General features: G+C 40.8%; 97 protein-coding genes and 4 pseudogenes (2 of these 101 cut by a window edge). 54 read left to right on the forward strand and 47 right to left on the reverse strand.

Annotation, left to right across the window (positions count from 1 at the left end):
- Together secB and gpsA are read left to right on the forward strand one after the other, a co-directional pair.
- Positions 1 to 414, forward strand: partial view of a protein-export chaperone SecB gene (secB, locus tag KAN5_RS00255; RefSeq protein ID WP_016708489.1) — the 3' portion only. 75 nt of this gene lie to the left of the window's left edge; the window shows 414 of its 489 coding nt (coding positions 76–489); its start codon lies beyond the left edge, outside the window; the stop codon is at positions 412 to 414.
- A 3-nt stretch (positions 415 to 417) separates the two neighbouring features.
- The gene (gene gpsA, locus KAN5_RS00260; RefSeq protein ID WP_244390186.1) at positions 418 to 1,425 is read left to right on the forward strand and encodes an NAD(P)H-dependent glycerol-3-phosphate dehydrogenase; all 1,008 of its coding nucleotides are present in this window, start codon (positions 418 to 420) and stop codon (positions 1,423 to 1,425) included.
- A gap of 49 nt (positions 1,426 to 1,474) precedes the next feature.
- Here the strand turns inward: gpsA and KAN5_RS00265 are convergent, their stop codons facing one another.
- Positions 1,475 to 5,317, reverse strand: coding sequence for an EAL domain-containing protein (locus tag KAN5_RS00265; protein WP_244390187.1), 3,843 nt, complete (start codon positions 5,315 to 5,317; stop codon positions 1,475 to 1,477).
- A 159-nt stretch (positions 5,318 to 5,476) separates the two neighbouring features.
- A complete protein-coding gene (gene trmL / locus KAN5_RS00270; RefSeq protein ID WP_016708492.1) occupies positions 5,477 to 5,941 on the reverse strand; it encodes a tRNA (uridine(34)/cytosine(34)/5-carboxymethylaminomethyluridine(34)-2'-O)-methyltransferase TrmL in 465 nt (154 codons plus the stop codon).
- A gap of 178 nt (positions 5,942 to 6,119) precedes the next feature.
- On the opposite strand from trmL, the gene KAN5_RS00275 reads away from it, so the two are divergent.
- Positions 6,120 to 6,962, forward strand: coding sequence for a cation diffusion facilitator family transporter (locus KAN5_RS00275; RefSeq protein WP_029216120.1), 843 nt, complete (start codon positions 6,120 to 6,122; stop codon positions 6,960 to 6,962).
- On the opposite strand, the gene KAN5_RS00280 is transcribed toward KAN5_RS00275, so the two are convergent.
- The 3 genes and pseudogenes from KAN5_RS00280 to KAN5_RS00290 all read right to left on the reverse strand — a co-directional run bounded on the left by KAN5_RS00280 (position 6,938) and on the right by KAN5_RS00290 (position 9,975).
- Positions 6,938 to 7,882, reverse strand: a complete 945-nt coding sequence (locus tag KAN5_RS00280; protein ID WP_138555235.1) for an alpha/beta fold hydrolase — start codon at positions 7,880 to 7,882, stop codon at positions 6,938 to 6,940. The genes KAN5_RS00275 and KAN5_RS00280 overlap by 25 nt on opposite strands.
- 11 nt (positions 7,883 to 7,893) lie before the next feature.
- Entirely contained in the window at positions 7,894 to 9,309 is a 1,416-nt protein-coding gene (locus KAN5_RS00285; protein WP_138555226.1) for an ATP-binding protein, read from the reverse strand.
- A pseudogene (locus KAN5_RS00290) lies at positions 9,287 to 9,975 on the reverse strand (response regulator). Before KAN5_RS00290 ends, KAN5_RS00285 begins: the two are co-directional and overlap by 23 nt.
- A 169-nt stretch (positions 9,976 to 10,144) precedes the next feature.
- Here KAN5_RS00290 and KAN5_RS00295 point away from each other — a divergent pair.
- Entirely contained in the window at positions 10,145 to 10,684 is a 540-nt protein-coding gene (locus KAN5_RS00295; protein ID WP_016708497.1) for a Spy/CpxP family protein refolding chaperone, read from the forward strand.
- A 394-nt stretch (positions 10,685 to 11,078) separates the two neighbouring features.
- Positions 11,079 to 11,336: pseudogene (locus KAN5_RS00300) on the forward strand (type II toxin-antitoxin system MqsA family antitoxin); the annotation flags it as partial.
- A gap of 616 nt (positions 11,337 to 11,952) precedes the next feature.
- On the opposite strand, the gene KAN5_RS00305 reads toward KAN5_RS00300, so the two are convergent.
- From KAN5_RS00305 to KAN5_RS00315, 3 genes are read right to left on the reverse strand one after another with little or no spacing between them, the layout of a single operon-like run.
- Positions 11,953 to 13,140, reverse strand: a complete 1,188-nt coding sequence (locus KAN5_RS00305) for a VWA domain-containing protein (protein WP_244390188.1) — start codon at positions 13,138 to 13,140, stop codon at positions 11,953 to 11,955.
- 1 nt (position 13,141) lies between these two features.
- Positions 13,142 to 13,990, reverse strand: coding sequence for a MoxR family ATPase (locus KAN5_RS00310; protein WP_244390189.1), 849 nt, complete (start codon positions 13,988 to 13,990; stop codon positions 13,142 to 13,144).
- A gap of 51 nt (positions 13,991 to 14,041) precedes the next feature.
- Positions 14,042 to 14,281: a DUF1653 domain-containing protein gene (locus KAN5_RS00315; protein WP_138555228.1), complete on the reverse strand. Its 240-nt coding sequence runs from the start codon at positions 14,279 to 14,281 to the stop codon at positions 14,042 to 14,044.
- A 59-nt stretch (positions 14,282 to 14,340) separates the two neighbouring features.
- Between KAN5_RS00315 and KAN5_RS00320 the strand changes: the two genes are divergently transcribed.
- The 11 genes from KAN5_RS00320 (at position 14,341) to rpoS (ending at position 21,981) form a co-directional block, all read left to right on the forward strand.
- Complete coding sequence (locus KAN5_RS00320; RefSeq protein ID WP_016708502.1) at positions 14,341 to 14,823, forward strand: DUF2947 domain-containing protein; 483 nt, start codon at positions 14,341 to 14,343, stop codon at positions 14,821 to 14,823.
- A gap of 66 nt (positions 14,824 to 14,889) precedes the next feature.
- On the forward strand, positions 14,890 to 15,519 hold the full coding sequence (locus tag KAN5_RS00325; RefSeq protein WP_138555229.1) for a hypothetical protein: 630 nt from the start codon (positions 14,890 to 14,892) through the stop codon (positions 15,517 to 15,519).
- Between the two features lie 61 nt (positions 15,520 to 15,580).
- On the forward strand, positions 15,581 to 15,871 hold the full coding sequence (gene ftsB / locus KAN5_RS00330; RefSeq protein ID WP_016708504.1) for a cell division protein FtsB: 291 nt from the start codon (positions 15,581 to 15,583) through the stop codon (positions 15,869 to 15,871).
- Complete coding sequence (ispD, locus tag KAN5_RS00335; protein ID WP_016708505.1) at positions 15,861 to 16,562, forward strand: 2-C-methyl-D-erythritol 4-phosphate cytidylyltransferase; 702 nt, start codon at positions 15,861 to 15,863, stop codon at positions 16,560 to 16,562. Before ftsB ends, ispD begins: the two co-directional genes overlap by 11 nt.
- The gene (ispF, locus tag KAN5_RS00340; protein ID WP_016708506.1) at positions 16,559 to 17,056 is read left to right on the forward strand and encodes a 2-C-methyl-D-erythritol 2,4-cyclodiphosphate synthase; all 498 of its coding nucleotides are present in this window, start codon (positions 16,559 to 16,561) and stop codon (positions 17,054 to 17,056) included. Before ispD ends, ispF begins: the two co-directional genes overlap by 4 nt.
- Entirely contained in the window at positions 17,053 to 18,102 is a 1,050-nt protein-coding gene (locus KAN5_RS00345) for a tRNA pseudouridine(13) synthase TruD (protein ID WP_016708507.1), read from the forward strand. The genes ispF and KAN5_RS00345 overlap by 4 nt, the downstream gene beginning before the upstream one ends.
- On the forward strand, positions 18,083 to 18,847 hold the full coding sequence (gene surE / locus KAN5_RS00350) for a 5'/3'-nucleotidase SurE (RefSeq protein ID WP_016708508.1): 765 nt from the start codon (positions 18,083 to 18,085) through the stop codon (positions 18,845 to 18,847). The genes KAN5_RS00345 and surE overlap by 20 nt, the downstream gene beginning before the upstream one ends.
- On the forward strand, positions 18,837 to 19,475 hold the full coding sequence (locus KAN5_RS00355) for a protein-L-isoaspartate(D-aspartate) O-methyltransferase (protein WP_029216121.1): 639 nt from the start codon (positions 18,837 to 18,839) through the stop codon (positions 19,473 to 19,475). Before surE ends, KAN5_RS00355 begins: the two co-directional genes overlap by 11 nt.
- Positions 19,476 to 19,484: 9 nt before the next feature.
- Positions 19,485 to 20,063: a YqaA family protein gene (locus KAN5_RS00360; RefSeq protein ID WP_016708510.1), complete on the forward strand. Its 579-nt coding sequence runs from the start codon at positions 19,485 to 19,487 to the stop codon at positions 20,061 to 20,063.
- Between the two features lie 41 nt (positions 20,064 to 20,104).
- Entirely contained in the window at positions 20,105 to 20,929 is an 825-nt protein-coding gene (locus tag KAN5_RS00365) for a peptidoglycan DD-metalloendopeptidase family protein (protein WP_244390190.1), read from the forward strand.
- Positions 20,930 to 20,985: 56 nt separating this feature from the next.
- Entirely contained in the window at positions 20,986 to 21,981 is a 996-nt protein-coding gene (gene rpoS, locus KAN5_RS00370) for an RNA polymerase sigma factor RpoS (protein ID WP_138555232.1), read from the forward strand.
- A gap of 97 nt (positions 21,982 to 22,078) precedes the next feature.
- Here the strand turns inward: rpoS and mutS are convergent, their stop codons facing one another.
- Positions 22,079 to 24,649, reverse strand: coding sequence for a DNA mismatch repair protein MutS (gene mutS / locus KAN5_RS00375; protein WP_244390191.1), 2,571 nt, complete (start codon positions 24,647 to 24,649; stop codon positions 22,079 to 22,081).
- A gap of 21 nt (positions 24,650 to 24,670) precedes the next feature.
- Between mutS and KAN5_RS00380 the strand changes: the two genes are divergently transcribed.
- A complete protein-coding gene (locus KAN5_RS00380; RefSeq protein WP_016708514.1) occupies positions 24,671 to 25,159 on the forward strand; it encodes a CinA family protein in 489 nt (162 codons plus the stop codon).
- Positions 25,160 to 25,227: 68 nt separating this feature from the next.
- A complete protein-coding gene (recA, locus tag KAN5_RS00385) occupies positions 25,228 to 26,274 on the forward strand; it encodes a recombinase RecA (protein ID WP_016708515.1) in 1,047 nt (348 codons plus the stop codon).
- A gap of 400 nt (positions 26,275 to 26,674) precedes the next feature.
- Here recA and KAN5_RS00390 read toward each other — a convergent pair whose 3' ends face one another.
- Positions 26,675 to 27,841, reverse strand: coding sequence for a DcaP family trimeric outer membrane transporter (locus KAN5_RS00390; protein WP_138554978.1), 1,167 nt, complete (start codon positions 27,839 to 27,841; stop codon positions 26,675 to 26,677).
- A 304-nt stretch (positions 27,842 to 28,145) separates the two neighbouring features.
- Between KAN5_RS00390 and acs the strand changes: the two genes are divergently transcribed.
- Together acs and KAN5_RS00400 are read left to right on the forward strand one after the other, a co-directional pair.
- Positions 28,146 to 30,086 carry an acetate--CoA ligase gene (gene acs / locus KAN5_RS00395; RefSeq protein WP_016708518.1) on the forward strand — a complete coding sequence of 647 codons (1,941 nt, stop codon included), beginning with the start codon at positions 28,146 to 28,148 and terminating at the stop codon, positions 30,084 to 30,086.
- Between the two features lie 97 nt (positions 30,087 to 30,183).
- Positions 30,184 to 30,834, forward strand: a complete 651-nt coding sequence (locus KAN5_RS00400) for a response regulator transcription factor (protein ID WP_016708519.1) — start codon at positions 30,184 to 30,186, stop codon at positions 30,832 to 30,834.
- Between the two features lie 76 nt (positions 30,835 to 30,910).
- Here KAN5_RS00400 and purU read toward each other — a convergent pair whose 3' ends face one another.
- From purU to KAN5_RS00415, 3 genes are all read right to left on the reverse strand, one after another.
- Positions 30,911 to 31,741, reverse strand: coding sequence for a formyltetrahydrofolate deformylase (purU, locus tag KAN5_RS00405; protein WP_016708520.1), 831 nt, complete (start codon positions 31,739 to 31,741; stop codon positions 30,911 to 30,913).
- A gap of 84 nt (positions 31,742 to 31,825) precedes the next feature.
- Positions 31,826 to 32,851: an AraC family transcriptional regulator gene (locus tag KAN5_RS00410; RefSeq protein ID WP_158217505.1), complete on the reverse strand. Its 1,026-nt coding sequence runs from the start codon at positions 32,849 to 32,851 to the stop codon at positions 31,826 to 31,828.
- 8 nt (positions 32,852 to 32,859) lie between these two features.
- Positions 32,860 to 33,792, reverse strand: coding sequence for a GGDEF domain-containing protein (locus KAN5_RS00415; RefSeq protein ID WP_016708522.1), 933 nt, complete (start codon positions 33,790 to 33,792; stop codon positions 32,860 to 32,862).
- 334 nt (positions 33,793 to 34,126) lie between these two features.
- Between KAN5_RS00415 and KAN5_RS00420 the strand changes: the two genes are divergently transcribed.
- From KAN5_RS00420 to KAN5_RS00445, 6 genes are all read left to right on the forward strand, one after another.
- Positions 34,127 to 36,913, forward strand: coding sequence for a TonB-dependent receptor (locus KAN5_RS00420; RefSeq protein WP_244390192.1), 2,787 nt, complete (start codon positions 34,127 to 34,129; stop codon positions 36,911 to 36,913).
- Between the two features lie 69 nt (positions 36,914 to 36,982).
- A complete protein-coding gene (locus tag KAN5_RS00425; protein WP_244390193.1) occupies positions 36,983 to 38,284 on the forward strand; it encodes a metallophosphoesterase in 1,302 nt (433 codons plus the stop codon).
- Positions 38,285 to 38,481: 197 nt separating this feature from the next.
- Positions 38,482 to 39,846 carry a hypothetical protein gene (locus KAN5_RS00430; protein ID WP_016708525.1) on the forward strand — a complete coding sequence of 455 codons (1,365 nt, stop codon included), beginning with the start codon at positions 38,482 to 38,484 and terminating at the stop codon, positions 39,844 to 39,846.
- A gap of 108 nt (positions 39,847 to 39,954) precedes the next feature.
- Positions 39,955 to 42,576 (forward strand): DUF2339 domain-containing protein, encoded by a 2,622-nt coding sequence (locus KAN5_RS00435; protein ID WP_244390194.1) that lies wholly within the window; start codon positions 39,955 to 39,957, stop codon positions 42,574 to 42,576.
- 44 nt (positions 42,577 to 42,620) lie between these two features.
- The gene (locus KAN5_RS00440) at positions 42,621 to 43,007 is read left to right on the forward strand and encodes a nucleotidyltransferase substrate binding protein (RefSeq protein ID WP_016708527.1); all 387 of its coding nucleotides are present in this window, start codon (positions 42,621 to 42,623) and stop codon (positions 43,005 to 43,007) included.
- Complete coding sequence (locus KAN5_RS00445; protein ID WP_016708528.1) at positions 42,997 to 43,305, forward strand: nucleotidyltransferase domain-containing protein; 309 nt, start codon at positions 42,997 to 42,999, stop codon at positions 43,303 to 43,305. Before KAN5_RS00440 ends, KAN5_RS00445 begins: the two co-directional genes overlap by 11 nt.
- Positions 43,306 to 43,605: 300 nt before the next feature.
- Here the strand turns inward: KAN5_RS00445 and KAN5_RS00450 are convergent, their stop codons facing one another.
- Entirely contained in the window at positions 43,606 to 47,046 is a 3,441-nt protein-coding gene (locus KAN5_RS00450; protein ID WP_244390195.1) for a PAS-domain containing protein, read from the reverse strand.
- 391 nt (positions 47,047 to 47,437) lie between these two features.
- Here KAN5_RS00450 and KAN5_RS00455 point away from each other — a divergent pair, with 391 nt between their 5' ends.
- From KAN5_RS00455 to KAN5_RS00505, 11 genes are all read left to right on the forward strand, one after another.
- Positions 47,438 to 47,701, forward strand: a complete 264-nt coding sequence (locus KAN5_RS00455; RefSeq protein WP_004586074.1) for a DUF4212 domain-containing protein — start codon at positions 47,438 to 47,440, stop codon at positions 47,699 to 47,701.
- Positions 47,702 to 47,712: 11 nt separating this feature from the next.
- The gene (locus KAN5_RS00460) at positions 47,713 to 49,437 is read left to right on the forward strand and encodes a sodium:solute symporter family protein (RefSeq protein WP_016708531.1); all 1,725 of its coding nucleotides are present in this window, start codon (positions 47,713 to 47,715) and stop codon (positions 49,435 to 49,437) included.
- 119 nt (positions 49,438 to 49,556) lie between these two features.
- Positions 49,557 to 51,395, forward strand: a complete 1,839-nt coding sequence (locus tag KAN5_RS00465) for a DUF294 nucleotidyltransferase-like domain-containing protein (protein WP_138554972.1) — start codon at positions 49,557 to 49,559, stop codon at positions 51,393 to 51,395.
- Between the two features lie 35 nt (positions 51,396 to 51,430).
- Entirely contained in the window at positions 51,431 to 52,054 is a 624-nt protein-coding gene (locus KAN5_RS00470; RefSeq protein WP_016708534.1) for a 3'-5' exonuclease, read from the forward strand.
- A gap of 186 nt (positions 52,055 to 52,240) precedes the next feature.
- Positions 52,241 to 52,501: a hypothetical protein gene (locus tag KAN5_RS00475; RefSeq protein WP_016708536.1), complete on the forward strand. Its 261-nt coding sequence runs from the start codon at positions 52,241 to 52,243 to the stop codon at positions 52,499 to 52,501.
- Positions 52,502 to 52,762: 261 nt separating this feature from the next.
- Positions 52,763 to 53,779, forward strand: coding sequence for an erythrose-4-phosphate dehydrogenase (gene epd, locus KAN5_RS00480; RefSeq protein ID WP_016708537.1), 1,017 nt, complete (start codon positions 52,763 to 52,765; stop codon positions 53,777 to 53,779).
- 68 nt (positions 53,780 to 53,847) lie between these two features.
- Positions 53,848 to 55,023 carry a phosphoglycerate kinase gene (locus KAN5_RS00485; RefSeq protein ID WP_016708538.1) on the forward strand — a complete coding sequence of 392 codons (1,176 nt, stop codon included), beginning with the start codon at positions 53,848 to 53,850 and terminating at the stop codon, positions 55,021 to 55,023.
- A gap of 213 nt (positions 55,024 to 55,236) precedes the next feature.
- Positions 55,237 to 56,301: a class II fructose-bisphosphate aldolase gene (gene fba / locus KAN5_RS00490; RefSeq protein WP_016708539.1), complete on the forward strand. Its 1,065-nt coding sequence runs from the start codon at positions 55,237 to 55,239 to the stop codon at positions 56,299 to 56,301.
- A gap of 664 nt (positions 56,302 to 56,965) precedes the next feature.
- The gene (gene phoB, locus KAN5_RS00495; RefSeq protein WP_016708540.1) at positions 56,966 to 57,655 is read left to right on the forward strand and encodes a phosphate regulon transcriptional regulator PhoB; all 690 of its coding nucleotides are present in this window, start codon (positions 56,966 to 56,968) and stop codon (positions 57,653 to 57,655) included.
- 44 nt (positions 57,656 to 57,699) lie between these two features.
- Entirely contained in the window at positions 57,700 to 59,022 is a 1,323-nt protein-coding gene (gene phoR / locus KAN5_RS00500) for a phosphate regulon sensor histidine kinase PhoR (RefSeq protein ID WP_016708541.1), read from the forward strand.
- A gap of 98 nt (positions 59,023 to 59,120) precedes the next feature.
- Positions 59,121 to 60,089, forward strand: coding sequence for a phosphate ABC transporter substrate-binding protein PstS family protein (locus KAN5_RS00505; RefSeq protein WP_016708542.1), 969 nt, complete (start codon positions 59,121 to 59,123; stop codon positions 60,087 to 60,089).
- An 84-nt stretch (positions 60,090 to 60,173) separates the two neighbouring features.
- Here the strand turns inward: KAN5_RS00505 and mdoH are convergent, their stop codons facing one another.
- The 10 genes from mdoH to KAN5_RS00555 all read right to left on the reverse strand — a co-directional run bounded on the left by mdoH (position 60,174) and on the right by KAN5_RS00555 (position 71,005).
- Positions 60,174 to 62,153, reverse strand: coding sequence for a glucans biosynthesis glucosyltransferase MdoH (gene mdoH / locus KAN5_RS00510; protein ID WP_244390196.1), 1,980 nt, complete (start codon positions 62,151 to 62,153; stop codon positions 60,174 to 60,176).
- Positions 62,125 to 63,816, reverse strand: a complete 1,692-nt coding sequence (locus tag KAN5_RS00515; RefSeq protein WP_244390197.1) for a glucan biosynthesis protein G — start codon at positions 63,814 to 63,816, stop codon at positions 62,125 to 62,127. The genes mdoH and KAN5_RS00515 overlap by 29 nt, the downstream gene beginning before the upstream one ends.
- A 334-nt stretch (positions 63,817 to 64,150) precedes the next feature.
- Entirely contained in the window at positions 64,151 to 64,390 is a 240-nt protein-coding gene (locus tag KAN5_RS00520) for a hypothetical protein (protein ID WP_016708545.1), read from the reverse strand.
- Positions 64,391 to 64,408: 18 nt separating this feature from the next.
- Positions 64,409 to 65,260 (reverse strand): pantoate--beta-alanine ligase, encoded by an 852-nt coding sequence (gene panC / locus KAN5_RS00525; RefSeq protein WP_016708546.1) that lies wholly within the window; start codon positions 65,258 to 65,260, stop codon positions 64,409 to 64,411.
- Positions 65,260 to 66,054 carry a 3-methyl-2-oxobutanoate hydroxymethyltransferase gene (gene panB / locus KAN5_RS00530; RefSeq protein ID WP_016708547.1) on the reverse strand — a complete coding sequence of 265 codons (795 nt, stop codon included), beginning with the start codon at positions 66,052 to 66,054 and terminating at the stop codon, positions 65,260 to 65,262. The genes panC and panB overlap by 1 nt, the downstream gene beginning before the upstream one ends.
- A 31-nt stretch (positions 66,055 to 66,085) precedes the next feature.
- Positions 66,086 to 66,571: a 2-amino-4-hydroxy-6-hydroxymethyldihydropteridine diphosphokinase gene (folK, locus tag KAN5_RS00535; protein WP_029216123.1), complete on the reverse strand. Its 486-nt coding sequence runs from the start codon at positions 66,569 to 66,571 to the stop codon at positions 66,086 to 66,088.
- Positions 66,572 to 66,573: 2 nt separating this feature from the next.
- Positions 66,574 to 67,932 (reverse strand): polynucleotide adenylyltransferase PcnB, encoded by a 1,359-nt coding sequence (pcnB, locus tag KAN5_RS00540; protein WP_232321854.1) that lies wholly within the window; start codon positions 67,930 to 67,932, stop codon positions 66,574 to 66,576.
- Positions 67,933 to 68,322: 390 nt separating this feature from the next.
- Positions 68,323 to 69,270, reverse strand: coding sequence for a tRNA glutamyl-Q(34) synthetase GluQRS (gene gluQRS / locus KAN5_RS00545; protein ID WP_016708551.1), 948 nt, complete (start codon positions 69,268 to 69,270; stop codon positions 68,323 to 68,325).
- 16 nt (positions 69,271 to 69,286) lie between these two features.
- Positions 69,287 to 69,730: an RNA polymerase-binding protein DksA gene (gene dksA / locus KAN5_RS00550; RefSeq protein WP_016708552.1), complete on the reverse strand. Its 444-nt coding sequence runs from the start codon at positions 69,728 to 69,730 to the stop codon at positions 69,287 to 69,289.
- A 273-nt stretch (positions 69,731 to 70,003) separates the two neighbouring features.
- Positions 70,004 to 71,005 carry an AraC family transcriptional regulator gene (locus KAN5_RS00555; RefSeq protein ID WP_138555143.1) on the reverse strand — a complete coding sequence of 334 codons (1,002 nt, stop codon included), beginning with the start codon at positions 71,003 to 71,005 and terminating at the stop codon, positions 70,004 to 70,006.
- Positions 71,006 to 71,149: 144 nt separating this feature from the next.
- On the opposite strand from KAN5_RS00555, the gene KAN5_RS00560 reads away from it, so the two are divergent.
- Complete coding sequence (locus tag KAN5_RS00560; protein ID WP_138555144.1) at positions 71,150 to 73,696, forward strand: penicillin acylase family protein; 2,547 nt, start codon at positions 71,150 to 71,152, stop codon at positions 73,694 to 73,696.
- Between the two features lie 137 nt (positions 73,697 to 73,833).
- Here the strand turns inward: KAN5_RS00560 and sfsA are convergent, their stop codons facing one another.
- Positions 73,834 to 74,568: a DNA/RNA nuclease SfsA gene (gene sfsA, locus KAN5_RS00565; protein WP_244390198.1), complete on the reverse strand. Its 735-nt coding sequence runs from the start codon at positions 74,566 to 74,568 to the stop codon at positions 73,834 to 73,836.
- A gap of 80 nt (positions 74,569 to 74,648) precedes the next feature.
- Here sfsA and pepB point away from each other — a divergent pair, with 80 nt between their 5' ends.
- Positions 74,649 to 75,944, forward strand: coding sequence for an aminopeptidase PepB (gene pepB / locus KAN5_RS00570; RefSeq protein WP_244390199.1), 1,296 nt, complete (start codon positions 74,649 to 74,651; stop codon positions 75,942 to 75,944).
- Between the two features lie 192 nt (positions 75,945 to 76,136).
- Positions 76,137 to 76,703, forward strand: a complete 567-nt coding sequence (locus tag KAN5_RS00575) for a phosphoribosyltransferase family protein (RefSeq protein WP_016708557.1) — start codon at positions 76,137 to 76,139, stop codon at positions 76,701 to 76,703.
- A gap of 208 nt (positions 76,704 to 76,911) precedes the next feature.
- Here the strand turns inward: KAN5_RS00575 and KAN5_RS00580 are convergent, their stop codons facing one another.
- The 3 genes from KAN5_RS00580 to KAN5_RS00590 all read right to left on the reverse strand — a co-directional run bounded on the left by KAN5_RS00580 (position 76,912) and on the right by KAN5_RS00590 (position 82,122).
- A complete protein-coding gene (locus KAN5_RS00580; RefSeq protein ID WP_244390200.1) occupies positions 76,912 to 79,056 on the reverse strand; it encodes a YjbH domain-containing protein in 2,145 nt (714 codons plus the stop codon).
- Positions 79,057 to 79,221: 165 nt separating this feature from the next.
- Positions 79,222 to 81,111 (reverse strand): hypothetical protein, encoded by a 1,890-nt coding sequence (locus tag KAN5_RS00585; protein WP_244390201.1) that lies wholly within the window; start codon positions 81,109 to 81,111, stop codon positions 79,222 to 79,224.
- Positions 81,112 to 81,465: 354 nt separating this feature from the next.
- On the reverse strand, positions 81,466 to 82,122 hold the full coding sequence (locus KAN5_RS00590; protein ID WP_016708561.1) for a Crp/Fnr family transcriptional regulator: 657 nt from the start codon (positions 82,120 to 82,122) through the stop codon (positions 81,466 to 81,468).
- A gap of 269 nt (positions 82,123 to 82,391) precedes the next feature.
- Between KAN5_RS00590 and KAN5_RS00595 the strand changes: the two genes are divergently transcribed.
- Entirely contained in the window at positions 82,392 to 82,616 is a 225-nt protein-coding gene (locus tag KAN5_RS00595; protein WP_016708562.1) for a YgjV family protein, read from the forward strand.
- A gap of 22 nt (positions 82,617 to 82,638) precedes the next feature.
- Here KAN5_RS00595 and KAN5_RS00600 read toward each other — a convergent pair whose 3' ends face one another.
- A complete protein-coding gene (locus KAN5_RS00600; protein WP_244390202.1) occupies positions 82,639 to 84,294 on the reverse strand; it encodes an amidohydrolase in 1,656 nt (551 codons plus the stop codon).
- Between the two features lie 150 nt (positions 84,295 to 84,444).
- On the opposite strand from KAN5_RS00600, the gene KAN5_RS00605 reads away from it, so the two are divergent.
- Positions 84,445 to 86,076, forward strand: a complete 1,632-nt coding sequence (locus KAN5_RS00605; protein ID WP_016708564.1) for a methyl-accepting chemotaxis protein — start codon at positions 84,445 to 84,447, stop codon at positions 86,074 to 86,076.
- A gap of 26 nt (positions 86,077 to 86,102) precedes the next feature.
- On the opposite strand, the gene KAN5_RS00610 is transcribed toward KAN5_RS00605, so the two are convergent.
- The 4 genes from KAN5_RS00610 to KAN5_RS00625 all read right to left on the reverse strand — a co-directional run bounded on the left by KAN5_RS00610 (position 86,103) and on the right by KAN5_RS00625 (position 87,199).
- Positions 86,103 to 86,339: an EF-hand domain-containing protein gene (locus KAN5_RS00610; protein ID WP_016708565.1), complete on the reverse strand. Its 237-nt coding sequence runs from the start codon at positions 86,337 to 86,339 to the stop codon at positions 86,103 to 86,105.
- A gap of 12 nt (positions 86,340 to 86,351) precedes the next feature.
- Complete coding sequence (locus KAN5_RS00615) at positions 86,352 to 86,588, reverse strand: EF-hand domain-containing protein (RefSeq protein WP_016708566.1); 237 nt, start codon at positions 86,586 to 86,588, stop codon at positions 86,352 to 86,354.
- A 132-nt stretch (positions 86,589 to 86,720) separates the two neighbouring features.
- Entirely contained in the window at positions 86,721 to 86,948 is a 228-nt protein-coding gene (locus KAN5_RS00620) for a hypothetical protein (protein WP_016708567.1), read from the reverse strand.
- Between the two features lie 23 nt (positions 86,949 to 86,971).
- Positions 86,972 to 87,199, reverse strand: coding sequence for an EF-hand domain-containing protein (locus tag KAN5_RS00625; protein WP_244390203.1), 228 nt, complete (start codon positions 87,197 to 87,199; stop codon positions 86,972 to 86,974).
- Between the two features lie 318 nt (positions 87,200 to 87,517).
- Here KAN5_RS00625 and KAN5_RS00630 point away from each other — a divergent pair, with 318 nt between their 5' ends.
- Genes KAN5_RS00630 through KAN5_RS00645 form a run of 4 tightly spaced genes read left to right on the forward strand, consistent with a single transcriptional unit; the run spans position 87,518 to position 91,389 of the window.
- The gene (locus tag KAN5_RS00630; protein ID WP_138555149.1) at positions 87,518 to 88,984 is read left to right on the forward strand and encodes a HAMP domain-containing sensor histidine kinase; all 1,467 of its coding nucleotides are present in this window, start codon (positions 87,518 to 87,520) and stop codon (positions 88,982 to 88,984) included.
- Position 88,985: 1 nt separating this feature from the next.
- Positions 88,986 to 89,528: a hypothetical protein gene (locus tag KAN5_RS00635; RefSeq protein WP_016708570.1), complete on the forward strand. Its 543-nt coding sequence runs from the start codon at positions 88,986 to 88,988 to the stop codon at positions 89,526 to 89,528.
- Positions 89,529 to 89,530: 2 nt separating this feature from the next.
- Complete coding sequence (locus KAN5_RS00640; RefSeq protein ID WP_016708571.1) at positions 89,531 to 90,880, forward strand: sigma 54-interacting transcriptional regulator; 1,350 nt, start codon at positions 89,531 to 89,533, stop codon at positions 90,878 to 90,880.
- 8 nt (positions 90,881 to 90,888) lie between these two features.
- Positions 90,889 to 91,389 (forward strand): DUF1543 domain-containing protein, encoded by a 501-nt coding sequence (locus KAN5_RS00645; protein WP_244390204.1) that lies wholly within the window; start codon positions 90,889 to 90,891, stop codon positions 91,387 to 91,389.
- Between the two features lie 21 nt (positions 91,390 to 91,410).
- Here KAN5_RS00645 and KAN5_RS00650 read toward each other — a convergent pair whose 3' ends face one another.
- The 5 genes from KAN5_RS00650 to pdsR all read right to left on the reverse strand — a co-directional run bounded on the left by KAN5_RS00650 (position 91,411) and on the right by pdsR (position 95,985).
- Entirely contained in the window at positions 91,411 to 91,644 is a 234-nt protein-coding gene (locus KAN5_RS00650) for a hypothetical protein (protein WP_016708573.1), read from the reverse strand.
- Between the two features lie 58 nt (positions 91,645 to 91,702).
- Positions 91,703 to 91,861, reverse strand: coding sequence for a hypothetical protein (locus KAN5_RS00655; protein ID WP_016708574.1), 159 nt, complete (start codon positions 91,859 to 91,861; stop codon positions 91,703 to 91,705).
- A gap of 234 nt (positions 91,862 to 92,095) precedes the next feature.
- Positions 92,096 to 92,782 (reverse strand): hypothetical protein, encoded by a 687-nt coding sequence (locus KAN5_RS00660; protein ID WP_244390205.1) that lies wholly within the window; start codon positions 92,780 to 92,782, stop codon positions 92,096 to 92,098.
- Between the two features lie 384 nt (positions 92,783 to 93,166).
- Positions 93,167 to 95,296: a proteobacterial dedicated sortase system histidine kinase gene (gene pdsS / locus KAN5_RS00665; RefSeq protein ID WP_244390206.1), complete on the reverse strand. Its 2,130-nt coding sequence runs from the start codon at positions 95,294 to 95,296 to the stop codon at positions 93,167 to 93,169.
- Positions 95,296 to 95,985: a proteobacterial dedicated sortase system response regulator gene (gene pdsR / locus KAN5_RS00670; protein ID WP_016708576.1), complete on the reverse strand. Its 690-nt coding sequence runs from the start codon at positions 95,983 to 95,985 to the stop codon at positions 95,296 to 95,298. Before pdsR ends, pdsS begins: the two co-directional genes overlap by 1 nt.
- Positions 95,986 to 96,212: 227 nt before the next feature.
- On the opposite strand from pdsR, the gene pdsO reads away from it, so the two are divergent.
- From pdsO to KAN5_RS00685, 3 genes and pseudogenes are all read left to right on the forward strand, one after another.
- Positions 96,213 to 96,950 carry a sortase-associated OmpA-like protein PdsO gene (gene pdsO / locus KAN5_RS00675; protein WP_244390207.1) on the forward strand — a complete coding sequence of 246 codons (738 nt, stop codon included), beginning with the start codon at positions 96,213 to 96,215 and terminating at the stop codon, positions 96,948 to 96,950.
- 39 nt (positions 96,951 to 96,989) lie between these two features.
- A pseudogene (locus tag KAN5_RS00680) lies at positions 96,990 to 99,002 on the forward strand (marine proteobacterial sortase target protein).
- 62 nt (positions 99,003 to 99,064) lie between these two features.
- Positions 99,065 to 99,484, forward strand: a pseudogene (locus KAN5_RS00685) (class GN sortase); the annotation flags it as partial.
- On the opposite strand, the gene KAN5_RS00690 reads toward KAN5_RS00685, so the two are convergent.
- Positions 99,484 to 100,461, reverse strand: a complete 978-nt coding sequence (locus KAN5_RS00690) for a DMT family transporter (protein WP_016708580.1) — start codon at positions 100,459 to 100,461, stop codon at positions 99,484 to 99,486. The pseudogene KAN5_RS00685 and the gene KAN5_RS00690 sit on opposite strands and share 1 nt — an antisense overlap.
- 112 nt (positions 100,462 to 100,573) lie before the next feature.
- Between KAN5_RS00690 and proB the strand changes: the two genes are divergently transcribed.
- From proB to KAN5_RS00715, 5 genes are all read left to right on the forward strand, one after another.
- Entirely contained in the window at positions 100,574 to 101,677 is a 1,104-nt protein-coding gene (gene proB / locus KAN5_RS00695) for a glutamate 5-kinase (RefSeq protein WP_244390208.1), read from the forward strand.
- 68 nt (positions 101,678 to 101,745) lie between these two features.
- A complete protein-coding gene (locus KAN5_RS00700; protein WP_244390209.1) occupies positions 101,746 to 102,720 on the forward strand; it encodes a GGDEF domain-containing protein in 975 nt (324 codons plus the stop codon).
- A gap of 68 nt (positions 102,721 to 102,788) precedes the next feature.
- The gene (locus tag KAN5_RS00705; protein WP_138555156.1) at positions 102,789 to 103,148 is read left to right on the forward strand and encodes a glutaredoxin; all 360 of its coding nucleotides are present in this window, start codon (positions 102,789 to 102,791) and stop codon (positions 103,146 to 103,148) included.
- A gap of 83 nt (positions 103,149 to 103,231) precedes the next feature.
- Positions 103,232 to 104,716 (forward strand): glutamate--tRNA ligase, encoded by a 1,485-nt coding sequence (gltX, locus tag KAN5_RS00710; protein WP_244390210.1) that lies wholly within the window; start codon positions 103,232 to 103,234, stop codon positions 104,714 to 104,716.
- 234 nt (positions 104,717 to 104,950) lie between these two features.
- Positions 104,951 to 105,793, forward strand: a complete 843-nt coding sequence (locus KAN5_RS00715; RefSeq protein ID WP_244390211.1) for a MipA/OmpV family protein — start codon at positions 104,951 to 104,953, stop codon at positions 105,791 to 105,793.
- A 102-nt stretch (positions 105,794 to 105,895) separates the two neighbouring features.
- Here KAN5_RS00715 and KAN5_RS00720 read toward each other — a convergent pair whose 3' ends face one another.
- The 8 genes from KAN5_RS00720 to lptD all read right to left on the reverse strand — a co-directional run.
- Positions 105,896 to 106,303, reverse strand: coding sequence for a DUF3019 domain-containing protein (locus KAN5_RS00720; protein ID WP_347881508.1), 408 nt, complete (start codon positions 106,301 to 106,303; stop codon positions 105,896 to 105,898).
- Positions 106,304 to 106,766: 463 nt separating this feature from the next.
- A complete protein-coding gene (locus tag KAN5_RS00725; protein WP_016708588.1) occupies positions 106,767 to 108,782 on the reverse strand; it encodes a methyl-accepting chemotaxis protein in 2,016 nt (671 codons plus the stop codon).
- Positions 108,783 to 108,912: 130 nt separating this feature from the next.
- Positions 108,913 to 109,728: a symmetrical bis(5'-nucleosyl)-tetraphosphatase gene (locus KAN5_RS00730; protein WP_016708589.1), complete on the reverse strand. Its 816-nt coding sequence runs from the start codon at positions 109,726 to 109,728 to the stop codon at positions 108,913 to 108,915.
- Complete coding sequence (gene apaG / locus KAN5_RS00735) at positions 109,729 to 110,118, reverse strand: Co2+/Mg2+ efflux protein ApaG (RefSeq protein ID WP_016708590.1); 390 nt, start codon at positions 110,116 to 110,118, stop codon at positions 109,729 to 109,731.
- Complete coding sequence (gene rsmA / locus KAN5_RS00740) at positions 110,102 to 110,908, reverse strand: 16S rRNA (adenine(1518)-N(6)/adenine(1519)-N(6))-dimethyltransferase RsmA (RefSeq protein ID WP_138555363.1); 807 nt, start codon at positions 110,906 to 110,908, stop codon at positions 110,102 to 110,104. The genes apaG and rsmA overlap by 17 nt, the downstream gene beginning before the upstream one ends.
- On the reverse strand, positions 110,905 to 111,897 hold the full coding sequence (gene pdxA, locus KAN5_RS00745; RefSeq protein ID WP_244390212.1) for a 4-hydroxythreonine-4-phosphate dehydrogenase PdxA: 993 nt from the start codon (positions 111,895 to 111,897) through the stop codon (positions 110,905 to 110,907). The genes rsmA and pdxA overlap by 4 nt, the downstream gene beginning before the upstream one ends.
- A gap of 3 nt (positions 111,898 to 111,900) precedes the next feature.
- On the reverse strand, positions 111,901 to 113,196 hold the full coding sequence (gene surA, locus KAN5_RS00750) for a peptidylprolyl isomerase SurA (protein ID WP_016708593.1): 1,296 nt from the start codon (positions 113,194 to 113,196) through the stop codon (positions 111,901 to 111,903).
- A gap of 36 nt (positions 113,197 to 113,232) precedes the next feature.
- On the reverse strand, positions 113,233 to 115,343 hold the 3' portion of the coding sequence (gene lptD, locus KAN5_RS00755) for an LPS assembly protein LptD (protein WP_244390213.1). 133 nt of this gene lie beyond the right edge of the window; the window shows 2,111 of its 2,244 coding nt (coding positions 134–2,244); its start codon lies beyond the right edge, outside the window; it ends in the stop codon at positions 113,233 to 113,235.

Genomic DNA, 115,343 nt, shown 5'->3' on the forward strand with positions numbered 1-115,343 from the left:
AAAGACGTGTCTTTTGAAACGCCTAATTCTCCTGCTATTTTCCAAAAAGAGTGGACACCTGAAGTTAAACTTGATCTTGATACCCGTTCTAACAAACTAGACGAAGGTGTATTTGAAGTTGTATTAGCACTCACTGTTACTGCTTCTATCGGTGAAGAAACAGCGTTTTTATGTGAAATTCAGCAAGCGGGTATTTTCACTATCGCAGAAGTTGAAGAAGTACAACTTGCACATATGCTAGGCGCTTTTTGTCCAAATGTACTTTTCCCATATGCGCGTGAGGCGGTATCTAACTTAGTTAACCGTGGTACATTCCCGCAGCTTAACCTTGCACCTGTTAACTTTGACGCGTTATTCGCGCAATATATGCAGCAACGTGCAGCGCAAGCTGAACAGGCAACTGCAGACGCTTAATTGATGAATACAGCCAATTCAGCTGTTACAGTTTTAGGGGCGGGGTCTTATGGCACCGCCCTTGCTATTTGTTTAGCCCGAAATGGTCACGTAGTGACGCTTTGGGGACGCAATAGCGATGACGTTGCCACGCTTGCAGCTGAGCGGAAGAATCAACGTTACCTACCCGATGTCACATTTCCTGATACTTTACACTTAGAAGCCGATTTACACACCGCTGTTACTGCAAGCCAAGTTATTTTGGTTGTAGTACCAAGCCATGCATTTGGCGACACATTGCAGCAAATAAAGCCTTCATTACTTGATGGTGCGCAAGTGGCGTGGGCAACCAAAGGGTTAGAGCCCGATACTGGTCGGTTACTGCAAGAGGTTGCCCAACAAGAGCTAGGCGATGATGTGCCATTGGCGGTTGTTTCTGGGCCGACTTTTGCCAAAGAAATGGCAATGGGGTTACCTACCGCTGTTTCGGTGTCGTCAACATCAACCACCTTTGCAAAACAGCTTGCTGATTTATTGCATTGTGGCCGCTCATTCCGAGTTTATAACAATAATGATTTTATTGGCATTCAACTTGGTGGTGCAGTTAAAAATGTGATCGCGATTGGTGCGGGAATGTCTGATGGCTTTGGTTTTGGTGCTAATGCTAGAACAGCACTTATCACCCGTGGTTTAGCTGAATTATGCCGTTTAGGTTGTGCACTTGGCGCGAAATCTGAAACCTTTATGGGCATGGCCGGCCTTGGTGATTTGATACTTACGTGTACTGATAACCAGTCTCGTAACCGTCGTTTTGGCTTAGCACTAGGCAAAGGTGAGGGGGTTGAACAGGCGATAGCGTCAATTGGTCAAGTGGTCGAAGGTTACCGCAACACCAAAGAGGTGTATTTACTTGCTCAGCGTACAGGCATTGAAATGCCAATTACTGAGCAAATCTATCAGGTACTTTATGAAAATAAAGACGTGAAAGAAGCGGCTATGGCGTTATTAGGCCGTGAGCAAAAATCAGAATAAGCATGAGTGTCAGCGTTGTGCTAATCATTACGCTGACAACAACTCACGTTTAGTCATTGCCCAAACTAGAGTGTTTTCGCTGATTATTTTTTTCAATAAAAGCCGCAACCTTATCAGCATGTAGCGGGCGGCTATAGTAATAACCTTGCATGGTATTACAACCCATTACATGGAGCATATAAGCTTGCTCTTTCGTTTCAACGCCTTCTGCAACTACATCGATTTTTAAATATTTAGCCAGGCGTATAATCGTCGCGGTGATATTTCGGTCTTGTTCGCTATCAATAATATCTTTAATAAAAGAACGGTCAATTTTTAAGGTATCGATAGGAAAGCGCTTTAAATAGCCAAGTGATGAATGTCCTGTGCCAAAATCATCTAAGGCAATCGTGAAGCCAAGCGCTTTTAAGCGATTCATTTGTTGCTGGGCAAACTCAGGGTTATCCATCATGGCGCTTTCGGTTATTTCTAACTCTACACAGCGAGCCGGTACATCATAGTTTGTTAAGCACTCGGTAAGTGTTTCAAGTAAGCTGCTTTGCTGAAAATGTAATGCAGAAATATTAATTGCTACTTTACCAAAGTTAACTCGTTGATTACGCCATAATTCAAGCTGTTTAAATAATTGTTTCATTAGTAATAATGTTAATGGAATTATCGCCCCATTTTGTTCTGCTAGCGGTATGAACTCGCTAGGACTAATAAGGCTACCGTCAACTTGTGGCCAGCGAACTAATGCCTCAAAGCCATGAATTTGATTTTTGTCAGCATTATATTTTACTTGATAAAACAATTGAAAGTCTTGATGTTCAATGGCTCTAAATAGCGCACTTTCTTTATTGAGCTCATTTGAGTCTATGGTGTGTTTAGATTTATCAAAAAACTGATAATTGTTATGACCTATTTTTTTTGCGTGGTTAAGCGCGCTATTGGCGCAGCGCATAAGTGCTTCACTGCTATAGCCGTTTTCGGGATAGACAGCAATGCCGCAACAAGCTGAAATAAAGCTCTCTATGCCATCAAGCATAAACGGAGTTTGAAACTGTGCCAGGATTTTATCGGCAAGCTTTTTCGCGAAAAAGATAGTCATTCCTGAATATAAATAAGGTGGCACCAAAATAGCAAATTCATCACCGCCTAAACGGGCGAGTGTATAACCAGAGTCAAGATTGCGAGAGAGTCTACCTGCAACCTCTTTTAATAGTTCATCTCCAATTGCATGACCGAGGGACTCATTTATTTTATTGAAATTATCTAAATCGATAAAAATTATTAGTAGATCAGGGAAGTTATTATTACAACTGGCAATGGCTTTATTAACAGATTCAATAAAAATAGTACGATTAGATAGCCCAGTAACAGAGTCTCGGGTGGTGAGCTTTAGCATGGCCCGTTCATTATTTTTCCGGGCAGTTACATCGGAGAATAAGCCAATATAATGCGCGCTACTGTTACGCAGGTTAGGGGTTTTTACTTTGGTTATCGATAAGTCTAACGCATAAGGTTGCCCGTCTTTGCGCAAGTTCCAGATTTCTCCTGACCAATAGCCATCGGTTTCCAAATCATTACGAATAAGACTTTCTAGTTTTTTGTCTCGGCCTTCGACTGTGTATGCCTTTGGCTTTTTACCGATAACATCAGCTAGGGTGAATCCACAAATGGTTGTAAAAGCTTGGTTTATATCTGTTATTTGAAAGTCTTCGTTGGCAATCCAAATAGCGTCTTTAGATTGCGCCATTAATGCATTAGCTAAATTGTGTTTCGCACCATTTTTTAGTTTATAAATAACAAGTAGTAATAAAATAATAAAAATAGTCGTTAAAATTAAATAATTAAACCAGTTAGGTAGGGTTAAAGCCGTTTGTTTTATTAGTAACACTAATGGCTCGCTATTTACTTGATTAAGGTTTTTAACTTCAAGGTAAATATTTTTTTGATCAGCTGTGAGCGACAGCATAGATTGAGAGCTTGGTAGTGGCAGCCACTGTCCATTAGGATCGAGTCGATAAGACAGTCGCATGGGTAAATTACTATCACTGGTGAACCAAACGGATACACCTTTTAGCGGTTGTTGTACATGCAGCGCATTCGTCGCTAAGTGATAATAGTGTTCGTCATTTTCTTGATAGTGTAACGCTAGGTGACTGATTGAAAATAGATTATTTTGCGGTATTGATTGTGTTGCATGTACTTCAAGAAGAATACTGGTATTTTGAGGCGCGAACAGCATTATTTTATCGCGGTAGCTTACGGTAAATTGAGCTTGTGGCAATTGCTGCTGGCTAATTGAATCATCTATATTTGCAGCCATGCTGTGGGTCGCATTTTCAACCCATACATTAGTACTGGGAGTGTAGAGTTTGATTGCTTGAGAATCGACTATCCACAGTGTATCAAGTGGAGCTTCGTAGATGGCAGTAGTGTCAAACATGCTGACTTTATTAAAGTGTACGCTTTTTGTTGTCAGTGCTGAGTCTACGGGGGTTTGCCATAAACCGTTTTTTGTCGCAAGCCAAAGCCTTGATGAATTACGCTGATAAAAAATATCTCTGATCTCGCCAAGGGTGTGTGTGGTGTCTAGCGCTAAGGGAATTGCTTGTTGATCGCTAATATAAAATAACTGCTGGTTATTACTTGCTAAATACTGTGTATCAGAGAGGGGGGTGAAAGCATTTATGTTACTAACTGGCAGCGAAAAATTATGTTGTTGAGTTGCAAAATCATAATTGATTAACTGTTTTTTGCTTGCTATCCATAGCGTTGTCGGTGCTGTGAAGTGCAGCACATTTGCTTGCTCTGGTAGTAATAAATCAAATGCTTGGGTGCGAGCACTGTATAAATACAACCCGTTAGAGGTTGTTATTGCCCACTTGTCTTCGTGTAAATAATAAATACTGAGTACTTTTTTACCTTTAGAAAAGTTATCTATCTGGGCCAGCATTTTGAAATATTGCTGTATTCTTGGCGCTGGACTCTCGGTAATTGGCGTTGCAATAATTTGCATTGCATAAAGCCTCACCCAATTTTTAGTGTTGGTTTGCAGCCACAGTTGTTCATTGTTTTGTTTTATTGATAAAAAATGCGCCGGAGAATTATAAAATAAAGGCTTACTGCTTTTGGTTGTTAAATCATATTTATAAGCTTGATTATTATGTAAATAGTAAAGGTGGTCTTGAAAGAAGTTTAGGTGTTGCACATTGATGTGATTGAGTTTTATTGTTTCTAATGAGTGGGTGTTATTAAATAGATAATGTTGTTCATTTGAGGTGCTAATAACGAGTGCGGTTGATGTTTGACTTGGGCTTAGCTGAGTAATGTCAGCCGGTGCGCTGAGCCGAGAGATAATTGCGTTGCTGGCTGTATCAAAGCGACTGGCCGCATTCCCGCCAGAATGTAACCATAAACTGTTGTTAAACCCAGCTGCAAGCTCAACAATTTGTTCAGAAAAAGCATAGGCAGAATGAAGTTTTTCGTTTTTTATTGTGTAAATCTGACCTAAATGTAGAAAATAAAAGCCATGATCTGTGGTAAAGATCTGTTGCTTTAATGGGCTGTCGGTTAGTTGAATTAGTTGATTGCTGATTAGATCTATTAAACTTAAACCTTGCTCTGTATTAACTAATAACCATGATTTATAAGCGGCTACCTGCAAAACATTAAGCGTTGCAAATGCTGAAAATGGCGGTGTGTGACTACTAAACAGGTGCGTAGAATCGTAGCTAAATAAACCTTTTTCAGTTGCGAGCCAAAATGTGTTAGTCGGGCTTTGGGTAAAGTCGTTAATGGCAGGTATAGAAAGCGCGTTGGCGTTTATTTCATCCACCATACTGGCGTTTACATTTACAAAAAAGAACATACTGATAAAGCAGCATGTTTTAAGTATAAACCGCATTGCAATCCATTGAATAAGTTTAAAAAGAACTTATTTAGAATAGTGCATGAATAAATAAATTGCGAATCGTCAAGCGTGAAATTTATTACAGTAAGTGCAGTGGCATTTTAGCCTTAAAGGGGGAGCTAAAGCGCCTAATGGGCGCTTTATTTGCAGTGTTTACTGAGCGTTAGGGAAACCTAACTGACGCCATGATTCATAAACAAACACAGCAACCGCATTGGATAAGTTCATGCTTCTGCTATTGGCTTGCATTGGGATCCGCACTCGTTGCTCATTTGGTAATGATTGAATTAATTCATCCGGTAAGCCACGTGTTTCTGGGCCAAATACTAAACAGTCACCCGCTTCATAGCTTGCTTGGTGATGGAATTGACTACCTTTAGTAGTACACGCGTATACTTTCTTTGGTTGGCACTTTGCTAAGTACGCCTCGAACGAAGCATGGCGTTGCACATGGCTAAATTCATGGTAATCAAGGCCCGCTCTTTTGACGCGCTTATCATCCCACTCAAAGCCCAGTGGTTCGATGAGGTGCAAAGCAAAACCTGTATTTGCGCACAAACGAATAATATTCCCTGTGTTAGGGGGAATTTCTGGTTGGTATAAAACGATATCGAGCATAACGAGCCTTATTGGTGATCTACATTTTGACGTTCGAGAGTATACACGAAACAGCGAAAAAAAATGATATACTGATTTTAATCAAACAGTTTAAAACATAGGCAAAAGCGTGCATCAACGTAGTTATGAATTTTGGGTGAAAACCGCCAGTATTGTTACCATGGTTATGGTGAGCTTGATGATTGCGGCTAAATGTTGGGCATGGCTTGCGTCGGGCTCAGCATCCATGCTTGGCTCACTTACAGACTCTTTGATGGATATTACCGCCTCAGCGATGAGTTTTTTAGTGTTAGGTTATGCACTGCGCCCTGCAGATGACGATCACCGCTTTGGTCACGGTAAAGCTGAAGCATTAGCTGGGTTAGGTCAAGCAGCCTTTATTGCTGGTTCAGGTTGTTTATTAGCATTTCATGGTATTGAGCGCTTATTTAACCCTGTGGTATTAAACCATTCGATGCTGGGTGTGTGGGTCAGTATTTTTGCCATTGCTTGTACGCTGGTGGTGGTATATGTACAAACCAAAGTGATAAGGCATACCGAATCTATCGCGATCAAAGCGGACTCAGTGCACTACAAAGGTGACTTAATTTTAAATGCCGCGGTATTGATTGCGATATTACTGGCGCAAAATGGCATGCTTTACGCCGACCCTATTTTTGCTATTGGCGTTGCTGGCTACCTTCTTTATAACAGCTGGGATATAGCAACACAAAGTGCTGATCACTTGATGGATAAAGAACTTCCAGATGAAGAAAAAGCCAGCATAGTATCAATTGCCAACAGTCATAACGATGTTTTTGGCGTACACGACGTACGTACTCGGCAAGGCGGCAAAGTTAAATTTATTCAAATGCATTTAGAACTTGAAGATCAACTGCCTTTGATCCGTGCGCATTACGTTGCTGATGAAGTGGTGGCAATGATCCAACAAGAGTTTAATTGTGAAATGGATATTTTGATCCACCAAGATCCCATGTCGTTGAGTCAGCCAAACTCTCAATTTAGTGAGTCACAAAACTGATAAAAGCGGCTAAGTACGGCTTGGCGAATGGTGTCTTGTTCAAACAGTAGCTCATGTTTTGCACCAGCAAACGTCTGTAAAACCGCATTGTTTTGACGATGCACCAATGCAATTTGAGCTTGGTTATCGACAACCGTATCGTTTTCAGCACTGGCAATAAAAACGGGGAGCGTTAGCTGTTGTTGCTCAAGAGTCGCCATAAAGCCAAACGCAGCATTTAACCAGCCATAAGTGACGCCACCTAATTGCAATATGCTATCGCTTTGATAGGTTTGTCTAAACAATTGATAGCGGACCTCGCTACTCGTTAGATCATTATTCAGAAAATCGTATGCTAGATAATCAGTTTGACCAAGTGCATAACACTGGTTAAAGCCTAATAAGCACGCTGTACGTGCGGCAAGTTTAGCAAGTGGTTTTGGTGTGCCTTTGGTGTAAATATCAAACATGGGGGCAGACAGGAAAACACCACTGTAGTTATGCTTAAATCGAGTGAGAAAGTCCACTGCAATCGCTCCGCCCATTGAGTGCCCGAGCATGACCTTTTTACCTTGGTAAAGAGTATTCACAATTTGACTGTCAAATAGTGCCAAATCATCTGCATAATCAGTAAATTTATTCACAAAGCCTTTATGCGGGTTTGCAAGCGCCCGATAAGATCGCCCTTGTCCTTGGTGGTCGACAATAAATACAGCGTAATTATTTTTAAATAACTCCCATATCAGCTCTTGGTATTTATCTAACCCTTCTATACGCCCAGAGCTAATGACTATAGCGGCTTTGGGCTGTTCCGGTATCGCATAACCATAATATAAATCACCATTTGTCGTCGTCAGCAGTGCTTTATTCACCTGTTGCGCAAAAAATTGCGATATTTCAGGCTGTCGCGCGAGTAAATCTGACTCTGTACTGTAAAACATAGGGCGCATTCTTATTTTTGTTTATTTAACGGTAAGGCAATGCGCACGCAGAGCCCGTTAGGTTCACTATTATGCAGTGTTAAGCTGCCAGCATGGGCGGCAATAGCGTTTTTAGCGATTGCTAAACCAAGCCCAGTACCACCGCTGGTTCTATCTCGTGCATCTGATTGACGAAAAAACGGCTCACATAGCTTAGTTAAATTTTGTGGCTCAACGCCAGGACCATCATCACTGATCTCAATATAAATCGCATCACTTAAACTCATCGATAAGGTAATTGTATGCACAGCATACTTTATCGCATTACGTAATACATTTTCTAATGCGCTGGCAATTAAGCTCTCATCGCAACGAATATCAACATTCAGCTGGCCTTGAATAAGCAGTTGTTTGTTATTTTGTTTCGCTTCAAACTGAGCATCATTTAACACGTGATCTATGATCACTTGTAAAGATTGTTCATGTAATGACAGTGCTTGGCTTTTCGCCTCAAGGCGCGATACTTGCAACACATCGGCAATCATTTTATCAAGTTGATTAGCTTCTTTTTCAATACGTAATAAGTAAGTTTGGTTTTCTTCTGGGGTTTGCATTTGCGCAAGGCCTGTCGCCATTTTTAAACGCGTTAACGGTGAACGTAATTCGTGAGATATATCAGCTAATAAGCGTTTTTGTGCGCTAATGAGTTGCTCTAACTGACTCGCCATACTATTAAAATCACGACCTAACACACCTAACTCATCTTGCCTGTTTGGATCTATGTTAGCGCGGGCGCTTAGATCACCATTGGACAGTTTAATCGCGGCTTGTTTTAAATGATTAATCGGTGCAATTAGGTTACGACTAAATATAAAACTTAATATTAATGAAGCAAGAAGTGCAATAACCACTTTTAACCAAATCGGCATTAGTTTCAAGCGCACAATAAATGGCGTTTGGTGATTTTCGTCGATTTCGTATAAATAAAATGTGCCTTCTGGAAGGTCTATTTTTATTGGCCCAAATGCTTGGTAATACTCAGTAAAAATAACTTGTGGCGGCATACTTTTAGTGAAATTAATTAGACTTAGATCAATCTCATTTGGCGGTGTCCGACTACTCAATGAATGCTCAGGTTGATCTGAATTTAAGTACAATAATTTACGTTTGGCTAAACGTGGGTGCATTAAAATCTCAACAACGGGTTTTTCATGCTTTACTACGGAACGTTCAAGGCCTTTTGCTGTGTATTGCAGGTTTTTTAGCATAGGGCCATGTAAATCTTCATTGCTCACTTGATTGGTTGCAATATTACTTAAAAATACTAACGCAGTGATCGTGCCGATAACTGTCAGCCAAAACCACACAAAAATTTTAAAAAATAAAAAGTGTTTCGGGTGTTTCAGCCAAGCTAAACGGGGGGCGCTATTCTCCTTGGATAAAGACATAGCCGGTTCCTCGCATGGTTTTAATACGTTCAGCACTATTAAATTCGGCAATTTTTTTGCGAATATTACTGACATGCATATCTATAGAGCGGTCAAAAGAAGCCAGACGCCTTCCAAGTACTTCTTCACTTATTTGTTCTTTACTCACCACTTCGCCAGCGTGCTTAACCAATAAAGCAAGTACTTCATATTCAGTGCCAGTTAGACTCAATGGATGATCATCTACCGATGCTTCGCGGGCTGCTAAGTTAATAACGATATTATTGACACTAAGTTTATTTGAGTTGTGATTAGTTAAGCTAGTAATGTGCTCAATACGACGCGTAATTGCTTTAACTCGTGCGAATAACTCACGATGGTTGAATGGTTTAGGAATGTAATCATCGGCGCCAAGTTCAAGGCCAAAGATACGGTCAAAGTCTTCACCTTTGGCGGTTAGCATAATCACAGGTGTTAATTTTTTTGTCTTAGCTGTTTAAGTACTTCAAAGCCATCCAGTTTAGGTAGCATCACATCGAGTAAAATTAGTGCATACTCATGCTCAAGCGCTTGCTTTAAACCTTGTTCGCCATCGTGTACACATTCAATTTGAAACCCTTGCGCAGTTAAATACTCAGAAAGTAACTCACATAAACCGGTATCATCATCAATCATTAATAATTTCATTTGCTCGCCTTAACCACGCTGGAATAACTTTATTTTACGCCTTAATGTGCTTAAAAGTGAACCTTTACACAACCTTTACATTGCTTTGCGTTGCTTTGCATTGGGGGCGTTATAGTGAACATAACAACTGAATACACAGTAAGTTCGCAACCAACCAAAGGTAATTATTATGACTATTTCAAGTAAAGTTTCTAAATTAGTATTAATTTGTGGATTAGCGACAGCAACATTAGGCACTGGCGCTGTAATAGCAAAAGAAGGCATGCAGCATAAACAAGGCCACTCTATTGAACATAAACAAGCGCGTTTTTTATTGTCTGAACGTGGCGTTAAAAAACTTGATTTGACTGAGCAACAACAAACCCAGTTGAAAACAATTTTTGAAGCGCAAAAAGCGCAATTTAAAGCACTTCGTGGTACTGATAAAGAGGCTATGAAGCAAGAACGTGAGGCACATAAAGCCCAAATGAAAGCATTATTAGATATGCCGTCATTTGATGAAGCCGCAGCTAAAGAGTTATTAGCGAAGCGCCAAGCTAAAGGCGAGCAATTTGCTTTAATTAACTTAAAAACGCAACATCAAGTTTGGCAGGTATTAAATGCCGAGCAACGTGAAAAGTATGAAGAAATTAAAAAACACATGCGTAAAAAAGGTCATAAAAAAGGTGACAAAAAACGCAGCCGCGATGAGCAAAAGCAAGATAAGTAATTATCAAAATTACTAAAACGAAATATAAAAACGCGAGAGAGATCTCGCGTTTTTCATTTTTACTAAGCCATGTAGCGACTTTACCTCGTGGCTGGCTTTCGTCACTTAAAGACTTTTTTACACAAGGAGAAGTGAATGAGTGTAAATGAGAAAAAAATACCGCGGGCTTCGAGCAACGAACTCCGAATACACCCCAGCACCTAGCCACTACCAAGGCCCTATTTTTACAATTACTTCTCTAAAAGCGCAGCGCCTCATAACCTCTTTGTGAATAAATTTTAATTGCGCGGGGTAAACCCGCGCCTACGAAATATCACCCATCTCGTAGCAGCGATTTTATATCGCGTCATAGTGTTAACTTGATAGGTGCACGTAATTTGCGTACATTTAAGCGCATGCACAAGGCAAGCTAACCTTATTCACTTATGCTATGAATGACGCAAATAACCCCGCCATTTCACCCGATGAAATCATTAATATTCGCGAAACGTTTAATATGTCGCGCGGGGTATTTGCAAACTTATTACATACCTCAGCAAGAACCTTTGAAAACTGGGAGCAAGGCCGCAGCGCACCTAATGATCAGGCCATTACTTTATTAAAGTTAGTGCAGCGATACCCTGAAACGTTGAATTATATAGCTGAGTTGTAGGAAATGAATGATAAAGGAATATAAAAAGAATCCTTTCTTTTTATCGTTTATTAAATCATTACATAAAGTTATTTATGATTAATAAAATTGGAGAAATTGAAGTAACTAATCTTACTAAATTAGCTAAAAGCTTCTCACTTATTTCAATCGTGATATGCATAAGCACCTCTCGGTTAAGCGGTTCAAATTAATTGACCAAATAACTATGTTGGTGCTACCCTTCAGTTGCGACACTGGGTGGTTGGCTTTAACTTTGTTATTTGATCAACACCTACAATCAAGCCTAAGTTTGTTTATTCATGCTTAGGCTTTTTTGTTCTTTAAGTTTACCATTTTGAAATGGCTGCGCAACCAAGGTGGCCGCTTAACCGCTTGATTTAATTAAATATAAAGCTTGTAATTTCTTTTTTGGATTCAATGTTATTTTTAGAAATGTTTTTATTTCATTGATTAAGTTAAAGAAATTATATTGTTTAAAAATAACACTCGAGATTTTTAATTCCTAATGTTTATAACTACCATTTTTATATGCGAATATGTTATAAAAAACTTGTTCAAACTGCTGTTTTTAGATTGATAGATAAAACTAAAGAGTTGATGCTCTCTAACATATTACTTAACTCAACCCCCTTATCGCTCTACTAATGCCATCTAAGCTCAGTGGGTACATGCGGTTATCCATCAGCTGCTTTATAAAATCAATTGATTGATAATAGCGCCAGTGTTCAACCGGTTGTGGGTTGAGCCACGCTACTTTGTCAAAGTGATTGGTGATACGAGCAAGCCATGCGCTGCCGGGCTCTTCGTTGTAGTGCTCAACAGAGCCGCCGGGGTAGGCGATTTCATACGGGCCCATGGTGGCATCGCCTACAAAGATGACTTTATAGTCACTGGTGAACTTGTTTATTAGCGTCATAGTGTCGATGATGTTTGAGTGGCGGCGTTGGTTGTCTTGCCAAACGTGTTCGTACAGGCAGTTATGAAAGTAGTAAAACTCTAAGTGTTTAAACTCGCTGTGGGCGGCGCTAAAGAGCTCTTCACAGGTATGAATGTAATCATCCATTGAGCCGCCAATATCAAACAGCATTAACACTTTTACCGCGTTATGGCGCTCTGGCGCCATTTTTACATCAAGCATGCCGCCTTGTTTGGCGGTCGCGCGAATGGTCTCGTTTAAATCTAGGGTGTCACTTGCGCCAGTACGGGCAAATTTACGCAGTTTTTTAAGCGCAAGTTTTATGGTGCGCGAACCTATTTCACGATCAGAATCGAGGTTTTTATATTCGCGTTTATCCCACACTTTTACAGCGCGGCGGTTACGGTTGCCGTCCTGACCAATCCGTACGCCTTCTGGGTTGTAGCCATACGCGCCAAAGGGCGATGTACCGCCTGTGCCCACCCATTTATTACCGCCTGCGTGGCGCTTTTGTTGTTCTTCAAGGCGCTCTTTTAGGGTTTTCATTAACTCATCAAGGCCGCCCATGGCCTTAAGTTGTGCTTTTTCTTCATCGCTTAAGTGTTTTTCAAACTCTTTGCGCAGCCAATCATGAGGTAAGTCATGTTGCTGTTTTAGGCTCTCTAGTAAGTCGAGATCGGCAATGCCGCTAAAGTAATCAGCAAAGGCTTTGTCAAAGCGGTCAAAGTGGGTTTCGTCTTTTACCATGATAGTGCGGGCCAAATAGTAAAACCCGTCAACATCAGCAAATACCGCACCTTTTTTCAGCGCGTTGATTAAATCAAGTAACTCACGCATGCTTACAGGTAAGCGGTACTCTCGTAATTTGAAGAAAAACGCAATCAACATCTTAACGGCGACTCATAAAGGCTAGTTTTTCAATTAAGCTGATATCTTGCTCATTTTTTAGTAGCGCACCAAACATTGGCATTAAGCCACCTTTTTGGCTTTTATCATGTAGGGTTTTCGCGTCGATGTCTTCGGCCATTAACAGTTTTAGCCAATCAAGTAACTCGCTGGTGGACGGTTTTTTCTTGATGCCGTTAACGTCACGAAGGTTAAAGAATACTTCCAGCGCTTGGCGCACTAAATCTTGTTTTACATTCGGGTGGTGAACATCAACAATTTGCTGCATCTCGTCGCTCGATGGAAAATCAATGTAATGGAAAAAGCAGCGGCGTAAAAAGGCATCTGGTAGCTCTTTTTCATTATTTGAGGTGATGATCACAATAGGGCGCTGCTTAGCTACAATTCTTTCGCCAGTTTCATAAACATGAAACTCCATTTTATCCAGCTCCAGTAGCAAGTCGTTTGGAAATTCGATGTCGGCTTTATCTATTTCATCAATTAATAATACCGGGCGTTTATTGTGCTCTTCGCCGTAGGTAAATGCCTGCCAAAGTTTGCCTTTTATTATGTAGTTACCAATATTATGCACGCGCTCATCACCGAGTTGACTGTCGCGCAGGCGTGATACTGCATCGTACTCGTATAAGCCTTGCTGTGCTTTAGTGGTTGATTTTATATGCCACTGGATAAGGTGGGTATCTAAGCTGTTAGCTAACTCTTCGGCTAGCATGGTTTTACCTGTACCGGGTTCGCCTTTTATTAATAGTGGCTTTTCAAGCAAAATAGCCGCATTAACCGCTTGTTTTAACGAATTACTTGCGATGTAGTTATCTGTAGAATTAAATTGCACGTAAATACCTGTCTGGTCTGAGCAGTAATAAATAAGGCTATCATGCCATAGTTACTCGACCTCTCCAAGGTATGCAAAGCGAGGAATAACGTGGCCGTCTTTTTCAACCGTTTCTAAAAACATACTCAGTGGTCGCGCCCACATGCCAAACTCACCATACAAGGCCTGATAAATTACCAGCTGTTCGTCGGTTTCGCTGTGGGTGGCAATGTACAAAACTTTGTATTTAGGACCTTTGTAATGTTGGTATATGCCTGATTTAAGGGAAAGTGGTTTTATTGCTGTAGTCATGTTTTGATCTCTTGTATAATTTGCGCTGCACTTTTAATGCTAACCAATTTGCCAATATTATGAACTATATATCGTTAGATGATTACAAGAAAGCGTGGGTTTTTCGCCATCAAGATGCGCCCGTATCAGAGCAAGATCTTGCTTTAATTAAACCTATGAGCCATGAGCGTGCAGCTGTTCTATGGAGCACTATGGTAAGCCGTGAACATGATCACCCTGATTTTTTTGAAAAAACCGATTGGTGTGGCAATGATGATAATTTCTCGCAAATAGTTCCTTGGGAAGCTGCGTGGGAAGAAGGCGCAGAGCAATTACCTACTGAAATTCTAGCTCACCTTGATTGGCAAGCAAACACCACCATCTATTTTTGTATGGCCCGTGACAATATCATTGAAACCAGTTTTGATGTGTTTAAACGCAATTGGCAGAATTTTATGTTTTTAGCTGATGGCAGTTTATTGCTTGGTAAAAAACGTAATGAAGTAGTGCAGTTTTTAGCAACGGGTGATGCAAAATTAGGTATAAAGGCTAGCGTTAAGTAACAGAGCTTAAAAAGCAGCCAATACTGTGCTATAAAACAAGCAACTAGATGTTTTTGAGTGTAATCGTTGGCTGCAAGCGACCCCTTTCAACAAGTCGATATTTGGCAATCTGATGCGCAGCGTGTGCTATATACACAGCTGTGTAACGCCTTCTATGCGCGAGAAATTGCTTTGTTAGTTGCAGAACCTAATGAGCAACGCTTACGCAAACGATTAAAAAGCCTTCCTTTTTATATCGAGCGTGCCGCAGCTGCTGTAGTTAATGGCCAGGTTCCTTTTCAGTTAGATCCCCATAATGGTAGCTGGCTTGATAAGCAAAAATTGCGGCCACCAAATGAAAAAAGTAATGATGATTTTTACCAGCAACATAAAAAAGTGGGTCTAATTGTGCCGCTGTTACTTAATCGCGCAAATCAAACCCGCGTTGCAATAGACAGCATCGACCAAGTAAGCGACAATAAACTTCATTGTAATGAACATGGTTGGTTTGATGACCAAGGGCAGCCGTTAGAGGGGCAGTCTGTAGTGTTATTAAAACCTACAAAAGCAACAATGGCTGCTGCATGTTGCGGTCATCAGTGGTCTTTTGATAAACGTACAACACCACGAACCTTATCTCTGAGAGAAATGCTGTTAGCAGGTAATATCAATTGGCGTAATTTAAAACGCCCTCATGTTCGAGTTAAAAAAATTTAATACCAGTTGCCTTAAGTGCATTATAAATTTGTACTGGTAGAGTAAAATCAAGGAGTGTTTAATGCGACTGTTTCAACTTGCGCTACTGTGTTTAGCGTTATTTGTACAATACCGGTTATGGTTTGGCCACAATGGGGTACAAGATTATAGTCGTTTAAAAGCGGCGGTTACTTCCCATCAAGATACTAATGCCCAGCTGATAAAACGTAATAAAGTGCTTAAAGCAGATATCGAAGATTTAAAATTAGGTCAAGAAGGGGTGGAGGAGCGCGCTCGCAATGAATTGGGGATGATCAAACCTGGCGAAACATTTATCCGTGTTTTACCTGGACAGCAACTAAATGAAAACTAATTATACTCTTGCCATTATAGTCCCAGCCGCCGGTGTGGGAAGTCGTATGCAACATTCTGCGCCTAAGCAATATATACGTTTAGCAGGCAAAACTATTCTTGAGCATACACTGGCTAAATTAGCACAATTGAAACAAGCGAGTAGTATTGTCGTAGCGGTGAGTGATGATGATCCGTACTTTGATTCTCTTGGGCTTATTGATCCCCGTATTATACGTGTAAGCGGCGGCAAAGAGCGCGCCGACTCAGTGCTTAACGGTTTATTAGCGTTAGCTGCTAACCCACCTGATTGGGTGTTAGTGCATGATGCGGCAAGACCCTTGGTTATGCTTACTGATATTGAGCGCTTACTAACTGAGTGTATAAATGCCGATGAAGGTGGCATTTTAGCCAGTAAAGTGAAAGACACTATTAAACGTGGTGGCACACACAGTAAGCAAACCGTACCTCGTGATGATTTATGGCAGGCGTTGACTCCGCAATTATTTAAGTATCATGATTTAATGCAGGCCCTACAAAGTGCGCTTGCCCAGCAAGTGACGATCACCGATGAAGCATCCGCAATCGAATGGGCAAATAAGCCTGTAAAGCTCGTTGCGGGACGCAGTGATAATATCAAAATAACTACCCCAGAAGATTTAGATTTAGCCAACTTTTTACTCCAAAAACAACACAGTGAGAATACACCATGATTAGAATTGGCCACGGCTTTGATGTTCATAAATTTGGTGGCGAAGGCCCGTTAACCATTTGTGGTGAAAAAATTGCTTATCCACAAGGTTTTTTAGCCCACTCCGATGGTGATGTGGCTATTCATGCGTTATGTGATGCTATTTTAGGGGCGTTGGCAATGGGCGATATCGGCAAACATTTTCCAGATACAGCCAGTGAGTATGAAAATATCGACAGCCGTATTTTATTGCGTCATGTTGTTGATTTAGCCAAACAGCAAGGTTATACGCTGGGCAATGCTGATGTGACGATTGTGGCACAAGCGCCTAAAATGCTGCCACACATTCAAGCGATGCGTGCTAACTTGGCGGCTGATTTGAATGCAGAAATTAGCCAAGTAAACGTAAAAGCCACCACCACTGAAAAACTGGGTTTTGAAGGCCGTAAAGAAGGTATATCAAGTCATGCCGTGGTGATTATGAGTAAAAGTTTACTAAGTAATCAATCACTATGAGTGAGTTAAATTACTTATATGGTGCGCCATTATCTAAGGCCGACTTTAAAACCACAGCGGAAGACTTTATGGTCGATGAAGACTTAGGTATAGAGTTTACTGGTAGTGGGGAACATGTATGTTTACAAGTGGTAAAAAAGGGCGAAAACACCCAGTACGTTGCTAAATTACTTGCCCAAAAAGCCGGGATTTCACCACGAGATGTAAGTTACGCAGGAATGAAAGATCGTCATGGTGTCTGTAGCCAATGGTTTAGTGTGCCAGTGCCGATTAAAAAAGACATTGATTTTACCGAATTAAATAGTGATTCCGTATTTATTATTGCCCAGCAGCGTCATAACCGTAAATTACGTACGGGCTGTCACAAAGGTAATAAATTTACTATTACGCTTAGAAATGTCACACAGCCGTTAGATATCCTTTGTAGAATTAATGCTGTACGTGCAGGTGTACCTAATTATTTTGGTGAGCAACGTTTTGGTCACGATGGTCATAATCTTGAAATGGCCAAGCGAATGTTTGCTGGTGAGCGTATTCGCGATAAAAAGTTACGCGGTTTAATTATCTCTGCGGCACGCTCTTATGTATTTAATCAAATTGTGAATTTGCGCGTTGCTGAGCATGGTTTAGCTAAAACTATGCACCGTGAAGTATTTATGCTCAGTGGTAGTAATGCATTTTTTGAGGATGCAATTAGCGATGAGAATATCGCACGGCTTGCCTCTGGCGATATTATGATGTCTGCACCTTTGGTTGGTAAAAGTGAAAAAGGCCTCACTGAGCAAGAAAAAATATGGTTGGAACCTTATAAACAATGGTGTGAAGGACTTGGTGAGCTAGGGCTTAAAAACGAGCGGAGAATGCTGCGTTTGATACCACAAGATTTAACCGTTACAACGATTGATGACACCACCATTAAATTAAGCTTTGCTTTACCTAAAGGTACTTTTGCCACGGCGCTGTTACGTGAGCTGGTGGATTACACCGATGCAAGTCCCCGTGTTTATAAAGAAAAGGACGCTGAAAATGAAAATATTGTTAAGTAATGATGATGGCGTAAATGCAAAAGGGATTGCGGTGTTATACCAAGCATTAACGCAAATTGCTGATGTTACTTTGGTTGCACCTGACCGCAATTGTAGTGGTGCGAGCAATTCTCTGACGCTTATGAATCCACTGCGAGCAACCACACTTGATAATGGATTTATTTCTGTCAATGGCACGCCAACTGATTGTGTGCATTTAGGAGTGAATGAGTTACTTAATGAAAAGCCTGATTTAGTGGTGGCGGGAATCAATCATGGCGCAAATTTAGGTGACGATACGTTATATTCAGGCACTGTTGCCGCAGCAACAGAAGGTCGTCATTTAGGCCTACCAGCCGTGGCTGTATCGTTATGCTCTAAAGAAGGGGAACACTTTGAAACGGCTGCGGCAGTGACAGTCAGTATTATTAAAGAGCTGACTTCACATCCATTACCGAAAGATCAAATTATTAATATCAATGTACCAGACATTCCGCTAGCAGAGCTTAAAGGCGTGCAAGTTACCCGATTAGGGGCTCGCCACAAAGCCGAAACCATGACAAAACAACAAGATCCTTGGGGGCGTGATATTTATTGGTATGGTGTTTTGGGCGCTGAAAGTGATGCTGGTGAGGGCACTGATTTTTTCGCAATTAATAATGGTTATGCCTCAGTAACCCCATTAAGTGTCGATATGACTGCTAAAGACAGCTTAGCTGCGGTAAGTGATTGGCTGAAAACAATGGAGATCAATGGTGCTGGCTAATTATACTCGCAGTGCGCGCGCGCTGGCCGAATTATTACAGCGTGAAGGAGTTGAAGATAGTGTGGTACTTAGTGCCATTGCTGACATTCCTCGGCATTTGTTTATTGATGATGTGCTTAAACACAAAGCCTACCAAAATACGGCATTACCAATAGGCCAAGGTCAAACAATTTCGCAGCCTTATATCGTTGCGAGGATGACGGAGCTGCTGCGTTTAGCGGGAGTACGTGAAAAAGTACTCGAAATTGGTACTGGTTCTGGTTATCAAACGGCGATACTGGCTAAAACCTTTACAAAAGTATTTTCGGTGGAACGAATTAAAGCGTTACAATGGCAAGCTAAGCGCCGTTTACATAATCTAGATCTTTATAATGTGTCTATGAAGCACGGCGATGGCTGGCAAGGTTGGCAATCGCAAGCCCCATTTGATGGCATTATTGTCACTGCTGCTGCATCGCAGGTACCGCAAGCATTACTTGAGCAACTCAGTGATGGCGGGGTGATGATTGCACCAATAGGAAATGAAGAACAACAACTGGTTATGGTTGTGCGCGAAGGCGAAAAATTTACTCAACATGTTATTGCGCCAGTTAGGTTTGTACCTTTGGTTCCTGGCGATATTGAATAGGAAGTCACTTTGAAATTGTTTACCAAGTTGTATGATATGGCATTAGTGTGGGCGAAACATCGCCACGCAGAGCGTTATTTAGCAGGGATGAGTTTTGCTGAATCAGTTATTTTTCCTATTCCACCGGATGTTATGCTTGCGCCTATGTCGCTTGCACAACCGAGTAAAGCATGGCGTTACGCTACCTTTGCTACGGTTGCGTCAGTACTTGGTGGGGTATTTGGTTATTTATTAGGGTTTTGGTTATTTGAGCCTGTTGTCGAGCCTTTGATTGCGCAAATGGGTTGGCAGGAAAAGTTTAATACTGCCCTAAGTTGGTTTAAAGATTATGGTGTGTGGGTGGTGTTTTTAGCTGGCTTCTCACCAATACCTTATAAGGTATTTACTATTGGTGCGGGGCTTTTACAAATGGCCTTCCTACCTTTTCTATTAGCTTCAGCGGTTGGGCGTGGCGCACGATTCTTTTTAGTCTCAGCACTAATGAAGTGGGGAGGAGTAAAAATGGAGCAAAAATTACGTCAATATGTAGAAGCACTTGGCTGGGGATTAGTGATTTTAGTGGTGGTAGCGTACTTTTTACTACGTTAAGCGTTAAAAACCACAATTATTAATACAAGGAGCAAAACACTATGAATAGCCGGTACATTTTCTATGTTACTTTATTTACAAGTGTTTTGCTCAGTGCTTGCTCTTCTCGTCAAGCGCCAGCTCCAGTAAGTAGTTTAAATACTTCTGTTAAGCCTTATACCAGTAAAGTGAACATCAATGGCGATCGTTATGTTGTAAAAAAAGGCGATACACTTTACTCAATCGCTTTCAGCGCCCAACAAGATTTTCGCATGTTGGCAAAAAACAATGATATTCCAGCTCCTTACATGATCCATCCAGGTCAAGTTATTTCGTTTAAAAAACCATCAGTAAAAACGAAAAAGCAGAAAAAATATACGAATTCGAGTAAAAAGTCTACAAAAGAAATACAAAAAAATAACAAAAAATTAAAAAAAGAGCTTGATCAGCCAAAACAACGAGAGTATGTTCAAAAACAAGCCAGTAAAAAAGTTAGTAATACCAACAGTTTGGTTTCAGGAAAGGTACATTGGTCCTGGCCTGCTAAAGGGACTGTAACACAGCGGTTTTCAACTAAAGAAAATGGCTACAAAGGGTTACAGATTACTAATAAAAAAGGTGTGGCTGTGGTTGCTGCCGCACAAGGAACAGTCGTATACGCGGGAAATGCACTTAGAGGGTACGGTAATTTAATCATTTTGAAACATAATGATGATTATCTTAGTGCTTATGCACATAACTCTAAGTTATTAGTGAAAGAAAAACAGGATGTGAAAGCTGGGCAAAAAATCGCAGAGATTGGCAGTTCAGATTCTGACGTGACGGCATTACGTTTTGAGATCCGTTATCGAGGACAGGCTGTTAATCCCGAAAAGTATTTGCCTTAGCTATCGGGTATTGATCATAGTGATATAAGATCACTTATTTGCTTGAGGGTACGCTCATGGGTAACACAGCAAAAATAGAGAAAACGAAAGACGCGGTTGATGATAAATTTGATGATATAGTGGTAGACGATGCTGCTTCTGAATTATTAGATGACGTCGATAAAGATGATGATAAAGATGATGAAATATTTGCTAAAGAGGAAATAACTAAAAATTTAGATGCGACTCAACTCTATTTAGGTGAGATTGGTTTTTCACCATTATTGAGCGCTGAAGAAGAAGTGTTTTTTGCCCGCAAAGCGTTGAAAGGCTGTGAAGCCTCCCGCAAACGCATGATTGAAAGTAACCTACGTTTAGTTGTAAAAATTGCCCGCCGTTATAATAATCGAGGCTTAGCGCTACTGGATTTAATTGAAGAAGGTAACCTAGGTTTAATCCGCGCTGTTGAAAAATTTGACCCTGAGCGTGGTTTTAGATTTTCTACCTATGCTACTTGGTGGATCCGTCAAACCATTGAACGTGCCATCATGAATCAAACTCGCACCATTCGTTTACCAATCCATGTTGTAAAAGAATTGAATGTTTATTTACGTACTGCTCGTGAGTTAACTCAAAAGCTTGATCATGAACCGACTGCCGAAGAAATTGCCGCCTCTTTAGATAAGCCCGTTGAAGACGTAACTAAAATGCTGCGTTTAAATGAGAAAATTACTTCTGTAGATACGCCAATTGGCGGCGAAAATGATAAAGCACTACTTGATATTATTGCCGATGAAAAAGGCTTTGGCCCAGAAGGCGAAGTACAAAACAATGATATTAATAAGCATATTGTTGATTGGTTAGGTGAGTTAAACCCTAAACAACGTGAAGTGCTTGCGCGTCGCTTTGGCTTATTAGGCTATGAGCCGTCAACGCTTGAAGATGTTGGCCGTGAGATTGGTTTAACACGTGAGCGAGTAAGACAAATTCAAGTTGAAGCGCTGCGTCGTTTAAAAGATATTTTACAGCATGAAGGATTAAGTACTGATAGCTTATTTGATCAGTTCTCATAACGACTAGCACAGTAATAGACAAAAAACACACACAGAAAATAGTTATTAAAAAGCTGAAGAGCAAAACTCTTCAGCTTTTTTTGTGGTTTTTCTTATCTTAAAGTAAGGCTTTTAATTTATAAAGTAGCGCGTGAGCTTGGCGCGGGCTTAAGTCATCAACATCAATTTCAGCAAGCTGGGTTTCTACTTGCGACGGCTCAGCTTCGAATAATGAAGGTTGCACGGCATTGATGTCTGCGGTGACTGGCTGATGATTTTCGAGCATTTTAAGCTTTTGTTTTGCTTGTTTTATAACTGCTTTTGGCACGCCAGCCAGAGCCGCTACTTGTAGGCCAAAACTTTTACTTGCAGCGCCATCAAGCACGGTATGCATAAAAGCAATGGTGTCGTTATGCTCTATGGCATCTAGATGAACATTGACCAGTCCAGCTTGTTGCTCGGCAAGTTCTGTCAGTTCAAAATAGTGCGTTGCAAACAATGTTTTAGCTGATATTTTTGACGCTAAATGATCAGCTGTCGCATAGGCGAGAGACAGACCATCGTAAGTACTGGTGCCACGGCCTATTTCATCCATTAATACCAGCGATTGCGCCGTGGCATTATTTAAAATGGTGGCTGTTTCTGTCATTTCGACCATAAAGGTTGAGCGCCCTGATGCTAAATCATCACTGGCACCAATACGTGTAAATATGCGGTCAATATTACCTATTTTAGCGCTGTCTGCGCTCACGTAACTACCAATGTGAGCCATGAGCACAATGAGAGCCGTTTGACGCATATAAGTTGATTTACCGCCCATATTTGGCCCTGTGATAATCAACATTTTGCGTTGTGCATTAAGTTCTACAGGGTTGGCTATAAATGGGTCTTTCATGACTTGCTCAACAACTGGGTGGCGCCCCTGTTTGATGCTGATATCGTCACTATCACAAAGTTCTGGTTTGGCGTAATTAAGTGCAATAGCGCGCTCAGCTAAGTTATTCAGCACATCTAAATCAGCCAGTGCGGCAGCCATAATTTGTAGCTGCTCAATGTGCGGCGCTATAAACTCAAACAATTGTTCGTACAGCTGCTTTTCAAGTGCGAGTGCTTTTGATTGGCTGCCTAATACTTTGTCTTCATGTTCTTTAAGCTCTGGAATTATATAGCGTTCATTATTTTTAAGTGTTTGCCTGCGAATATAATCTGCCGGTACTAAGTGTGCATTGGCACGGCTAACTTCAATAAAGAAGCCATGTACACGGTTATAGCCAATTTTGAGCGTGCTGATACCAGTACGTTCGCGTTCACGCTGTTCAAGCTGCTCGAGTATATCAGTTGCACCTTGGCTTAATGATCGCCACTCATCGAGTTCATTATTGTATCCAGGGGCGATTACGCCGCCATCACGAATTAATACCGGTGGGTTTTCAATGACGGCTTGTTCGAGTAATTGTTGTAACTCAGGTAATTCTGGTGATTGCGCGATAATTTGGCTAATACGTGGATCGCTAGCATCGGCTAATAATTGGTGTAATGGTGCAAGGGCTTGTAGTGCACTGCGCAGGCGGGTTAAGTCACGCGGGCGGGCGGTCCACAAGGCTAAGCGAGCAATAACGCGCTCGATATCGCCTATTTGTTTGAGCGACTCATGTAGCTCGCCACACAGTTGTACATCAATAATGGCACTAATGGCATTAAGGCGCGCATTTAGCTCAGGCTTGGATCGTATTGGAGTATGAATACGGCGCTTTAATAGCCGCGATCCCATTGCCGTTGCTGTTTTATCAAGTATTTGTGCTAGGGTGTTTTCAAATCCGCCGGATAGATTGACGGTCAGCTCTAAGTTTTTACGTGTGGCGGCATCTAAAATAACCGCATGTTCATTATGCTCTAAAGTGATGGCACGAATATGTGGTAAAGCAATGCGTTGGGTATCTTTGACATATTGCATTAAGCAACCAGCTGCAACCAATGCGGTTTTTGCTTTATCAACGCCAAAACCGATTAAATCTTTAGTGCCAAATTGCTCACATAACAAATGCTGGGCTGTGTCTAAATCAAACTCCCACTCAGGGCGTCGACGAATACCTTTAATATGTTCAATTAAATGAAAGTTAGTAAAGTCTTCACTATAAAGTAGTTCGGCTGGTGCTAAGCGTTGTAAAGTAGAACTAAACGCTTCCTCAGTATGTACTTCAACAATATTAAAACGACCTGAGTTAATGTCTAAGTAAGCGATGCCATACACGCCTTTTTTACTTTGCCAAACACTGGTTAGTAAATTGTCTTGGCGTTCTTGTAATAATGCTTCATCAGAAATTGTGCCTGGGGTGACAATGCGTACCACCTTACGCTCAACGGGGCCTTTGCTCGTTGCAGGGTCGCCTATTTGCTCACATATTGCGACTGATTCACCCATTTGTACCAAGCGGGCTAAATAGTTTTCTACGGCGTGATAGGGTACGCCGGCCATTGGAATAGGATCTCCGCCAGCTTTACCGCGGTGCGTTTGCGAAATATCGAGCAGTTGCGCTGCGCGCTTAGCATCATCAAAAAATAGCTCATAAAAGTCGCCCATGCGATAAAACAGTAGAATATCACGATGCTCCGATTTTATTTTTAGATACTGCTGCATCATTGGCGTTTGTTGATTTATAGTGTGTGGTGCATAAAGATCGAACGACATGTATTTACCCAAAGGCTGAATATGGAATTACATCAAGAGATTAAAACACTTGCTGCGCAATTAGGCGCTATTTTAACGGATAAACGCTTGTGGATCACTAGTGCTGAATCATGTACTGGTGGAGGAGTAAGTTATGCATTAACAGATACCCCAGGCAGCTCAACTTATATAGATCGCGCATTTGTCACTTATAGTAATCAAGCCAAGCAAGATTTACTAGGTGTCGATGAGCAAACCTTAGCTTTATATGGGGCTGTGAGCGAGCAAACAGTTTTGCAAATGGCTGCGGGTGCCTGTAAAGCGGCTGGAGCTGATATTTCCGTTGCAGTATCGGGTGTGGCAGGTCCAGGCGGCGGCAGTAAAGAAAAACCCGTCGGGTTAGTGTGGTTTTGTATTCAGATTGGCGATAAACAGTATCCGAGCCAACAGATATTTGCAGGTGATAGAGCACAAGTTAGATTGCAAGCTATTGTTTATTCTTTAAAAACTGTTATTGAAAAGATAAATTGATAAAATTAACTTGATACTGTGATTTCATACAGTATACTTGTCTGCATTAGCCGGATTTGGAGAGTAAAATGAACGATAACAAACAAAAAGCGTTGGACGCTGCTTTATCTCAAATTGAACGTCAATTTGGTAAAGGCTCAATTATGAAATTGGGTGACAACAAAGCATTAGATATTGATGCTATATCAACAGGCTCTCTGGGCATTGATATCGCATTAGGCATAGGTGGTTTACCTATGGGTCGTATTGTTGAGGTATATGGTCCTGAATCATCAGGTAAAACTACGCTAACATTACAAGTTATCGCAGAAGCACAAAAAGAAGGCAAAACCTGTGCATTCGTCGATGCTGAGCACGCACTTGATCCAATTTACGCACAAAAATTAGGTGTAAATATTGATGATCTACTAGTGTCGCAACCAGATACCGGTGAGCAAGCACTTGAAATTTGTGACATGTTAGTACGTTCAAGCGCTGTTGATGTAGTTATTGTCGACTCTGTTGCAGCACTTACACCAAAAGCGGAAATTGAAGGCGACATGGGTGATTCACACATGGGCTTACAAGCACGCTTAATGTCGCAAGCATTGCGTAAGCTAACCGGTAACATCAAACGCTCTAACACTTTATGTATTTTCATTAACCAAATCCGTATGAAAATTGGTGTTATGTTTGGTAACCCAGAAACCACAACGGGTGGTAATGCTCTTAAATTCTACGCCTCAGTACGTTTAGATATTCGCCGTATTGGTTCTGTGAAAGAGGGCGATGAAGTCGTGGGTAATGAGACCCGCGTTAAAGTGGTAAAAAATAAAGTTGCACCACCATTTAAACAAGCTGAATTTATCATTATGTACGGCGAAGGTATCTCTAAACATGGTGAACTAATTGATTTAGGTGTTAAGCATAAGCTAGTTGAAAAAGCCGGTGCTTGGTACAGTTATAATGGTAGTAAAGTTGGTCAAGGTAAATCAAATTCAATTAAGTTTTTGAAAGAAAACCCTGAGATCTCTGATGAAATTGAAGGCAAGTTACGTGACATGCTGTTACTAAAAGCGACCATTAAGCCAGATGATAATGAAGATGTTTTATTAGCGGATGGTGCTGAGCTTTAACTACATGAAATAAGCCCGCTTTGACCCGAGCTTAATTGTCAAAAAGCCACTAAATGTATGTTTAGTGGCTTTTTTGTGTATTTTTGTTACCAATAGCCAATCTACAGAGGCCGCTAATACCAATCGTGTTAAGTTATTGACCATTTATAGCGACAGATAAATGGAGTGATAACAAGGCATAAATTTTGATATGTAGTTGTTCTACATGAAAAATTTATAACGCAGTTAGCGCTTTATTTAGCCCGCTAGAATGGTTAAATATTTAAGTCGATTGGTATAAGTTGCTCAGTGAGTCGTAATCGTTATGTTTGTAGCTTAAGTGGAGAACATCAGATAAAGGCTGCGGAGCAAAAAAAAGCGGCCTAGGCCGCTTAAGGAAGTAATAAAATGTGCTATTCGTTTAGAATGCGTATTTTACAGAGAACTGTAAGCGATCCATATCGCCATCATTTCCGCTTTCTACTTCACGCTCAGCGTGTTTCAGCTCTGCACCAAAGGTAAGCTTTTTAACCGGGGAGTAAAGAATGTTAGCACTGTAGCTTTGGCTTGATTTTGTTGGGTCGCCGGTAATGGCCAATAAGTCGGTGTTGTTATCCGCTGAAAAGAATGAATAAACAAATGTTGAACGCCACTGGCTATTCCAATTTTGTTGGTATGCAATAAAGCCTGATGTCGAATCAATTGCATCAAGTTCATCACCATTTAATACAGCACCGTGAGCAACGTTAACACCAATATAACGACCTAGTCCTTTACCTTGAGTAAGCATAAATTTGAGGTTGTTTTCACCGAAGTTAACTTTACCTGACGCACTGATACCAAATGAAGTTTCATCGGCATCTAAACCATTTTGTTTATAAGTAAGTTGGCGTGCAAGGCCTGCAACAACAAATTCACCCCAATCAGCTTTCATCCCATATCGTGCGGTAAAATCAGGGAGTGTTGAGTCATCTATCGTTGCTCGTGCACCACCTTGAGTGGTGATAGTGCTTTCTGGATTCTCTAATGAGAAAGACCAGTTACCAGTGCTATAGCGCACTTGTGCTTGACGAACGAACACGGTGCCCTCAGCAGGACCAATGAAATCTAAAGTTTCTGGTAATGCACCCACATTTTGGAAGTTTGACCAAGCTTGACCAAATAACCACCCATCATAAGTAATAAATGCTTGGCGAATACGCGGTGCGTATGAATTACTTACACGCTCATCACCACCAGGGGCTGATGCAATGAAGTCGACTTCAATTTTGGTTTTTACTTCTTTTCCATCGTCTAGTTTAGTTGCAGTGCCTAAGAAAAAGCGTGATTGACGGGCATGCATATCAAATACCGGATCACTATCAACATCGACACCTACAGGTGTTGTGCTAGGAATATAAAAATCACGACCTATACTACCACCTGCGGGCACTCCGTCAGAGTAGTCACTCCACATTGCATCGAGCTTTACATAACCGCCATAAGTAACATCAGTTCCACCGATAGTTGCGGCTTGAGCTGTTGCTGTTAGTGCGCACAATACGGCAGTTGCGGTAAGTGTCTTTAGTAGTGTTGCTTTAGTTGTCATAGTCAAAATCCTATTCTGGGCTACTTGTTGCATTATTGTAATTATGTTGTGATACCACTTTTGATTAAGTATGATTTTTACTCAATTACCTATTGGTCTATTAGACTAAGGTGGCAAGTTATCTTGTAACGTAACTTCATCATTAACACCTTGTATTAATAGTGCAAAATATTAATATTTGAAAGTATGTATGGGTACATAGAAATAAATCAAAGATAATACAACTAAGGTCTAATACTTTCACTCGCTATGCTGAGTGATCCTTGGGGGAGGCCTTAGGCAAGTAATTAAAATGGAGACGAGTATGTCACAAAGTATCTATCCAGTTCCTGCACATATCAAGAATGCAGCCTTAGTTGATAACGATAAATATAATACACTTTACAAGCAATCTATTGATGACCCAGAAGGTTTTTGGCGCGAACACGGTAAACGTCTCGATTGGTCAACACCTTATACCAAAGTGAAAAACACCTCTTTTGATAAAGGTCATATTGATATTCGTTGGTATGAAGATGGGGAACTTAATGCGTCATACAATTGTATTGACCGTCACCTTGCTACCAAAGCTGATAAAACGGCACTGATCTGGGAGGGAGATGACCCTTCACAAAGCGAACATATTTCTTACCAGCAATTACATGACGAAGTGGCTAAATTTGCCAATGGTTTGAAAAAACTCGGTGTAAAAAAAGGCGATCGTATTGCTATTTACATGCCTATGTCACCGCAAGCTGTTTATGCTATGCAAGCATGTGCACGTTTAGGGGCGATTCATTCTGTGGTATTTGGTGGTTTTTCACCATCAGCAATTGCTGACCGCATTAAAGATTCTGGCGCTAAAATTGTTATTACTTCTGACGAAGGCCGTCGTGCAGGTAATACAGTGCCACTAAAAGCCAATGTTGATGAAGCGGTTGCGCAAGAGTCAGTAACAACGATAGAACACGTTGTTGTTCATCAGTTAACAGGTGGCGACGTACAGTGGCATGAGCATGATGTGTGGTGGCATGATTTAGTCGCTGATCAAGCTGCTGAATGTGCACCAGAGCCGATGAATGCAGAAGATCCACTGTTTATTCTTTATACGTCAGGCTCAACGGGTCAGCCTAAAGGTGTTGTACATACCACGGGTGGTTACTTAGTTTACGCATCTATGACTCATGAATATGTATTTGATCTAAAAGAAGATGATATTTTTTGGTGTAGTGCCGATGTAGGCTGGATCACAGGCCACAGCTATATTGCATACGGCCCGTTAGTAAACGGTTGTACACAAGTATTATTCGAAGGTGTACCAACCTACCCAACCGCAGGGCGTATGGGTGAAGTAGTTGATAAACATAAAGTGACTATTTTATACACTGCACCTACTGCAATTCGCGCATTGATGGCTAAAGGCGATGAGCCAACGGCAACATCACACCGTGATAGCTTACGTGTACTTGGTTCAGTTGGTGAGCCAATTAACCCTGAAGCGTGGTCTTGGTATTACGAGAATATTGGTAAGAGCAATTGCCCAATTGTTGATACCTGGTGGCAAACCGAGACTGGTGGCATTATGATCACACCATTACCAGGTGCGACTGATATGAAACCAGGCTCAGCAACACGTCCATTCTTTGGTATTGCGCCTGCACTTTATGATGCAGAAGGTAATACACTTGAAGGCGCAATTGACGGCAATTTAGTCATTCTTGATAGTTGGCCATCACAAGCACGTACAGTTTACGGCGATCATGAACGTTTTGAACAAACTTACTTCTCAGCATACCCTGGTGTTTATTTTACAGGGGATGGTTGTCGTCGCGATGAAGATGGTTACTACTGGATCACAGGCCGAGTTGATGACGTACTTAACGTATCTGGTCACCGTCTGGGCACAGCTGAAATCGAAAGCGCATTGGTTGCTCATGAAGCAGTAGCTGAAGCCGCTGTGGTGGGTTACCCGCACGATATTAAAGGTCAGGGCATTTATGTATACCTTACGCCAAATGAAGGTGTAACGGTAAGTGATGAATTAACCAAAGAAGTACGTAATTGGGTGCGTAAAGAACTTAGCCCAATTGCATCGCCTGATATGATCCAATGGTCACCGGGTTTACCTAAGACGCGCTCTGGTAAAATTATGCGCCGTATTTTACGTAAAATCGCTGCAAATGAGCACGAGCAGTTAGGAGATACTTCGACACTTGCCGATCCAAGTGTGGTTGATGAATTAATTGAAAACCGATTAAATCGTTAAATATGCGTTAAAAACTTGATTAGAAGTTGATTCTAAACGTAGTATATCGGCTGTCAGCTATTAGATAGGTGGCAGCCGAATTCATTAGGAGTGAACCATGAGTCAGTTTTTAATAGCGGATGACCACCCGTTATTCCGTGAAGCACTAAAAGGGGCATTAACTGCAAAGTTTGACGATTTAGACGTTTTCGAGTCTGAAAACTTTGAAACGACACTGCAGGTGCTAAGCGAACAAGAAGATTTAGACATCTTACTACTAGACCTACATATGCCAGGTAGTGGCGACTTATACGGCTTAATTCGCATTCGCGAAGATTACCCAAGTTTACCCATTGCCGTAGTGTCGGGTAGTGAAGATATTAATATTGTTTCAAAGGTCATGAGTTACGGTGCGATGGGATTTATTCCTAAGTCGTCATCATCCGATGATATTGCTGGTGCAATTAATCAAATACTCGATGGTGATGTATGGCTACCTAGCGAACTAAAAGATAAAGTGGCGAGCATAACAAACGAAGATAAAGAAATTGCCGCTCAAGTTGCCTCACTTACCCCACAACAATACAAAGTACTCCAATATTTACATGAAGGCTTATTGAATAAGCAGATTGCCTACGAACTGCATATTTCAGAAGCAACAATCAAAGCACACATTACCGCAATATTCCGTAAACTTGGGGTGTATAACCGTACTCAAGCAGTGCTCATTGCAGCCAAGTTACAACTCGAACCGATTGAGCAAGCATAATAATTACAATGTAAGAGTGTTGAATAATAAAAATAAAGAGGCTATAGGCCTCTTCATTTTTACTCGCGAATAAAACCTAACTAAACACCACGGTACGGTTGCCATTAATAAATAGCTTATGCTCAGAGGCTAATTGTAGCGCTTTACAAAATACGGTTTTTTCAACGTCTTTACCCATTTTAGCCATCATCTCTGCAGTATTTGCATGATTCACATGTGTCACGTCTTGCATGATGATAGGCCCTTCATCGAGCTCATTATTAACAAAGTGCGCTGTTGCACCAATGATTTTTACACCACGTTCGAATGCTTGATGGTACGGTTTAGCGCCGATAAATGCCGGTAAAAATGAGTGATGGATATTAATGATTTTACCGTCAAAACGACCAACAAACTCAGGGCTTAAAATTCGCATATATTTAGCAAGGCCAATAACATCTGGGTTGTAGCTGGCAATTAAGTCACCCACTTGCAGGTCGTGTTCAGCGCGTGACAGTCCTTCATGGCTGACTACATGAAACGGTACATCAAAACCCTTCGCCAGCGGTGCAAGATCAGGGTAATTAGCGATCACAGCAAGTACTTCAATATTCAGTGCTTGCTCAAACTGCTTAAGTAATACGCCGCCCAAGCAATGCGCTTCTTTAGTTGCTAATAGCACTACTTTGGTTTTTTCGTCAGTGTGCAGCGCTAATTGCGCGCCATCAGGCAGCAAAGCATGTAATTGATTTAAAAAGTCCGGTGCTGGGACGCCAGTTAACTCAGTGCGCATAAAAAAGCGCTGTGCGTCTTTATCTACAAATTCATTATTGCGAGTAATATTTAAATTATGCTCGTGACAAAGTCCGGTGATCTTGGCTATTAAGCCTACATCATCGGCACATTGCGTAGTTAGTATTGTGTTCATGTTTCCTCATTCAAATCCCGTGAACCTAAGCTCCCATTATTTGTTAATTTGCTACTAATGCAAGGGCTTTTAATAGAGTATTACTCACATTGATTTAAGTTGACAACGTAAGTTGCTAGGTGTGGTCCCAGTCCAGCGTTTGAATGCGCGGCGAAAATTGGTTAGGTCAGTAAAATTCAGTGTGCTTGCGAGGGTTTCGTTACTTTGGGCAAGAGTGGTGAGGTTAAACACTGCTGTTTGGCGGTTAATGCAATCTTGTAAGGTGCTAAAGCGAGTGTGGTGCTGCTTGAGTTTGCGTTTAAATGTGGCTGGGCTCATTGCAAAATAGTGGGCAACGGTTTCGAGGTTTTGCTGTGGGTGTTTGGTAATATACTCTCGCACAGCCTGTAGCCATGGTTTCGCGGGCAGGGGTTGTTGCCCAATAGATGCTAAAGATTGCTGGAGTAAGCTTGGGCAGCTGTCGATTAAGTGCCTGTTGTACAATTCATCACTGACACTGACCATAAATAACTGTTGCGAGAACTTGCAATTGGCTTGCAGGTTCGTTTGATACTGCTCTATATGTTTGGGTTCAGGGTAGGGAAACGAAAAACTTAAGTCACTGTTATTACCTATTCGCCATTTACAGGTTGCGGCTATAAAGCTGGCAAATAATTCACAGCAAAACTGCTCAACTAGGGTATTGATTGCCCCAAAGCTGAGGTTAATAATAAAGTAATGGCGGCCTTGATGATGTTTATGTGTTGCATTAAATAAATTGAAGCCATGCAAAGGAGCACGTATCAGGATTTTTTGTAATGAGCATAAACTTTCCGCCTGCGAAAATGCGCTATATAGCGGGTTGTTATTGAGCAATTTTCGTCCGAGTAAAAAACTAAGCTGGTGTTGGTTATCAAATTGGCGGCAGTTTTCTTGCAATTGATAAAACTGCGCAACACTAATTATGGCGGTTCCAGCGGCAAAGTCTTGATAAAATAACTTAGTGCCTTTGAGTAATTTATCTGGGTGTATGCCACGGTGTTTTGCTAAATCAGCCAGCTGTGCTGCCCACGACTGCAAGCCTTGGCAAGGGGTATCGATATAACTGACATCAGTTAGTTTTGTACTCACGTTTGTACTCACGCAGTTTGCTCATGACAATATTCGTGCAAGTGCTTATTTTTTAGCAGCCCTTGATGTAACTTACTTAATAACCCAGAAGTAGAATCTGCGCTTGTCGCAGCCACTAAGCTCGTATGTACTTTTTGTTTATAAGTTAGGGTGCTATCGCTGCTGTTAAACGAAAATGCTTCTAATGCGCCGACAATAGATGAACTCAGTTGTTCAGCTATCGCAAGTTGTGTATTAGGCAGCATAACGATAAAACAGTCACTGGCGTAACGACAGACTAAATCTTGTTCGCGGACATTGAGGGTGATCACTTGCGCAAACTCTTGTAGCAGTTTATCGCCTTCGGCATCGCCAAATTGGCGATTAAAGCGATCAAATTGGGCAATATCCAGCATCAGTAATGAAAAGCCATGTTGACTATGATGCAATAAATTCAGCTCGCGGTTGATTTGGCTTTTCATATAATCGGCACTGGCAAGGCCGCTTATGGCATCGCTGAGTTGGTGCTCCCGGTAGAAGCGCTCTCGGTTGCGCAGCTGTTGATTTATACTCATTTGCTCTTGATGCCAATGATAGAGCGCGATAGTCATTAAAATCATGCCAAAAGGGGCGGGAATTGATTCAATAGTGCTAAGCCAAGCTTGCTCATCACTGTAGCTGACAAATTCGTCAATAAAATCTAATGTCATAGATAGGTTCATAATCGCAAGGCCTGCGAATAGTAAGTTGGTAACTCGTCCTTTAGGCCTGCTAAGTAGAATAAAAAATATCCACACTAGGGTCATGGCAGTAATGCCACCTTCACCTGCGACATCAAACCAATCAACTTCACTGTGGCCTTTATATTGGCCAAAGCTGAGCGTTAGGATTAATACGCTGGTTTGCATTACAACAAAGATAAGTAGTAATGAGCGGTGTAATTTTAAAAACGATAAATTCATGTTGAGCTCGATAGGTCATGTCTGATTGGCAGAATAAGCAAACTGCTTTATTACCACTAGGGTCAGATTAGCTCACAGTGATGACATATTTTTTACCATGGGTGATTTATTTAGCTAAACACAGTGTCTTTTAGTCAAATAATGCCGCTTGGCAGGGGGTCGAATTAGCTCATTTGGGATTATTTTAGTGTTGAAAAAAACCTAATAGCAACGAATTTACAGTGTTGCGTTAGGGACTGACATATTTCTTTCATGATTGCCCCTTAGGGTGTTGCTCCAGCCACGTATTGGCAAACAAAAACCATAATCAATAGCAGCAACCAAGAGAACAATTATGAACCCGTTTAAAACGTCACCTTTTATTAAGTCGAGTATTGCATTAGCGTGTTGTGGAATTTTATATGCAACACCTGCATTAGCTGATGGTCGTGTGCAAGGTCGTATTACAGATGCCAGCCAAAGTGTGTATTTTGGTGGTGCGAAAGTATCGGTGAAAGAGTTAAACCTCAATACAGTGAGTAACCGCGATGGTTCTTTTTCTTTTAATAAATTGCCAGCGGGTGAGTACACCTTAGTGGTTGACTACATTGGCGCACCATCAGTAGAACAAAAAATAACGGTGGTGGATTCGCAGGTGTTTACACAGCAAATTATTATTGGTGAGCAACAAGAGGCCATCGATAACATTATTGTTTATGGCCAAAGTGCAGGGCAAGCTGGGGCAATTAACCGACAAAAAAATGCTGATAATTTAAAGTCAGTAGTCAGTGCCGATTCGATTGGTCAATTCCCAGATCAAAATGCGGCCGAAGCACTACAACGTCTACCTGGGATCTTTATTGCTCGCGACCAAGGTGAAGGACGTTTTGTGGGTATTCGTGGTATTGATCCTAATCTCAATAACGTCACCGTCAACGGTTTAAATGTACCTTCTCCTGAGGCAGGTGTTCGCTCAGTGGCGATGGATGTATTACCAAGTGAACTTATTCAAAGTTTAGAAGTGAGCAAAACAGTTACTCCAGACATGGATGCTAGTGCTGTTGGTGGCTCGATTGAAGTGAAAAGCTTGAGTGCTTTTGACAGAGCGGGTGAAAGCTATAGCTTTACCGCGCAGGGTTCATATAACGAGCTAGAATCTAAAACGAGTCCTAAGTTATCGGGCAGTTACACCAATATTTACCAGTTAGATAATGGCCTTGATTTAGGTGTTGCTACAGCGGTTTCATGGTCTAAACGTGAATTTGGTTCGCGTAATATTGAAACTGGAAGTGGCTGGAGTACCTTCGAAGTTGAAGACGCTGCGACTGGTGATGATTTTGACATGTTTGGTGCAGAAGAAATTGAACAACGCCATTACCAAATTACACGCGAGCGTTTAGGTGCAGCCCTTAATTTAGACCTGCACAGTGGTGCAACAGATAAATATTACTTACGCACCTTGTATAGTGACTTTTCGGATGATGAGTATCGCCTATCAAACGAGTATAAATTTAGCGATGGTAAGCAATTAGCAAGCACGGTGAGCAGTGGTAGCTTCACTGATGCGGAAATGTCACGTAACACCAAAGATCGTTATGAAGAGCAAAGCATTTTAAGTATGGTGTTAGGTGGTGAGAATCAATTAAGTGATTGGTTTATCGAATATAATGTCGGCTATTCAAAATCTGAAGAAAAAGAACCAAATCGACTTGATGCCGCGTTTACAGGTTCTGGGTTTGATTTAGGTTATGTCGCTCAAGTTGATGTTCCGTTACTTAGCCAATCAGCGGATGCTCATGACTTAAGCCTATTTGAGTTAGATACAATAGAGGCGATGAATAACGTTAGTGATGATCAAGAGATCAGTTTTAAAATCGATTTCAGCCGTAATTTTGTTTGGCAAAATAATAATGGTCAGTTTAAATTTGGTTTTAAACAGCAAAACAGAGAAAAGCGCAATGATGCGCGCGTTGCTATTTATGACGGTGATTTTTCAGGAGCATTAGCAAGTGATTTCTCCGCACCTGTACCAGATTATGACTTAGGTGACTTTGGCCCGGGTTTAAACCGCACTGCGCTGCAAAAATTTGTAGCTGAAAATAAACAATCATTTGCTTTCAATAGTAACGAGTCACAAGTTGAATCAGATGGTCAAAGCTACGTTAGTAATGAAGATATTACCGCCGCTTATGCAATGATCAGCATGGATATCGATAAGTTACATGTTGTTGCGGGTGTACGTTATGAAGGTACACAATTTGAGACTCGCGGCAATCAGGTTGAGTTAGTGGTTGATGATATTAACGATACTGAAACGGTTACCACCACACCTTGGCAAGTAAGCAAAGATTACGACTATTTTTTACCTAGCCTAAATTTACGCTATAACATGAGTGATAAATTGGTCACGCGCTTTGCCTATACCAACACGATAGCGCGTCCCACGTTTAGTGATTCAGCGGCATATCAACTAATTGAAACAGAAACCAGTGAAGAGGATGGCGTACAAGTAACCGAGCGTAAAGCTGAGGTTGGTAACCCTGACTTAGACCCTTATGAATCAATGAACTTAGATGCGTCAATCGAATATTACCCAGGCACCATAGGCGTGTTATCGGCGGGCATTTTCTATAAAGATATCGATAACTTCATCATTCAACAAGAAGTACAAGATAACGGTGACTGGGATGGTTTTGATGAAGTAGTACAAATGGTGAATGGTGGCAAAGCGTCATTAACGGGTATAGAGCTTAACTGGAATAAAACCTTTAAGTCAGGCTTTGTGCTTGGTGCAAATGGTACCTTTATTGATGCTGATGATAAGCTACCTAATCAAGCTGATACCGTGGCTAATATCATTGTTGGTTATGAAAATAATGCCATTAGTACGCGTTTAAGCGCATCATATAAAAGTGAAAGCTACCAATTTGATGATGCGGATATGGCGGTTTATGAAGATAGTCACATGCAGTTGGACTTTAGCAGTAAATACTATTTCAACGACACTATGAATGTGTACTTTAATGCTACTAACTTAACCGATGAGCCTATGTACTTGTATCATGGTGATAAGCTTTACAACTATCAGTATGAGTCTTATGGACGTACCTTTGAGCTAGGTTTTACCTTTTCTTCTTTATAGCATCAGTTAGTTAAATATTATTACAGTGAGCCTGCTTGATATTGCAGGCTTACTTTTGTTGAGTGAATTATGAATAAATTAAGTACGTTATGCATTGCTCTTAGCGCCTGCCTTGGCACAGTTGGCTGTACGTCTAAAACAACAGATGCAACACCAACAGCTGCTGTGAGTAATATTGAATTTTTAGCGTTTGGAGATGGTGGTTACCATGTTGACTATCCCAAAACCAAGCACATCAGCAATCCTAAAAATGAACAGCAGTTTATAGCAGCAGAGCTGGCTGATTGGTTAGAAGATTATCGCCCGCGCGATGAATTTGATCATGCGCCTATTTATATTTACCCAGATACTGATATTGCTACGGAGCAAGGTGGTGCGCAGGCTGTTGGTATCGCAATGGCTAAGTTATGTGAAAGCAAAAATTGCCAATTTGCAATTCAGTTGGGTGATAACGTTTACCCAGATGGCGCCGATGCCGATGATGGCAAAGACGATCAGAAGCGCTTATATGATCTTGTTTATGCGCCATTAGAGCCGTTATTTCTAGCAGACCCTAACTTGGTGGTGTATTCAGCATTAGGTAATCACGATTGGCAAAGCTCGCGTAAAGGCGTGGCATTGCAAACCCAGTGGATGGCACAGCAGCCGAATTTTTTTATGGGCGAAAATGGTTATTACAGCTACAAAATGGGTGAACCGGGCAACGACGTTGAATTTTTTGTACTTGATACCAATATGTTGTTAGCAGGACAAACCTTTTATGAAGTACCGCTTAACCCTGATGGCAGCGAAGGCGATTTACAACAAGCGATAGAAAATGGCACAGCTGAACTTGAAATTCATGATGAACATGAAGGGCCTCAAAATGGTGAAGATTTAGCCCAACTTACGTGGCTTGAACAAGGTATTGCAAGTTCGACAGCGAAATGGAAGTTGGTTTATGGCCACCATATTTTATGGTCTATAGGTGGCACTAAATACAGCGAAGGTCATGTGCTTCGTAAGTTATTGATGCCAACCTTATGTAAGTATGCTGACGGCTATATTGCTGGCCACGAGCATGATTTAGAGTTACTTACCGATGATTGCTCAAAGTTCGATTCAGGTAATAGTATTGGTAAATTACCGCTGATCATCTCAGGAGCTGCATCAAAAATGCGTGGCACACATACGCCATTTGCACAGTATCAAGAGCGCCAATACCCTGAGTATGATTTGCTGTGGTCAAAAAGTTTTGTCTGGGGGTTTAGCCATATTAATCTTGATAATCAAGCAAATAATTTGGGTGTAAGCTTTTATACTACGCCGCGAGATTTAAGTGGTAAAGTTATAGAAGAAGGCCATTTTAGCTTCGCTAAACGTACTCGTTAAATGTCACAATAATCCAGTCTGCTAGTGCAGGGTCTTGTTTGTTTTATGGACTTTAAACGTGTGCATTGTTTGCACATTTGTACAGTTATTTACGAATTCGTAAATAACTGTAAGCAGAGGTAATGCTTTGTAAATCATGGAATTATTCTTTTTGTTAAGGGTCGAATTCAAACTATTAACAATAAGGAATTGATTCCATGCAAGGCCCTTTATTTAAAACTGCACTAACAACTTCTCTAATTGCAACTCTAACTGCGTGTTCGGGTGACGATTCAAGCTCGAGTCAAAGTGGTTACATTCAATTATATAATGGCTCTTATAATAGCCCATACACGCGTTTATTCATTGATGATGCTGAGCGTTCGGGTACTGATTTTGGTGATGTAACGACGCGCCATAATTACAGCACTAATAGCTACGATGTAAGCTTTGAATATGTAGATGCAAATGACAGCTATATTACGATCAGCGAGCAAACAGTGACGGTCAAAGATGATATGACCCAGCTGTGGGTAATGAATGGCGATTTTTCAGAGCCGACATTCAGTGAACTAAGTGTGCCTACAGGCGGTGATGAGGGGTCAGCTAACTTAGGCTTTTTTAATATCGTTGGCGAAAACTTGAGTTTCGACGTGTATTTAGCAAATGATGATGGCTTATTTGAGACTGCAGAACTTATTGCTTCTCCCACTTATTTAAATGAGTTAGCGTTACAAAGCTTTGACGAGGGTTATTACACCTTGTATTTAACGCAAAGTGGTAGCACAGATGTGTTGTTTGAGTCAGCCACCGTGTATTTGAATGACGAGGCAAGCTATGTAGTGATGATCCGCCCAAGTTACGCCACCGAAGAAAACGGTATTACCCTTGATGTTGTTACTTCAAGCAATAGTGTTACTGCACTTAAGCACCAGAATGCGCAGGGGCAATTACGCTTTATCAATACCATTGATGATTATTCACAAGTTAGCTTTAGTGCAACGCGAGGCTCACAAGCCAGTACCACAGATGTAACAACTAACGATACGTATTCTAACTATATTGAGCTTGATCCTAACAGCTACAGTATTGCGATGTTAGATGAAACAGGTAGCAAAATTGTCGATAACTTTTTACTGACTCTTGAGCGTGAACAAAGCAATGTTGGCATTTTTTATAATGACAAAGATTACGGTCCACGGATGATGACGGTGAAAGAAAGCTTAACCCCGAGTAGCTACAGTCATAAAGTAACAGTTGTTAACTTATTAGATAGTTACGCAGGACAAGAAATTAGTAACGTTGATGTAGTATTTACTCTCAATGGTGAAACGGTTGATGATGCGAAAAATATTATTGATGGCATTGATCAATACGACCAAGAAGACCAAGTTGTTGATAATGAAATTTATACTACCTATGTGCTTTATGAAGATAATGGCCAGCAAATTGTGTTGATGCAACAGGGGGATATGGACTTTAGCCAAGAAGGTAATTACATCTTAATTCTTGAGCATGATGAAACAAGTAGCACAGGTTATAAAATGACGCTAGAACGTACCGTTACTGATTCGGTAGAATAGCCTGATATTAATCTCAGCCTTGTCGCGGTGAGGCTGAGATTTTTTGGGTATATTTTCAATACACTTTACGCTATAAGGAACTATTAAAAGTAGTCAAGGATTGAAAAAGTGGATGATGTCATAGGGCTCATAGTCATTTTATCGTTAGTTGTGGTTGCAGGCTCGATTGCAGGTTTAGTTGCTTTAACTAAAGTCAGTACGTTAAAGCAAGAGGTTGTACTTTTAAAAAAACAACTACAGGCAGTTATAGCTCACAAGAGCAGTCAACAACAAGCTCACAGTGCAACACAAACAGTACAATCGCACGTTGAGCCAGTACAATCACAGCATGTCAATGTCGTTAAACAACAAGATGCAGTCATAACGCAAACAACAGTCACTGGCCGCGAAAAACCATCTTCTCCTTCCGCTATTGATCTTTTTGTTAATAAATTAAAAACTCAGTTTCAACAAAACTGGATGACCTGGATTGGCGGTGTCGCGTTGGCCTTTGGTGGGATTTTTTTAGCGAAATATAGCTTAGATGCGGGGTTATTATCGCCAACATTACGACTCACATTGGGTGGTTTATTTGGTGTTACGTTAATTGCAGGGGCTGAATACTTACATCGAAAAGGTATTGTTTTTGAAGGGTTTAATAACTACGTTCCTGCAGCGTTGGCAGGTGGTGGGTTTATTAGCTGCTTTGCTTTAACCCTGCTTGCCTATTCAAGTTATGCGATGTTAAGCCCAACAGTTGCTTTTGTGATGCTGGCTATTATTGCTCTGGCTGCAAGTTCTATGGCACTGCGCTTAGGACCATTGCTCGCTGTGTTAGGTATTGTTGGTGCTTACAGCGTGCCAATCTGGGTGAATACTGGTAGCGGTAACTTAGTGGCATTATTGATGTATATTGGCTTGGTGACTTTGTCAGCAGTGTTAGTGGCACAAAAGGTAAAACGGCCATGGTTGTGGTATTTACTTTGGGCAGGGCATATTGGCTGGTATTGGGTAGCGCTGAGTGTCATAAAGCCGACTCAATATTGGTTAGTAGGTGGTTTTGCACTGCTATCAATTATTGGTTTAATCGCGATGATGCGTTTAGGGTTAACCCTGCGTTTATTGGAATATCGGCCACATAGTTTAAAGCGGTTATTAAAATTACAGCCAGATCATCCATTATTGTTAGCGATTGTGGTGCCATTATTGATCACCATAGTAATCTCTATGGCAAGTGTACAATGGCAAATTGTGCTGCTGTGTTTAATTGTTATGCTGCTATTTTTAGTGCTGCAAAATAGCCGTTGGGATCTATGGCAAGGTCTAGCGCTGTTAATTGCCGTATTGCTGGTAGTCAGTCAACACGCTTATCACATTGATAGCCACGACCATTTATTCATATTCAAAAATATCTATGGACTTGGTTTATTGCTCGGCATTGGTTTTTGTTTATACGGGCTGTATTTTGGCGCGCGTTACTACAAACGTTTAAGTTTTCACTTAGTGGCCGCCTTTAGTATGTTTACCTTCATTGCTACGCTTTACACTTTAACCCCAGCGCAAGATTTAGCGGTAGCCTACTCATTATGGACTGTAATACTGCTTCTGGGCAGTGGTGTACTCATTAAGCGTGCGCAAGCTGCTCGCACACAATGGCAACAGTTTAGTTATTGGCTTGGTGCTAATGCCAACATTACGCTGTGTTTAACTATGTTACTTGCCGATAGTGGTTTAACGCTTGCGTTGGCTATTCAAGTGTTGGTTATTAGTTTTCTCGTTAAACGTCACAAAGTGCCAATGCCGCACTGGCCAATTAAAGTATTAGTCGCCGTGGTGCTTACAAGGCTAACCTTTGCGCCATGGGTATACGATACCGATTTAACCTTTTTAGCATTACACTGGAGCATAGTGGTTTACCCCATTGCTATTGGATTGTTTTGGTTTGCTGCCAAACAATGGCAACAAACAGAGATGAAAATATGGCTAGAAGGCGCTGCACTGCATTGTTTGGCATTATTTATCACTACCGAAACGAGCTATCAATTGGTTGGGCATTATCCTCAGCTTTTTTCTCTAAGCTTTTATGAGCAAGTATTACTTAGCTGTAACTGGCTTGCACTGGGTTGCGTTTATTTATATCGTGCACGAACTGCTGGGCAGTTGGGTAAGCTATACCGCACAGCCGGCCTGAGCTTATCTGGGTTAGCGGGCTTATTGTTAATAAACACAACACTACATGATAATCCGTTATTAGTACGTCTATATGTAGGGGAAACGCCGTTATTTAACTGGCTGCTTTTCACCTGGTTAGCCCCGAGCCTGCTGGTAGCGTGGTTAGCAAGTTTAGTTAAACCTTTAAATGTTAAATTGAACCAAATAGTGCTACTTGGGTCTGGTTTATTAGCTGTATTGGCAATCAATACATTGATCCGCCAATACTGGCAGGGTGGCTTTATTTACCTTGATAAAGCAACCAGTGACGCCGAGCTATACAGTTACTCGATCATTTGGTTAATACTGGGGGCGTTGGTCGTGGTCGCAGGACATTTGAAACAGCAGCTGCTGTTACAAAAAGTTGGTTTAGGCATTCTTGGCGCGGTGATAGTGAAAGTGTTTTTAATTGATATGGCAAGCCTAACTGGTTTACTCAAAGCGGTATCATTTATTGGGTTAGGGCTATCGCTTGTGGGCTTGAGCTGGTTGTTCCAAAAGCTCAGGAGTAAGACTAACCATAGAGATGTGCTTGGGTAAATTGCTTGGCTGTATTAAACTAGTAAAAAATAATTGAGGCTGATATGTTAATTTTAACACCATTTGGTAAAGCACTTTCGTCATTAGAACTGGCGTTGCAGCAACCCAAAAATGAATTTATTCGAGATAGTGTTATTCAGCGTTTTGAATACAGTTATGAGCTTGCTTGGAAGATGCTCCGCCGTTACTTAGTTGAAGACATGGGCGCTGAAACACTCGCGCCACTAAGTCGTAAAGATTTATTTAGATTAGCCGCTGATAAGCAACTAATAAATGACCCTCTTCCTTGGTTTGAATACCATATTGCGCGAAACACAACTTCCCATACCTATGATGAAGCGGTTGCTGAAAAGGTCTATCAAGCTGCAAAAGCTTTTTTTATCGATGCCAGTCACCTGTTAGCAGAGCTTGAGCGTAGAAATGCAGATTGAACAGCAACACTTAAAAATCATAGAAGATTGTTTACAAAAGCAAAATTTAAGTGATAAAGGAATAGATGTATATATATTTGGCTCTCGAGCTAAAAATACTGCTAGAACTTATTCTGATCTAGATTTGGCCTTAAAAGCTAAAAACAAAGTAATTGAACACACCGTTATTTTTAAACTTAAAAATGCGTTTAGTGAATCAAACTTACCCTACCTAGTTGATGTGATAGATCTAAACGCCATAAAGCCTGATTTTTATAATGCGATTAGTGATGATCTTATTCCTCTTAAGTATTTATAAATACTTAAGAGGCGTTTATACCCAAACCACCTCAATATGCAGAATTCAGCGTTTCACAGGTGCTTAATATCAAGGCGTTACTTTGCAAGAATCAGTCCCTTTTAAGAAGGAACAACGATGAGAGTAAGTGCCTGTGAAACGCCCAGCGGGTTGGTTTAAAAGCGATTTATACTGCGTTATTGATTTTAACAAGGGAATCACCATTCTTTGCAATCAATGCCTTGCCTAAACCGCTTTTAATTCCAATGACGCTCGCATCTTGAGGTGGCTTGGGTATATATCCCTTTGAAAATTTTCACTTCACGTACTGTGATTCAGCAGTGCTTTTAATTTCCCTGGTTTTATTGGTTTGGATAAGTAATGAATATCCTCAGCTTTTGTGGCCTGTTTTAGCTCTACGTCACGCACTGCGGTGATCAAGATAGCGGGCACATTGGCTTGCCAAATCTCCCGTAAGGCTTTTATTAAGCTAATACCGTCATGTGCGTGACCAAGCTGATAGTCCATTAATATAACATCCGGTGCACTGTGCGTTTGTGCGTATTCCAGCACGCTTTCTACTTGATCAAATAACTGATAATCAGCCTGCCACTTTTGTAATAAGCTTGCCATGGCATTGAGGTTTTCAGGGTCATCATCAACGGCGATGATATTCATCGCAGAGCGATGTTCAAACAAACTGTTAGTTGCCAGTTTTTGTTGTACAAACTGACTCTCACCATAAGGTATTTCGATACTAAAACAGCTGCCTTTTTGTGGTGTTGAGCGCACATCTAAACGAATTGAGAGTAAATCAACCATGCGCTTAACCACACTTAAACCAAGACCAACACCTTTATTGTCAGAGGCTTCCACGCGGTAAAAGTCGTTGAATATTTTTGCTTGCTCTACCTCGCTAATACCGGGACCTGTGTCCCAAACCTCAATACGAAGGTGATGTTTGCGTTTACGACACGCCACTAACACCTTACCTGAATTGGTATATTTAACCGCATTTGATACTAAGTTCTGTACAATTCGTCGCAGATAGGTGATATCACTGTGGACAATATGTTGTGCACTGCGAACCGTGAGCTTTAGGCCTTTTTCACTGGATAAAATAGCGTACTCGTTGCGCAGTGGTGCCAGAATATCATCAATACTAAAGTGACGTGGGGTAGGAGCCATTGCACCTTGCTCTAATTTGGCTATTTCTAATAATGCTGACATTAAATGTACCGTTGAATCGAGACTGGCGCCGAGCTTTTCAAAGTTATTAATATTGTTATCAGTCAGCGACTTTTCATCAATGGCAGCAAGGTATAAACGAGCGGCATTGAGGGGTTGTAAAATATCGTGACTGGCTAAGGCTAAAAAGCGGGTTTTGCTGTCATTTGCTTGTTCTGCCTCACGTTTTGCTAAAGTGAGTGCTTGCTCCGTTTGGACGCGGCTTTCTATTTGCGCTTCAAGATCTTTATTGATGGTACGAATTTCTTGGGTACGGGCTTCAATGCGGTTTTCCAGATCCATATTGACCTCTTCAAGCGCATTTTGTGTGGCAATGTGAGTAGTGATATCTGAAAAGCTGGTTACAAAGCCGCCGTCGGGCAGTGGATTACCTATCATTTCGTACACTAAGCCATTACGACGATGACGAATAAAGTGATGCGAACTGCCATTTTTTAAATGTTGTACGCGTTTTTCTACTTGGCGTTCTATTTCACCTGGGCCACATTCACCGCGCTCTGCGTTATAACGAATAATATCTTCAATTGGTTGGCCTACCTCTAAAAATCCCGCGGGATAGCTAAACATTTCTGCGTAGCGCTTATTCCATGCTACGAGGTTTAGCTCTTTATCGACAACAGAAATACCATGACTAAGGTTTTCTAGTGAGGTGTAGAGTAGGTTCTGGTTAAATTGCAGAGCTTGAGTGGTTTCATCAAAAAAGTTAACCACCTCTTCAAATGCCATGCGTTTACCCGAGGCCACCGTGTGAATAAGTGCTTGCGCCGAGGAGGCACCCAATACGCCAGTTAAAGCACGTTCGCAGTAGGCGATAAACTCAGGATCAGGGTGTGTATTATTATCATCAAGTTGATGGGTAAGCGAAAAATGCGCGAGAACTTGTTGACTACGTTGAATCCCTAAAAAGGTTTGCAGCAGCACTTTAAAATCGTAGACAGTGGCTTTTACATTTTTGTTTAAACGCCTTGCCAGTACCGCTTGCTCTTTAGGGTTTACAAAAGCGGCTGCTTGAATTTTATCGATTAAGCGCTCATCAGCCCCTAATGAAAAGCTAATGTAACAACCTATATTGGCAAATAAAGCGATTAAAGTACCGCGGGTGATCAGCGTTTGTTGTAGCTCTGTATCAAGGGTGTTACCTGCATCGAGTATTGGCAGCATTAAAAACAGTATCCAACAGATCAAACCTGCTAATAATCCTGCATACACACCGTAAGCATGGCCTTTACGCCAGTATAAACCGCCCACAATAGCAGGCAGTAATTGTGTTACAAGTGAGAAAGCGACTAAGCCCATGCTCGCCAATGCTTTACCATGACCAAACCATTGTTGGTAAAAGTAAGACAAGATCAAAATACCGGCAATTGTAAAACGTCTCACCAAGAGTATTTGTGGTTTGTAGCTGCTAGTGATCAGGTTACGTTTGAATTTACGGCGCAACATTAATGGCAATACCACATCATTTGAGATCATGGTACTGAGGGTGAGCGTTGCAACAACAATCATGGCAGTTGCAGCGGATATACCGCCAATAAAAACAAAGGTGGTAAGAAGCACATTGTCATGCATGAGTGGCAGTGCCAGTACAAAACTATCGGGTGAGAAACCATTGCCAATTTCAGGGTGAATAGCTGCAGTAGCTATGGGTAAAATCATTGCCGCAGTCAGCAATAAATACAGCGGGAAGGCCCAGCGAGCGGTAAATAAATGGCGTTTGTCTTGGTTATCAACCACGGTAACGTGAAACTGACGTGGTAAACAGATAATGGCCGCGGCGGCCATTAATGACTGACCAATAAAGTTAAAGCTCAAAAAGTTAAAGTTGTTCCAGTGTTGCCACAACGATTCTTTAATTTGTAGTTCGCTGGTACTGGGTAAGTTATATAAAGTGAACAAAGCTAAACCAGCTACAGCCACTAAAGCCAGTAGTTTTATCATCGATTCAAACGCTACCGCAAGCATTAATCCTGAGCGGTATTCGGTTACATCCACTTTGCGAGTACCAAAGAAAATCGCAAACATGGCCATGATCAAAGTGGCAGATAACGCCACCATTGAACCGGATATTTTGTTGTCGCTTTGCAGTAGTAAAAAGCTGTTACTGAGTGCTTTTAGTTGCAAGGCGATATAGGGAATAGTTGCCAGCAAGGCAATTACAGTCACCATTATGGCGGTGGTTTGCCGCTTGCCATAGCGGGCTGAGATAAAGTCAGCAATGGTGGTGATATTTTGTTTTTTACTCACGAGTACTAGTTTACGTAAAAACCCTTGTCCGAAAAAAAACAACAGTGCAGGCCCTAGTAAAATTGGCAAGTAACTCCAGCTGCTGGTGGCTGCTGTGCCCACAGAGCCGTAGTAAGTCCACGAGGTGCAATAAATACCTAAGGAGAAAGAGTAAACAAAAGGGTGGTGGCTAATTCGCTTGGCTAAGGGGGTGGTCTTATCGCCCCAGTTTGCTAACCAAAATAAGATGCCAATGTACGCCAAAGCGACAAAAATAAGTGCAGCAGTCATGTATATATTCAATTTTTATTTTGTTATTGCACACCATACCAGAAGTTCTCCTTGTTTTGAGCTGTCAATTTTTATAGTTATTTCACCGCTAATGTTATCTTCTTGATTAGTAAGTGAAATTTAATAAGTTGCTGATCTATTAGACTAATGTCGCAGATCTGCAACATAGCTTAGGTGAATACCGAAAATAACCTAGCGAAAATAGTTAACACAATGATAAATAATGTTTTTTACTTATATTTAACAACTGCCAATCTCCAGTTTACGTAAACGTTAATTTGATGTTACGACTATGGTCTCAATTCAATATTAAGACGGCGTTGCTAAATTGGTTAACGAAGACAACAAAACACACACATCACTTTTTGCGGTGTTAAAGAGGAAATAAAAAATGGCTTTTAAAGATGAAGAACAAGCAAAAGCTTATTGGGCGGAAAACATTTCACTGCTGTTTAAATTATTAGCAGTTTGGTTTGTCGTGTCATTCGGGTTTGGCATATTACTGGTTGATGTACTTAATGAAGTGCGTTTTTTTGGGTTTAAACTTGGCTTCTGGTTCTCCCAGCAAGGCGCGATTTATACCTTTGTGGCTTTGATTTTTGTGTACGTTTTCAAAATGAATACGTTAGATAAAAAATACGGCGTAGACGAATAAGGAGCTAAGCAATGGATGTTCAAACACTCACGTTTATTATTGTCGGTTTAAGCTTCGCGCTTTATATCGGCATTGCAATCTGGGCTCGAGCTGGGTCTACAAATGAATTTTATGTAGCGGGCGGTGGCGTTCCACCTCTTGCAAATGGTATGGCTACAGCTGCTGACTGGATGAGTGCGGCGTCATTTATCTCAATGGCGGGTATAATCTCTTTCGCCGGTTACGATGGCGGTGTTTATTTAATGGGTTGGACAGGTGGTTATGTATTACTTGCCATGTGTTTAGCACCTTATTTACGTAAATTTGGCAAGTTTACAGTGCCAGACTTTATCGGTGACCGTTATTACTCACAAACGGCCCGCGTTGTGGCAATTTTATGTGCCATTTTTATCTGCTTTACTTATATTGCAGGCCAAATGCGCGGTGTAGGCGTTGTATTCTCTCGTTTCTTAGAAGTTGAAATTGAAACTGGTGTTTACATTGGTATGGTTATCGTATTCTTTTATGCTGTTCTAGGTGGTATGAAAGGTATTACTTACACCCAAGTAGCACAGTACTGTGTATTGGTATTTGCTTATCTTGTTCCTGCTATCTTTATCTCTATGATGATGACAGGTCACTTCTTCCCGCAAACGGGCTTTGGCGCAACATTAATTGGCGGCGATGGAGCGTATGTTCTTGATAAACTCGATGGCTTAAGCGCTGAGCTTGGTTTTGCACAATACACTGAAGGCTCTAAGAGCATGATTGATGTGTTTGCCATCACTGGTGCTTTAATGGTGGGTACTGCTGGTCTTCCTCATGTAATTGTACGCTTTTTCACTGTACCACGTGTTAAAGATACCCGTATCTCTGCAGCATGGACTTTAGTATTCATCGCGATTGTTTACACCACAGCACCTGCAGTTGCGGCATTTGCCCGTGTTAACATGATTGATACGATTAACGGTAAAGATGGTAGCGGTACAGAATACGCAGAAGCACCAGCTTGGGTTAAAAACTGGGAAAGAACAGGCTTAATCACCTTTAATGATAAAAACGGTGATGGCAAAATGTTCTACACAGCGGGTAAAATTGATGATCCAAATAGCGCTAACGAAGTTAACGTTGACCGCGACATCATGGTACTTGCTAACCCAGAAATCGCTAACTTACCTGCATGGGTAGTGGCACTGGTGGCGGCCGGCGGTATTGCTGCGGCACTTTCCACTACAGCGGGCTTACTACTGGTTATTTCGACCTCCGTATCGCACGATTTACTTAAGCGAACACTTAAACCTGATATTAGCGATAAGCAAGAGTTACTCGCCGCGAGGTTGGCTGCCATGATTGCGATTGTTATCTCCGCTTACTTTGGTATTAACCCGCCTGGATTTGTGGCGTCGGTGGTGGCATTTGCATTCGGCTTAGCAGCTGCAAGTTTCTTCCCGGCGATCATTATGGGTATCTTCTCTAAGAAGATGAATAAAGAAGGCGCAGTCCTAGGTATGATAACCGGTATTACCTTTACTGCGGCTTACATTATCTTCTTCAAGTTTATCAGCCCAGAGCTAAATAACCCTGAGCATTGGTTGTTGGGTATTTCACCGGAAGGTATTGGTTTAGTTGGTATGGTTATTAACTTTGCAGTTGCTGCAATTGTAGCTAAGTTTACCGCAGAAACCCCGCTTGAAATCCAAGAAATGGTTGAGGGGATTCGTAATCCTAAAGGTTCTAGTGCTGCACACGCACACTAACAACTCTGATACTCTATTAATTTATATTGATAGACCCAAAAGCCCGACTTAAGTCGGGCTTTTTATTTATCGCTGATAGCAGTACAGTGATTGTACGATTGTTTTTTGCGAGTAGATAAATGAATAATGAGCAACAGGAAGTCGCCCAGTTTGTACTAGCACAAATGCCATTTAGCGACCTTGATAGTAGCGCAACCGATTACTTTGTAAAACACCTCGATGTTATTTATCTGACCCGTGAAAACCAAACGCAATGGCTACAATCAGCTTCCCCTAAACTGTTTTTAATTCGCTCTGGTTTATATGATTTAGTGGATGCAAAAGGCGATGTAATAACCCGTTTAGCGCAAGGCGACTATTTTGGTTTTCCGTCATTATTAACCGGCGAGGCAATTAAAAACCGTCTAGAAGTACAAAAAGAGGGCATTGTTTATATGCTCAATCAAGATGCGTTTGACTATCTGCGCCGTGAATATAAACCATTTGAACAGTATTTTGTTCGTGCACATGCTAACCGGTTGTTGTCGTCACACTATAAAAGCCAAAATGACAGTTGGTCTGAGCGAAAAATATCAGAGCTAATGTCTCGTAAAGCTGTGACCTTGTCACCGGATGCGAGCATTCGTCAAGCCGCAAAAAAAATGAAAGAGCACGGCGTATCATCAATTATGGTTACTGAATATGAGCGCTTAGTTGGGGTGGTGACTGACCGCGATTTGCGAAATCGCGTATTAGCTGATGAAGTCGACCCACAGCAGGCCGTAAGCTCAATAATGAGTGCTAAACCGAAGTTTATTTTTGAAAATAACAGGGTGTTTTCTGCGCTGCATTTAATGCTCAAACATAATATTCATCACTTACCTGTATTGGACGAGCATCACAAAGCGTTAGGAATGATTACCAGTACCGATTTGTTACGCCAACAAAAGAGCGATCCGGTGCAACTTATTGGCCGTATTTATAAAGCACATAGTGTGACAGATTTAAAACGTTATGCGGCTGAAGTTCCCGAGTTATTGCGCAGCTTTTCGCATAATATTGATGATATTTCGCTAATTGGTAAGTTACTCAGTGGCTTGACTGATGCGCTAACGTCTCGATTAATTTATCTATTTCAAGAAGAACATGGCGCAGCGCCGACCAGTTTTAGTTTTATTTGTTTTGGATCACAAGCACGGGAAGAGCAAACCTTGCATTCAGATCAAGATAACGGTTTATTACTGCCGGATGATTTATCTGAACAACACCAAGATTATTTCCGTCGCATGGGGGAATTTGTCTGTGAGCAATTGGTTGAGTGCGGTATTAGGCGTTGCCCTGGTAATATAATGGCCAGCAGCGAATTGTGCCGAATGAGTATATCGGATTGGTGTGATAAGTTTTTTACGTGGATAAAAAGCCCAACGCCGCAGGCTATGCTTAATTGTAAAATATTTTTTGATTTACGTTTTATTGAAGGTTCAACAGCACTTTACACAGCATTTTGTGAGCAATTAACCCGTATTTCTCGCAACGAATTATTTTATGCAGCAATGGCAACGGATATTAAGTCAAACTCAGTGCCAATTGGTTTATTTAACCAGTTTAAACTCGAAAAAGACGCTAAACAGCATAAATACATTGATTTGAAAAAACGTGGTGTAGTGATCATTAACGACATTGTGCGTTTATATGCGTTAAAAGCGGGAATACGCCGAGCAAACACTCAAGAGCGCTTAGATGCATTGCTGAAACATGATTTATTAAATAATCACGATGTGTATAACTTAAAGGACTGTTGGCGATTTTTAACTCAGTTACGTTTGCGCACACAAATCAACGAGGAAGGCTTACCCAGTAATTGCATTAACCCAGATAAATTAAATTCTCTTGAACGCCACCAATTAAAAGAAGCGTTTTATCTGCTTAAGCTGGCGCAACAAGCTGCGGCATTTAAGTTTGCCCGTGGGAGTTTATAACTATGTGTTTTGCAATGAATAAGGTGACAAGCTAAGTGGTTAAACGTTGGTTGAATCGTTATTTTGCGCGTAAGCAATTGCTTGGCGAAAACGCATTAACGCAGCGCTACTTGGTGATTGACTTAGAGCTAACTGGGCTTGATCCAAAACAGCATGAAATTGTCTCGATAGCCTGGGTGTTGATAGACAATCAATGTATTAAGTTAAGTCAAGCGCAACATGCGATTAATAAGGATGTGCGGCATCTTGAGCAAAGCCCTGTATATCATGGTATTGCCCAGCAAGACGTGGCTACAGGGCAAAACTTGACGGCTATTTTAGCGGCCCTAAGCAGCCACTTTGCGGATGCTATTTTGGTGTTTCATAATGCCACATTAGACTGGGGATTTTTAAAGCAAGCATTTCAAGCGAAGGGAGTAGCTGCACACCCTAAATTGATACTCGATACCTTTCATATTGAAAAAAAACGTCTGCACCAACAAGGGCATGAAATTGGCCTGGATGATTTAACGCTTTCTGCATGTCGTGCGCGATATGGGTTGCCGCATTATGGTTGCCATCATGCGTTGACAGATGCCATGGCTACTGCAGAGTTGTTGTTGGCACAATGTCATCAAATAAGTCGTGGCCAGCAATTAAAACTAGCTGCGTTGCTCTAAGGTAATGCTGGTTTGAGTATTGTCACAATTTATCGTCACTGAATGGCTGCTATAATTAGCATCTAAATCAAGTCATAAGTATTAATTTTTATTTTCAATAACAGGCTTTTGCAGTGCGGTTATTCGGTACGGTGCTTGCTATTATAGGGCGCTGTTATTTTACTTTATCTGTTGGTTTTTTACTCTATGAAAAATAATTTACTGCCATCTTTAGCGGGTGTTTTAGCAAGCTTATTTGCTGTATGGTGGCTACATGGATTTTTAATGGCTGATCAATGTTTAGACGCCGGTGGTGCAATTGATTATGAGACTAACCTGTGTTTGAGCAAAAACGATCAAGTGATCGAGCTGGCTACATCGTCAAGCATGCTAGTGATATATTGTCTTGTTATTATGATCGTTTCCTTAATAACCAGTAGCCTGATACGTAAGCTATTTAAACGTTAGCGGATATAGGGTTAGGAGTTAGTTGCTAGGGTATGGTTGGTTACCTAAGTGGGCCATCTAGGTTGTATTGCAAACATTTATTTAACCTTACCACTTATATTCAAACTCAAGGTCGATTACCAAAATTGCGCCATCTTAGCAGGTTAATTTTAAGTTTCTGCTGTTAACCTCTTATATTCAAACTCAAGGTCGATTACAATACCGCCATCTCAAAGGCAGGTTGCCTTTATCTGCAAGCAACTAGAGTGGATTTTCTTTCTAATGGCAATCAAACTTGCAATTAATGGTTTTGGTCGAATTGGTCGAAATATTGTCCGCGCGCTTTATGAATCGGGACTTAGTGACAATATTAAAATTGTTGCGATTAATGAACTCGCCGATCCTCAAGGGATTGCTCACTTACTGAAATATGACACCTCTCATGGTCGTTTTAAGTATCCAGTTACGTTGGGGGAAGACTCCCTAAATGTTGCAGGCGATACCATTGCATTATTTTCTGAGCAAAATCCAATTGAGCTGCCATGGCAGTTACTTGATATTGATGTGGTTTTAGAGTGTACCGGTGTTTATCATTCTCGTGAACACGCGCAATTGCATTTAGATGCAGGGGCCAAAAAAGTTTTATTTTCTCAGCCAGCTGATGCAGATGTGGATGCCACGATAGTGTATGGTATCAACGACGATGAGCTGCTTGCTGAGCATACGATTGTGTCTAATGGTTCATGTACGACTAACTGTATCGTGCCAGTTATCAAGGTACTTGATGATGCGTTTGCTATTGAGTCAGGGGCGATTACCACTATTCATGCGTCAATGAATGATCAACAAGTGATTGATGCTTATCACCATGATTTACGTCGTACCCGTGCTGCAAGTCAGTCTATTATTCCTGTTGATACTAAGTTAGCTCGTGGGATTGAACGGATTTTACCTAAGTTTCATGGCCGTTTTGAAGCCATTGCGGTACGCGTGCCTACTATCAATGTGACAGCGATGGATCTAAGTGTAACAGTCAACGCAGATGTTGATTTAAACGCGGTGAATAAAGTATTAAAAGCTGCAGCGAAAGATCGTTTAGAAGGTATTTTAAGCTATACCGAAGAGCCATTAGTATCCGTTGATTTTAATCATGACCCACATTCTTGTATTATAGATGGCACACAGACACGAGTCAGTCATAAACGGCTGATAAAGTTGTTAGTCTGGTGTGATAATGAATGGGGTTTCGCTAATCGGATGCTCGATACAGCACGAGTAATGATGGCAGCAAGTAATTAATATAAAAGTTATACCATAAAATAAAACCTATATATTTCAAGTCAGTATCGTTAACTAAGGAGAAGTCCATGTCGGTCATAAATATGGCAGATTTAGATTTAAACGGCAAACGCGTGTTAATTCGTGAAGATTTAAATGTACCAGTAAAAGCAGGTAAAGTGACCTCAGATGCACGTATTCGTGCTGCATTACCAAGTATTAAGCTTGCTCTTGAAAAAGGCGCTAAAGTAATGGTGATGTCACATTTAGGCCGCCCTACGGAAGGGGAATACAACGAAGAGTTTTCTTTAGCTCCGGTTGTTGATTATTTAAATGAAGCACTTGAGCAAAATGTACGTCTTGAAAAAGATTACTTAAATGGCGTTGAAATTGCTGATAATGAAGTGGTGGTTTTTGAAAACGTACGCTTTAACGTTGGTGAAAAGAAAGACGATGAAACGCTAGCTAAAAAACTAGCGGCATTATGTGATGTCTATGTAATGGATGCATTTGGTACGGCTCACCGTGCGCAAGCATCTACCCATGGCGTTGGCTTATATGCAGATGTTGCGTGTGCGGGGCCACTTTTAGCCGCAGAATTAGAAGCGTTAGGCAAAGCACTTGATAACCCTGCACGTCCACTTGTGGCAATTGTTGGTGGTTCAAAAGTATCAACTAAATTAACGGTACTTGATTCATTGTCAACGATAGTTGATCAACTTGTAACTGGCGGCGGTATCGCGAATACTTTTATTGCTGCAGCGGGTTACCCTGTAGGTAAATCATTATACGAAGCTGACTTAATTGACGAAGCAAATAAGTTAAGTGCAGCGGCGAAAAGCAATAATGGCGAAATCCCAGTACCAACAGATGTTGTTGTTGCTAATGAATTTTCTGAGTCTGCTGTGGCAACATTAAAAGATGTTAGCGATGTAACAGACACAGATATGATTTTTGATATTGGCCCAGATACGGCTAATCAACTTGCAAAAATTATTGCAAATGCGGGAACTGTCGTCTGGAATGGCCCGGTTGGCGTATTTGAATTTGATCAGTTTGGTAATGGCACGCGTGCGATTGCACAAGCGATTGCTAATTCTAACGCATTTTCAATTGCCGGTGGCGGTGATACGTTAGCAGCCATTGATAAATATGGCATTGCCGATAAAATCTCGTATATTTCAACTGGCGGTGGCGCTTTCCTTGAGTTCTTAGAAGGGAAAAAACTACCTGCAGTTGCTATGCTTGAACAACGCGCTAAGTAATTAGCGTTTGCTTAGTGTGCTTATTTAAGTAAGCACACTGAGTACGACCAGTTATTAAATACCTCTCACCCTTATTTAATTACTGGTTATGTATAACGGTAAATTTGGCATAAGCCGAGGCTATCGAGGTGCAGTGATTGCACCGAACTCAACTATTCCGTTCGAACTAGGTAGTGGTGCGTGCACTGCTATCGACAATTTGGAGAATACCAAATGGCTTTAATCAGTATGCGACAACTTCTTGATCATGCAGCTGAACACGGTTATGGCGTACCTGCTTTTAACGTTAATAACCAAGAGCAAATCCGCGCTATTATGATGGCGGCTGATAAAACTAACAGCCCTGTGATAGTACAAGGTTCAGCTGGCGCTCGTGCCTATGCTGGTGCCCCATTTATTCGTCACATGATTTTAGCTGCCATTGAAGAGTGGCCACATATTCCTGTGGTTATGCACCAAGATCACGGCACTTCACCTGGCGTTTGCCAACGTTCAATTCAATTAGGCTTTTCATCAGTGATGATGGATGGTTCATTAATGACTGATGGTAAAACACCATCAAGCTACGACTATAACGTTGATGTTACACGTAAAACTGTTGAACTTGCGCACTCATGTGGTGTGTCTGTTGAAGGTGAATTAGGTGTACTTGGCTCACTTGAAACAGGTGAAGCTGGCGAAGAAGATGGGGTTGGCGCAGAAGGCAAATTAACCACAGATCAGATGCTTACCGATCCTGAAGAAGCAGCTGACTTTGTCAGTAAAACTCACGTGGATGCACTGGCAATTGCTTGCGGCACATCACATGGTGCGTACAAATTTACCCGTCCACCGACAGATGATATTTTAGCAATTGATCGTATTAAAGCGATTCATGCGCGTATCCCTAATACTCACCTAGTAATGCATGGTTCGTCATCGGTACCGCAAGAATGGCTTGAGATCATTAACCAATACGGTGGTGAGATCCCTGAAACTTACGGTGTACCAGTTGAGCAGATCATCGAAGGTATTAAGTTTGGTGTACGTAAAGTGAATATCGATACTGACTTACGTTTAGCATCAACTGGGGCTATTCGCCGTCATATGGCGTTGAACCCAGCCAACTTTGATCCACGTAAATATTTAGCCGAAGCGACAAAAGCAATGACAGAGATCTGTGTTGCACGTTATGAGTCATTTGGTACTGCAGGTCAAGCTGGTAAGATCAAGCCAATTTCATTGGATGATATGCACCTTAAGTATTTAACTGGTGAATTAGATCCACAGATTAAATAAGTTAACTCATTAAGTTGTTTAATAAATAAACAGCCAGTAGCGTTATGTTACTGGCTTTTTTTGTCGTTGATCAACAGAGATCATTATTTTACCAAGCATTGAATTTGGGATCACTGACTTACTAACTTGATATAATTGGGATCAGATTTTTACTAAGGATCAGCTTTGTTGTGAGAGTTTTTGTTGTATAAATAACCACTTCACAGCTTGCTTGTTTAAATGATCAACAACTTACAGATTTTGCTAGGTAAAACAGTGATCCCAGATCGAGCTTGGTTAGTAAAAGCGTGATCCCAAACTCAATGCTTAGTAGAATTTTGATCTCTATAAATGATCAAAGCAACCCGTGCTATATTCATAATTATGCAAAGTTCGATCCCGCCATAATGATGAAGAATGGCTATGGAAGCAGAATCACCCCTCGTCAGAGAAATAAAATAAGAGTGCCTTTAGTTAAAGTTGATACGAGCTAAAATATTTCAACTAGTAAAAAAGGGTTAGTTTAATTGCTTGTACTGAGCTTATTTACGCTTATTTAGTTCCTGATATCGGTTAATTGCTGTTTTTTTCCCTGCATTTTGATTTACACGTTACACTTTCATAAAAATGTCATACTTAGTCATAATAATGAAAACTAGTTCGATAACGAAAGAGATAAATTGGAATGTCACGTAAAGTACTTGTCGTCGATGACGAAGCACCGATCAGAGAGATGCTGGTTTTTGTATTAGAGCAAAATGGTTTTCAAGCAATTGAAGCTGAAGACTATGATTCAGCAATTGCTGCTATGGTAGAACCTTATCCTGATATGGTGCTACTCGATTGGATGCTGCCAGGTGGTAGCGGAATTCAAATAGCCAAAAAGTTTAAGCAAAGCGAATATACTAGGCAGATCCCGATTATCATGCTGACGGCCCGCGGAGAAGAAGAAGATAAAGTTCGTGGACTTGAAGTCGGTGCAGATGATTATGTTACTAAGCCATTTTCACCTAAAGAATTGATGGCGCGTATTAAAGCCGTAATTCGTCGTGTTTCACCAACGTCATTGGAAGAAGCGATTGATGTACATGGTTTACGCCTTGATCCTATTTCACACCGTGTTACTTCACAAGGTAGCGAGCTGGATATGGGACCAACTGAGTTTCGTTTATTGCATTTCTTTATGACTCACCCTGAGCGAGTGTATAGCCGTGAACAATTGCTAGATAACGTGTGGGGGACTAATGTCTATGTTGAAGATAGAACCGTAGACGTGCATATTCGTCGCTTACGTAAAGCGATTGCTCCGCTTGGTCATGACCGTTTAGTACAAACTGTACGTGGTGCAGGTTATCGTTTTTCGAGTAAACTATAAACATTCAGGCCAAGGTCGGTCTTGCTCTAAGGTAAAGTGAGTGTATGTATCGAGTTGTCAATAAGCAGGCGTTAGCTAAGCGTCTGCTTATCTATTTCCTACCTTTATTATTAGTGGGTGTGTTGATTGGCGCACCATTTTTGCTTTTGTTTTTAGGTTCATTTTCACTGCTTATTTGGCATTATCATCAGTTATATCGGCTTAGTGATTGGTTATTGAATCAACGCAGTTTCAATCCTCCTGAAGGTGAGGGAGCATGGGAGCAGGTGTTTGAGGGGATCTATCATTTGCAGCACCGCAACCGAAAAAAGCGCAATGAGTTAGCGGATCTGATCCGCCGCTTTCGTGATGGTGCCGAAGCGGTTCCTGATGCTGTTGTGGTATTGCAACGTGACTTAAGTATTGTTTGGTGCAACCAATTGGCGCTAAAGGTGTTGGGTTTACAGTGGCCGACGGATCATGGTCAACGCCTTGATAATCTTGTGAGGGATCCTAAGTTTGCAAAGTATATGCAAATGGGATTGTTTGATGAGGCACTTGAACTGGAAAGTGGTCACAGTGTTGAACACGTTTTAGAGTTTCGGGTAATGCCTTACGCCAGTTCACAATTAATGGTAGTAGTCAGGGATGTGACACGGTTGAAGCAACTAGAGCAAATGCGCAAAGATTTTGTAGCCAATGTGTCACATGAATTACGCACGCCACTGACGGTCGTTACGGGTTATCTAGAAATGTTTGATGGTGACATGATGCCGCCGCCAGCGATGTGGAATAAAGCTCAGGGCACTATGCTTGAGCAATGTAAGCGTATGGATAGCCTCGTAAACCAGCTGTTGTCGTTATCACGTATTGAAGGCGCTCGGCGTCAAGACAACGATAAAGCAGTTAACGTACCGCAATTACTCACTTATGTAAAAACTGAGGCACAGTCTTTGAACCAAGATAAAGGCCATGAGTTGATTTTCGATATTGATGCAGGGCTTGATATTAAAGGTTCGGAAGAAGAGTTGCGCAGTGCGTTTTCTAACTTAGTGTTTAACGCCATTCACTACACTAAAGCCGGCGGTAGAATTACCGTAAGTTGGCAGTTAAAAAATAAACAAGCACATTTCTCGGTGGTTGATAATGGTGATGGTATTGCGCCTGAGCATATAAATCGTTTAACAGAGCGCTTTTACCGAGTGGATAAAGCGCGTAGTCGTACTACCGGTGGTTCAGGGCTAGGTTTGGCGATCACTAAACATGTATTAACTCGTCACGAAAGTAAGTTACAAATAACCAGTAAATTAGGTGAAGGCTCAACATTTTCGTTTGCCTTCAATAGCGATAAAACGCTATTACTAACTAATTTAGCTGAGAAAGTATAAAGTCATAAAACTGTCATTTTAGAGTAATCTAACTGTCATCTATTCTCTTTACAGTAGAGCGCAGTTAAGAAATGGACGAACCAAATTGGAGTAACCCAATGAAATTTAAAAATCTAGTCGCCGCAATGGGTGTGGCAGTAACAACATTTGTGTCTGCACAAGCAATGGCAACGGATGCAAGCATTCCTGAATATCAAAAAGTCAGTGGTATTTCAGGTAATTTTTCATCTGTGGGCTCTGATACGTTAGCCAACATGATGACTTTTTGGGCAGAAGAATATAAGCGTATTTACCCAAATGTAAATATTCAAATTCAGGCTGCAGGTTCATCAACAGCGCCGCCGGCATTAACAGAAGGCACGTCTAATTTTGGCCCTATGAGCCGAAAAATGAAATCAAAAGAAATTGAAGCGTTTGAGAAACGTTACGGTTATAAGCCTACTGAAGTGCGTGTAGCTATCGATGCATTAGCAGTGTTTGTACATAAAGATAACCCAATTGAAGGCCTGCGAATTGATCAAGTTGATGCGATTTTCTCGTCAACACGTAAATGTGGCGCAAATGCTGATGTAACACGCTGGAGTGACGTTGGTTTAACGGGTGATTGGGCTGCTAAAGATATTCAGCTTTACGGTCGTAACTCTGTGTCGGGTACATATGGTTACTTTAAAAGTAAAGCACTTTGTAAAGGTGACTTCCGCAACAATGTAAATGAGCAACCAGGCTCTGCTTCTGTGGTACAGTCAATTTCATCATCAGTGAACGCAATTGGTTACTCAGGTATTGGTTATAAAACTTCTGGTGTACGTACAGTGCCGCTGGCGAAAAAAGGTGATAACTTTGTTGATGCAACACTTGAAAACGTTGCTACAGGTAAATATCCACTGTCGCGCTTTTTATATGTGTATGTGAATAAACACCCGAACAAACCACTTGCACCAATTGAAGCTGAGTTCTTAAAAATGGTGTTATCACAAGATGGCCAAAAAATTGTAGAGAAAGATGGTTATGTGCCGCTTTCTGGCAAAATGGCGATGAGCGAACTTAAGAAGTTAGGTCTGCTTTAAACTCAACTCATCCTAATAATGAGTTAATAAAAAACCGCGCAATGCAAATTGCGCGGTTTTTTATGTTTACGAGTCAAGTTTAAACTAGTTAAATAGTTTCTTCTTGATTTGTTGGTGGGCATTTAAAACGCGTTTTCGTTTACTTAACCCTTGGCGCTTAAAGCTTTGGATTGGCATTACACTCGCATGCTCTGGTGGCAATTCAGGGATTGAGAAATTGGCGACCTCATCACTAGGTAATGTAATTTCTTGCTCATGAACACGTAAGGCGGCAAGTGTGTCGTCATTATCTACTTCACTTGGGCAAATGAATATCCCCATTTTCCGTAACTTAACCCCAAAGCCAATGCTACTTGAATAACGAACAATAGGCGCTGCTAAAATTAATCCGACTAAAATCGGTGACAACCACCAAAAGAAAGTGGGTGTATAGTAATAAGCAACGCTACCCCAAGCAATGGCAACTAAAGTCGCTATTAACGTATAGCCAATTGCTTCTTTCCAAGGCACCATTCGACCCGTTCTTGGTTGCGCATCCCAGGTTACTTTTTTACCTAAAAATACACACACCACAAAGTAACTATGAAATACCATCATGAGTGGTGCGATGATGATTGCAAACACGGTCTCAATTATTGAGCCCAAAATTAGTTTGTATGAGCCTCCAAATTGCTTATTACGATGGATCAAGGTAACTATGATCCCCATTAATTTTGGTAATAATAACAATACGATGGTGACAAACAGCAGGGAATTAATTAAATCTGTTTTAGCAATTTGCCAAGTCGGAAATAATTGATATGCCTGATTAAAATAGACATTACTATTCATTGCACGAGTAACGGCGTCAATGGTACTAAGCACTAACATTGATAACCAAATCAATGACGAAATATAAGCTGTTGCACCAAGTAAAAAGTGCAGTTTACTCATCATTTTTAAACCTGATGAAGGTAATAAACCTAAATGCTGAATATTACCTTGCACCCAGCGTCTATCCCGAATGGCATAGTCTAGAATATTACTTGGTACTTCTTCGTAGCTACCTTGAATATCGCTAAGCAATAACACATCCCAGCCAGCACGATGTAATAATGAGGCTTCGACAAAGTCATGGCTTAAAATTTCACCGCCGAATGGGGCATTACCTTCAAGTACAGGTAAACCGCAGCAATCAATAAACGCTTCAACACGAATAATGGCATTATGGCCCCAGTAATTAGCCTGATTGGTTTGCCAAAAAGCAGAACCAGTCGCCAGCATAGGGCTGTACAAAACAGAGGCAAACTGTAAAAAACGGCCAAAGAAAGTATCTTGTCTTACTGGAATAGGAATGGTTTGAATAAGCCCTGTTTGTGGATTGTTGATCATACTTGAGGTGAGTTCAAGCATACATTGGCCAGTCATGATACTGTCAGCATCAAGCACAATCATGTGCTCATATTTACTGCCCCAACGTTCACAAAAATCAGTTAGATTACCTACTTTACGGTGTTTGTTATCTTCACGGCGACGATAAAAAGTTTGTTTCGCAACATCATCGCCTAATCGCTCGCTTAGGGCGTGCCACGCTTTTAGCTCGTTATTGGCTATTTCTGGATCTTGAGTGTCACTGAGCAAATAAAAGTCATAATGAGCAAATTGACCTGTTTTTATTAGTGAGCGCATGCTTACTTCAAAACCTGCTATAACACGCTGGGTATCTTCATTGTAGATAGGCATGACAACCGCTGTTCTGGTTTTACTCAGTGCTTGTTCATCAATTTTAATTGCCTTTTGGCGCTTGAGCGTTAAGGGATCGATTCTAAACAATTGTAAAATAAATCCCATGCAGCCACTGCAAAACGCGGTGACAATCCACGTAAAGGTGATTGAAAACAGTGCCAGTAATGCATACTCAAGTGGGGTCATGCCATTTGAATTTAAAATATCAAACATGATCCACATGCCGTAGGCCGAGATGGCTAACACTAACAGTGAAAATAACCATACTCTGGCCTTTTTAAAAGGCATTGCAGTGTTGTGTGTGCTGTTGCTATTCGACGTCATTTGGATACCAGACATAACTCCATACCTCGCTTACTTCTTTGTCACGTAGTGTTAATGATAAGCGCATATCGACAGGCTTATCTCCCTCAGGCGCGATTTTAAAAGCAACACGCCATCCTTGATTATTTGGTAATTGTTGTACTGTTTTATCGCTTATCTTTCCTGAATTGAGAGTTAAATTAGCGAGTAGTTTAATATTGGCTGATAAACTATTAATTGTGTCACCTGTAAAATCGACCGTAAATTGACGGTGGCTTTTTGGTGGTGGATTTTTTTCACCTGGCAAGGCTGCACTGCCAATACGTGTGCGTAAAACGCGCGCTTTATTTTGGCTCGCAAGTGCAGTATTAAAAGTTGACAACTTATAGCTGTAACTTAGTGTCTCACCCGCTTTAAGTGGCTGCTCTGGTACCCAGTAACTAACGATATTGTCGTTAGTCTCTGTATCCGTGGGGATTTCCACTAACTCAACCCGGCCTTTACCCCATTCACCTTTTGGTTCAATCCACAAGCTTGGACGAGCATGGTAATGCGCTTCGGTATCAAGGTAGTTATTAAATTCACGGTCACGTTGCGCGAGGCCAAAACCTTTCGGGTTATCATAACTGAATGAAGTTACGCTAAGTTGCTTAGGATTATTAAGCGCTCGCCATACCCATTTATCATCCTGAGATTGCATTAATAAACCGTCAGAATCATGTACTTCTGGTCGGTAATCATCAAAGAATTTAGTGCTATTTTCACCGTGATAAAACATGCTTGTAAGTGGAGCAATGCCAAGCTTTTTAATATCTTTACGGGCAAATATTTGCATCTGCGTTGTGATTTCAGTGTTAGTCGATGGACTTATCTCAAAACGATAGGCGCCTGTTACAGACGGGCTGTCTAGCAATGCATAAAGCACAATATTTGTGTCTTCTGCTGTTGGTTTAACTAACCAAAACTCTTTAAACACGGGGAATTCTTCACCAGAGCTAAGTGCAGTATCAACGGCAAGGCCACGAGCTGAAATGCCGTACACTTGCTGTGGGCCTACTAAACGAAAGTAAGAAGCACCTTGGAATACTGCGACTTCATCTTTGTACTCGTTATTATTGAGCGGGAAATGAAGTCGAAAGCCTGCGTGACCTAATTGAGTGTTGCCTAAGGCTGCGCTAATTTCCTGCTCAAGTGGAGCTGCAGTACTATCATAGCGGTAGTAATCTGTTTTAAAAGGCAGCTTTTGTACCTTACCATCGGTATCCACGGTGTTGATAGCGATAGGGTTTTTATAAAGAAAACCAGGATGGAAAAGCTGCACTTCATACAAGCTTTGATCCTTCCAAATGGCATGATCTTGGCGAAAACGAATTGCTCTATAATCTTGATAGTTAATGTTATTTAACGTATCTATTGCTATTTCAGGTGCTGCGACGTAGTCGTTTGCTGCTAACTGTTTCGCTCTTGCTGTGATCACTTCAAATAATCTTTCTGAAGGAATGGTAAGCAGCGTTGGTTGTTTTACAGAGACTGGCGCAGCAGTATCTGGCTTTTTAGCTGCTACAGGTGCGGCTGCTTCTGGCTTTTTAGTTGGCTCTTCGGCTGCGCCTGCATTAAAAACAGACAAAGCTAAGAGGGCACTTAACACACTCTTTTTTTTAAATGATGAAGACAGAGCTGCTCGCATTTTCGTTTCCATGAGGCTTCCTTTAGCTGTTACCTAATTAATTTTAAATTTTGCAATAAGTTACATTCATTTTTGCAAGAAGCGATCCTGAAATAATTACTTATATTTCAATGGCTTTAGTTTCGCTTATCGTGAGGATGATGTACTTTCTTTGTATAAGCGGGAAATAATTACATGGAATGTATGACTACTTCTTACTAATGTAAGTAGATGTTACTAGATGCAACCTTGCTCTAAAGTGAATGAAAAGGCATTTTACAGACTTTGTTTTACGGGTAATTAGCCAAGGGGAAGAGAGGGGGAACTTGCCAATCACTTTAATAATTGGCAAGTAAGTTTTAATTGATTATTGAACATTACCTAATGCTTCAGCATTTGCTTTACATTGGTTATACGCTTCAATACATTTTGTGCTACACACTTTATGAACCATACCTTCACCGGTACTTTGTTGTTCACAATTTACTTCGCATTGATAGTTTTGCTGCGCACATTGCTGCATTTCAGGGTTTTCTATCTGGCTTTGGCATCCCGCAAGTACCCCAACACAAAGCGCTATGCTTGATAATTTTAGTAATGAATTCATGTTTATCCCTAATTATTGTTATGTAATATCAACTTGCAGATTATCTATAAGCCTAACAGGGCCTAAAAATGCTGCGGCCAATATCACTAGATGGCTATCATTGAGTGTAGCTTTTTTTAGTGTATCGCGCTGCGCTATTTCAAAGTAATCTGGTTTTAGCCCCGCCTGCTGTAATCGTTGTTTAGCTTGCTGGCATATTTCAGTAAAGTCGCGCTGTCCTGCATTTAGTTGCTCAACACTCCAATTTAGCGTTCTAAATAGTTCTGTGGCGGTTTCTTTTTGAATGTCTGATAAGTAGCCATTACGAGAACTCATTGCTAAACCTGAGACTTCACGGCTGGTAGCAACACCAATGATCTCAACAGGAATAGATAAGTCGTGAGCCATGGTTTTAATCACTTGTAATTGCTGGAAGTCTTTCTCACCAAAGCAAGCGTAATCAGGTTGAACTAAGTTAAATAACTTAGTTACAACTGTGGCAACACCACGAAAATGACCTGGGCGAGAGCCTCCACAGTATCCCATGGAAATTCCCGGTACGTCCACAAAGCTTTGGGCATCTAAACCATTTGGATAAATGGTTTCCACGGTCGGTGTAAATACAATATCAGTACCTAGCTCAGCGAGCCCTTGTTTATCAGCAATTAGGGTGCGAGGGTAGTTATCTAAATCTTCGTTTGCGCCAAACTGCATTGGGTTTACGAAAATACTCACGACAACTTTATCGGCCATGTTCTTAGCTTTTTCAACTAACGAGAAGTGGCCTTGATGTAAGTTACCCATGGTCGGCACTAAGGCGACGCTTAGACCGGCTTGACGCCATGCTTTAATTTGGCTGCGTAAGGATTTTATTTCAGTGATCGACTGCATTATTTAAACTCATGTTCTGTGCTTGGAAAAGCACCGCTTTTAACATCGTTACAATACTTTTTAACTGCATCTGGCATGTTGCCTGTCTCGAGTAAAAAGTTTTTAGAAAATTTAGGAATATAACCTGCGGAGATACCCACTAAGTCATGCATAACGAGAATTTGCCCGTCGGTTTGATTACCAGCACCAATACCAATCGTTGGGATTGATACAGCTTCGGTGATTAATTTTGCAAGCTCTGTTGGAATACATTCAAGGACAATCATTTGTGCGCCAGCAGCTTCCAATGCTTTGGCATCGCTAATCATTTTCTGAGCTTGCTCTGCACCACGGCCTTGGATTTTAAAGCCGCCAAAAACATGCACAGATTGTGGTGTTAAACCTAAGTGACCACATACAGGAATACCTTGTTGAGTAAGCGCGACAATTGAGTCATATAACCATTCACCACCTTCAAGCTTGACCATATTAGCGCCTGCACGCATTAACTCAGCCGCATTTTTACAACTTTCTGCTGGGTTTGAGTAGGTCATAAATGGCATATCAGCTATAACGAATAACTCGCGGCTACCAGCGCGTACACTGCGCGTATGATATGCAATATCTTGATTTGTCACAGCTAGTGTATCGTCACCACCTTGTAACACCATGCCTAATGAATCACCAACTAAAATGACATCAACGCCGTTATCGTGAAATAACTTAGCAAAGCTTGCGTCGTAAGCAGTTAAAGCAGTGATTTTTTGCTGTTCTGCTTTCATTTTATTGAGCGTAGAAACGGTTATTTTAGACATAATATCCTCGTAGGCAATGGCCTGAAATTAATTACAGAGGTAATTGGTGTAATTCGTTTAATGCCAAAGTAGCAGTAACACTGTGCAGTGCTGTTCCATTTGGCAGCGTAATATTTGGGGCGATCTCAAGCAGTGGGTAAACCACAAACTCTCGTTCGGTCAAGCCATAATGGGGCACAATTAAGCGCTCACTCTTTATGACTTGATCGCCAAATAATAAAATATCAATATCTAAGGTGCGCGGCCCCCAGCGCTCGGCTTTTCGAACTCTGCCGTGTTGAAGTTCTATTTGTTGTGTTAAATCAAGTAGTTGCTCAGGCTGTAGTGTTGTTTTTAAGGCCGCCACGGCATTTACGTAATCAGGCTGATCTTGCGGGCCCATCGGTTTGCTTGCGTAATAATGCGAAACAGCAATAAATTCACAATCAGCTAATGCGCGCAATGCAGCTACCGCATGATCGAGTTGCGTACGTGGGCTATTTAAATTAGCCCCTAAACCTAGATAGACTGTTTGCATTTTCATTCAGATGCTGGCTTTGGGCTGCGTCGGCGAGTACGGCGACGGCCTTTGCTTGCCCCTTGATTACCTAACGCTTTCACCATGTCTTTTTGACCATTAATGTCTTGTTTTAAATAGTCAGTCCACCAGTTTGCTAATTCCTGATGTTGTTTTTCTCCGGCTTCTACACGGAGTAATAAAAAGTCGTAGGCGGCTTTAAAGCGTGGTTGCTGAGTTAAGCGGTATGCACGTTGTCCTGAGCGTTTATCTAAACGATGTTGGATATGCCAAATATCGCGGGCACCCAAAGTAAATCGCTTCGGCACTGCGATGTGCTGGGCATTTTCACTGAGTACTTTGTTCATTGCTTGCGCAAATGCATCGTATTCAGATAGTTGCTCTTGTGCTTGCAAGGTTTTAGTGATCTTTAATAATGGAAACCAAAGCAAGGCGGCAAAAATAAAGGCTGGTGTTACTTTCTTTTCTGCATTTATGCGTGCATCAGTATTGCGGAACATTTGACGAATAAACGCAAATTCTAAGCCATCAGGGTTGCTATCTAAAATACGATCAAGCGCTGGGAATAATGCCTTGAAAAGTCCATATTTGCGTAGCATTAAAAAGTTAGCTTCAGCTTTACCATTTAAAAACAGTTTTAATGTTTCTTCAAATAAACGTGCTGGCGGTATGTTATCGAGTAGGTTTGCTAATTTTGTTAATGGTTGCTCCGTTGCTGGTGCAATTGACATGTCCAACTTGGTGGCAAAACGTACTGCGCGTAGCATACGTACCGGATCTTCGCGGTAACGCGTTTGCGGATCACCAATCATTTCGATTTGTCTAGCATTGATAGCAGCTAGCCCGTTAGCATAATCATGAATTGAAAAGTCATTAATTGAGTAATATAAAGCATTGATTGAAAAATCACGACGTTCCGCATCTTCTTCAATACTACCAAATACGTTGTCTCGTAGTAGTTGACCTTGCTCATTTGATTGGCTGATTTGGTTTTTATCATCGGCAGCTTCGTGATGACCACGCATGGTGGCAACTTCGATGATCTCACGACCAAAGACAATATGCGCTAAGCGAAAACGACGACCAATTAAGCGGCAATTACGAAACAGCTTTTTAACCTGATCTGGGGTGGCATTGGTGACTACATCAAAATCTTTTGGTTGTTGACCTAACAAAATATCACGAATGCAACCACCAACGAGGTAGGCATCAAAGCCACCATCTTTAAGGCGATATAATACCTTGATTGCATTTGGGCTAAATTGTTTGCGAGAAATACCATGCTCATTGCGTCCAATTATTAAAGGCTGCGCAGAGACTTGAGTATGTTCGGCTGTTGTTGAGGCGGTTGGGCCTATGATTTGCCGACAAAATTGAAAAAGCTTGGAAATAATAATCTGTCTCCTACAGAATCTGGTTATTTGATGGACGCCATCAAAAATTAAACCAAGTATAGTCGCACTACGAGAGTGATCGCTATGCTATGTAATTACTTGGTGATACCTATTGTATTAGAGTTTCGCTTAATCTAGCGAGTTAAAGTTACCATTAACAGCATTAAAACGTTACAACAGGCTAATGTTGTAGATTTTATTTTGTTATTGAACCGTTTTAGTGGTGCTAGTATTGCTTGCTCATTTATCGCAATGGGTATTACTAAATGAATTGCACATTTAAGGTTGGCTATCATATACCAGCACAGCTCAAAAATTAAGTTGAAGGCTTTAAAATTCACCATTTTTAGCGAATTTTTATTTGTTTATATGCGTAAATAGGGTTGCTTGGCTGTGTGGGTTTTGTGAAACTTGAATTTCGGCCACTTTAGGCACGCTTTGCAAGCTGTAATGAGTGATAGCCCAGCACAGCATTTTTTCAATACTTAGTTCAATTAGTTCAGCTTGTGGGGTCAAACCTAAAAATTCAAATGCGTTGAACAGTGCCGGTTTTGGGTTGTCTTTGGCAATCGCTGGGGCATAATTTTGTTTCGATAATTTAAAACCAGGTTGTGCAACTGCTAATGGTAAATGTGCGTAATGTGGGGCTGTATGATTTAACTGTTTAAATAAGCTGAGTTGTCGAGCAGTCGGTTCAAGTAAATCAGCGCCACGCACAATATGAGTTATGCCTTGATCAATATCATCTGCAACCACCACCAATTGATAAGCAAATAAACCATCGCTGCGTTTTATTAAGTAATCTTCACGGGCTAATTCTTGGTTTATTGTTACTGCACCTTGGATAAGGTCATGATACTGGCTGATGGGGTGCTGCTGTATTAAGCGTAAGGCGCTGTGGCGTTGCGAGTGGTTTAGGTGACGGCAATGGCCTTGGTATATTCCACCGAGCGCTTTGATCTGTTTGCGTGAGCAGTGGCAAGCGTAAATAAGTTGCTGCTTATTTAATTGCTCAATGGTGTGTGCGTATAAATCGTGACGCTGGGTTTGATAGACAACCTCTTCATCCCAATGTAAGCCATAGGCTTCAAGGGTTGTTAGAATATCTTTGGCTGCCCCTTGTGCGACACGTGTGGTGTCAATGTCTTCTATTCGAACTAACCAAGTTCCCTGGTTGCTTTTAGCGTCAAGGTAACTGCCCACAGCCGCCACAAGTGAACCAAAGTGAAGTGGCCCAGAAGGTGACGGTGCAAATCGACCGCGGTAGTTGCGCGTAGGCGCAGTAATAACGGCTGTGGTAGACATTGATTAATTACAAAAATTAACCGCGTCCAGATTGTTTTTCTTTGATTTCCGCAAGTGTTTTACAGTCTACGCATAAATCCGCTGTAGGACGTGCTTCTAAACGACGAATACCAATTTCAATCCCGCACGAGTCACAAAAACCAAAATCATCTTCTTTAATGAGGATAATTGTTTTTTCAATTTTTTTGATCAGTTTACGTTCACGGTCACGAGTACGCAGTTCTAAAGAGAACTCTTCTTCTTGTGCGGCACGGTCAACTGGATCAGGGAAGTTAGCTGCTTCGTCTTGCATATGCGATTTAGTACGGTCAACTTCATTGCGTAAATCGTTGCGCCATGCTTCCAAAATAGTTCTAAAATGAGCGCGTTGTGCCTCATTCATATACTCTTCGCCCGGCTTTTCCTGATACGGTTCTAATCCGGCCTGAGCCAATAACCCTAATTTTTTTTGGTCTGGCATAACTTTCTCCTAAATCCTTAATATAATGCCCAGCTTTAGCCGGCGGCTATAAATAACAGAATCCTATGGCCTAGGCAAATTTATTTTTAATTTATTGGCTGCGGTTAAATAATTTTCACTGGTTAAAAACACAATTTGAAAAAATTATAATGGCTGTTTAACCAGTTAGCTATTTTCTAACTGGCCTAGTTATATGGGCAAAAAAATGAAAAGCAACTCAATTTTTTTACATCTCTTGTAATTACCTAGTTCTGGATGACGAATATCTTAAGGTTAATTCTGCCGCTGGCATGGTTTATAGGTTAAAAACTTTTTAGGGGTACAGCCATACCAGCGTTTAAAGGCACGTTGAAAAGCACTTTGCTCACAAAAACCTAGACGACTCGTAATCTCCAGAACACTTATTTTTTGTTGCAACATTAGTTTGGCATGGTACTTACGCAGTTCATCAACCAATTGTGAGTAACTACAGTTTTGTGAGTGTAAGTAGCGTTGAAAACTGCGTTTTTTGAACCCTAAGTGATAAGCGGCTTGATCGACGGTAGGCACGTGTGGAAAGTGAGCGGTAATAAATGCTTTGAGTTGATTAATTTCGTCGTGTTCGCTTACTAATGTACTTGCCTGAGCGGCAAGTAAATACTCAAGGTCTTTATTGGCATTATGTAATGGGCTAGTTAATAAGCTACTTTTGAAACATAAGCAGTTATGGTTCGCGGAAAATTCAATAGGGCAATTAAATACAGCTTTATAAGCTCGCAAGCTCGTCGAGCTTGGTTCCAAGCGCCTAAGCTGTACTTTCTCTAGTGCTAACTCAGCTGTGTTGTAGCAGCAATGCTTAGCAAACGATAACCAACTGCTAAATAGTTCATCGACCATGTGATGTTGAATGTCGACGTTGGGTTGCCAAGTTAAATAACTTAGCGATCCTTCACTACGCAAGGTAATGGTGCCAATATTGCGAACAAGAGTGTTGAGTTTTTGAGCGTGTAATAAGACCTTTGCTAATGACTCACTGACCAATGCTATATGGCCTAGCAGTCCCCAACTTTGTGTTTTTAATGATTGCCCAAATTTTAAACCGATATGATCACACTGTAATGACTGCTCTGCGTAACTCATTAGTTGCTCATAATCTTGGACTGGAAATCGATAATTGCTTTCATCTAAATAACGAGCACGTGTTGTCAGTACGGCTGTAAGTTTGGCCGGTGCAATGCCTTGTGCTATTAAAAAGTGCACGAGTGCGCGAATAATTTGACTACTAACAACGTACATAGCGAGCTATTTTGTAGAGTGAATAACAGAGTAAGCTGCATTAGTTGGCGCGCAAAGTCAATTTTTTGCGTGAAAGGTCAAGATTTAGTTCATTTAATAAGGCAAGGTAGCCAATGGAACAAACAATAATGGATAGGAACCCCAATGAAACTTCACACACTTTCAATTAGTATTGCTGCGGCATTATTGCTCAGCGCATGTAGCTCTGATGACGATAAAAACGTTATTACGCCACCACCTGTGGTTGTGGAACCAACGCCAGAACCTGCCCCAACCATTACCGCTTTTGACGACGACAATAAGCTCGATGCTAATATTCGTTGGACCACATTTGGTGTGCCGCATATTACAGCGGATAACCTTGAAAGCTTAGCTTTTGGCAGTGGTTATGCTTATGCAAAAGATCATGCGTGTTTGTTACTCGATCAAATTGTTAAAACACGTGGTGAACGAGCTAAGTTTTATGGCCCCGATAAAGTACCGGGTAGTGGCGATTCTGGGCATTTAATTTCTGACTTTGGTTACAAAGCATTGGGCGTCAATGAGTATGCCAAAGCGCACTATAGTGAACTTAATGAAGACAGTCGTGCGCATTATGAGGGGTTTGTGCAAGGCTTTAATAAATACGTAAGCGATACAGGAGTAGATAACTTAGCTCCAGAGTGTGCATCGCAACCTTGGGTGTTCGCATTAACGCCAGAAGACATGTTGGCTTACGCTATGGCAACGGTACAATTAGCCAGTTCTGCAAATTTTCTAGATTTAGCGTTTTTAGCAAGCCCAGGTGATGGCGATGAGTATTTACCAACCCCAGTTGCATCGGCTGCAAGTGCGGTCTCCAGTGTTGTCAAAAATCTTAACCAGCAAGCAAAAAGCTTTAAATTAGAGAAAAAGTACCAGCATCTTGGCTCAAACGGTTGGGGGCTTGGTAAAGATAAAATGGCCAATGGCAAAGGAGGATTATTAGCTAACCCACATTTCCCACATGAAGGTAATTTACGGTTTTGGCAATCACATTTAACCATTCCTGGCGCTATGAATGTAATGGGGGGCAGTTTGCAAGGCATGCCAGGGGTTATCAATATTGGTTTTAATGAGCACGTTGCATGGACTCATACATTTTCTACAGCGCGACACTTTTTAATTTATCAATTAGCGTTGAATGAGAATGACCGAATGAGTTACAGCGTTGAAGGTGATAACCACACAATTACGAGCAAAAAAGTTACCGTGGAAGTGGCTGTTGCACCAGGCATGACCATTAATTTAGAGAAGGAGTTTTATTACAGCCACCATGGTTTGATGATCGAAACGCCAGCTGCAAATGGTTTAGGTTGGGATGATAGCCAAGCATTTACTATTAAAGATGCTAATGAATTTAATATGGATGTAGTTGCTCAGTGGTCGGCTTTAAACCAAGCTCGCAGCCTTGATGATATGAAAGCCTCATTTGCTCAGTTTGATGGTGTGGCGTTTAACAACACCATGGCAACAGATAAAGCAGGCAATGTATTTTATGTTGATGACAGTACGGTATTAAATGTGAGTGATACTGCTAACATGGCTATTCGTATCCAACCTGAGCTTGTTGCACTGCGAGAATCAACAGGGTTTGATTTAGTACCCGGCAATTTAAAAATATTTGAAAGTAACGGTAATGTTCCTTTTGAAAAGGCCCCGCAATTGCACCGTACCGACTATGTACAAAACTCCAACGACAGCTACTGGGTTACTAACCCTGAGCGGCCATTATTGGGTTTTGCTGCGCAATATGGTGATGTACATCAGCCGCTATCATTGCGTACTCGCATGGGATTACAGTTATTAAAAGACGGTGCTGGTGAGGATGGTTTATTTACTTTAGATGAACTCGAAACCGCACTGGTAGGCGATCGTATTTATCTTGGTGAGCTGGTGTTTGAGCAGCTTATTACACAATGTAAGGCACAAGGCGATACGCCAGTCATGCTAAGTAACGGTGATAGTATTGATTTAACTCAAGCATGTGACGTTTTAGCGCAATGGAATGGTGCTATGAATCTAGACACGAAAGGTGCAGCGCTTATTAGGGAGTTTGCACATTTATTCGATCCTAAAACCCACCTTGGTGATAACTTTGATGTAACTGATCCTGCTAATACACCAAACACCTTACGTATTGACGGCTCGGCACTGGTTACGTTGGCACATGCTGTTGCTACATTGCAAAGTAATGGTATTGCACTCGATGCAACGCTTGCGCAAATGCAATTTGTAGAGAAAACATTGGCTGGTGGTAACGCGAGTGGCGAAAAATTACCGTGGAGTGGGCCAATGCATGTTGAAGGTGGTTTTAATGTATATCGTTATGATCGCAGCGGTACCACGCGCTCAACCTTGATCCCGTATATTGATCACCAAGCACTAAATGATGCGATTACTGGCCAGCCTTTGCGCTCTAATTTAACAGCGTCAGGTTATCCAGTGAATTATGGCTCAAGTTGGATGTTTGTTATGAACTTTACCGATGATGGTCCGGTTGCTAAAGGGATATTGACGATGTCACAAAGTTCAGACTCAACCTCTGATCACTTTGATGATCAATCACGTTTTTATTCTGAAAATGCGACGCTTAGACCACTACTGTTCAAGGATGAAGATATAAACCTTAATTTGATTGGTGAGATGGACGTGTCACTAACTAAGGAATAATACCAATCGACTTAAATATTTAACCATTCTAGCGGGCTAAATAAAGCGCTAACTGCGTTATAAATTTTTCATGTAGAACAACTACATGTCAAAATTTATGCCTTGTTATCACTCCATTTATCTGTCGCTATAAATGGTCAGTAACTTAACACGATTGGTATAAATGGAATTCTTTCGGCCAGAGTTACCTCTTTGGCCGAAATTTTCGCTTTATAAGCCAGAACTTCAACACCGACAGCAATTGCTTGGGTTAATAGTTGCGCGTATTTTTCATCGATATGTTTTGCGGCACTAACTTGGCTAATGCCTTCATGTAAAACAGCAAAAAATAAAACAGCACGTTGGCCTTGTGCAACCATGTCGATTAATTCGCGAATATGTTTTTGTCCGCGTAAGGTCTGCGCATCAGGAAAATAGCCTTGGCCACTCAAAGGAGAGTCTTGACTCAGTAAAGTGACAGACTTTACTTCAATATAGCAATTTGGGCGTTTAGAATCACTGAGTAAAAAATCAATACGACTGTTCTCTTGGCCGTATTTCACTTCACTTTGTAGTTGCTCATAACCACTTAACTCAGTAACCAGATTAGCGTGTAGGGCTTCTTCGACCACTTTATTGGCTACCGCCGTGTTTACACAAATTAATTGTTCAAATTGATTCTGGGTCAACTCGAGTGAATGAGGGTACTTACGTTTGGAGTTATCACTTGTTGAATAAAATGCGGCAAAGTCAGGCTCAGCGCAGCCGGTCATTTTTCCTGTATTAGCACAATGAGCTGTAAATTCAGAGCCGTCCTGTAGGCGTAAATCGGCTAAAAACCGTTTGTAGCGTTTAATTAATGTGGCTTGTTGTAATGGCTTAGCAAATTTCATTATTTAGTCTCATTCGGTTGGGAAGTTGTGCCAGCTATAGTAGACTCAGTGTCACTATTTAGCGCAAAGAGTATTCTAACATGTCTGAAAAATTTGTTGTTCAATTAAGCGAGCAGGGTGCTGCATCGCATTGGGGCGAAACCGCCACATTATCTTTCAATGAGCAAGGTGCAACCGTTCATTTAGCTGAGCAAGACACATTGATGAAAGTGCAAAAAGCCGCGCGCAGTATTGCCAATCAAGGTGTTAAGAATGTAGTACTTGCGGGTGATTGTTGGTGTACTGAAACGCAATGGGCATTTTATCAAGGTTTTGTATCACCTAAAACATTAGCTGGTGTTGAGTTTGTAGAAAATGCAAAAACCGACAGTAAAGAACTTGAGTCATTATTACGCTCTGCTACCTGGGCGCGTGAAATGATCAATGGCACGGCTGATGATATTTTTCCTGAGAGCTTAGCTGGTAAGGCGGCTGAATTTATTCAATCATTGGCGCCTGAGCATGTCAGTTATCAAATTATTAAAGGTGATGCGCTACTTGAACAGCAATGGATTGGTATTCATGCGGTTGGTCGTGGAAGTGAGCGCCCGCCAGTATTACTAGCGCTTGATTACAACCCAACAGGCAATGACAACGCACCGGTAGATGCCGCTTTAGTGGGTAAAGGGATCACTTTTGATTCGGGTGGATACTCAATTAAAGCCAGCGAAGGTATGCTAGGCATGAAGTGCGATATGGGGGGCGCAGCAACAGTGACTGCTGGCCTTGCATTAGCCATTAGCCGTGGAATTAATAAGCGTATTAAATTATTTTTATGCTGTGCTGAAAACTTGATCTCAGGTCACGCTTATAAGCTAGGTGATATTCTTACTTATAAAAATGGCACAACTGTTGAGATTGTAAATACGGACGCAGAAGGCCGTTTAGTACTTGCTGATGGCCTTATGGCTGCAGGGGAAACTGGTGCGCCACTTATTATTGATGCGGCAACACTGACTGGTGCAGCACTGGTTGCTGTTGGTCAAGAGTACAATGCTTTATTTGGCCTTGATAAAGAGTTTGTACGTGAAGTGGAAGGTTTTGCAGAGCAAGAAATGGAAGCTGCATGGCCATTACCGCTTGAAAAGTGGCATCAACAAAACTGTCCTTCGCCGTATGCTGATACTGCAAATAGTCGTGCGCAAAAAGGTGGCGGATATGGTGGTGCATCAAATGCTGCGGGCTTCTTATCGCGCTTTGTACCCAATGATGGCAAAGGGTGGGTACATATTGATTTAGCTGCGGCGTTTAATATGGGCAGTACTAGCCAGTGGGCGGCAGGCGCTACAACGGTAGGTATGCGAACCGTAGCACGTACCTTGTTAGAAAAAGCATAAATTTAATATGCGAATAAAGCGCCTACTTGTGTGAGTTACTTCACTTAGGCGCTTTTTTATTATCTGAAAAATAGTAATTACAAACTCAAACAAGCTTTTCTTATTTTTTTACTGTAAAATCACGCCCCACTTTGTTGTTCAAGGTTGCTTTACACTACACTTGAATGATCTACTTACACTGGGGTTTCTATTATGTCTGATAAGACTTACATCACAGCGCAGCAACTACTTGAAGATTCTTTTCGTGTTGCAGCACAAGTTTACCAAGATGGTTTTCGTCCTGATTTTATAATTGGCATTTGGCGAGGTGGCGCTCCAATTGGTATTGCAGTGCAAGAATACTATGATTATAAAGGAATAGAAACAGACCATATTGCAGTGCGTACGTCATCTTATTATGGTATCAACCAGCAATCTAAAGAAATAAAAGTACATGGTTTACATTATATTATTGAGAATGCCAATGCCGGTGATTCATTATTGATCGTTGATGATGTTTTTGACTCAGGTCGCAGTATTTTTGCACTAAAAGAAAAGCTATCAGAGTTGATGCGTTTAAATTTACCACAAGATATTCGCGTTGCTTGCCCATACTATAAGCCGAAAAATTCAAAAGTAGACATGAAGCCTGATTACTATATTCATGAATCAGATGAGTGGCTAGTATTCCCACATGAGCTCTCGGGTTTAACTCCTGATGAGATCATCGCTGGCAAAACGGATTTAGTAAAAATACACGATATACTGTTAGAAAAATAACTCTTCATACAGGGGAATGTTAAGCGAATTAAGTGCTTATCCATTCTAGTGGCTGAGCAAAGCGTAAACAACATTAGTGATTTTTGAGTCGCATAGTTACATGCTAAAATTCAGCTTGGTTATCACTTGGCTTATCTGCCACTGTGAATGAGCCGCAACTTAACACTCTTGGAAAAAGGCCTGAATAGGCCTTTTTTAATATGTGTTATTATTTATACGTTTCGTATGCTTCTTTTAATCGTGCTAAGTGAGCATAAACATAGCTACTCGACATACGATCTTGGTTTAGGAAGCTCTTATCAAGGTCAATACTTGAAATAGGTATGAAGGCACTATTGAAGTCAAGCGCATTATGCGATTCGCCAATACGAGTTTTGACTCCATGAGTCCAGCTTTTAGCTCCTTTAACCTGCCAATTTCCAGCATTCATATCTTTACGTGCAGTAAGTGGAATAGTAAACGAAATGCCAACTTTTTCTATGTTTGTATCACTGTATGATAGTGCAATATTAGCATCCCCAAACCAGAACTTGGTTTCAAGCAAGTAACCGCTATCATCATTCCAAAACTCTCCACCAGTTACATGAAATGATACGTCTTTTTCAGCCCAGAGGTAGCGGTATGAAAAAACAGAATAATCACGTTGGTCAACATTGTAGTCTTTATAATCAAACACGCCAAACTTCGCTTTTAACTTATGGCGACCAGCAGGACTTTGCCAGACTGTTTCATTGGTGATCCCCATAAAGTCAAAATAGTCTTGGAACAAACCAATTTGCGTTTGGTTATAGATATTAAATGGTAAAGCAAAGGTTTGATAGACTATTGCACGTTTGATACCGGTTTCTTGGCGGGCATTGGTGAATGCTTTGCCTTCTTCAAAATGATCTGAGTTTGCGACATTAACTTGGCCGGTAATGTTGACACCTGCACCTTGCCAAAGTGGCATATGTAAATCAGCTTGTAATGCTAATGAATAATCATATACACCGAGCTCAGTGGCATAAGTTGATGCTAAAGAAGGAGTAAAGGTTAATCGTGGTACAAAGTAAGGACTAGTGCTTGGGGTATTATCTGCCCAGCTTACATTTGCAATGTTCTCACCACTAAATTGTGTGTTGATCATTAAATCAGGGGTAATATTTTCATCAATAAAGCGGCGATAATTGTCCAAACGGCCATTTACTTGTAATAACGGGATATCCTGTTTTGATAAGCGGACAATAAACTCATTATTACCATCAGCAAAGTTTTCAGTAATACGGCCTAGCACAAGCCCTAATGCATCTATTTCATTGCGATTAAATACCGAGTTTTCAAACTCAACTATGATTTGCGCATTGCCACTGATACCAACACGAATATTTTCAAACCCATCATTGACTAAGCTATTTTTAAGGCTATGGATTTGATGGTTGTTATTTTGCTCAGTCGTAATAGTTGCTGTAGCACTACTCGTCGCTTCAGCTTGTTTCACTGAAGGAGCTTTTGGTGTTGCTAATGAACGACTATTAGAAGGGGTGGTTACAGTAAACTCAGGAGTTGTATTTGCAGGAGTGGCTGTGTGAACTACAGGTTCTGGCGCAGGCTTTGGTTTTGTGTAATTCGCTTGCGCTTCATCACTAAGTGGCATACTAATATTGACGCCCCAATAAGTATCATCATCAGCAAGTTCAGTATTAGAATAAAAACGGCTATTAAATGATATTGTCGCAATATCGTATAGCCACTCTTTGGGTACGGTAACACGTGCGCCTAAATTGAATGCTTCAGCATCATGTTCAGCGAGCACTGAGAGCCAACTAAAAGGTTGGTATTCAATACCTGCAAAAGCACCGTCTAATTGCCCTGTAAGTGTATCTGAGGTGCCAATACCAGCACTAAAGCGAAAGTCCCATAATTGTTTAGAAGCAACAGCATAAAATGCTTCATAGTTATTAGCTGCACCACCAACATCTTTTGCACCTAGAGCAACACTAAACCAGTCTTTTGGTATAAATGGAATTTGATATTTGGCATTAAATGATAAATCACGAATTTGTCCTTTGCTGTCATAGCTGAACATATTGTCATGCATTGTCGATGAAGTAATTCGGCCAGTGACTTCTAGGCCATCAAACAACCCAGCAGAAAAAGTGAAGTTATGACCATCTGTGTATTTGCCTCTAATTTCGAGTTGATTACTGTAGCCTATATCAACGACACCTTTATCCATAACTTCCGCAGAAGGGGTATGAAAAATACCGGTAAAACCGTTATAGGCAATACCATGAGATATTGCATCATCGGCAAGTAATGGTGAGCTGACAGTGAGGGCGCAAACCGTTGCTAAAGTTGTTTTTTTATTTATCACGTTGTTAACCAAAATAGATTAAAGTTAGGCTTTAAATCCTTAAAGCCAGTCAGTAGTTTTACTGTAGCAAGAAATACTGAAAACAAGAAGTAACTATAATATCTAACCTATAAAAAAGCCGCGCAATTGCGCGGCTTTTAGAGTTTATTTAGTCGTTGTTACTAATTAGCTGCCGCCAGTAGTACCAGTACCAGTTACTGGTACGGTTTCAACTTCACACGTTACTGGAATATCAAACGTTGCTGCAGTTGCATTTGCTGCTACGTTAGTTGATATCCAATTACCAGTGTTGTAATCATAGTAGTTCGCTGTATAAGACGCACCTTGCTCTAACTTAACAGAGAAAGTTCCTGTTGAGTATATTGATTGTAGGTAAGAATTATTTTTGAACAATGCTACAATAGCTGGAGTAGGCACAGGAGCAGTGTTTACATCAAAGTCTGCTGTGTTGCTACATACTAATTGTGTTTTTATTTGCTTAGTTACAATCGTTGGTGGAGCAATTGTAAGTTTAAGATTTTGATTGTTCAAATCGCATAGGTTGTTAACTGTTAATGCAGATGCAACACCATCAGAGTTAGTTGATAAACCATCTAAAACGTTAGCGCCATTGCGTAATACTTTCATTTTTACAGGGAAACCAGGAGGGTTATAAATTGTTGCTGACGAATAATCACCAGTATAACTTGTCAGAACACGTCTATAACCATTGATTTCAAGAACAAGTTTAGTTTCTGCAATATTAGCAGAATCTGTATTATCCAGGATGTTGAATTTTACACTTGAACATTTATTGTTGTTGAAGTAATCAAGGTTCCAGTAAGATAAGTGATTTACATCAACAGATACATCAAATGTTGACGCATTACCGCTATCAGTTACTTCCCCGTAGCTTTCGAATCCCCATTTACCAACTTCTTCATCGTAGCTCCAAACTGGGAAAATATCACCAGCGGCAATTTTACGAGCTACAGGAGCTGCAACTGTACATACGCCATTTTTAAAGCCATTTGCTTCAGCGTAGGCTGCGATATCAGCTGTACCAGCTGGTAAAGTTACAGGACAAGGGTTCGATGTTTTCTTATCTACCTGCATAGCAACAGTAATAGAGTTACCTTCACCAAATGACTTAACTTTATTACCCGCATCGTCAACTAACTCAATAGCAACAAAACCACCTGAAGTGAATGAGCCTTCAACTTGCTCAGTACTGTTAGGATCAGATGCTACAGATAGAGCTAGGCCACCAGGAAATGCATCTAACGATGATGAAGTGGCAGCAGCTGATTCAGCTTCTTCATCATTACGTGTTGCTTCATTCGCAAAGTAGGCAACTGTCATTTTAGGAACGGTTGTTAATGCTGTACCATCTTTATCTAGGAATTGCGTGCCATTTTTAATTTTAACCGTTGAACCACCAACAGCAATACCCGCTTTGTTGATTGTTTGTGGTAGAGCGATTTCTGTTTTATCGCCAGAAACTGATAAACCAGAAGTTGGATCATACGATACAGTCGTATTCTCTCCTTCAGGTACAAGTTCTTCTAGCGCTTTGGTATCAGCAACAATTGCAACATCAGAATCCGCTAGAGTGCGAGGTGTTAAGCGAATCTCTTGTGCAACTACGTTATCTGTAGTTGACAGCGTTAATGTACCTGAGTTATTTAAAAATCCATCAGCAGAAATAACATAGTCATAGCTGATACCATCAGTAGGGATTGAGCCTACTGTAAAAGCAAATGAACTTGCAGTTGTTGACTTGTCTGCATCAGTTAAAGCATTACCCGCAGCAGTTAAAAGGCCGTCTTCAGATGAAGTGAAGCTAATCATAGCTGTTACCGTGTCAGCTAAAGGTGCACCATTAATATCTACGATATTAACCGTTACCGAGCCAGCTTGAGCTTCAGTAGCTGTAGGAGGTACAGCAACGTCTTGCGTTGGAACAGGTGGCGCAACGTAATCATTATTATCGTTGTCGCTAAAACAAGCACTTAAGCTTGCAGTTAGACCAAGTGCAAGAGCTAGCTTGGTGAGCTTGAATTTATTATTTCCCATAATCGTTACCTTTCTTTCCTTTCTCTTTAAAGTAAACAGACTTAATTGCAGTTCTATAAATGTATCGAAGCACGTACCAGATCAGGCTTGCACCTATAATACAATAATTGGTTAATCAAGGATAAGCGCACATTATATATACGTCAAGTGAACATTATATATACTTTCATTAATTAAATAAGAAAATTGTTACCAGCGGAATGTAAAAATTCACTGTTTAATTTTTGAGCGCTTTGCGTAATCCAGTTGTTAGGTTGCTATGCTAAAGTAGTGGGCTGCGCTTGTAAATGTAAATAGTTGTATCATAGTTAGTGAAACGTTGTTTTTTTCTGCTAAATTTTGGCGCTCAGTCATCTATAATTGTGAAAAACTATCTACGTAATCGCTAAGTCTATCCAAGTCGACCGCTTTTAGACCATTATTTGAGCGAGCAACTAAACCTTTTTCTACTAATTCAGAAACTACGCGACGATAAGCCCGCTCTGTGGTGGCGAAGCGTTCTGCTTCAGCATTAACTGTTGGGTATGCACGCAATAGTGTTGGGTTGTTTTTTTCTGCGCGTAATAAGCAATCTTTAGCAATATTATAACCTAATGGTAATAGTAATTTGTCTAAGTTAATTTTTTGGTTTTCTTGAAACTTAGCGGCAATAGTTTGCGCTGTGTATAAACTGAGCTCTGGTTTTTCAAGTAATAAAGCACGCCAGTGTTTTAGCTCTATTAAGTTGTAGCTAACATCACTAAAGCAAGTAACAGTATAAATGCAAGGGTTATTGTTAAGCGCTTCAATTTCGCCAATCAGGGTATTGTTGCAATCTAGCTGGCCTAGTAGCAAGCGACGACCATTACCTACATCATAGCTAAATGATATAGTCCCACTTCTGACCAATACTAATTTGCTCAGAGGTTGATCTTGGTGGAGCAAGACTTCTTTTTTTGAGTGTTGATAACGACTGCCAGCAAACGTAAGTAGCTGGTCGACGAGATAGCTGGAAAAATGATATTGAAACATCAACAATGCCCTTCGGACAATTGTCCTATTTATTACACCTTAATGACGCTAGCATTAAGATCCTGAGAATTTACGCTAACTTACTAGTTTAGTTAACGAGATTAATTAAACTTAATACCTATATCCCGTGTAATGATTATAAAAAGTGTGCTTTAAAGCTGCTTTGGGTTTTTAGTAAGTTAGCCTTTTTATACTATTGCTATATTGTGGAATATCTTTGTGTAAACTACAACATTTGCAATGCTAACCTAAAGTATCGGAGAGAACAAATGAGTTGGGAATATTTGGGCTATTTAGCCTCGGCTTTACTAATTGTTTCTCTAACCATGAGTGATGTGAGCAAACTTCGCTGGTTCAACCTTGCCGGTTGTATTGCATTTACAGCATACGGGGTTGCGATAGCTGCTTGGCCTGTAGCTATTACCAATGGTTTACTGACATTTGTGAATATATATCATTTATTAAAACTTAATCGTCAGCAAAAAACGTCATAACAACTCGCCAATCGAGTTGTTATTACTCCGATGGTTGTTCTTGCGCTTTTTGATAGCGCAGCTCGCCCCCAATCCATGTTTGGTTAACTGTAATAGTAAAAATGTCTTCGACTGGGACTTTAAAATAATCTTTATCAATTAAAATAAAGTCAGCCCATTTACCTTGCTCTAAACTGCCTAATTTAAACTCTTGATGTGCGGCATAGGCTGCACCTAATGTGAATGCTCTTAGCGCATCTTCTCTGCTGAGCGCTTCGCTAACACGCCACCCCTCAGCTGGTAGCTGATTGTGATCTTGGCGAGTTATTGCTGAATACAAACCATCAAATGGATTAGCCAGTTCAACAGGGTAGTCAGAACCGGCGGCTACAACTGAGCCTTGCTTTAAAAAAGTCTGCCAAGCATAAGCGCCTTGCAACTGGGTGTCGGCAAGGCGTTGCTCAGCCATATGCATATCAGATGTGGCGTGCACAGGCTGCATTGATGGAATAATTTTAAGTGTTTTGAAACGAGGAATATCAGCAGGGGTAACTATTTGTGCGTGCTCTATGCGGTTACGCAATAAAATACCGCCCGTTTTTTTAAACACGTTTTGATAAGCATCCAATACAATATGGTTTGCCTTATCACCAATAGCATGGGTATTCGCACTAAAACCATGGCTAAAGCTTAATGTGAAAAGTTGCTCTAGTTTTTGCTGAGTCTCTAGCATTAAACCTTGGTGGTTTTTTCTATCGGCGTAATCATTTAGCAACGCAGCACCGCGACTTCCCAAGGCACCATCAGCGTATATTTTTACACTGCGTATTGACATAAAGTCGTTAAGATCTTTGTAGCGCCCAGCCCTGAGCATGCTTTCAAGTGCAGGATCCGTTGCACTGAGCATGGCTACTATACGCAGTGGTAGTGTGCCTTGCTCCGCTCTTTGCTTATAAATTTGCCAGGTTTGTTTATCAATACCGGCATCATGAGTTGAAGTTATTCCTAAACTTACAAGGTGTTGGCCTGCTTGAGTTAATGCATTGCTTACGTCTTGATCGGATGGAGCTGGAATATGTGCAGTGATCAAGCGCTCGGCCTTATCGATGAAAATACCACTTAGTTTACCCGTTTGGTCACGAATAATTTCACCGCCCGTGGGGGCTTGTGTTGCGGCGGTTAACTTTGCCAGTTCTATCGCTTTACTGTTAACCCAAATCGCGTGACCATCTATCCGTGAAAGCACTACCGGAATATCTTTTACAACTTTATCTAAATCAGCTGCCGTAGGAAATTGCTTGTCAGTCCATAACTCTTGATTCCAGCCGCGGCCAATTATCCAGCCATTTTTATTCTTGGCAAATAGTGCTAGCTGCTGCTGGATTTGTGCAATCGAGGTCGTGCCGCGTAAATCGAGCTGGGTTAAATTATTACCCAATCCTATAACATGGCCATGGGCGTCTATTAAACCAGGTAACAGGGTCTGTTGCTCAGCATCAAAAGACTCTGCATCAGGAAAGCTGCTTTTTAGTTTATCGTCACCGACTTTAACAACTTTACCGTCTTTAATAACCAAGGTAGAAAATTGTTGTAATTGGCCGCTATAAGTTGGTGTGTAGCCATTCGCGTTATAAACCACTTTAGTATCAGCGATAGTAAAGAATGATAAAAAGAGCAAACAGCTCAATAAGCATTTCATTGTTAGTATTCTTTTAAGTGCCCTTGGTAGTTAAACAGTAACAGAGAATGACGAGCCTGCAAATTAAATAGCCTAAAAATATTTATAGTTTAATATTTTAAGCTATGCTTATGAATTAGTTATTATTAATTTATTTTAATCGGAACATAAATGAAGCTTAACCAACTGGCTATGCGTAGCAAATTCATACTCTTATCAGCTTTAATATGCATCATTTTTATTGTTGCGATGGCATTTATTAAAGTTGCTAATAATCAAATAGCAGCAGGTTTTGAGCGCTTCTATCAACATAATTTTATGGTAACTAAGCTCAGTGCAGATCTAAAGCAAGCTCAAGATGGCATTTTATCTGGGGTAAGGGGATTGCAAGTTGTTTACTTACTCGGCTTAAAAGAACAAGCACCTGAGTTACTCAATAGTATTGATAAAAATGTTGCACTAACAATGCCACTCATTCAACAAATTAGCCAAGCGTATAAAGGTGAAGCTAATTTACTTATCAGATTAAAAAATAACTCGCAGCGCTACGAGCAAGCAGCAATTCAATTTAAGCAGGCAATGGAAAGCGCAGCTGATAATAAAGCGGATTATGCTATCTATCGTGAATTTGTGGACTCTCACAATGCGTTAACCGATTTTTTTGACGAGTTTGAAAAAATCAATGTCGCACAAGTTGCAAAAGCGCAAGCCGCGGCGCAGCAATCCATTGATTTTGCAAATACAGTATTTTATTTATCAATTTTAATTGCGCTTGGTTTAGCTGTGTTATTTAGCCATATGTTGTCGCAAAAAGTGGTGATGGGATTAACGATTGTTAGCGAAAGTGCCCATGCTCTGCAGCGCGGCGAATTAGATCACTACTCTCAAGTAGAAGGTGAAGATGAAGTTGCTGATTTAAGTCGTACCTTAGATGCTACAATTCGTCACTTAAATACCACACTGGCCACTATTCATAACTCTGTAGCACAGGTTAATAATCATAGTGATGAGTTACTCAGTTCAAACACTCAAATTCAAACGGCTACCTCTGAGGTCTCTGATCATACAACACAAGCTGTAACTGCAATTGAAGAGTTATCTGTCACCAGTAAGAGTATTGCAGTAAATACTGCTGAGTCAGCGACAGCTTCAGATAGCATGATGCAACTTGCCAATAGTGGATTAGAGGCGTCTGAGCAAACCAAAGAGGCGGTGAGCCATTTACTAGGCACATTAAACGAAACATCAGACGTTGTTGATCAACTGCAAAGTGAATCCAGTAAAATTGAGACGATCCTTGATGTGATCCGTAATATTTCCGAACAAACTAATTTACTAGCACTCAACGCTGCAATTGAGGCTGCCAGAGCGGGTGAGCAAGGGCGCGGTTTTGCTGTGGTGGCTGATGAAGTACGCACCTTAGCTCAGCGTTCTCATAGTTCAGTAAACGAGATTGAAACAATGCTTGGGCAGCTTCGTTCTGCAAGTCAAAATGCAGTGACTATGATGGCTGATAGCACAAGAGTTGCAGCACAAGCTGAAGATAAAATGGATGAAAGTAATCGCTTATTAAAAGAGATTATGGAAATGATCAATCAAGTAAACGACCAAACACAGCAAATAGCAACAGCAGCAGAGGAGCAATCAGCGGTTGCTGCTGATATTAGCCAAAATATGCATACCATCCACACTCTAACCGATACCACCGCTGATATTTCGCAACAAACTGCGAATACCAGCAATAGTATGGCCGAACAAAGTCAATTGGTTTTAAAGCAAGTTGCATTCTTTAAATTAAATTAACTTTGCGACAGTGGTATAATCTACGCTTACTTATTAGCGTACATGCTAAATTCTGCCAGCGATAACTTGTTATCTTTATCGCTGTCGTAATTTTTAAAGCGTGACCATAGTGCAGGATCTTTCGCTGACTCTGAGCGAGTGAGCAACCCGTCTTGATTACGGTCTAAGTTTTTGAATTGCTCGGCAATGCTATCAGTTGTTGCAAAACTGCTACAGCTGACAATAAGGAGTAAAGCATACCCTAATTGTATGGTGTATTTCATTGGTGAAACTCATTAATGCAGATTATTAGTTAAAAAGTTCTTAAATTCGACGAGTGAAATCTTGTTATCTCGGTCAGTATCCCAACGCTGAAACTGTTTTATAAGCTGTGGCTGGGCATCTAACTCATTTTCGGTTAAGTAACCATCTCTATTGTTATCTAAATGATCAAAACGTTGTTTTACATCCAGCGCCATAGCATTAAAGCTGCTAGCTAACATTACAGTTAATGGTACTAATATGCTTTTCATTGTTAAGGTCCTTTTAGTTAACTTGAGTCAGGTTAGCGAGTAAAAAGATAAAGTATTTGCCATAATTTAAATCCCAACATTAAATCCGTTTACACATTCCCTCCGGGATTATGGCAAATACTTTAAAGTCTTTTAAATTTTAAAATTAGCAAACTCTTGCTCTGATAACACCTCGTCGTTGTTATCATCTAGATCAGTAAACTGCTTCAATAAAGCATCATTTTGCTTCGCTTCAAGTAATGATATTTGTCCGTCAGCGTTAGTATCTAGTTGTGCAAATTTAACGTTTAGCTGCGATGCTAAAACGGTGGCGCTAATGATTAAAAACATTAATGAAAAGGCGGCGATAAGTTGTCTCATAACTGAATTTCCTTATGGGTAAGTTATTGTAAAAACTGCTTAAATTCAGTCATTGATATTTGACCATTCTGGTCTTTATCAATTTGCTCAAAGCTTTCATGCAAGACTGCATCTTCCGAAGCTTCGGCTTCACTTAATGTGCCATTGCTGTCTTTATCAAGCTCTGCGAAGGTAGCCTCAACATCCATTGCAAAGCTATTAAAGCTAAATAGGGAGCAGCAACATAAACACAGTGGAGCTAATACTTTCATATAATTACCTTATAAACAGTTGTTGCTTCAGGTATTACAAAAATGATGCCAATAATACTTTTATTTAAATATCAGTGGCTTATGGTTTTTTGGTGAAGTTCAGTGTGAAATAATGACTCAATACTGTGTCTTTTTTGCAACAGTTTTTTGTGCTTTTTAATAAAATTACTTAAAAACAAATGGTTAAGTTGTTTCAATTTAGCGTCAGTAGTTTTACAGAGGCTATAAATTTCATCTTATTCATTATTCTTATTGATTCAGCTAGTGTATAAGTAACACCTTTCATAATTCAATATTTAAACTAAAGGAGTAGCGACAGTGGCCTCACTCGCTAAAAAGTACAGCGCTTTACTTCGTTGGCGACCTAATTTAATTGGCCAGTTTTTATTTAGTACTTTGTTATCTTTACTGCCATTGTCATTGGTAGTGATTGTGTTTTTAAATGCGTTGAACAAACAGCTTGCCGTAACTCAACAAATCGTCAGTGATAACTATCAAATAACCAAGTCATTTAATAACCTAAAACAAGACCTTAATAGTTTAGAGCGGGCAACGCGACAAAACTGGGTGCTAAAAAGTGAATCGCTTGATGAATTGATAGTTGATAAATGGCAATCGTCGTTGCAAAGTATTGATGAACTGACTTTTATTAGTCCTACAGGGGATTATATTAACCAATGGCAGCAACTTGCCAAGGAATTGCAGCTAGCGCATACACAGCTTGTTAGCGAAGGGCTACAAGATGCGCAATTATTTATTCCGGTGAGTGAATTAATCGCTCGTCAAACCTTATGGCTAAGAGATCAAAACGAACTACAAATAACTAAAAACCAGCAACAGTTAAAAGCATTACAAAATTCTTTTATTAATTGGCTGATAGCCCTTACTCCGTTAACGTTACTCGTAGGTGGTGGTTTTTTGTGGCGTATAAGTGGTCGATTGAAAGGCTTAACCTCAGTTATTGATAAACTCGGACAAGGTCATTGGCAGCAAAAAATATCTGTACAGGGTTCTGCTGAACTGGTTGAACTGGGTAATAAATTACAATGGGTGCAAGAGCAATTGCATCAATTAGAGCAACAAAAAGATACCTTTTTACGCCATGTTACCCATGAATTGAAAACTCCTTTAGCATCAATGGTGGAAGGTACCGACTTATTAACCGATGAAATCGTTGGGCCAATTAACAAAGAGCAGCAAGCCGTACTGGAGCTTATCACCCAAAGTATGGTGCGCTTGCGAGCAATGATAGACAGTTTGCTCAGCTATAATGCAATTCGTAGCAGTAAAGAGGACTTAAGTGAGTTGGTTTTTTCACAATTAATAACCAAAATAAACAATCACTTTGAGCACCGTTTAGTGGCACGCAAACAAAGTTTATGTTGGCATTGTGATTTACCTGAGCAGCCGCTGGAAATAGCAGCAGAGCTTGTTGAAATGATTTTAATACAGCTAATTTCTAATGGCTTGAAGTTTTCACCGCAACAGCAAGCAGTTGATATCCATTTATCGTTAGCGGGCTCTACCTTAAAAATGATCGTCAGTGATCAGGGCACAGGTATTCAAGAGCAAGAAAAGTCACATATTTTCAGTGCTTTTTATCAAGGTAAAAATGCTAAAGATGTGACTGCGCAAGGTAGCGGCTTAGGGCTGACAATTGTTAAAGAATCTGTTGAGCAATTAATGGGAACTTTGCTGCTTGAGCAGAATGAACCACAAGGTTGTCGTTTTATAATTCAAATCCCAATCATCAATCCAACCAATAAAAACCAAGGAGTTAATTAGCATGGGCGTGCGTTTAAATACCATTTTAGTGGTGTGTTTCACCACTTTAGGGCTCGCTGGGTGTGAGTTAACTGAGCAACCAGTAAAAGAAGATAATACCGAAGCAGAGCAGGTTGTTAAAGTGGTTGAGCCACAAGGTGATGGTTTACCAAATCCAAAACCTCGGCCAAAAACCGATCCTATGTATCCGCCGGCAGAAATCGTCATCGGCTGGCATGCGAAGGCCTGTGGAGGCTTTAAAGTGGTGGCGAGTAAGGTTTCTTATATTGGCACCAAAGAGATTCAGAACTACTTTGATTTTAGTTGCAAAAATAATGTATTAGCGCCGGAAAAGGTATTAACGCAATTATTAAAGCTTGATCAGGCGTATTATTGGCCTGATGATATAAAGCAGTATTTATGGTTACAAAAACAGCAAATAAAACAACAAATAGACGCCAAGAAAGAGCAGCAAGCACTGAATAATAAAATGCAAGAGACCCTGTCATCGTTGGCAACTATTGAGCAGCAATTATTACTACGCGAAGAAACTAAGGAGCAGTAATCATGTCGATAGAGCAAAATCAAGGCGCACGAATTTTACTGGTTGATGATGATGCAAGTTTATTAAAGTTACTGGCTATTCGTATTGAATCTAAAGGCTATCAAGTAACGACCTGTGAAAGTGGTATAGCGGCTTTGCAGTTATTAAAAAACCATGTGTATGATGCGGTAGTAACTGATCTACGTATGGATGAAATGGATGGTATGGCATTACACCGTCAGTTGCAGCAGCGTTACCCAGCACTGCCGGTGATCATGATGACCGCGCATGGGTCAATTCCCGATGCGGTTGAGGCCACGAAGCAAGGGATTTTCGCGTTTATTACTAAACCGGTAGATAAAGATGAATTATTCGATAGCTTAGCTAAAGCGATTGAAATTCATGGCTTAAGCGCTGATGAAAACACAGCAAGTAGTAATATTGTAACCCGCAGTGGCGCTATGCTGCATTTGCTTGAACAAGTTAAATTGCTAGGCCCTACACACGTAAATGTATTAATTTCAGGTGCCAGTGGTACAGGTAAAGAGTTATTAGCAAATGCAATTCATCAACACAGTCATGTCAGTGATGGCCCGTTTGTAGCCATTAACTGTGGTGCGGTGCCAGGGGAGTTGCTCGAGTCTGAATTATTCGGCCATAAAAAAGGGGCGTTTACAGGCGCCGTTAAAGATCATCAAGGGTTATTTCAACAAGCCCAAGGTGGTACTTTATTTTTAGATGAAATTGGTGATATGCCGCTTAATTTACAAGTTAAGTTACTACGTGTTCTGCAAGAGAAAACTATTCGTCCAGTGGGCTTTCAAGAAGAGATCCCGATAGATGTACGAATTGTTTCAGCAACCCATAAAAATTTACCGGATGCGATTGCAAATCAACAATTCCGTGAAGATTTATACTATCGCTTAAATGTGGTGAATCTTAAATTACCGCCTTTATCTGAGCGTAGAGAAGATGTCAGTCTATTAGCACAGTACTTTAGCGCCACCATTGCCAAGCGAATGGGACAAAAAGAGAAGCGCTTTGCCAGCGAGGCTATGCATGCATTGGTGCGCCATGATTGGCCTGGTAACATTCGCCAATTACAAAATGTGGTTGAGCAGGTTGTTGCACTCACTCCAGGTGAGGTAATATCGGTACAACTGGTGGAGAGTGCGCTTAATAGTAATGACAGTAATGTTGAGCCGCTTTCGCTAAATGATGCTAAAAAAGAGTTTGAGCGTGATTATGTTATTAACACCTTGAAAATGGCGGGTGGTAATGTGGCCGAAGGGGCAAAACTGGCTAAACGTAACCGTTCAGATTTTTATAAGCTAATAAAAAAACACAACATAGACGTTGATAGCATTTGCTAGGAGAAAACATGCAATTATTTATGGTGTATTTAGGTGGGCGAGTTCAGGGATGCCATATTGAAATGCATGATGTTCGTTTTGTGGTAGGGGAATCAATCGAGCAAACGTACACAAAGTTAAAAGCGCAGTGGGTTGGCGATAAAAATAGTGTGCATATGGATAGTTACATGGCGGTCAATGATATCGATGGTTTTGCCGTTAGTGTGGTTGATGAGCCTGTTGAACAAGCTGAGCAGTTATACTTCGTAAATTTAGGCGCTTACCGAGCAGACAGTTTAGCGGAACAACATGATTTTGCATTGTATGTAGCGAGCAGTAGTGATGAGGCTAAACAAAGAGCAAAACAGGATTTACTGGCTGGCCTAAGCCATATTCATAAAGATGACTTATACGACGTAGATGATTGCTTTGCTGTTGATTTACTCGACAGCCAACTGCACATCAAGCTCACCCCAAGTGGCCAATCTCAAGTTATCAAGCCTGACTGGTTTGGTTATCATATTTTATAACAGTGTTACCTGACTAAGCGGCTAATCGTGGTCGCTGTGTTCCGCGCGCTCTTTATCTTCGCTTTTACTGGCAATTTTAAATGCAATAATTACTAAGCCAAACATAGCAAAAGGGAGGGCAGCAAGTAAGTATTCTGTCAGGTTACTGTCAGCAAAGCTGGCTTGTAATAAAAAATGCCCTGCAACGCAGAGTATGATCACAATGAAGAGAATAGGTAATAGAATAAGTTCTTTTTTGGCTGAGTGAGTTTTCATTATTAGGCGGTTAGGCGGTGCTTTTACAAGGTGCGTCATTGTAATGAGCAAAGCGCTTTTAGGTCAAATAACTTGTTTTATAAATAGTGGCTGATTGCGCTGTATCAAGTTTTTCAGTTTCAGGCTCTAAGTCTTCAGTGGTGGCCTCATCACACTCAGCATGATGATACAGGTCGAATATAAAATCGATTTCTTCGCGCTTTAATACAGTTTGCATTTTAACCTCCTAATAATCAGTCTAAAACTTGCTGATAATAAGAGTATGCCTGTGAGCCTGAATTATAGGTGAACACTTATTGATCAAAGTGTGTAGAAATGTAACCCTCAACTTTTTTGGGTATAAATTGTAAATATAAAACATACACAATCGGCAAATCCTAATTACGGCTTTTATGTCAATTAGTAAGCATTCGGTATAAGTGGTTTACGCTAAACAGCTAGGGTTAGGTGTCTAATATACCGTTAACTTTTTATCGGATATAGAGGCAATTACAATGCTATAAAATATGCCATTATCTTCAATAATCTTTAGATTGCCGCCTTTACTTGCGCGTTTCATTACTTCATTTGATGACATAGCCTCTAATGCCTTATCAGCATCATCAAGGTTATTTGAGCTTAGAATAAAACCACATATGCTGTCAGAGCATTGCACATCATCAACGGTTATATTTTTAACTGAATGCTGATAACCTAACGCTATATCATTTAAGTCTTCTCTTATTGTACTAGCTCTAGCGCCGAGTAAATTATCCGGTAACTGTGATATCAGCTCCCTAAATTCGTTTATATTTAATGTATCTAATGGTTTTGTATTGAAGTAAATGCTCCCATCTTCACTAGGAGCGCTTATTAAATTATCAAGTGATTGCAGTACATGAATTTCATCATTATCAACTTGTAATGTATCTGTTTGAGAAGTAGCTTCTGCTGTAAAAGAAGAGTCATTTTTTTCAGCATTAAGGTCGATTATTTCTGACTTGCTCTGCTCTACTGCAGCTGGATTAAATTCTTGTTTTTTAGTATTTAGTGTTGCAGTTTCTTTGGAATCGACATTTGTTTTAGGATCTTTGTTAAGTACAAACAGAGATACGATGGAGAAAATTACTATAAGTAAAACTAAGAGGTTTTTTTTCATCTGAAATATCCTTATGAAAGAGTGGAAAACCACTCTTTGATTTTTTTAACGGGGCACGTTATCAGTCAATAGTAGGAACTTGTTTCTTCCATACATTACCTCCACCAGAGTCTGTCACACTCCCATCATCACCTACAACGCATGCATTATCACAGCGAAATGTACCTTTTGATGTAACTACAGTACTTTCAGCTAAAGAATAGCCTGTAAATAAGCTTCCTTAGATAATAAGTGATGTTAATAAGATTGTTTTAAATTTATTCATGAAACGTTCCTGTTTGAATTTTTAATTTAAGGTTAGGTTTTTGTGGCTTTCTTGTGTCTTGTTTGTTGTACCTTTTACTCTTCAATAATTCAAGTTTAGTTGAGCCTTTATTTTGTATATCAGCTATCTAAAGGTAAACTCACGGTAAATATAACACCATCTTTTTGCTGATTATTGACTGCTATTACACTGCCTTTATGGTATTCACAGACTAAACGTACAATGTATAAGCCTAAGCCTAAATGAGGTTGCTGTTGTAGTTGTTGGCTGCGCACAGAAACCATTGAGTCAAAAATATGTTCGGCCAGCCCTTCAGGTAATAATGGTCCTTTATTTTTAACCGTTAAAACGGCCTCGTTGTCGCTTTTAGTTAAGCTAACACTAATTGCACTATCGTAAAGATTAAATTCTAAAGCATTATTAATGAGTTTATCGAGTAGCTGAGCGACAAATTCAGGCGCCCCCATCACAGTTAAAGGAGAGTCGCAGATATCGATAGTAAAAGCCTGTTGCGGGTAGGTAAGTTGATAGCCTTGCATACAGCCCGTTATCACTTTTCGTAAATCAAATGGTTCAGCTTCAGCGTTTTGAATACTTTGCTCAAGACGAGTTGCTTCACTCATGGTGGTAATAATTTTACCTAAACGTTCTACCCCTTCACTGGCTCGATCGAGGTACTTTTGGCTAAGTTCACTTTGCGGCTGCATTTGTAAATTCTCAAGCGAACTTCGTACTACCGCAACTGGGGTTCTTAGTTCATGAGATAATCGCGACGACATGGTTTCTAAATAGTTAGTATAACCTCCTAAGCGACTAACAATATTTGCAAAGCTGCGAGATAAATCGCCTATTTCATCGTTTGAGTCAGAATAATTAATAGTACCCGTTACACGCCCTTGGGCATCAATAGCTTGCTCTGCGGTATCACGCAGTCGGCGAATACGACTTGAAATTCTTGAGGCAAAAAAGAATAACGTTACCGTGCCAATCAGCATAACAGCTAAAATGACATTAAATAATTTCTCCAACGATTTATTACGCAATGTGCGAACACCGTTGGTTGTTTCTTCGGCAATTACTGCACCAATTACTTGGTCTTGGATCCAAATTGGATAAGCGGCCGATAAAATAACTGCTTTATTGTCGGGAGTGAGTCGCCATGCAGAGGCTGGCGTACCATGCAGTGCTTTACCTATGTGTGTGCCTTGCATGGCGGCTACATCGTGCAAGGTATCTAAAAATTCATTTTCAGGGCGGGTAAGTACTTTATAGTACAGTGGGTGTAAATAGTTTTTCTCAAAGCGCTGCCACCAGGTTTTTGCGGGCTGCTCATTCAAACCATCAGCCCAAACACCATCGGCATGATGAATCGAACCTGATTGCGCCAGTACGCGGTGATGATTATCAACCACCCAAATTCGACTACCGCTGTGTCCCATGCCTTTTAAAATGCGGTTTATTTCAGGGGAGGGCACGAGTACTGAGCCAATATCATTAGGATTGAGTATATTTGACGTTGACATTAATTGTGGCTCAACTTTATCAACGTCCCAGTCTTCTATAGCAAAACCTAGCTTATTGCCTAACATAGTGAGAGGAAAGCGCAGTTCGATGTTGTAGCCTGTGGCTGTACTAACAAAGTAACCCTGAATTTTAGTAACAGGTAGTTTAGTTTCGGCGTCAAAGGCATTCACCCAGCCATCTTGGCGAGCCGCAACGATATAGTGTTTAAATTCTCCTTGGGGCGTTTTTAACATGATCTGTAAGTGATCGTTTCGGGTTAAGCTCAAACTATTCTTAGCGCGGTAAACGAGTGAGTCATCGGTTACTTTAAATACTGCATATAAAAACGACTCATACTTGCCAACCATGTGATCAAACGATAGATCAGTACGTTGATGATCTGCTTTATCACCTTGCAAATATCGCTCATCATAGTGCCATATCAAGCTTTGGTATGGCTGCCAGTCAGATAATTTACCATCAAGTTGAATAGGGTTGCTGAGGTTGTAGGCATATAGATCACGGCCTTTGACGACTTGATCTAAAAAATTGGTTTGTGAGTCAAATAAAGCCGGGCGTTCATGTAATGCAGTTGCAAGGGCGCGAGTGGTGCCAACGAGCGTTTTTTCTTGCCCTTGACGGAGGAATTTTTCCATTTCCCACACATATTCATAACCAAGCCAAGGTAATAAAAACAAAAAGCATGACAGCAATATAAACTTACTGCGCAAACCAAAACGCAGCATTACACCTGCTCCCAGCGGTAGCCCATACCATACACGGTATCAATACAATCAAACTGCGCATCTAAGACGATAAACTTCTTACGAATGCGTTTTACATGTGAGGTGATGGTGCTGTCGTCGACATAAATTTTGGCATCACTCATTAATTCATTACGGCTTTTTACATGGCCTGGACGCTGCGCTAGCGAATGCACCATCCAAAACTCTGTGACAGTTAAATCCACTATTTGTTGCTGCCAAAACACTTGCATACGCTGAGTATCCAGTGTCAATGGGCCGCGATTGAGTAAGGCATTGATATCGGCTGGTTGCTCCAGCGCTTCCATACGTCTAAATAGTGCACCAATTCGTGCCGCCAAATGCGCCATACTGATGTCTTTAGTAAGGTAGTCATCAGCGCCCATGCGCAGGCCGCACACGGTATCTATTTCGCTGTCACGGGCCGTTAAAAAAATAATTGGTAGCGTTTTAGAAAGTGAGCGCAGGGTTTGGCACAATAAAAAACCACCATCAATTTCATGGCCTAAACCAATATCAACAATGGCTAAATCGGGCAAGGCATCATTAAAGGCTCGCTCTGCACTTTGGCGGTCACTATAACCACTGACTTGATAACCTTGCGCGCTGAGCATTTCCATGTAATTTTCACGAATAGCGGGTTCGTCTTCAATGATGGCTATTTTTTTCATCTTAATCATTATCCTATCGTTTATGCTGTGCACTATAACGAAGTTTTTAACCTAAGTAAGGTTAAAAAGGCAATTGCCATTTTTTTGCCACAATTGCTCAGCAGTTTGCCCTTTTTGCTCCCCTTTATTGCCACTTCAGCTTGTTTTAATAGCGTTATTCCAAATCGGGCAGCTACCAACCCATGAGTTGCCAACTATTAAGTTACTAAGCAAAAAAGGATTACATCATGAAGAAAATTATTATCGCTTGCACCCTCGCAACTATTTTTGCAGCACCAAACTTAGCGCACGCTGACGCAGCTGTAGTTAAAGCAAAGGAAACGCATAAAGAAACCGTTATCGGACTCAGTACTGGCGCAATTTTAGGCGGTATTGTTGGCGGGCCAATTGGTGCGTTTGTTGGTGCATTTGCTGGTGGCTTGATTGGCGAGCAAGAAGTCGCTGAAGATAAAATTGCCGAGCAACAACGTGCTTTATTGGTGAAGCAAGATAAAACCGCAGATTATCAAGATGTCCTTGCTCATAACGCACAACTGAGTGATCAGCTTGGCTTATTAGAAGAAAATAATGAACGGCTGGCACTGGCTCAAATGCATAACCTAATGGCCATGACGATTCAATTTAAAACCGGTTCAAGTGAAATCGCGCCGCACTTTGCCAATCAACTCGACCAGTTGGTGAATTTGCTACAAAGCCAACCTGACTTGCAGTTGGATTTAAACGGCTTTGCTGACCAGCGAGGTGATGAACTGGCTAATTTAGCTCTCTCAAAACAACGAGTCGCAGCGGTACAAAGCTACTTAATCAAGCAAGGTATTGCACATACCCGTTTGACGGCAACGGCTTTTGGTGAGCAACAGACCGTGGCTGATAGCGATAATTATGAAGAAAACATGTTTGACCGCCGTGTGACCTTAACCACTCGCCCAAGCACTCAGCCGTATAGTCAAACTGCGAGTAATTAATTGCCATTTTGCCAAGTAGCCGCCAAGGGAGTGATTTTTATGTTGAGTAAACCAAGCAAGGTGTTAACCCGTAGCCGTTTATGGCTACGGGGAACCCTTTTACCTTTATTGTGTTGGTGAGTGGGATGAGTAATGCCAACACATCGCCAGAACTAACAATGTTTGACAGCAGTGGTGCAATGGCTGCACCTGGCGTTATCCTAAAAAGTGATGCCACTATGACACTTACAGGATTGATAAACCATGTTGTGGTCACTCAACATTATCGCAACGAAAATCCGTTTGCTGTTAATGCGCGTTATGTATTTCCACTGGCCGATGAAAGTGCGGTCCATGCCATGACGATGCGTATTGGCGAACGGGTGATCAAAGGTGAAATTGATAAAAAAGCAGTGGCTGAATCTCGTTATCAAGAGGCTAAGCAAGCAGGTCAACAGGCTGCATTGGTTCGCCAACAACGAGCGAATATGTTTGTAAGTAATGTTGCAAATATTGGCCCCGGTGAGGAAGTGCAAATACAGCTGCAATATCAAGAAGTGATTGATTATCGCAGTGGTACATTTGCATTGCGCTTTCCAACCACACTAACCCCGCGTTACCATCCTATTAATGGTGTTTTGCAAGCACAAGAGCAAAGTGATCATCCAAGCAGTAATGAGCAGCCCTCGTTTACACCGTCAGCATGGATTGCGCCGATTTACTCAACCTCGCGTCATGGTGATGCCCCGCAAAGTGAGTTTAGTTTAACAATTAATATTGATGTTGGCTTAGAGCTGGTCGATATTCAGTCAAAATACCATAAGGTTGCAATCGAGAACCCTGCTTTTGGTCGATATCGAGTTGCTTTGAATGAATCTAATGCGATGAATCGTGACTTTTTACTAGAGTTTAAACCACTGCAAAAAGAGCAAGCGCAAGCGGCATTTTTTACAGAGCAGCTTGACAATGGTGAGCGCTATGGTTTGCTAATGTTACTGCCGCCAGATGATCATTTTACCCAAACCCAGCGTTTAGCAAGAGAGCTTATTTTTGTCGTTGATACTTCGGGTTCTATGCATGGGCAGTCAATGGAACAAGCCAAAAGTGCGCTATATTATGCGCTATCATTACTCGATAGTAACGACTGCTTTAATATTATTGGCTTTGATGACCAAGTAATGCCGATGAGTACTCAACCAGTGCCAGCAAACGATTTTAATCTACGTCGCGCAGAGCGTTTTGTTTACGACTTACAAGCCGATGGCGGCACTGATATTAAAGGTGCGTTGGATAGTGTGCTCGATGGTCAAGCGCATACCGGCTATGTACGCCAAGTGGTGTTTTTAACTGATGGCAGTGTTAGTAATGAAGACGCCTTGTTTAAACATATAAGCGCGGAACTTGGTGATAGTCGTTTGTTTACTGTGGGGATAGGCAGTGCACCAAATAGTTATTTTATGCGCCGCGCCGCAGATGTTGGACGTGGCACATTTACTCATATCGGTAGTACAGCTCAAGTACAGCCCAAAATGCAGCAGCTGTTTGATAAGTTAGCACACCCGGCAATTACACAGCTTGCGTTGATAAATGATGGCATTGATCAGCAACTTGAATATTGGCCATCGCCTTTGCCTGACTTGTATTTTTCAGAGCCCGTTATGGTGGCCGTTAAGCTTGACAGCCAAGCTGCGATTACATTAACCGGGCAAACGGCGCAAGGACCACTGGCAGTAAAATTAAGCACCCAACAAGGGCAATCAGCGCAGGGGGTTGCACGACTTTGGGCACGCCAAAAAATTAAATCTTTATTGCTTTATAATCAACAACAGCAAGTAAAAGCACAGGTTGAGAGCTTGGCGCTTGAGCATCAATTACTCAGTTCCTTTTACTGCTTTTATTGCAATTGAGCAAACACCGTTGAGTACAGTTGCTGAGCATAATGTACAGGTTGCAAATCAGTTACCACAGGGATTAACGATGCGATTACCGCAAACTGATGGACAAAGCAGGCTATCTATTGTGTTGGGATTGTTGCTGCTATCAGGGGTTGCTGTGCTTAGGTTTAAAAAATGAAAACAGTGTTTGGCATCGTTTTATTAATTACAGGCGTGGGCTTGTTTGGCCATGGAAGTTATATGCAAGGCAAAGCATGGTTGGCACAACGCCTTATAGAGCAGGCTTGGCAAAAAGCACTAACAACGCCAAAGCAGCAGGTAAAACCATGGTTTTATGCTGATAGCTATGTAACTGGGCAGCTTAATTGGCCAAGCCAACAACAAACATTAACACTATTAGCGGGAGCCAGCGGGCGTAACTTAGCGTTTGCGCCAAGTCACTTTTTACCAAGTGGTGAACTTGGCTCAGAGCGTGGTGTATTGATCGCAGGGCATAATGATACACATTTTGCATTTTTACAAAACGTGAAGGTAGGCGAGCAATTTAGTTTGCAAACTCAAAATGGTGTGATTGAACAATACCGAGTACGTGGGATTGATGTGATTCACCAATCCCAATTTGACTTTTTAGCACAAACTGGTTTGTACTTACTGACCTGTTATCCTTTTAACTCACTGGCATCAGGTACTGAATTACGCTTGTTAGTTTCAGCTAGTAAGGTATCTGTTGATGAAGTTTCATCCGATATAGCCTCGTCACTGACATCAATAACTAACTCTTGATGGCGTTGGCTTATCATCACGCCAATAAACACCACGAAAATACTTAACCATTGCCCTAAGGTGAGGACTTCTCCCAAAATAATTGCCGACAAAATAAGTGTAAAAATAGGAATTAAATTTGAAAAGGCAGCAGCGGTTAATACCGACACTTTGCTAATCGCATAGTTATACATGCCGTAGCCACCGAGTGTGACACACGAGCCTAAATATAGAATGCTTAATAAGGCGGTTAAATCGTGTTGATTTTCGCTGGGTAAATCAATAAACAGCAAAAAAGGCGCAAAGAATAGGCTGCCACTAAAGCCTTGTAATGCAATAAGTGTTAGCGGTGAATAACGGGCGGCTAAATGCTTTACTGATACGGTGTAAAATGCAGCACATACCATGGCCATTAGTTCTAAAAAATTACCGAGTAATGGATTGGGGGCTTGCTCGGAAGTCGGCGATAATAAAGTAAGTAAAATACTGCCGCCAATACAGAAGGTAAACCCTATCACAATGGCTTTGCTGATGTACTCCTTAAGCATGAAATAAGCTAAAAGCGCCACAATAATTGGCAAACAAGAAACAATAACACCTGCCTGCGAGGCAGAGGTGTATTCCATTGCGTGACCTTCAAACAAGAAATATAAGCAGGGTTCTGCTAGTGACATGCCAACAAGGTATTTCCAGTCACCTTTATGGTAGTCAAATCGGATCACATAGCGCCATAAACACAGTGCTAACATCAAGGTGGTGAGCATGCGTAAAAAAATTACTAAAGCAGGGTCATAAATCGCAATAGCATATTTTAACGCGATAAAAGAACTCCCCCATAAAAAGGTGGCAATGATCAAACAAAGGCTAGCTGGCATAAACGTCGTATGATTGTAGTAAAAGGCAATCCTAGCATGAATATTTTTTACTTGTTCAAAAATCGATAAATGGTATAAATAAATCCTTCATTTTTGAACCGTAGTAAAAAGCATGCAAAGGGCACAGGTAATAGTGGTTAAGCTGGGAACGAGTGTACTCACCGGCGGCACCGATAAACTCGACAAAGCACACATGGTAGAGTTAGTTCGCCAATGTTGTGAGTTAAAAAAGTTAGGTCATCAAGTCGTATTGGTATCAAGCGGTGCGGTGGCAGCGGGTCGCGAACAACTATTAAAACCCTGTGGTCGTTCATTAATTGATAAACAGATGCTGGCAGCTATTGGCCAAGGCCAACTTATTCATACATGGCAAAGTTTATTCGCTTTATATGGTGTTAATGTAGGGCAAATGTTGCTGACCCGTGCTGACGTGGACGACAGAGAACGCTACCTAAATGCCCGTGATACATTAACTGCGTTATTAAATTATGACGTGGTGCCGATTATTAATGAAAATGACGCGGTTGCCACGGCGGAAATTAAAGTCGGTGATAACGATAACCTTTCGGCGCTGGTGGCCATATTAGCCAATGCCGACAAACTGTTGCTATTAACCGATCAAGAAGGTTTATTCACCAGCGATCCACGCACAAACATTAATGCTCAACTTATTGATGAAGTAAATCATATAGATGATGAGTTACGGCAACTTGCTGGTGGTAGTGGTACTAATTTAGGTACAGGGGGCATGGCAACAAAATTACAAGCAGCAGATATCGCTCGCCGTGCAGGGGTTGAAGTGATCATTGCTAAAGGAGCCGGGGAAAATGTTATTCTTAATTGTATGAGCGAACAGTTGCCTGGTACGCGCTTTGTAAAATTAACAGCCCCCAGAGATGGTCGTAAAAAGTGGTTATTAGCAGGACCTAAAAGTAGTGGCCAGGTGGTAATTGATGATGGCGCGGTGAATGCTTTACAACTACAAGGTGCCAGTTTATTAGCAAAAGGGGTGTGCGCAGTACATGGTCAGTTTGAGCGCGGTGACCTTATTGAACTTGTGACTTGTGAGCAGCAATTAGTTGCCCGTGGTTTAGTGCGTTTTAGTAAAGCTGAAACCAACCTTATAAAGGGTTGTCACTCAAGTGAAATTGCTAAGCTATTAGCCTTTGATTGCGGTAGTGAGGTGATCCATCGCGATGATTTGGTGTTGTTCTAAACTAATAATTTAGTAAAATTGCAAAGCTAACCTAAACTAGTGATATGTATTTGTTTAGGTTGGCTTAGATGATAACAACCCCCTGCGGACATGAATGGATCGTATTCTTAACGCAACAAGTGGAAGAACAGTCTTTAGATACCGCGCTTATCACAGCTGTTTCGGGTCTGCCTGAGATCAACGTTTTTGCGCTCTATATTAATAAACATTTTGATCCGCAAATTTCTCCCACGTTATTGAATGCCGATAGCCAAATAGCACCGCTTTCACCTGTTGAACTGATGCATCTACTAGAGAAAGTAAGCAAAAATAAAATACGTGTAAGCTGTGCTTTCGCTGGTGTGACTACCTATGTCCCTATGTATTATTTAGGCACCGTCATTGGCTTGTTAATAGTTGAATCAAAGGATGAATTACCTGAAGACGTGGGGATGTTAGCACGACATATTTTAAATGTTTATGCTAATCAGCTCGCCTTGATCCATAAATCACGACTAGACCCATTAACAGAGTTACTTAATCGACAAACATTTGATAAAAAAGTGATTGAAATACTTTCCGAAGAGGACTTTTCTGGCAAAGGTGAGATCTCCACTGAAAATCAAAGTTGGTATTTAGCGATTATCGATATTGATCATTTTAAACGGGTGAATGATAATTTTGGTCACGTTATTGGTGACGAAGTTATTTTGTTGGTATCACGATTATTAAAAGATAACTTCCGCTTTAAGGACTATGTATTTCGCTATGGTGGTGAAGAGTTTGCCGTATTGTTTCAAAGTTACGATAAAGTAGCGGCTCGACAGAAGTTAAATTGTTTACGTGCGAATATCGCTGAATACCCTTTTCCACAAGTAGGCAACTTAACTGTTAGTGCGGGATTTTTAGAACTCAGCTATGTTGATATGGTTGCATCTTTAGTACATAAAGCCGATTTAGCATTGTATGAATCGAAAAATAATGGTCGTAATCTAGTGACTGCTTATAGTGATCTTGGTCTCGTTGATGATATCGCTAATGATGATGATATTGAGCTTTTTTGAATCTTTTGCAGTTGCTTTAACTGTGCTAAAATCCACGCCCTTAAATCGTTGTAAACAGGGCTCAGTTAATGAAATTAGTTCGTTGGTTATTAGGTTCTTTAATACTTTTTTTTGATTTTGTGTTTACCCCTCGCAGTAAAAAACGTCCTGCGGATGAGCAACAACAGCTAGATCTACTCACAGCTCAATTTAAATTGTATCAATTCAAAGCGTGCCCTTTTTGCGTAAAAGTTCGCCGTGCAATTAAACGTGAAGGCTTAAAAATTGAAACTCGCGACGCTAAAAATAACCCGCAGTACCGCCAAGAGTTGTTAGAGCAAGGTGGCAAAATAAAAGTCCCATGCTTACGTATTGAAAAAGATAACCAAGTTACTTGGTTATACGAATCAAACGATATTATTGCTTACTTAGATAAAGTCGCGGTATAAAGCGCGCAACCATTTCGAAAATAGCCCATGCTGTGCTAGCATTTGGGCAACTTTTATAGTCCTTTTTTAAAGAGAATATACCCATGACAATCCGTACTCGTGTTGCTCCGTCACCTACTGGTGACCCGCATCTTGGCACCGCTTACATTGCCCTGTTCAACTATTGCTTTGCTAAGCATCAAGGTGGTGAATTTGTACTTCGTATTGAAGATACTGACCAAGTGCGTAGCACTTCAGAATCAGAGCAAGCGATCATGGATAGCTTACGCTGGTTAGGACTTGAATGGGATCATGGTCCTGATGTAGGTGGTGAGTTTGGCCCTTACCGTCAGTCAGAACGCAGCGACTTATATAAAAAATATGCTCACCAACTTGTTGACGATGGTAAAGCATTTTACTGTTTCGCGACCAGTGAAGAGCTGGATCAAATGCGTGAAGAGCAAATGGCACAAGGTCTGCGCCCTAAATACGATGGCCGCGGTTTAAAACTGAGCGATGACGAAGTTAAAGCAAACTTAGCCGCTGGCAAGCCTTATGTTATTCGTATGAATATTCCAAGTGAGGGTACCTTTAAGTTTAACGATTACTTACGTGGTGAAATTGAGATCCCATGGGAAAACGTGGACATGCAAGTGCTTCTCAAAGCTGATGGTTTCCCTACTTACTTTTTAGCTAATGTAGTTGATGATCACCACATGGAAATTAGCCATATTTTCCGTGGAGAAGAGTGGATCAACTCAGCACCTAAGTTATTAAAGCTTTATGAAGACTTTGGTTGGCAAGCTCCAGTGCTTGGTCACCTACCATTGTTACGTAACCCTGATAAATCTAAGCTATCAAAGCGTAAAAATCCAACGTCTATTAATTACTATAAAGAAATGGGTTACCTACCAGAAGCGGTACTTAACTACCTTGGTCGCATGGGGTGGTCAATGCCTGATGAGCGTGAAAAATTCACCCTTGCTGAAATGATTGAACACTTTGATATGAAACGTGTATCACTGGGTGGCCCGGTCTTTGACGTAGATAAACTAAGCTGGTTAAACGGCATGTGGATCCGCGAAAACTTAACTGATGCAGAGTTAATCCAGCGCTTTGTTGATTGGAAGTTTAACGGTGAAATGCTTGCTAAAGTGTTACCTGAAGCAAAAACGCGTATAAATACACTATCAGATATGGTTGATTTAGCAGGGCACTTTGTTGGCGGCATTCCAACTTACGATCCTGCACTACTAACTGCGGGTAAGGCGGATGAAGATGTTATTCGTCAGGCATTACAATTCTTTATCTGGCAGCTTGAAGGTTTACGTAGCTGGGAGAAACCAGAAATATTTGCCATTGCTAAAGCCGTTGCAACCTTCCATGAGTTGAAGATAAAAGACTTTTTAGAGCCGATTTTTGTCGCTATTACTGGCAAAACGTCTTCTACATCTGTACTTGATGCTATGGAAATTCTAGGATCTGACCTATCACGCGCTCGCTTACGTGTTGCGCTTGCACATTTAGGTATGTCTAAAAAGCAAGCCAAAAATATTGAGCGTGCTTATCGCGAGTACCCAGCTGCATAGTTAAACTATTTTCTGTTACTTACAGAAAAAACCGAACCTTACTAACGTAACGTTCGGTTTTTTATTCGCCACTGTGCTGGAAGTATGTTTAGAATTGGTTTTAATATATCTTTTTAAATTATTATACAAGTTTATCTGCAGCGGATATGATCGCTAAACTCTTGCTATAACAGCTATTTGTAATGATATCTATTCTATACAATAAAATAATAAGGTTAAGGTGATTTGAGTACAATGATAAGATTATTAGGGTTGTTATTTTTTGTATGCGTAAGTGCAAGTGCGCAAGATGAATTAAAACAACAACAATTAATAAAAAAATCAACATTACATGCGAGTATTACACTTGGCTATGGTGGTATTCAAAATCCAGTAGCGAATTCGAAAAATATTACGTCAGTAATACTGCCAAATTTTGCTTACTATGGTGATCGTTGGTATGTTGATGATTTTGCTCTTGGTTATAGTCTTATCGAGAATGAACGTTATTATATCGATATAGCAGGGCGCTTTAATGAAGATGGTTTTTTCTTTGAATTAGATGGTATAAATAAGTTGTTTGCTACGAGTGTTATGTCTGACAACCTTAAAGCGCCAACTAGACCTTCAGCACCCGCGACGGTTTCACTTACCCCAATAGAACGTGATCTCTCATACTTAGCAGGGCTTTCATCAGGTATAAAGTTATTTGCCGATTCGTGGGTAGAGCTGGCAGTGCTACAGGATATTACCAATGTGCACAATGGGCATGAAGTACAACTTAACGGCTATAAGTTACTCTCGGTTTTGGGAGGAATGTTTGGAGTTGAAGCTGGTGTAAATTATAAAAGTAGTGAATTGATTAAATATTATTATACCATTGCACCAACAGAAGCCTTATCACGGCTAACTAAGTACGAATTACAAAGCGCACTCAACTATCATTTAAAGATGGCATATGAGTATCCTATCAGTGAGCAATTGAGTTTTGATATGAAACTTAAATATACATGGTTAGATAGTGAGTTAGCGAATAACCCAATAATTAATGAAAATGGTTACTTCTCAGGATTTATAGGTGTGACTTATCATTTTTAGCAGCAAAGTATTCGGTTAATATCAGTATAAGTGTATAGAATAGTTAAAAACATACAGTAATTATCGCCGTTTTTATTCGCAATTTGGCGATATCCGAAAAAATTATAAACTCCAACCAAAACGCCGCCGTAAACGGTAGTCATTGGCTTCATAATTAGCAACAGAGAGTATTTGTTCTATGACCACTAAATTAGTTAGAGGATCAATAAGTTGCACTTTAAACTCTTTATTTGCAGCAATTTTAAACCTTTCTTCAATTACTCCACGCTGAGTATAGCACTGAGTATATTGGGGACGGTTTGATATCTCTATACACAACTCTTTAAATGGGTCTAAGATAAAGCTCACTTGAATATTAAACTCACAGACTGCTTGCTTGGTTTCAGTAATGCATACTGTTGGTGAAACTTTAAAAAATGGTTTGTCCTTTGTAGTTGCAAAGCAGTTGAAGCACAGTGCAGTACAACATAGATACACGAAAGGTATAATTTTTTTGTGTATGTTTTTCACATCAATTTTTAGAGTCCTGAGAATGCTACACAACGGAGAACCTATTTATAATAGCGGGTTTAGCAATGCTTAAAAATTTTAGCTGCAAACTTATATATTTATGTATAACCTAAACTTTACGAATAAAGTAATCTGAGACTGTAGCTGTTATTAAATTTTTTAATTCTTTTAAACAGTAATAATCGGACTTAATAAACTTTTAGTTATAAGGAATAAACTGAAGATTAACAGGCTCGTAGCTACTGTTTGTTGACATAAAATAATACACACTATTAACAAGGGAGTAAATCTAAGTAATCAACTTATTTTCTTCTGATATTAAAAAGTAAGTAATATATTTTAAATGTGACGGGGTATAACGATTATTTCTCACGTTATATTCTATTCTGGGGACTGAAAAGTGTGAACTGTTGAGCTGAGTTATGGTAGAAGCCGTACTCAACAATGAGTACGGCTTTTTACTTTAGACTTTAAATTCATCTACAGATAAGCGTAGCTCTTCTGCAAGTTTAGCAACTTCAGAGCTAGATATATTAGTTTGATTTGCTCCTTCTGCTGTTTGCTCTGCAATTGCGACAATTGATTCAAGACGTTCACTGATCTCTTGGGATACTTGTTGTTGCTCTTGTGCTGCTGTTGAGATCTCTTCACTTACATCATGGGCTAGAGCAACAGCGGCAGTAATTGAATCAAGCGCCGTATTGGCTAAATCAGATTGCTCCACACAAGAGTCCGCTTGCTGTTTGCCTTTAGACATTGCCGTTACAGCGGCTTCAGCGCCAGTTTGTAACGACTCGATCATAGCCTGAATTTCTTGTGTTGAGGCTTGTGTTTTACTTGCTAATGAACGTACTTCATCAGCAACTACAGCAAAACCACGACCTTGCTCACCAGCGCGGGCAGCTTCTATAGCCGCATTAAGTGCAAGTAAGTTGGTTTGATCAGCAATACCACGAATAACGTCCAAGATACTACCGATAGAAGCGCTATCTTGATGCAGCTTATTGATAACTTTAGATGCAGACTCCACTTCACGGGCAAGCTGCTCAATTGTTGATTTATTTTGGTTTGAAATTCCTTTAACGCGGTCAGCTTCTTTGTCCGCATTTTTAATTTCTTTAAGAGCTTGTTGAGCGCTATTACTGACCGTTTGTGACGTGCTACTCATTTCAGTTGTTGCTGTTGCAGCTTGCTCCACTTGCGCTTGCTGATTACGAATAGCTTGGCTTGATTCACCGGTGATAGCGGAAGTTTCTTCCGATGCAGCGGCCAGCTGTGTGGAGCGAGATATAATCCCTTGGATCAAGCTACGTAAGCTTGTAATTAATGTATTGCAGCTTCGTGATAGCTCACCAAACTCATCTTTAGCGCTATCATCAAGACGCTGAGTCATATCGCCACTGGCAACGATATCTAGAATTCGGTTAACTTCTGCTAATGGTCTTATTATACGATTCACCGTAATATAAGCCACAATGATAGCTAAAAGTGTAGCGCTGATCATGCCAATCCAAGTCCAAAGGTTGGCGGCAGCAACATCGCTACTAACTTCTTTTTGTAATTCAAAAGCGACATTACTTGCTTGCTCAACGAGTTCATTGAGTTGTTTTAAAGCCGTTGTTGTGGCTTGCTCTGCTTGTGCGAGTTCAGCTTCAGTTGTGGCAATAACATCAATTAAACGCTTTTTATTCGCAGAAATACTATTATTTCCAAGAATGTTATCGCGAATAGAAACAAAATAATTATTGAGGTCATTGTATAAACCAGGATCTGCAGCTTCTACCGCAGGTTTAAGTAAATTTAAACTACGTTCAATTTCTTCTAGATAATAAAGTTGCTCATTTTTAACGATATCTAATGTATTTTGAGTTTTCACTGTCAGCATATCAGTGCTGTTTGTTACTAGTGATAAAAAATTATTCTCTAATTTATTAGCAGCTTGGTACGCTCTGCTATCATTGTTTTCTAAGCCATCTATATCAATGATATCTAATACCACAGAATTGGCATCTTCAGCTGCCAGTTCAATGGCTTCTAATTGAGCACGTAGTGACTTGTTGAGTTCTAATTGATTACTTTTATCTTTTAATAAGTTTTCTACTGACTTGATGAAACCTTTGTAAGTACGTTCTACGTTTTGACTACTTTGATTAAGTTGTGGGTTATCACGAACAACGTCTTGTAATTGTGAATAAGATTTATCAAAGCGTTGCTTTTGCTCTAAGACTGACTGTTGGATTGGTGCAAGTTCTGCCGCCGAGGTTGTGTAAAAACTTGCTTGTGCAGCTTTGCTCATTAAAATAAATTCAACTTGTAAGTCTGAGCTTTGCTCTAAGGCTGGCAGTGATAATTGATTCACTTGCTGCGCTGAATTATTAATATTTGCGATTCTGAACAGTGAATTACCTCCAATTAAAAGAAGTAATAAGGTGATACAAATAAATCCACCCCAAATACGCTGACTGACAGTTAAGTTCATATAAAATTCCATAAAGAGTAGCAATTAGACTTTATCGGCTTTGTTGCAGATAAGTTAAGTAATTAAATTTAATTACTTTTAACATTCATTACAATAAATCTAACAGAAGATGAATTTTTTTTCAGTTTATTTAGATAGAATTAGCTGAATTAATGCTGAATCGCTGTTTATTTTTTAATTCTAGTAAGGTCATAGCGCCTCCCCATACACAGCCGGTATCTAAAGCGTGAATATTTGCATGATTAGTAATGCCCTCAAGAGCCGCCCAATGACCAAAGACAATGTGCTTTTTAAATGTGTTAAATCGAGGGTGTTTAAACCAAGGGATCATTGCATTTGAGTCAGCAATACCACCTTTAAAGGTTAATTCTAATTGTTCATCAAGGGTTAAAAAACGCATTCGTGTAAAGTAATTCACAATATAGCGAAATTGCTCAAACTCAGTAAGCTGGTCATTCCAAACAGCTGGGTGCTGCTCATACATATGTTTGAAATAGTTACTCGCATCAGCACCTTGATAACAGTTTTGTGCAAATTGTGCGTACTGTAGGGCTTGCTTAATAGACCAGGCCGGATTGAGACCTGCGTGACTTATAAACACTTGCTCTTGCTTAAGCCATAGCGCGAGCGGTTGTTGCTGTAACATGGCAATATAAGCGGGCAGCTTTTCTGATCTCAATAGGGCGGCGAGTTTATCTTTGGGGTTAGCTGGTTTGTTCAGCAAGTAGTTGGCAATAAGGTGTAAATCATGATTGCCTAAGGTTACAGTGATACTATCTTGGTGTGTGTATAAGTAATCTAAGCAGGCTAGGGAGTCGGGGCCGCGGGCAACAATGTCGCCCACTAAATAAAGGTGATCTTTACTTGGGTTGAAATCAACGTGCAGCAACAAAGCTTGAAATTCTTGATAACAGCCTTGTAGATCACCAATTGCATAGTTAGCCATTTAATGCAAAATATTAGGTTGTGCTAAACGAAAAACGTTAATGGGTGCATCAAACTCAGTGCCGAACTCATTCTTCAAGGTATAGTAACCTTGCATCGTGCCGACTGGCGTGTCGAGCACTGCACCACTGGTATATTTATAGCTTTCACCAGGGCCTATCGTTGGCTTTTCACCGACCACACCTTCACCCTGTACTTCAACTTCTTTACCATTTGCATCAGTGATCAACCAATAACGGCTAATTAATTTAGCACTGCATAAGCTGTGATTTTTAATGGTAATTGAATAGGCAAAGACATATTTATCGAGCTCAGGTTGTGATTGACCTTCAACATAAAATGTTTCTACCGAGACTTTAATGGGCGAGCCCAATTTACTGCTTGTTGTCATAAATCCAATTTGCTATATCAATGAATTGTTGTAACGAAAGGCTTTCTGCGCGTAAGGTAATATCAATACCGATACTTGTTAATTCATCCGCAGTGACCAAGTTGGCTAAACTATTACGTAGTGTTTTACGGCGTTGGTTAAAGGCCTCTAAGCACACAGTGTTCAGGATTTTAGTACTTTTTGCTGTACGTTGCTCTGGTTTTTTCGGTATTAAACGAATAACGGCAGAGTCGACTTTAGGGGCAGGCTTGAAGCATTCAGGCGGTACTTCAATAACTGGTATTGCATTACAGTAATACTGAGTCATAACACTCAAACGACCGAATGTTTTGCTACCTGGGCCTGCCACCATGCGTTTTACTACTTCTTTTTGCAGCATAAAGTGCATATGTTCAATACTGTCAGCAAACTCAAACAAGTGGAAAAGTAGAGGTGTTGAAATGTTGTAAGGCAAGTTACCAAAGACTTTTAATTTACGTTCATCTTTCATCAAGCTTGAAAAATCAAACTGCATGGCATCGCCTTGATGAACGCTCAGTTTTGGTCCTAAAAAAGGATGTTCTGTTAAGCGTTGGGCTAAATCTTTATCGAGTTCAACAACCGTTAAATGGCCGCTTAATTCACTTACAGGCTCAGTGATAGCGCCAAGACCTGGGCCGATTTCAACTAAATTATCCTGCGGTTTAGGATCAATTGCGCTGACAATTTTATCGATGATCATTTCATCGCATAAAAAGTTTTGCCCAAAACGTTTACGGGCGCGGTGTCCTAAATGTACTTTATCTGTCATTGATTTTGTGCTTTTTCATGGGCGAGCTTAATTGCTTCGCGGATCGCTAATTCAAAACTACCAACGTCAGCATCACCGCTGCCGGCTAAATCGAGCGCCGTACCGTGATCAACTGAAGTGCGTATAAACGGCAAACCTAGCGTTACATTAACTGATTTACCAAAACCTTTGTATTTTAGCACAGGTAGGCCTTGATCGTGATACATTGCGAGCACCGCATCAGCTTGTGACAGGTATTTATCTTGAAACAAAGTATCTGCAGGCAGTGGACCGATAAGATTCATTCCTTCACTATTGAGTTGTTCAAGCGTTGGTGTAATTGTATCGATTTCTTCACGACCTAAATGGCCATCTTCTCCCGCATGTGGATTAAGCCCACAAACTAAAATCCGTGGCTTCTCAATACCAAATTTTGTTTGTAAATCATGATGTAAAATACGGGTTACTTTAGTAAGGCGCTCACTTGTAATAGCACGAGATACATAAGCCAGTGGTATGTGAGTCGTTACTAATGCAACGCGAAGACCTTCCGTAGCTAACAGCATGACTACATCAGGCGTGTTAGATTGTTGAGCAAAATACTCAGTGTGGCCACTAAAAGAAATCCCTGCTTTATTAATAATGCCTTTATGAACCGGGCCAGTGACGACCGCTGCAAAAGTACCATTCATATTCATTTCACAGGCAATGCGCAAAGTATCGAGTACATACTGACCGTTGGCATCATTTAATACACCCATTTCAACCTCTGCACCTAAATCTACTTGGTGTAGATAGATGCTGCCTGCGGGAGCAGGTGTTGCAGGGGCACTTTCATCAAATGGGATCGCCTTAATTGTTAACCCCAGTTGTTTGGCTCGCTGTAGTAATAACTGTTTATCAGCAATCACAACCAGTTGTGCTGGCCAGTCATGCTGAGCAAGTTGTAACAATAGATCCGGGCCAATCCCGGCAGGTTCGCCGGGAGTAATAGCAATACGTAGTGTCATTGGTTATTCATCAATTGGGAAAATTTCAACATGGGCTTGTTCGCGCATTTCTTGCTGCCAGTTAAAGCTTTCTTCTTTAAATTTACGATTAAATAGCATACCGTGAGCGCGATTTCGTTTTGCAATCTCTGTTTTATCAGCCACGCGTTTATCTAATAATTGCACAATATGCCAGCCAAATGTGGTTCTAAATGGGTCACTTATTTCATTTTTATCAAGTGATAACAGAGTGTCTCTAAACTGTGGCACATAGGTTGTAGGGTCTGTCCAATCGTACTCACCCCCTTTTAGTGCTGAGCCAGGATCTTCTGAATACTCTTTAGCAAGTTCAGCAAAATCTGCAGTTCCGGCACGTAAATCTTTAGCAAAGCCATTGAGCATATTACGGGCTTTTTCTTCGCTTAAAATAATAGACGGTTTGATTAAGATATGGCGAGATTTAACTTCCGTTGTTTCAACAACTTGGCGGCCACGAATATCTTGAACTTTGATGATATGAAAACCAGCGCCCGAACGAAGCGGGCCGATGATGGCATCTTTTTTGGTGCCTTTAACGGCTTCGGCAAAGAGTGATGGCATTTCATTAATGCTCATCCAGCCTAATTGTCCACCTTCAAGGGCTTTCGAGCCACTTGATGATGAAATCGCGATGCGTTTAAATTCTTTGCCTTCTTGTAAAAATTCGATCACTTTATCAGCACGAGTTTTTGCACTTGCAATTTCGTCCGCCGTGGCGTTGTTAGGAATGTCGATTAAAATATGGCCAATATCGTATTCTTCAGTATTTTGGCCTTGGCTTTCCATAATTTTTAATAAGTTATCAACTTCTTGTGGGCTGATATAAATACGACGGTCAACGTTTGCACGCATGACTTGCTGGGTGGTAATTTCTTTACGAATTTCTTCACGGTAAGCTTGGAAGCTTTCACCGGATGCTTCAATTGTACGGCGTAAATCTGCGATTGAACCGCCTTGCTCTTTGGCCATGCCAATCAAGGTTTGATCAAGTTGGCTATCAGAAATCTCTAAGCCCATACGTTCGGCTAATTGCATCATCAGTGTTTGGTTTACTAAACGTTCCATTGCTTGGATACGTAAAGTGCCATCAGAAGGCAATTCTTGGCCTTGCTCTTTGGCTTGGGCTTTAACTCGGTTAACAATAGTGTCAACTTCACTTTGTAAAATGACCCCTTGGTTGACAATACCCACTACTTTGTCGATTTCAACAGGGGCTGCGAAAGCGCTTTGGCATAGACCAAGCGTTAATACTGCGGATGCTAATAATTTTTTTAAATTCATACTTTTTCTAATACTCTTGCTAATAGTACGGTAATACTAGTTATTAAGAAAATACGGTCTACGATAGCCAAAAATACCTTGTTGTAATAATTTTTGTGCATCATAACGGCTTTTACTACCTAACCCTTTTAAGACAATATTAAAGCCAATACTTGAATCAAAAGTGGCTTGTTCTTGGCCTATCGCTTGATTTAAATCAGTTTCAATTTGACGACGGGCAGTAACTTGAAAGGCCCAACAGCAAGATTCATATTGCAATCCACTGAATACCTCGACGCTACGGCCGCTTTCTAAATCGCGGTGATAGCTACTTACAAATTGCCATTGTTCACTAAGCGGGAAGCTAGTAAAGAAGCCAACTTGCTCGATTGTATTGCCTGAGACATCATTTGCATAGCGATGGTTCAATTGGACGAGTTGATTATCGTCACCTTTATAATCTAGGGTTACATTTGACTGAATGATTTGTTTTCCATCTGTGTCATATTGAATCCCACCGGATAAATACCAACGACGGTGCCAATGTAACATGGTTTGCGCGGCAAACAAGGCATTATAGTTAGTATCTGAATCCAGATTTTGTGCAGTTGGTTTAGCTGAATCGCTTAAATAGAAGATTTGCCCAGCACTAAAGTTAAACAGCTCCTCACTATTATCATTAAATAATCGTGTAGTAGCACCGAGTGTAAATTGATTTGCAGCGGCGATGCGGTCAACGCTTGAGAAGCGGCTATCGCGGAATAAACCAAAAAAGTCATCTTGTAACTTTGTTGTATCATATAAGCCAATATCAGATTGATCTTTGTCTGGTGTGTAAAGGTACTGAACTTGCGGCTCTAAAGTTTGAATACCATTGTCGATCATACTGGTATCACGTTCAAAGTTTAGCTGGCTATATAAACGTACTTTTGGCAAGGTCCGTGATACTGTTTCAGCATAATCGGTGTTAGCTAAGTCGCCCTCTTGTTTATAATTAGTGTGTAGTACACTAAATTCCGACAGAAACGACCACGCATGTTCTTGATAACCATAACTAGCTTTAGGCTCAATATGTACCCGAGTGGCTTTTTCTATAATTGCCGTATCGTTGGTAAAATGGCTTAATTCGCCATTGAGTGTTAACTCAATATCGTTAAAGCGAAACGGTGTCGTTTGCGAAAAACTAATTTGCGGTAATGCAGCATAAGACTCAATATGATCACCTAATACTTCAAAGTTTTGTACTTTGATATCCGTGCGCCAAGTTTCGCCTAAGTAAGAGAGTGAACCAGTACGATAAAGCTGCGTATCAGTTCGAGTCGCGTAATTTGAATCTAAATCAGTGAGGTAGTTGTCATCACTGACATTAGTTATATCTATCGCTGCTCGCCAGTTTTCATCAAAATAGCTTTGTTGTTGCCAATGAAACAGAAATCGCTCATCAAGCTCAGGCTCAGAGTCATCTTTATCTAGATACTCAAGCGCAACTAAACCTTCGTTACTATCACTTAAATATCTAAACTCGCCTTGTAATTGTAAGCCTTTTTTAGACATATAGCGTGGCGTTATAGTGGCATCGTAATTAGGTGCAATATTCCAATAATATGGTGTGATGCTTTCAATGCCATAACGATCTGAACTGGAAATGTTAGGGGTCAGTAAGCCTGATTTTCTGCGATCATCAATCGGAAAAGTAAAATACGGTAAGTACAGCACTGGTGTGTCCATAATACGCAGTACCATATCATGGGTTTCACCCCAGCCCTCTTCACGAGAGAGTAAGATTTCTTCAGCTTGAATTGCCCACAATGGCGTTTCATTTGGGCAGGTAGTAAAGCTTGCGTTCAGTAGTGCTAAGCCAGACTGGTTCACTGTGAGCTTTTCTGCACCGCCGTGGCCTTGTTGATCGGTTAGTTTATAATCGGCACCGAGCAAACTGATTTCAGAGTTATTTAAATCAGCATTGAGACCAGCACTATTTACTTCACTGATTGCATCACGATAAGTAATAGGGCCCGTTGCATTAAGTAACCCACGCTGTTTGTCAATTAGCGCACTTTGTGCGGACAAACTCATAGTAAGGGTGTTAATATCAACATTATCGGTAAATTCTGCGCTTTGGGTACCAAGTAATTCAATATCATTTGATTGGATATCGACCATGCCTA

It is taken from the genome of Pseudoalteromonas sp. KAN5, from assembly GCF_022846535.1.
Classification (GTDB): domain Bacteria; phylum Pseudomonadota; class Gammaproteobacteria; order Enterobacterales; family Alteromonadaceae; genus Pseudoalteromonas; species Pseudoalteromonas haloplanktis.

Bases quoted from the DNA above. Each gene is read 5' to 3' on its own strand.
- KAN5_RS00690 (WP_016708580.1), bottom strand. From the start codon at position 100,461: ATGCCAGCTAGCCTTTGTTTGATCATTGCCACCTTTTTATGGGGGAGT.
- KAN5_RS00590 (WP_016708561.1), bottom strand. From the start codon at position 82,122: ATGTTTCAATATCATTTTTCCAGCTATCTCGTCGACCAGCTACTTACG.
- folK (WP_029216123.1), bottom strand. From the start codon at position 66,571: ATGCAAACAGTCTATCTAGGTTTAGGGGCTAATTTAAATAGCCCACGT.
- KAN5_RS00725 (WP_016708588.1), bottom strand. From the start codon at position 108,782: ATGAACTTAACTGTCAGTCAGCGTATTTGGGGTGGATTTATTTGTATC.
- phoR (WP_016708541.1), top strand. From the start codon at position 57,700: ATGTATCGAGTTGTCAATAAGCAGGCGTTAGCTAAGCGTCTGCTTATC.
- epd (WP_016708537.1), top strand. From the start codon at position 52,763: ATGGCAATCAAACTTGCAATTAATGGTTTTGGTCGAATTGGTCGAAAT.
- mutS (WP_244390191.1), bottom strand. From the start codon at position 24,649: ATGTCGTTCGATCTTTATGCACCACACACTATAAATCAACAAACGCCA.
- KAN5_RS00505 (WP_016708542.1), top strand. From the start codon at position 59,121: ATGAAATTTAAAAATCTAGTCGCCGCAATGGGTGTGGCAGTAACAACA.
- pdsS (WP_244390206.1), bottom strand. From the start codon at position 95,296: ATGCTGCGTTTTGGTTTGCGCAGTAAGTTTATATTGCTGTCATGCTTT.
- ispF (WP_016708506.1), top strand. From the start codon at position 16,559: ATGATTAGAATTGGCCACGGCTTTGATGTTCATAAATTTGGTGGCGAA.
- KAN5_RS00560 (WP_138555144.1), top strand. From the start codon at position 71,150: ATGAAACTTCACACACTTTCAATTAGTATTGCTGCGGCATTATTGCTC.
- ftsB (WP_016708504.1), top strand. From the start codon at position 15,581: ATGCGACTGTTTCAACTTGCGCTACTGTGTTTAGCGTTATTTGTACAA.
- surE (WP_016708508.1), top strand. From the start codon at position 18,083: ATGAAAATATTGTTAAGTAATGATGATGGCGTAAATGCAAAAGGGATT.
- KAN5_RS00315 (WP_138555228.1), bottom strand. From the start codon at position 14,281: ATGACTACAGCAATAAAACCACTTTCCCTTAAATCAGGCATATACCAA.
- recA (WP_016708515.1), top strand. From the start codon at position 25,228: ATGAACGATAACAAACAAAAAGCGTTGGACGCTGCTTTATCTCAAATT.
- KAN5_RS00275 (WP_029216120.1), top strand. From the start codon at position 6,120: ATGATTGCGGCTAAATGTTGGGCATGGCTTGCGTCGGGCTCAGCATCC.
- proB (WP_244390208.1), top strand. From the start codon at position 100,574: ATGCAAAGGGCACAGGTAATAGTGGTTAAGCTGGGAACGAGTGTACTC.
- KAN5_RS00415 (WP_016708522.1), bottom strand. From the start codon at position 33,792: ATGAATTTATCGTTTTTAAAATTACACCGCTCATTACTACTTATCTTT.
- mdoH (WP_244390196.1), bottom strand. From the start codon at position 62,153: ATGTCTGGTATCCAAATGACGTCGAATAGCAACAGCACACACAACACT.
- KAN5_RS00555 (WP_138555143.1), bottom strand. From the start codon at position 71,005: ATGTACGTTGTTAGTAGTCAAATTATTCGCGCACTCGTGCACTTTTTA.
- KAN5_RS00265 (WP_244390187.1), bottom strand. From the start codon at position 5,317: ATGCGGTTTATACTTAAAACATGCTGCTTTATCAGTATGTTCTTTTTT.
- pdxA (WP_244390212.1), bottom strand. From the start codon at position 111,897: ATGACACTACGTATTGCTATTACTCCCGGCGAACCTGCCGGGATTGGC.
- KAN5_RS00610 (WP_016708565.1), bottom strand. From the start codon at position 86,339: ATGAAATACACCATACAATTAGGGTATGCTTTACTCCTTATTGTCAGC.
- KAN5_RS00600 (WP_244390202.1), bottom strand. From the start codon at position 84,294: ATGAAATGCTTATTGAGCTGTTTGCTCTTTTTATCATTCTTTACTATC.
- KAN5_RS00475 (WP_016708536.1), top strand. From the start codon at position 52,241: ATGAAAAATAATTTACTGCCATCTTTAGCGGGTGTTTTAGCAAGCTTA.
- KAN5_RS00655 (WP_016708574.1), bottom strand. From the start codon at position 91,861: ATGCAAACTGTATTAAAGCGCGAAGAAATCGATTTTATATTCGACCTG.
- KAN5_RS00390 (WP_138554978.1), bottom strand. From the start codon at position 27,841: ATGACAACTAAAGCAACACTACTAAAGACACTTACCGCAACTGCCGTA.
- KAN5_RS00700 (WP_244390209.1), top strand. From the start codon at position 101,746: ATGATAACAACCCCCTGCGGACATGAATGGATCGTATTCTTAACGCAA.
- KAN5_RS00295 (WP_016708497.1), top strand. From the start codon at position 10,145: ATGACTATTTCAAGTAAAGTTTCTAAATTAGTATTAATTTGTGGATTA.
- KAN5_RS00365 (WP_244390190.1), top strand. From the start codon at position 20,105: ATGAATAGCCGGTACATTTTCTATGTTACTTTATTTACAAGTGTTTTG.
- rpoS (WP_138555232.1), top strand. From the start codon at position 20,986: ATGGGTAACACAGCAAAAATAGAGAAAACGAAAGACGCGGTTGATGAT.
- KAN5_RS00440 (WP_016708527.1), top strand. From the start codon at position 42,621: ATGTTAATTTTAACACCATTTGGTAAAGCACTTTCGTCATTAGAACTG.
- purU (WP_016708520.1), bottom strand. From the start codon at position 31,741: ATGAACACAATACTAACTACGCAATGTGCCGATGATGTAGGCTTAATA.
- KAN5_RS00645 (WP_244390204.1), top strand. From the start codon at position 90,889: ATGCAATTATTTATGGTGTATTTAGGTGGGCGAGTTCAGGGATGCCAT.
- KAN5_RS00305 (WP_244390188.1), bottom strand. From the start codon at position 13,140: ATGTTGATTGCGTTTTTCTTCAAATTACGAGAGTACCGCTTACCTGTA.
- panB (WP_016708547.1), bottom strand. From the start codon at position 66,054: ATGTCTAAAATAACCGTTTCTACGCTCAATAAAATGAAAGCAGAACAG.
- gluQRS (WP_016708551.1), bottom strand. From the start codon at position 69,270: ATGTCTACCACAGCCGTTATTACTGCGCCTACGCGCAACTACCGCGGT.
- KAN5_RS00400 (WP_016708519.1), top strand. From the start codon at position 30,184: ATGAGTCAGTTTTTAATAGCGGATGACCACCCGTTATTCCGTGAAGCA.
- pepB (WP_244390199.1), top strand. From the start codon at position 74,649: ATGTCTGAAAAATTTGTTGTTCAATTAAGCGAGCAGGGTGCTGCATCG.
- KAN5_RS00485 (WP_016708538.1), top strand. From the start codon at position 53,848: ATGTCGGTCATAAATATGGCAGATTTAGATTTAAACGGCAAACGCGTG.
- KAN5_RS00620 (WP_016708567.1), bottom strand. From the start codon at position 86,948: ATGAGACAACTTATCGCCGCCTTTTCATTAATGTTTTTAATCATTAGC.
- KAN5_RS00635 (WP_016708570.1), top strand. From the start codon at position 88,986: ATGGGCGTGCGTTTAAATACCATTTTAGTGGTGTGTTTCACCACTTTA.
- rsmA (WP_138555363.1), bottom strand. From the start codon at position 110,908: ATGACAGATAAAGTACATTTAGGACACCGCGCCCGTAAACGTTTTGGG.
- KAN5_RS00420 (WP_244390192.1), top strand. From the start codon at position 34,127: ATGAACCCGTTTAAAACGTCACCTTTTATTAAGTCGAGTATTGCATTA.
- dksA (WP_016708552.1), bottom strand. From the start codon at position 69,730: ATGCCAGACCAAAAAAAATTAGGGTTATTGGCTCAGGCCGGATTAGAA.
- KAN5_RS00585 (WP_244390201.1), bottom strand. From the start codon at position 81,111: ATGGGAAATAATAAATTCAAGCTCACCAAGCTAGCTCTTGCACTTGGT.
- gpsA (WP_244390186.1), top strand. From the start codon at position 418: ATGAATACAGCCAATTCAGCTGTTACAGTTTTAGGGGCGGGGTCTTAT.
- surA (WP_016708593.1), bottom strand. From the start codon at position 113,196: ATGAATTTAAAAAAATTATTAGCATCCGCAGTATTAACGCTTGGTCTA.
- KAN5_RS00430 (WP_016708525.1), top strand. From the start codon at position 38,482: ATGCAAGGCCCTTTATTTAAAACTGCACTAACAACTTCTCTAATTGCA.
- apaG (WP_016708590.1), bottom strand. From the start codon at position 110,118: ATGACAACAAGCAGTAAATTGGGCTCGCCCATTAAAGTCTCGGTAGAA.
- KAN5_RS00730 (WP_016708589.1), bottom strand. From the start codon at position 109,728: ATGGCTAACTATGCAATTGGTGATCTACAAGGCTGTTATCAAGAATTT.
- fba (WP_016708539.1), top strand. From the start codon at position 55,237: ATGGCTTTAATCAGTATGCGACAACTTCTTGATCATGCAGCTGAACAC.
- KAN5_RS00455 (WP_004586074.1), top strand. From the start codon at position 47,438: ATGGCTTTTAAAGATGAAGAACAAGCAAAAGCTTATTGGGCGGAAAAC.
- KAN5_RS00625 (WP_244390203.1), bottom strand. From the start codon at position 87,199: ATGAAAGTATTAGCTCCACTGTGTTTATGTTGCTGCTCCCTATTTAGC.
- sfsA (WP_244390198.1), bottom strand. From the start codon at position 74,568: ATGAAATTTGCTAAGCCATTACAACAAGCCACATTAATTAAACGCTAC.
- KAN5_RS00615 (WP_016708566.1), bottom strand. From the start codon at position 86,588: ATGAAAAGCATATTAGTACCATTAACTGTAATGTTAGCTAGCAGCTTT.
- KAN5_RS00285 (WP_138555226.1), bottom strand. From the start codon at position 9,309: ATGTCTTTATCCAAGGAGAATAGCGCCCCCCGTTTAGCTTGGCTGAAA.
- KAN5_RS00515 (WP_244390197.1), bottom strand. From the start codon at position 63,816: ATGGAAACGAAAATGCGAGCAGCTCTGTCTTCATCATTTAAAAAAAAG.
- phoB (WP_016708540.1), top strand. From the start codon at position 56,966: ATGTCACGTAAAGTACTTGTCGTCGATGACGAAGCACCGATCAGAGAG.
- KAN5_RS00380 (WP_016708514.1), top strand. From the start codon at position 24,671: ATGGAATTACATCAAGAGATTAAAACACTTGCTGCGCAATTAGGCGCT.
- KAN5_RS00595 (WP_016708562.1), top strand. From the start codon at position 82,392: ATGAGTTGGGAATATTTGGGCTATTTAGCCTCGGCTTTACTAATTGTT.
- gltX (WP_244390210.1), top strand. From the start codon at position 103,232: ATGACAATCCGTACTCGTGTTGCTCCGTCACCTACTGGTGACCCGCAT.
- KAN5_RS00660 (WP_244390205.1), bottom strand. From the start codon at position 92,782: ATGAAAAAAAACCTCTTAGTTTTACTTATAGTAATTTTCTCCATCGTA.
- ispD (WP_016708505.1), top strand. From the start codon at position 15,861: ATGAAAACTAATTATACTCTTGCCATTATAGTCCCAGCCGCCGGTGTG.
- KAN5_RS00640 (WP_016708571.1), top strand. From the start codon at position 89,531: ATGTCGATAGAGCAAAATCAAGGCGCACGAATTTTACTGGTTGATGAT.
- KAN5_RS00460 (WP_016708531.1), top strand. From the start codon at position 47,713: ATGGATGTTCAAACACTCACGTTTATTATTGTCGGTTTAAGCTTCGCG.
- pdsR (WP_016708576.1), bottom strand. From the start codon at position 95,985: ATGAAAAAAATAGCCATCATTGAAGACGAACCCGCTATTCGTGAAAAT.
- acs (WP_016708518.1), top strand. From the start codon at position 28,146: ATGTCACAAAGTATCTATCCAGTTCCTGCACATATCAAGAATGCAGCC.
- panC (WP_016708546.1), bottom strand. From the start codon at position 65,260: ATGCAGTCGATCACTGAAATAAAATCCTTACGCAGCCAAATTAAAGCA.
- KAN5_RS00705 (WP_138555156.1), top strand. From the start codon at position 102,789: ATGAAATTAGTTCGTTGGTTATTAGGTTCTTTAATACTTTTTTTTGAT.
- KAN5_RS00450 (WP_244390195.1), bottom strand. From the start codon at position 47,046: ATGACTGCTGCACTTATTTTTGTCGCTTTGGCGTACATTGGCATCTTA.
- KAN5_RS00280 (WP_138555235.1), bottom strand. From the start codon at position 7,882: ATGTTTTACAGTACAGAGTCAGATTTACTCGCGCGACAGCCTGAAATA.
- KAN5_RS00650 (WP_016708573.1), bottom strand. From the start codon at position 91,644: ATGAAAACTCACTCAGCCAAAAAAGAACTTATTCTATTACCTATTCTC.
- KAN5_RS00575 (WP_016708557.1), top strand. From the start codon at position 76,137: ATGTCTGATAAGACTTACATCACAGCGCAGCAACTACTTGAAGATTCT.
- KAN5_RS00520 (WP_016708545.1), bottom strand. From the start codon at position 64,390: ATGAATTCATTACTAAAATTATCAAGCATAGCGCTTTGTGTTGGGGTA.
- KAN5_RS00425 (WP_244390193.1), top strand. From the start codon at position 36,983: ATGAATAAATTAAGTACGTTATGCATTGCTCTTAGCGCCTGCCTTGGC.
- KAN5_RS00445 (WP_016708528.1), top strand. From the start codon at position 42,997: ATGCAGATTGAACAGCAACACTTAAAAATCATAGAAGATTGTTTACAA.
- KAN5_RS00715 (WP_244390211.1), top strand. From the start codon at position 104,951: ATGATAAGATTATTAGGGTTGTTATTTTTTGTATGCGTAAGTGCAAGT.
- pdsO (WP_244390207.1), top strand. From the start codon at position 96,213: ATGAAGAAAATTATTATCGCTTGCACCCTCGCAACTATTTTTGCAGCA.
- KAN5_RS00605 (WP_016708564.1), top strand. From the start codon at position 84,445: ATGAAGCTTAACCAACTGGCTATGCGTAGCAAATTCATACTCTTATCA.
- KAN5_RS00345 (WP_016708507.1), top strand. From the start codon at position 17,053: ATGAGTGAGTTAAATTACTTATATGGTGCGCCATTATCTAAGGCCGAC.
- trmL (WP_016708492.1), bottom strand. From the start codon at position 5,941: ATGCTCGATATCGTTTTATACCAACCAGAAATTCCCCCTAACACAGGG.
- KAN5_RS00465 (WP_138554972.1), top strand. From the start codon at position 49,557: ATGAATAATGAGCAACAGGAAGTCGCCCAGTTTGTACTAGCACAAATG.
- KAN5_RS00320 (WP_016708502.1), top strand. From the start codon at position 14,341: ATGAACTATATATCGTTAGATGATTACAAGAAAGCGTGGGTTTTTCGC.